The following is a 114,776-nucleotide window of genomic DNA, read 5'->3' as shown; positions in this document are numbered from 1 at the left end:
CAGCCTCAAGGTCATGTGCAGGTAGTCATGAACACGATCGATTTCCACCTCAATCCGCAAGCGGCGCTGGATGCCCCGCGCTGGCAGTGGATGGAGGGCAAAACGGTGGAGCTGGAGCGGCATTTCCCGGAGCACCTGGCGCAAGCATTGGAGCGCAAAGGGCACACAATCAAGTGGGCGCAGCTCGGCAACTACTTTGGCCGCGGTCAAATTATTTGGCGGGATGAACACGGCGTGCTGAGCGGCGGGACGGACATGCGCGCAGACAGCAGCATTGCCGCGTGGTAGGGGAGTACAAAAAATTGCGAATGAATAATGCCGGAGCTTAGCTTCGGCATTTTGTTTTTTACTGGGGTGGATAGGTTCCGCAAGTTTTTTTCATGCTTCAAAGGTTTTAGCTTTCTCTGTGCTTATCAGTTTTACCGCTGTAACCACTCTGCTTTACTTTTTCATCTATTCGATAGTAGTATTTCGTTTCTCTTTCATCCGAAAAAATGACCTGGGCGCTGTAATCTCCGAATTTTCTGGAGTACGTGACATCAATGCTCGCAATGTCAGCAATGTTGTAGTTTTTCTCACTCAATAAATATTCTCGTACATTGCTTTGTATATCTGATTTCGTTTGTGGATAGCCGCCTATAATCCATTCAAAGTTGTAAGAAACAGCAACTGTCAAGAATATGAGCATGCAGATGACAAGCGTTTTTCTCACAGCGATCCCCCCTAAAATTTGCCATCTAAACAGCGTTCATATTATCATGAAATTACAAATTTTTGAAGCAATGCAGAGGGGGGGAGATGGATTGGAGATTGCCGACGTCTCGCGGAGCCAAGGTTGCCGTCCCTGCTGCCATGTTGCCGATTGCAGATCAGTTGAACAAGTAGAAAGATTGATTAAACAAATTCTGGGGCTTTTCTGATAGGAGGGAGGGAACCCATGGAGACGTTGCCTTCTTGGGTCTGGGGTTTCTATTATGTATTCATTTTGATAGCGCTAGTCAGCGGTATTGTGTATCTCATTCGGAAACAGCGCAAGCTTCTTTCCATACTGACCATATTGTCCTCCATAATTGGACCGATTGTATTCTTTTTACAGTCCTTGCTGCGTGCTTCCGGGACGGAAATAGATAACTTGTGGCATAGCCTTGGTCAAGGGGAGATATGGGCTTTGTTTGTCCTCCTGGCGTTTATGGAAATGCTAGTGTGGTATGTAACGCTTATTAAAGATTTTTTGGGGAGAAGGGGGAAAAGGAACAGTCTCAAAACGTAAGAGGAGCAGTATTTCCTTTTATAAAAAGTTTTTTCCTGCAAAATGAAAGAGGCAAAAAAGGCACTTGGCAGCATCGCAAATTCGGCTATCGTTAGTTTGTGACAACTTGCCGATAGCCGAATTTGAAAAGATGCTGAAAGTACCTTAGCAATCACTAGCTTCAAATCTCATTGCTTGCTGCTTACTCGGACTCGGAATGGTCAGCGTTTGCTGCGCCTCTAGGCTCGACCAACATGACATGGGCTTCCTTTTCGGCGAACGGCTTTTGCGCGGCTCCCCCCGGGACAATAAACATCTCGCCCTTGGAAATTTTCACCTGACCATCGCGAAAAGCAATGAACATCTCTCCTTCGAGCACGATAAATACTTTATCGACACCATCATGCTCATGCCATTCAAAATCTCCGTCAATTTTAATGAGCTTGAATTGAACGTCATGTATTTCCCCCACGACTTTCGGAGACCAAAGCTCGTTGATTGCAGATAGCTGCTCATTCAGATTAATAACCTCGTAATTCATAGGAATCCCTCCTTTTTTTGCCTGCACTGTACCTTACCCTTACCGTTCAAAGAGCGGGATAGCATCTATTGTCACTCGCATGTTGCACAAGAGTGACTTCGCTCGGATTTTTCGCGTTTTTTAGACCTTGCTATTTACGCAAGGCATCTGTGATATTTTGCAAAGCGTATTGGATAGCTAATGGGCCGCCAGTAATAGCGGAAGTATCCATTAGATGCACGTTGCCTTTCTTCACGGCATTCAGATTGTTCCATACCTTGCTTTGTTGCAAGTCATTCATCAATGCTTCCTTTTTGGTAATGTCGCCGATCAGGAAAATATGGTCGGCTTGAACAGTTGAAATTCCTTCAAACGCAGTAAACTCATTGTTCGTACCTGTAAATTTATGATCTGGTGTAAGCCCCAGTCCCTTTTCTTTATCGAACGCGAGTTTATAGACTGGATTTCCTTCACCTAGTACATTGAACGTTTTTCCATCCCAAGACAAAATGAGAGCCACTGACTCGCCTGCCATCGGCTTTAAGGCTTCGCGCCCGGTTGTAATGTCGTTCATCATCTTGTCGATGACTTTTTCCGCCTCGTCGTCTTTGCCGATAATCTTGGCTACTGTACGAATCCCGTATTGCCAATCATTGTAGATGTCCTTGGTGTTCAACGTAATGACTGGCGCCACTTTTTCCAGAGAATCATACATTTTTTCATGTTGTTCTGTTGCCAAAATAATATCAGGCCCAATGGAAAGAATTTTCTCGATACTAGGGGATACTTTATCTCCCAGCTCTTCGGCTGAATCCAGCTTTCCTTTTAAATAAGTTAAAGAAGCGAGAAACTCTTTTTCCGTAGAACCAGCAGGTGGCTCGCCTAATGCCACTAATATTTCCGGATAAAAGTACCATAGCGCGGCCAATTTCTCCGGTTTTTTCTCGATCACAATTTCTTTGCCTAACGAATCTTTAAATGTTCTTGGCCAAGCAGGTGTATCTGTCTTAGCTGTGGATGTAGATGTACTTTCCGGAGCGGAGCTTTTATTTTCGGCAGGTGCTTGATTGCAGCCTGCTAGTATGCCCGCTAGTAATAGAGTGGAAATTAGCAGGCTTTTTATTTTTGGCATGGGCGATTCCTCCGACATGATGTTTTCTTTGGCTTGCCATTAGTATAGTAAAGCCATTTTTCGGAGAGAATGGATGCCTGTTGAAATCAGCATGGATTATTGATGAACTGCTCGCGATATTCAGTGGGGGAAATGCCTAATTGTTTTTTGAACACTCGACTAAAATAAAAAGGATCGGCAATGCCAACCGTTTGTGCAATTTGCTGTACGGGCAATTCACTTGTTACTAGCATTTCTTGCGCCATGTTGATGCGGTACTTCAATAAATATTCTGCCGGTCCCATGCCTGCATATCTTCTGAATACGTAAGAAAGCCGATTGCGATTGACGTTATGTTGTTCTGCAAGTGATGCTATCGTAAGGCTTTGATAGTAGTGTTCATGAATATATTGAGCTACCCGTTCGAATAATGCGTGTGGTTCATAGCTGTTTTGCCGATTCGCAACACATAGCAACGCTTCATTCAGTACATCTCGAAACAGCATCTCGGTCTGAAACATGGAAATGCCGCCACGCTGATTGTACACATGCCAAAGACGCATGATTAATTCGATCAGACGGGGGGATTGTCCCGTTGCTAATTCAAAATGCTGATGCGAAAAGCTGGACGCTTCCAGTTCTGCGTCACATATCCGATATTGGACGAGAATATATTCCCAGTTGGTCTTGCCAAACATTTTTTGCGCCAGACTCATTTTTGCACCGCCATGCACCACTTTTCCTGGCGAAAGAATATAAGGCGTACCATTAAACTGGAATTGCACCTTCCCTGTAAGGGGAAACACGAATCCAGGATAAGAATCTGTATAGTCAGCGTGAGGCACACCGGGATCTCTGGCATATCGATATACTCCTTCCACTTGAAAAGGAATGTGCGCAAAATGCTTTGCTAACTGATCAACGTCGATTTTCACATTGCATGCCTCATTTCCATCGTAGTTTGCCGGCTCTCGTCTATTTCCACATTATTGATAATGAATATCAGTGTCAATCTATTTGCACAACAAAAGTGCCGCTCCCGGCTCATGTTCAAACAGCCGGGTGGCGGCATCGGGTCAGTTTTTCGTAAGATAGGGGGGCGAAAGAAGCGAGAAACTCTTCCTAGTCAGGCATGGAGGACAGAAGGGAGTGGACGATGGACGAGATTTGTGGATCTCTGTCAGAAAAAGAGTCAGTCCGTGTCCCGGGGGTCAAATAGAACAGCAACACATTTTTGGCTTCAAAGATTTGCGGCATGACAAGGTTCAATGCTTGGATTTGTTCATGAAAGTCTTCCAGACCTTTTTTGGCGTCTTCTTCGGATGCAAAGACGTATAGAAAGAGAGAGTTTCGATTCAGCGTGTACTTGTCCGGCGACACACCATTCAACACAAAATAGTCGCCATCTACCGTTTTGGTCAGCGGCATGTGCGCAGCTTCGAAGGTTTGGGTAACGGCTTCCGTGGTGAGCAAGCTATCTTTTTTTTCAGCACAAGCTGCAAGGATTAGTAAGACGATTAGTAATAGAAGTTTTTTTCTTAACATTAAAACACCTCCGATTTTTAGTCAGTCTTTAACCATGAAAAATAAGAAAATGTATCAAATATGTTAACAGAAAAATTTTTTAAAATAATTACATTTATTGTTATTTCTGTATTATAATTCAAGTTGATTAAAAAATCAAAAAGAGGTGTTAGATAATGAAAAGAAATCTTGCAAGTTTAGGCTTTCTAACATTGGTATTATTGGTGAGTCCGGTCCAGAATGCGCTAGCTGATTACTGGAAGGGAGGAAAAACATGGGATGGCGTGACCATTTATGAGTTCGACTCTTCAGTATATGATTACAATTATGATTATGAGGACGTATATAATAGTGCGATAAGTAATTGGGAAGGCATTTCATCGGCAGTTAGTTTCACTGAAGGAGAGCACAGATATGCTGATAAATATTATGTTGGAAATAGTAATGTTCAAGGTCTGTTAGGAAGAATGGATCCATATAGCGCTGTAGGACTGACGAGCCTTGATAAAAATTGGAACTATACTAAGGTTCACATATTTCATAATAATATGGACTCAGAAGGCATGACTAAGGCACAAAGAATCTCTAATACAACACACGAAATTGGACATAGTCTCAAGCTAGCTCATCCTACTCGAAATGAAACTTCTGTAATGAATCAAGGTATTCAAAAAATCGGTCCAACTTCCTATGACAAGTCCGAATTACGTAGCAAGTGGGGAAAGTAATTGTAAGTGTATAAAAAGGAGATGAATAAGATGAGTGTTAGGAATGATATTGCAAATTTTATTAAATACCCAAAAGAGACTATGTGGTTAGTTGTCCTAGTGATCATAGTGCTTACTGGTTTTGGTTCATTTTCAAAAGGAAAAGAAACAGTGGAAACCATTTCATTGGAGGCACACTACATTACATATAACAGTGCTGAAGAGCTAGATAAAGCCGATCTAATTCTCATAGGTACTCCAATTGCTGACTTTTCAGAACGTGAGCATCAAACTAGTTACTACTTTGACGGTAGCTTAGAGGATTTTTATACTAATACAGAGATACAAGTAGAAAAAATAATTAAGTCACCAAATGATTTTGAGTTGGATAATTCTGATACTTTCTCAGTAATTGAGCCTGTAGGTCTTGTAGAGATGGATGGAGCAAAGAAAGTTACTATTGATGGATATAGGGAAATGAAGAAGGGAGAAAAATATATCATGTTTTTGAATAAAAACGCATATGGAAAGTATAGTATAATAAATAATGATCTTGGGAAATTTAATTTGGATGAAAATTCAACTGAAATAAATAAATTCGCAAAAAAATCAACTGAATTAACATTAGAAGACGAAGTGAAAATTAAATATAGAGATTTTATTGAATGAAGAGAAGGTGAAAGATTTGAGGGAGACAGGGACAAGCTACCAAACAGTGGCTTGTCCCTATTTTTTCATCATAAACAGATTGTTTTGTCCTTCTTTCCATGTTCAGATTTTGTTCAGATCGCAGGAGTAGAATGGAAGATATTGAATAATAGGGGCTTCCCTATTTAGCTTGAGGGAAATAACCTATTTTTTTGAATGGCTGATACTACAGGCGCACCATAGGCCGAGACTGGAGAAGTCATGTCAATGAGCAGCATCAAGATAGTGGATGATACCGCTTTTACGAGAGCCATGCTTCGCAACATACTGGAGTCCCTGGGGCTGGAAGTGACGGTGGAGGCTGATTCAGGCGAAGATGCCGTCCATAAATACGGGCTGTACAGGCCAGAGCTTGTCTTTATGGACATTTCCATGCCCGGTATGAATGGGATTCGCGCCTCTCACAAAATCATGGATATGGACAAAGATGCGAAGATCATTATATGCTCAGCTGTCGTGCGGCGCGATACCGTCATCAAGGCGATTCAGGCTGGTGCGCGCGATTTTATCGCCAAGCCGCTTCAGCTTGACCGTGTGGAATGGGCTGTTCGCAATGCATTGGGCTAAAGATTTCATGTATGAAGACGAGCTTGACGACACCATTTTTCGTTTGGATGAGACGAATAATCATGGTGTTTTTGATTTGGAAAAGAGGGTGGGCTGAAATGAAAGGGACCAGGGCGACAGGAAGGCATGCGGGCAGCAAAGTATTTCGTCATGAGCTGAAGTATTATCTTCACTGGAGCGACTACGAGACGATCAGAACAAAGCTGCGGCTGATTGCGTATCTAGACCCGCACTCGATTGACGAAACAGGCTATCAGATTCGCAGCCTGTATTTTGACGATATTCAGGACATGGCTCTGGAAGATAAAAAGAACGCCGCATCCAGCGGCAGAAAGTATCGAATCCGCATCTACAACAACAGTGACGCTGCAATCAAAATGGAGCGAAAGAGCAAGATTGGCGGGTACATTTGCAAGGAAGCGGTTGCGATTGCGCGGGACGAATATGCGAGCATCATGACGGGACAAACCGATTTTCTCAAGGAGACGGAGAGCAGCTTGCTCCGCGATTTTTATGTGGAGAGTCGGCATCCCCTTTTTGCCCCAAGGATTGTTACCGACTACATCCGGGAAGCGTATGGGATGGAAACAGGCAATGTGCGAGTGACCTTCGACAAGCAGCTGATGACCACTGTTGATTTCGATGATCTGTTCAACGACCAGCTCGCGATGGTGAGCGTCATTCCACAGCCGATGCTGATTATGGAAGTCAAGTTCGATCATTTCCTTCCTTTTAACATCCAATATTTGCTGCAAAATTTGAGCAACCAGCGGACGCTGATCTCCAAATACGCTGTATGCAGAGAAAAAACTAAAAATTTAAACAATTCACAGTACGAGCGTGGAATGCAGTCTTTTTCGCAGATGTCAAAGCCCTTCCTGACAAATGGGCCGGGAAGGGCTTTCGAGTAGCGCTTTGTGCGTGGCCTTACGCATACGGCTTTGCTTTCCACGCTTGAAACCAGTTCGAAATATCCTCATTCACAGCGGAATCAAGCTCTTGCTCCCAGCGCGTAGCGAGCAATTCATACTGCTCTTCGACCGATGCGGGATCATTCATGGCGTCGTAGAGCTGCATCAGGGAGAAATAGCAGTCCTCGTCCAAAGGATGCAAAAGCTGAATGCGCTCGTTTACTTGAATCGCTTCAGCAAGCATGCCTTTTTCCTGATAGAAGTGGTTCATTTTTTTCGCGAGCTGGAGCCATAATCGGCGCAGACGCTCCCGCTCGTACTCGGCCCACAAATAGTCGTACTCGCCAAAGTAATCGCCGCTGTACATGGCAAGCGTCTGCTCGTAATCTGCGATGTTGTCGCGAGCAGGCGGAGCCAGCTGCGCCAGGCGCTTCTCCCATTCATCTACGTCAATCAACGAGGACTCCACTGTCAGCTTGTAGCCCGTTTCGAGGTTGCCTTTGTTGATCGTAACCGTTTTGATGCCGGATCGCTTCAACGTTTGGCGGATCAAATAGATCGCTGTGTAGAGCTGAGGCATTCCTTTGGATAAATCGTAATCGGGCCATAAAAGCTCCAAAAGCGTATCTTTGTCCACCGTTTTGTTGCGGTGATGAAACAAGTAGGCAAACAGTTCGCGTACTTTGTTTGTTCGCCATTTGATCTCCTGCGGCTCCTGGCCGGACATGTGGAACTGGAGATGGTTGAAGCATTGGATGGAGACAAGCGGCGTGGCTTGCTGTTCGGTTGTTTGCGCGATGTTGATTTTTTCCCGCAGACGCTCGACGGTTTTCTCCAGTCGTTTCAGTTGGACAGGCTTCATGATGTAGTCCAGCGCGCACAGTTCGAAAGCGTCTACTGCATATTTGTCGTAGCCAGTCACAAAGACGATTTCCGGGGAAGGATCGGCATTCTGGAGCTGCTCCCCGATTTCCAGACCGTTGATTTGCGGCATATTGATATCGAGAAAGACGACATCCGGGCGAAGCTTATGCGTCATTTCAATCGCCTGGATCGGGTTGGTAAACGTCCCGATCACCTGTATGCCACCTATTTTTTGCTCAAGCATGATCTGTAGATGTTGCAAAGGCAGTTGTTCGTCATCGACCAAGATTGCTTTCATCGACTTCTCCTTCCTTACGTTGTCTTGAATGCATAAAACTCCCTCTATTGTAGACATCACAAGCCTCTGAAAAGTTGCTTTAATCAGCCGAAAAGGAATTGTAAAGCTTATGGTGAGATTTCAGCCACGCATCACTCCGGTACATATCGGCTGCTGATTCAACTGGATGAACACGCGCGTTTTCCTTCGGGCCGGGCTTCATCGCGGCATGACGGTTTCCTTTCGCGTGCCCAAATCGCATAGGGAAAAGCAGGGCAAGAGTGGTTTGGCAGAAGCGGATCTGCTGAACCACTCTTTTTGTCATACAAGTATTTTGGTCCGTGCGCGATTCGGCAAAATACGCCGGGCAGCGAGGGAGCAGGATCAAGGTAAAAGGACCTGTTTCGAGCGGAAATGGCAAAATTTTTTTCTAAAATAACCCAAAAAATTTTCCCGAATGCGCAACAATATTCCCTAAATGACCGTCGGTGATGGTGAAATTTTCCTCCAAGAGAAAGGGGGAGGAGGGCGCGTGCCGACCTTGTATGTCATCGTTCCCATTCTTTTCGTAATGGCAGTGGCTGTGTATACAGACCTACGCTACCGACTGATTTACGATTGGTTGACGCTGCCTGGGATCGCCTATTTTCTCATCGCGCATGCGGTTCTTCGGCCGGAAGACTGGCTGGCGCACCTCCTGGGGGTCGTCGTGCTTGGCGGACTGTCGCTCGGGATGGCCGTCATCAGCAATGGGCAACTGGGAGGTGGCGACATCAAGCTGCTTGCCGTGGTTGGGGCAGCGTTGGGCTGGCAGGCGGGATTGTTCGCGATGGTGCTTGCCTATCTGCTTGCCGGAGTCATCATGCTTCCCGTATGGCTTGCCTCAAGACTGTCGCGAAAGGTGACTTTGGATCGGGAAATCCCGCTGGCTCCATTCATCGCGGGGGGAACCGGACTGTTGCTGGTAATGGTTATCTATTACTAGGCGGTGATCCTCGGGGAATAATCCGATAGTAACAGTGTGTGTTTTTACTTATTATGGAAAAATGGGCTGTACAGCATGATTTGACATTATTCTAGCTACAGAAAAAGAGAGGGAACCTTTTCATGTTGGAATCGAAACGACGGGCAATTATTTTTCTGACGTTATCCTTTTTGCTTGCGGCTCTGGCCGGGTTTCTGTTTTTGAAGAAAATCAAGGACATGAACGCGCAGCTCGGGGAGATGGTGGAGATTTACGAGGCGAATGTCGATATTCCCTCTCGTGCCTTGATCCAACCCGATCAATTGACGACAAGACAAATTCCGAAAAAGTACGCGGATGGTTCGTACGTTGTCGACAAGATGAGTCTGAAAAATCAGGTAACGGTCGTCCCTTTGTCGAAAGGCGACATCATTACGAAAAATATTTTGAAGCCGGCGAATATGGTCCGCGATCAAAACAATCGGCTGATTACCGTGTACGCGTCGGGAAACATCATGTTCGACCAGGAGCTGGAGGCGCTGGACCGTGTGGATATTATCATCTCGACTACGAAGGCGGGTCAGCCTGTAACCGAAGTGTTTATGAAGGACGTTCCTGTCGCCATGGTGGCGAAGTCGGACAACAAATTCAAGGGCGTGGCGCTGGAGCTGCCGTTTGAGGATGTGCCCAAATTCATCCATCAGCAGCACTACGCCGAGCTGATGCGCATTTTGAAAGCCAATGTCGGCAAAGGAGAGCTGGGGATTCCCGATCCGTTTACAACCACGGAGCCGAACAAGACGGAGACGGCGCCAAAGCCAAAGCCTGCGGAAACAAAGCCGCAAACGCCGCCAGCCACAACACCAGCGACTCCGCCAGTGACGGCACCAGCGGCTCAGCCAGCCGAGCAAACTCAGCCAGCACCGACCAATCAGCAGCAGCCAGCCAAACCGCCAACTTCGGTACAGCCGCCAACCAATCCAGCACCCAAAACCGGAGGGTAAGTCATGAGCAAAGAAGTGAAAATTCTTGTAGTCGCAGATTACGATTCGGTCAAGGAAATGCTCACGGAATTTTTGGCCGGGTATGAGCAAACACGCTATACGACCTCCAGCGAAGTGAAAAAAGAAATCGACCGGATCGGACCCGATGTCGTGTTGCTCGTCCAGCCCGAGGAGGGGGCCGGAGTCGAGCTGGTTCAATACATACAGAGCGAGCTGCCAGAGGGAATCGTCATTTTTTTGACGGAAAGGCAAGATTTTGCCCTGCTGCGGGACGTCGTCCGCGCCGGAGCAGTCGAGTACATCGTCATGCCAGACGAGTTGAACCTGTTGACCGATCGCCTCGAAAAAATATCCGAGCTGTCCCAAATCCAGCAGCGCAAAAAAGGCGCGGATGCTTCCGGCAAAGCGTTTGTGCGCGGGCGGGGCAAGGTGTATTCCTTTTACAGCGGCAAGGGAGGCAGCGGCTGTACACAGCTTGCCACAGGCTTTGCCCAGTCGCTGAAGCTGGAATCGACGGCCAGCGTGCTTTTGATTGATCTCAACTTGCAGTACGGGGGCGTGGAGACGTTCCTGTCGTTTGACAGCAACCGCACGCTTGGGGACCTGATTCCGGTCATGAACGAGATGAACGAATTTCACATCCGCAACGTGGCGCAGCGCGAGGCTCACTCCAAGCTGGAAGTGCTGGTCAGCCCGCGTGACGCCGAGATTGCGGAAAACATGTCCGAGGCGTTTGTCACGCGCCTGATCCGGGCGAGTCGCCGCAGCTATGATTTCGTCATCATCGACCTGCCGAGCCATATGAACGAGCTGGTCTATGCCGCTTTGTCGGAAGCCGACATGATTTACTACGTGATGAACCTGGATACGCCTTCTGTGCAAATTTATCGGCTCGTCGAAGACTTGTTCAGACGGCTGCGCATCGATACCGAGGGCAGGCTGGAAGTCGTCGTCAACCAGGTGGGCCGGGATAACGAGCTGGCTGTGTCCGACCTGAAAGGGCTGTTCAACGCCCCGATTACCGCGGAAATCAGGCGGGATCACGCGGGGGTGCAGGCGGCTGTCAATCAGGGAAGGCCGTTGCAAAAAGAAGCGAATGAGAAAAAACTGACTCCTGCGGCAAAAGACATCCGAAAATGGGTCCAAAGCAAACTGTCTTGAGGGGGGAGCTAGATGGCTTTATTCAAGCGCAAGCAAGAGCAGAAGACAGCAGAAGATGAGTCGTCACGGACGACACTGGCAGCGACACTTGCGGCTCCCGCCTTCAATCCGTACATTGACGAGCTGGCAGAGCATTACAAGACACGCCTTTTGCGGGAAACCAACCTGGAGCGGCTGACCAGCCTCGGCTCGCAGGAAATGCGGGTGGCGATTGAGCGTCTCGTGTCGCAGTACATGTCGGAAGAAAAAGTCGTGATCCCGCGCAGCGAAAAGGAATTGCTGCTGACTCGCCTGATCAACGAATCGGTGGGGCTGGGGCCGTTGGAGCCGCTGCTTGCGGACCCGGAGATTACGGAAATCTCGATCAACGGACACAACCTCGTCTACATCGAAAAACGCGGGCGGCTGGAGTTGACCGACTTGAAGTTTCGCGACGAGGAACATTTGCGGCACATCGTCGACCGGATCGTGGCTCCGCTCGGCAGGCGGATTGATGAAAGCTCGCCGATGGTCGACGCCCGCCTGAAAGACGGGAGCCGGGTGAATGCGGTCATCCCGCCGATCAGCTTGAACGGAACGCTGGTGTCGATCCGCAAATTCCGCAAAGAGCCGTATTTGATGGACGATTTGCAACAATTCGGCTCGTTTGACGAAGCGATGTCGTGCTACATCCAGGCAGTCGTGGAAGCGAAGATGAACGTGCTGATCTCCGGCGGTACCGGGAGCGGGAAAACGACGCTGCTCAACGCGGCCGCGCGAGCGATCCCCCACTATGAACGGATCATTACGATTGAGGACTCGGCGGAGCTGAAGCTGACCCATCCGAACTGCGTCGGACTGGAGGCGCGCCCGCCGAACATGGAGGGAAAAGGCGAAATTACGATCCGCCAGCTTGTGCGCAACTCGCTGCGGATGCGTCCCGACAGGATCATCGTCGGGGAAGTGCGCGGCGCAGAGGCATTCGACATGCTGCAAGCGATGAATACAGGTCACGAAGGCTCACTCACCACGGTGCACGCCAACTCGCCACTGGACGCCTTCAACCGTCTGGAAGGGATGGTCGTCATGGCGGGAATGGATTTGCCCTCTGCCATCGTCCGCGAGTACATCGTCAGTGCGCTCGACATCATCGTACAGGTCATGCGGCTGTCGGACGGGACGCGCAAGATCGTCTCGATCTCCGAGGTGGCGAAGTCGGAGGACAAACGGGTAGAGGTGCAGGAAATTTTCCGCTTTCACCGGACTGGAATCGGCAGCAAAGGCGAAGTGCTCGGATATTTTACCCCGACCGGAATCATCCCGCGCAGCCTGGAGCGGTTCAAAGTATTCGGGATTGAGCTGGACGAGTCGATGTTTACGGCGAAAGGAGGGGGCAGACGTGAGCCTAGCTATTCTGTTTAGCCTGGCGGTCCTGTTCGGAATTTGGGGCATGTACGAATATCTTGGATACCGCACGAAGAAAAACGAGTGGAAAAAGAAAGCGGAAGACTGGTACGAGGTAAAGACACAGCGCAAAAGCTTCATCGTCGTCTGGGGCGACCGCTTCGACCAGAAGCCGTACGCCCAGGAGATCGGCAAAAAGCTGAAAAAAGCCAACATTCCGCTGACCCCTTCCGAATTTTTCGCGGGCATGTTCGTCGGGACGATGGGGCTTGGGTTTTTCCTGCACAGCGTAGTGGCGATTCCGGCTCCCTACAACTTCATGGCAGGCGGAGGCGCGATGTATGTCATCCAGAAAGCCGTCTTTTTTGCCCGGCGCCACAAATATTTGGAGAGATTGAACGATCAGCTCTCGGAGGTGTGCCGCCTGCTTGCCAACTCGTTGCGCGCAGGGCTGACGCTGACCCAGGGGATCGCGATTGTGGCAAAAGAACTGAACGCTCCGGCGGGAGAAGAGTTCAAGCGGATGTCGCGGGAGCTGGCGCTTGGCGTCAGTTTTGACCGGGCGCTGATGGAGATGGAAAAGCGGATTCCGACGCGCGATTTCCGCATTTTCGCGGCGACCTTGCTCATCCAGCGCAGGGCAGGGGGCAACCTGAGCGAAGTGCTGCAGGAGATGGCCGAGACGATGGAGGAGCGCCGCCTCGTCTCGCAAGAAATCAAGACGATGACCGCCGAGCAGCGCTACGTCTCGTATCTCGTGCCGATCATGCCCGTCGCCCTGGTGCTGATGATGAACATGATTAACAAAGGCTTTATCGATCCGCTGTTTACGCCGATGGGGCTGGTGCTGCTCGGGCTGTTCCTGATCGGAACGTTGCTGTCCTACATCCTGGTGAAAAAAGTGACCAACATAAAGGTGTGAAACGATGGATGCACTAATCATCACCTGTCTGTTTCTGTTTTTATTGTTCTTTTCCATATTTTTAAAGGAATGGTATTTGTTTTCTGTGCAAAAGCGCACGCTGATCGAGCATATGTACGAGGTGACGGGGCAGCGGACGTACGATGTGCGCAAGCCGGAAACGGCCTCGGAACGACTGGTCAAGCGGCTGTTGCGCTACGGGGATGACTATGCGGTCCTCGGGCAGCGCTTCAACTTTTTCAGCGAGTCGCACGAGGTGGAGGACTGGCTGCTCAAGGCGGGCCGCCCGCTCGATTTGACTGTAGCCCGCTTTCAAGGCGTCAAAATCGTGCTCGCCCTGCTCGGCATCATCATCGGGGCGTTGTTGTTCGTCCTCGGCTTTCCGTTCGCCCAGTTCGGGCTGATCCTGTGGCCGCTGGCTGGCTATTTTTTGCCGATCCTCTGGTTGAAGAAAAAGGCGAGCGAGCGCCAGCAGCAAATCCGCTACGATCTGCCCGAATTTCTCGATACGGTCAGCGTGACGTTGCAGGCCGGAGTCAGTCTCGATCACGCCCTGCGCGAAGTCATCCGCTTTTTCAGCGGGCCGATTCAGGAAGAGTTCTCGCGCTTCAACCAGGAGATCGACCTTGGCGTGCCGCGGGAAAAAGCGTACGAGCAACTGCTGCGGCGCAACGACAACCCGGAATTTCAACTGTTGATCAAGGCATTGATCCAAGGAATGCGCCTGGGTGTGCCGATCTCGGTGACGTTCAAGGTGCAGGCGGATAACATGCGGCGAATGCGCAAAGAGCTGGTCAAGGAAAAAGCGGCGAAGGCCTCGCCGAAGGTCACGCTGATTACCACGCTCGTCGTCGCCCCGACCGCCATGCTGATGATCGGCGGCCTGATGGTACTGAACATTTTGGAAAATGCCAAGACGTTTACGGGCATTTTCCAATAAATGCTGGATCGGATGCCTGTAAGGGAGGTGATGCAGGCAGAGGCGTCCGGGAGTCATTTTTTACCTATTAAATACATTCCCGTTTGGAGGAAAAAACGATGGTGACAACATTGATGCAAAAACTGTTTGTAAAAGCAAGCTTTTCCCTGCGCAACGAAAAGGGAGCGCAATCGATTGAATGGATCGCACTGGCTGCAGTCGTCCTGGCGGTGCTTGGCGCTGTAGCGACCTTTTTCAGCAAAGATGAAAACGTGGGCAACGCCGTTTCCGGCACGCTGTCCGATGTCATTGAGCACATTGGCGACAAGATTACAGGTGACTAATGCCAAGCGTCAATTCCGGTGCCTACGGTTAGTGGTGGAAGCTGATTTTCACCACTAACTTTCCCTGTTTTTTGCCTGGGAACAACAAGCAGCTCTGAAATGACGGAGGTACATACAGATGAAAGCTATCAAGGTACTGATTGCAGCCCTCGGGCTGATGGTCATCTTGCATGCTTGCTCCAGCGACGAACCGTCGAGCACGCAGGAACCGACAACGCCACCGGAAGCGGTGTCCAACGAGCAGGTGGAACAGCCAGTCAATCAGGAGCAGAAGTCGTCGAAGGAGGAGCAAATCGCTTCCCTGAAAGCATTGCTTCCTGAGGGAGCCACAAAAATTCCGGAGACGGCCGCCGAGATTGCCAGTTTTCCTATCGGGCGCTATGCGGGAAGCAACTATTCCGAGCATGAACAAGAGCTGCAGACGTTTTTGCAGGAGCTGCCCGCCATCGAAAACCCCGATCAGGAGGTTGTCGGCATGTACTATATGGCGCTGCTCGGGCTATTCGCCGAAGACTACCCCGATCCGGAACGGCTGATCGAAGATATCAAAATGGCTTCGTTCGGAAGTCCTGAAATCGACGATCCCCGCTTTCAGTTCAAGGAGCAGTACAACGTCGAAATCATTCTCGACGCGAGCGGCAGCATGGCAGGCCGGATGGACGGCAAAACCAAAATGGACGCGGCCAAGGAAGCGATCAAAGCGTTTGCCGAGACGTTGCCCAAAGAGGCGAATGTGGCCCTCCGCGTGTACGGGAACGAAGGGAGCGGCAAAGACTCCGACAAGGCGCTTTCTTGCAGCAGCAGCGAGCTGGTGTACCAGTTGCAAAAATACGACGCCGGAAAGCTCGCCGCAAGCTTGAATCAATTCCAACCGACGGGCTGGACTCCGATCGCTCATTCCTTGCAGGAGGCAGAGAAAGATTTGAGTCAGCTTGCCGGGGACAAGAATACCAACCTGATTTTTCTCGTCAGCGACGGAATCGAGACATGCGGCGGAGATCCGGTGGCAGCAGCGAAGCAGTTGGCGGATTCTAACATCACGCCTGTCTTGAATGTCATCGGCTTTGACGTGGACGGAGAGGGACAAAAGCAGCTAAAGGCAGTCGCAGAAGCAGCGCGCGGCCGCTATGTATCGATCCGCGACAAAAAAGGGTTGCAGGACGAATTTTCCAAAGCAAAAGAAATTGCGGACGAGTGGTACAAATGGAGGCGCAAGGAATCCAGTGAAGCGTACTCCCGAAAAGTCAATCTGCTCGTAAACAATACGCACTACAAGCTGGAGTGGAAGTTTTTGGCCGACGATGAGAAGCGAAACGTCGACTGGATGATTCGGCAGATCAAACGGGATAAACGGTTCCCGCAGCAGCTCGCCGAAGGGTTGGCCCGATTGCAGGATGAACATAAGCGAAACGTGGATAAACGGGCGGACGAACTGGAAGACATGCTCGATTCTCTGGCCAAAAAATCATACAAGGAAACCATTGAAGCCATTTCTGAGCAGTACGGCATCAATGCAGGCGGAAACTAGCGCCGCCAATCAGTGGTTTGCCAGGGATTAAGGAAATCGGGGTGAATGCTGTGAAGCGTCTAGCAAGACGGACGAATTGGGCTGCCATCGTTGCCCTGTTCATACTGGTGATCAATCTTTTCCCCTTTGCAGCTTTTGTGCATGCAGAGTCTGTGGCGCCTGGCGATGTGCGTCCAGGCGCAGTCCAGCCGGGAGAGATCAGGCCGGGAAATATTTCGCCAAATGACATACAGCCTGGTAGTTTTCAATGGGAAACAGGAGAGATTTCGCCCGGTGAGATACAGCCGGGGAGTCTGGATGTAGGAAACACCCGTCCTGGCAATGTGACCCCAGGCGTGATCCAGCCAGGAAGCGTCAGTCCCGGCGATACCCAACCGGGGAACGTCAATCCGGGGGATACCCGTCCCGGTAGCCTGACCCCAGGCAGTACCCAGCCAGGGAGCGTCACACCGGGCAGCCTTTCCGGCAAGGGCGATTCCAAAGCCTACGACTATGTAAACTGGTCGATCAACAGTGCGTTCGGCGGCAGTCTCAGCATGGTGGCCGACATGGCGGAAGGGAATGTAGACCCGGCTACCTTTGCCAGCATGCGCAGCCTGTTTTTGGTCGAGCTGGGCGTCAAGGCGATCGACATTCATCTGAAAGACACTTCCTTCGACTGGGTGAGCGGCTTGCCTGTCGACGGCTTCGACGCTGCTTCCGCCTGGATGAATTTCAAGTTCATCAAAGACACGGCAAGCGGCCTGCAAGTGACAGGACTGGTCAAAGGCTTGAACGTCGCGACAGCAGGAATCAGTCTGGTGTTTGACAGCATCGATACCTTCACGAACTTTCAGGATGCCTTTGATTCAGGCAACAGCCAGTCTGAGCGCATCGACTATGCGATCGACGGAACAGGCAGCTTCGGCAGCACGCTCATGGATGCCGGGGTCATCGCCGCCATGATTCCCGGAGGGCAGACGGCCGCTGTCGTGCTTGTCTCAGTCGGCGGCGTTCTGTGGGTAGGCAGCAAGCTGGCGAAATGGGGACGCAAGCTGTTCAAACGGTTCGCCTAGCGTCTGATACTGGTCGTGACTGGCCGCCAAAACGTTAGATGGGAATGAGTCAGAGTGAAGCATCCGATCAAAGAAAGCTTCCTGTTTTATACACGCAACATCGAGTCCATGCTGCTCTTGTCAGCGGTCGTCGTTCTGCCTTTTTTGCTCATTCACAATTTTACCGTCAACTATATCCACTTTATCGCTGCCTTGACGGGCGGGCAGGTGGTTTCCGCCTTTTTCAACCTGTTTTTGCTGCTCGTGTTTTTGACAGTCGTGCAGCTTCCGTTTGCCCAGTATGTGCAAAGCGAGCTTGCGGGAGAGGAACGGCCGATTCGCCAGGCATTGCGCACGTTTTTGGATCAAGGCTTTGCCGTGTTTGTCTTCGGGATCGTCTACGTCCTGGCCGTGTCTTTTGGCATGATGCTGTTTTTTGTGCCGGGGATTGTCATCCTCGTGCTGTTTTACTTGACTCCTTATTTGACGGTCATGAAAAAGCAGCCGGTGCAGCAGAGCTGGAAAAAGGCGTTTGCGCTGGGGAAAAAGCATTTTTTCTCTATTCTCGGCGTGATTTTGCTGATTAGCGCCATCGAGTGGGGCATCAGTGTGATCGGGCTGTTTACCGTCACTTACATTACGACCAGCTTTGGCGCGGTTTTCTTTACGCAGATTTTGCTGAATGTCATTTTCTTTCCGCTGATGGCGGTGATGCTGACGATGTATACGCACAGATGGATGAGTGAGCCAGCGACTGCGGAGAGCGTGGATACCGGGAGGAGGGACACGGCTTGACGACAAAAGAAGCGAAAAGGCAGCGGTTTTGGAACGGGATCGCGATTGTTTTGTACGGCGTGCTCCTGCCGCTCTGCTGCCTGCTCATGGTAGTGGGGGAGACGATTCCGTATCCGCTGCTGCTTGTCTGGTTTGCGCTGCCCTATATCGAACAGTCTGGCATGGAGTACGCACGCCGCAAAGAAGTGAAGCGGTAGAGACGACGCCAAGCGAATAATCATGGAGGGGGAAACGACATGTCCAAGCAGGAGAAAAACTGGCAGCGTTTCTGGAAGTTCATGCTGCTTTATTTTTACGCCCTGATTGTGCCTGCGGCGATCATCGGCGCCATTTACCGGGGAGACTTTCCGATCCAGCTGGTCATTTTGGCGATCGGGTTGCCGTTTATGAAAAAAAATCATCTGGCTTTTCTCCGGAAGAAACATGCGTCTGTTTAACCGTACGCCCAGGCAGTGGGTGATGCCGGGCGCAAGACAGGGCCGCGCGAACGCGAGGAACGCAGGAAAGCTGTCGCGTCTGCTGTCCGGGGAAAAAGGCTCGGTCACGATTGAGTTTCTCGGGATTTTGCCGCTGCTTTTTCTCATCATGCTCGTTTGCTGGCAGTTTTTGATCGGCGTGTACGGGGTGATCGCCGCGCAATCGGCTGCCAATGAGGCGGCAAAAGTATTCGCCATCACCGGGAGCGAGGCCAGTGCACTGAACGCCGCTGAAAAAGTGTTAGCCGGAGCGGGTGGCGGCATCGGCTTCGACAGGGGAGAGTCGTACATCGAGACGACAAGTGACGGGTACTTCAAAGTCATGGTCGGCGCGAACCTGGAAATCGCCTTTTTGCCGGATATTTTGACACAGAACATGGATGAGGCGGACAAAAGGATTTCGTTCCAGCGCGAGATCACGAGCAGGGTGGTTCACTAGATGAGAGACTGGCTGGCGTGTTTGCGGAATGAACGAGGCAATGTCACAATCTTTACGCTTACGATCTTTATGCTCATCATGCTCATCTTGTTCATGGCGCTGTTTAACCTCTCGACAGTCTTCGTCGTCAAGGAGCAAGCGTCAGACAGTGCGCAGCAAGCGGCGCTGGCGGCGGTCAAGCCGATCTACGACGAGATGGAAAAGGCACTCGTTCGCTACGATCGATCTCCCATGCGCCTGAAGGACGAGACATACATCAAGCCGTTCGTGGATCAGGCGGAAGCCGCTATCCGCGCGAGCCATCCGGATTGGGCCAGGAGCGAGGTGCGGTACGAAGCGATTGACCAGGTGCTGGGAAGCTGGCTGCCAGCAAACGTGGAGCTGCTGCTGTATGTGCAGGCGGGTCTTGCAGAAGCAGCCCCGAAGCTGCGGGATGTCGTCGTCACGATACTCGACGCCAATCACGCCACAGTGCCCGGTTCGCAAATTGTCGTCACCGCGGATGAGCGCATCCAGGTACAGACTTCTGTCCGCTTCCGCTCCACTACGTTTGACTTTTCCTTCATGCCTGACCCGAAGCACGAGGAGGAAGTGTACCAGACGGGATCGAGCAGACAGATTGGCTTTCTCCATGCGGCAGGAGGTTTTTTTCTCAGTTCTATCACGCTGTAAAGGAAAGCACGGTTCATCTCGTCATATCCGATGATGCAGAACATACACACGACAAGGAGGCTATGACCGAATGCACAGTAAGTACAGGCGAATGCTCGGCCTGGTGAACAGCTTGATGACGGCACTGCTGCTGTGCGGCTGCACCCTTGGCGCATCTGGAGCAGGGCCGCGAGTGGGCGAGGTGAAATGGCCGCAAAATACGCAGGAGTTGATTGCGGAGCAGCCCGGACAGTTGGCGGGCACGCATTTTTACCTCGCCCAGCATCCGCATCGGCCGGCTATTGCTGCCATTCTCGACAAAATGCCTACTGTGGTGGATGGGATGAACGAAGCGTATTTGCAACTGTACTGGAATCAGCTGCTCGCTTTGTTCTCCGAAGACTACCTCAGTCCGCAGATGGTTGTGGATCGCTGGAAAATGGCTTCGTTTGGAGATCCCGGCATCGAGGATGCGCGGTTTCAGTTTCGGGAAAATTTTAATGTCGAAATCATTTTGGACGCGAGCGGCAGCATGGCCGGGAAAATGGGAGACAAAACCAAGATGCAACTGGCCAAGGAAGCGATCAAGGAATTTGCCGAATCACTCCCGGAGGAAGCAAACATTTCGCTGCGCGTCTATGGACATAAAGGGAGCAATGCCGATGGAGACAAACAGCTCTCCTGCTCCAGCAGCGATCTTGTCTATCCGCTGCAATCGTACGAGCCGAAGCGGCTGGACCAGGCGCTTGCACTGTTTGAGCCGACTGGCTGGACGTCGATCGCCCATTCTCTCAAGCTTGCCCAGCAAGATTTGGCCGCGTTTTCGGCGGATAAAAACACGAACGTCATCTACCTCGTCAGCGACGGCATCGAGACTTGCGGCGGCGATCCGGTGGCTGTAGCCAAAGAGCTGTCCCAGTCGCAAATCATGCCGCTCGTAAACGTGATCGGCTTTGACGTGAACGCCGAAGGGCAGAAGCAATTGAAGGCGATTGCCCAGGCATCGGAAGGCTTGTATGCCAACGTGACGAACCGCGAGCAATTCAAAAGAGAGCTGGAGCGGGCAAAAGAAATCGCTCAAAAGTGGGAGCAGTGGAAGCGGGACGCCCTGACGGAAGTAGGCGAGGTGCTGATCGACCGCCGCAAGTGGATCGACGCCTACAACCGGGACTGGTACGAGAAAAGCTGGCGGGAGAGCTTGAACATCGGAAGCGCGATCGAGTATTTGGCGGCAAGCGGCAAGATCGGCAGCCAGGCCAAAGCGTATTTTACGAAGCAGAGACAGGACAGGGAAGCGTTAGCCTCGCAGGCGAAAGAAGAGCTTACCGATTATTTGGTGAACCTTACCAACAAGACTTATCAGGAAATGAAAGAGGAAATCGAGGAAAAATACAGTGGAAGCTAGTGGAAAGTCCCGTTGCTTGCGACAATGTTGAACTGTTACCCGTCAGATGGACACTTTGGAAAAGGTTACCGTCTAACGGGTTTTTGTATTTTAGTCATCTTTAATTTGAGAAAGGAGCAGGGAGTCTATCATGCCCGCCCCTCCATGTAAAGCCGAGGACGGAACATCCACCTGTTCAAAACCCATTTACACAAAATAAATTACAGTCCCTCGCCTACGCCCACGAACTAAATAAAATGGGATTCGTCACGAAGTCCCATTTTATTTTGCAAAAGGTCCCAATACCGGCGTGTATCCCAATAGTCTTTAGTTCGTGTTATCAGTTGCCTTTTTTGGAATTGCATTTTCCTCTGTAGCTTTGACGTATACATCCTCGCTTTTTTCAAATGCAATATGAATACTCGGATCAACGTCCTTGATCGCAAATAGCTTGGTTCCTTTCTCTAGGTAATTAGATACAATAGTTGCTTGCGATGTTTGTTCGTCCCCTTCAAAATCGTATTTCTCTTCTACAGTTCCAATTTGTTCTCCGATGTTTTCTTTCTCTACAAGTTCGACTTTGTTTTCATCGTTTTCAATTACATAAAAATGGTTATCGACTTTCACATAAGGGTACGGCCAGCTTGCGATTTCATTTGTTGTTTTTTGTGTATCTGTTGATGGGGAGTTGTGAGCACATGATGAAAGCAGTAAAGCGGAAAGGATCAACTTGACTGTGAGCGGAACTCTTCTCATTCTGAGCCCTCCTTACCTGTAAATGAGTAGAGTGCGGGTGATTTTATGATATCATCCACACTTTTCCTGGTGAATATTTCTATTTAGGTTCCTTGGCTAAATCAGCAATCGTGTCTAATCCCATGTCGATGACTTTTTGATTGATTTCCCCATCCACAAACGAGAAAATGGAGAAGTCGCTTAATTCAGCGTCAGGAGTTTTCATCAGTTTGCTGTCACTTCTGGCTAACTCATATAATCCCTGCGGACCTCCAGTAACCTGATATTTCCCATTGCGTTCCGTGTTATCGTTGATTTTGCTTAAAAACAAGAGATACGTCTTTGAATTCTCTAGCAATGGCAGGTCATCAAATACCTCTACTTTGCCATCCATTCGGACTCCGCCGTATTGCGACAAAACTACTTCTTCAAGAGGAGGGCCCTTCAACACGCGCTGCAACTCAATAGTACCGTCGGTAAATGTATGTTCATAGCCGTCAAATGGTTGGTACGATTTAATCTCTTCTTTCAATGTTCCTACCACAACCAAGTCCGATTCGTCTAATAATGATTTCACGGATGGTTGCTCTTTCCCCCAACTCGCATGTACTGAGACGACATTGCTTTCTTTAGGCGTCGAAAGAGTGTACCCTAATACCCCGGATAGCACTACAGAAGTAAGTAAAACTACTTTTATTGTGTTCGTCATGTCAATCCTGCTCCTCTCAATCAGTATAATGGATTTCTAATATTTTCTTTTCTTTACTTGATATGATGTTTGTGTCTCTATCGTCATATGGATACATTAAATATTTTTTTGACCCCGACTGGTGCTTTAGTCCAACAGCGTGTCCAAACTCGTGTGCGATAACACCAAGCAGTTGAAAATCACTATAATCTTCAATCTTGGCTTCGTTTATTTGAATTTCGATGCCTTTGTAGTAACCTTTGGAGTCCCAATTGCCATCAGCTCCGTTAGCAATCGCGGTCCATGTAACAGAGCTAAAATTTACATTTTCCACCTCAATATGACGTCCAGTAGTGCTCCTAGATTTCTCAAACGTCAAGGTAGTCTGATTATTATTCCAGTTGTCCAATGCTGCATCGTTGACAAAACTTTTCAAAACGCTATTACCAGATACGTTGTTCACGTATGGTATACTATCAGGGTTTTTCCAGCGCCCCTCCCACACGTTTGCATGGGCTAGGCTCATTCCAATTGTAAATGACAACATCGCCGGGACAGCCAACGCGGCTCTTTTGGCTACACTTCGTACATTCATCGGATAGATCACTCCTTTTATTTCAAACTCCCTATATTTTACAATAAATACAAATTTATGCATATAATTACCTTTTTTTATTTTATCTCAAGCGAAGTGTCACTAAGGGTTACCAACGCGATCGACTGGGATAAGCTAGCGACAGATCTGGAAGTGCGATGCCGGTTATGGTGCACAAGCGCGCGTCCACGCTGGAACGGTGCCCGACTGCTCAGTTATTGCGCATGAGTTGAAACGTAGCAGTAAACGAAACTAAACAACCAGTCACCGATTTAATATCAGCAACTGGCTGCCTAATTAGTTAAGGTGTTTTGATCCCTGTCCTACAAACGGGGGTCAGTCCCGGGTCTTGACCATGTTACCAGTGGACATTAAAAAAGATGCCCCCTGATAAATTCAAGAGTCATCTCATAGCTGCTGACATTTTCCACAGGCTTATTTCAAATCCTGTCTATTTTTTGGGCAACAGTTCATGTGTCTGGCAACGGGACTTTTTTGAACGAAAAAGCTGTCTGAGGCGCTTCTCCCGGATCAATCGCGCCGTGCGTTGCTCCCGGGGCACGCTGTTTCGCTGCATGCAGGCGGTCGGTCGACCACATCAGTCATAGGTGAAGGTGACGACCTGCTTCAAGGCAGTATCGACCCCGATGGCGATTGCGTTGTGGCCGTCTGAATAGTAAAAGTAGCGCTTGAGATCGTTGTCTGTGGCCTCGGAAGTCCGAACGAGCTGAAAGTCAGCCGTGGCCAGCAAGTTTTGCGAGCGCACGAAGTCGGCTGCGGCTTTTTCCAGATCGGCTTCAGCGATCGTTTTCGTCGCTTTCTCGCCGTCCTTGCCGATCACGTCAATCGAGAGCGAGAGAAGCTGCTTTGTCTTTGGCTCGATGATCGCGTGGTAGCCGGATATATCTCCGCTTTTCGGCTCGCCGCGAAGCAGGGCGTGAACGGGCACTCCTTTGTAGATAGGTTCGCCAGTGGCGGCATCGATCAGTTTGGCAGGGTCTTCAAGTGTAATTTCCCGATCGGCGGTATCTACCGTCAGATGATAATATTGACGAACAGCGCCCGCAGCGATTTGCGCCGCTTCTTCTTTTCCCAGCCCCTGCACCTGTTCAGGTGTATTGGGCTTGGAACAGCCTATGATAAACAACGCCAGGATGGTCGTCGCGAGTAAAAAGGTTGCCAGTTTTTTCATGGGTCAAGCCTCCGTGCCTGTTGCGTAATCTTTTCTTATCCTAACAGGAAACGGGGCCAGGAGATATCGATTTTCCTTTCCACTACCTTACGATGTTGTAAGTTTGCAAAGAAATAGGGCGGACAGACAGGACATGAGGGTTGAAAAGACGAAAAATTCAGTGTACGGGTGTTTTGGTGAGCGAGAGCAATTTTGTTGAATCGAGGAGGAGAAGCGCTATGAGCACGAGTACCATTACTGCCCTGGAGTTGAATGAGGCCATTCAAACGTATGTGCGGACGGAAACGTTCCCTGTGGGCATTTCGATCATTCGCGAGGAAGCGGCATTGCCGACAAAGGCAAAGCGACCGCAGCAAGACTTGGGGTACCCGATCACGATTTGCCAGGCGGTCGGCTTTTCGCGACGTTATGGCTGGAGCATTGCCATGAACGGCGCAGATCTGTCCTGTCCGATCGCGCAGGTGGCGTTCGGCTACGAGGAACAACCTGCGTTTTACACCGAGGGCCATCTCGCTTGCGGGATGTACACAGACTCGCTGGAAACGGGAGCGAAAAGCGAGGCGGATGTCCCGAAATTTTCGGCGGAGGAAAGCGGCTACTACGTGTCATACCCACTGGAGCGGGCGCAGGTCGAGCCGGACGTGGTTGTCATTTACGGAAACGCGGCACAGGTGATGCGGCTGGTGGCGGGAATGCTCTACAAGCGCGGCGGCTCGATTCCGTCCACTTTTTCCAGCCGGGCGGACTGCGCCGATATTGCGATCAAGCCGATCCAGACCGGACAACCGCAAGTGATCGTCCCCTGTTACGGAGATCGGCTGTTTGCCCAGACGCAGGACCACGAGATGGCGTTCAGCTTTCATTTCCGCGATGCAGCCGAGCTGGTGGAAGGGCTGGCAGCCACGCAAAAAGGCGGGATACGCTACCCGATCCCGTCCTTCCTGCGCTATCAGGCAGAGTTTCCGCCGACCTACCAAAAGCTCGCTGGTCTGTTCGGAGAAAAAAGTTAGCCTTTTAGCCTGTTCAATTGGTGCAGATGGTGGCGATAGTGCATCTCTACAAGCGCAAACCACTCCTGTGCATTCAAAGGTCCGAAGCGAGGGTGTGCGACTTTGTGGTGTGTCGGAATATCCTGCAAGGTCGGCTCCAATTCTTGCATCAGGCGCAGGACAGTGCGCAAGCCGTCGTGCAGCTGCTCTTTGTTCTCTGGTTGCTTGGGTGTATATTGGGGCGAAGCAGGAACGTGGATGCGGATAGGCGGTAAGGAGCCATGGGCAAAGATCGCTTGCCCGTCCTCAGACATTTGGGCGTCCGGCTGGATGACTTCGGGAGCGCCTTTTCTACACGCTTCGATGTTGGCGAGTTGCATATAGAGGGCCGATTGGATCAGATGCTGGTACATCTGGCCGATGGACCATTCCTCTTCGCTTGGCTTTTGCAGCAGACGGTCCATGTCAAATGCTTCGAGTTCCTGGATGTACAGATCGGTTACTTGTTGCATGCTGTGCATGATTTCGGTTGGATTCATCTTGTGGTCAGCTCCTCTTTCATTCTTTGTCACAAGCATACAAAAACGCTACTGACAACTGTATGTCAGTAGCGTTTTAGCAATTTTTCCGCTTCCTCGCGAATTTTTTCGCGGAGGGATGGCGGTTCGAGGACGAGCGCATTTGTCCCCAGTCCCAGAACCCAGTCCGAGATTTCCTCCAGTTGCCGGACGCGCAGCGTGACCAGCACTCCGTCCGGATGATCGGCCATCTCTTCTATATAAAAGGACTTTGCTTCCAGCACCTGATCGGCTATCGCTGGCTGGACGAGCAGGCGGACTTCGAGTGTGCGGTTGTCGGGAGGTTTGTAATCGTCAAAGGAAAAATGCTCCGGGAGGTCAAAGCTGTCTTCGAGCATGGTCAGCCCGCTCATGCGGGACAGGCGGAACCTGCGGATGTCCTGGCGCAAATCGCAAAAGGCGAGCAAAGTCCACACGCCCCGCGCCAGCACAAGCCCGTAGGGAGCCGCATCGCGCACGCTCTCGCGGTTGCCGTCTGTCTCGGGGATCGTTTTGCGATAGCGGAAGCGGACTTTGCGGCGATGCAGGATGGCTTCGTGGAGCAGCTCGGCATATTGCTTTTCCCGCTCACGCTGGTTGGCTTCTCCAATATCGAGCAGGCGAAAGGTCGAGCGAATCCCCTCTACTTCCCGGATAAATTCCTGCGACAGAAGCGCTTCAACTTTACGTTGGACACCGCGGGCGCTGTGGCCGTAATTTTTGCCAAACGCCTGCTCGACCAGGTCTGCGCCGATCAGCAGCGCGACGGCTTCCTCCACCGTAAAGCGAACGGGCGGCAGAAAAAAGCCTTCCATCAGCGAGTAGCCTTGCCCGGGCGAGCCGACGACAGGGACCCCTGCTTCGCTCAACGCCTGCATATCCCGGTAGATGGTCCGCACGCTCGTCTCGAATGTCGCGGCCAAATCTTCCGCGCGCAAGGTGCGCTTGCGCTGAAGCTCCAGCACAATGGCCAGCAGGCGGTCTGATTTGTTCATGCATAGACCCCATTTCCCAAAACGTTTCTCATCCCCATTGTAGTTTTTGCGTCAAGCGAACAAAAGCCAGAGATGAACTTTCTGCCGGACGGTCGTCACGCCGCGCCATGTCGTGTCGCGCCGTCAACGCTATCGCTGCAAGTATTGCCATGCCATAAGACTAATCTATAACGTTGTTACTGGCACACATATTTCGCAATAAGGATTGGTCGTGATATCGCCCGTATATTTTTCCAAAATGGGCTTGCTGTCCAGCGTATAGCCTTTGCTGTGGAGAGCAGGAAAAATTTCAGCATACGCCCGCTGGATGTCCTCTGCTGTATGCTTGACTTCGAAAACGAGGTAATCCCCGCCCGCAAGCTCGCCTTCGCAAATGGAATCGGCATCGTCCAACTGATAATTTGCGGAGAGCACAATGCAAGCATCAAATCGGCAGCTTTCAGGAGCGGTTGTCTGTGGGTTATCTTGTGGAATGGCAAACAGGATAGCCGATTCCAGAAGCTGTTTCTCCTTCGCCCATTTTTTTAGCTCCTCCATTACTTCCACATTGGCAGGACCGTATGGACCGACTCGCCGCATATACGCAATGCGATAGGGGGGAATAGTTTCGACTTTGCATTTCATGGATGGTACTTCCTTTCTTCGTGGATTTGGTTGCGTATTGACTGTAGCATGTTCTAAAAAACATTTGCATTAATTTTTAGAATTTTTTGTAAATTTTAAAATGATGATTTTCAGGGAACATCAGCATGAAAAAATGGATAGGGTTCAGATGTTCTCTGAAGCCTATCCATTGTTAGTGCTAGACGTGCTATACGGTATGCCCTACACCAGATTTTCCGGGTTCAAGCCTTCCAGCTCTGGCAGCACGAAGCGGCCGTCTTTTCTGATCAGCACGTCGTCAAACCAGATTTCGCCTCCGCCGTATTCCGGACGCTGGATTTGCACCAGATCCCAGTGAACAGAGGAGCGGTTTCCGTTGTCCGCTACTGTGTAGGCGTTGCCAGGCGTGAAGTGGAAGCTTCCGGCGATTTTTTCGTCGAACAGGATGTCCAGCATCGGATGCAGGATGTGCGGGTTGAAGCCAATGGCAAATTCCCCGATATAGCGAGCGCCTTCGTCGGTGTCGAGAATGTCATTCAGCGCTTTTGTATTGGAGCTGGTCGCTTCGACGATTTTTCCTTCTTTAAAAGTGAATTGCACATCGGTGAAGGAAATGCCGTGGTAGTTGGAAGCGGCGTTGTAGAAAATGGTGCCTTCTACAGAATCGCGAACAGGCGCTGTGTACACTTCGCCGTCCGGGATGTTGCGCTTGCCGTCGCATTTGACAGCGTTGATGCCTTTGATGGAGAAGCGCAGGTCGGTTTTTGGCCCGACGATGCGGACGCGGTCGGTGCGCTCCATCAGTTCTTTCAGCGGTGTCATCGCTCTGGACATTTTCGCGTAGTCCAGGTTGCAGACGGAGAAGTAGAAGTCCTCGAAGCCTTCCAGACTCATATTGGACAGTTGCGCCATCGATTTGTTCGGGTAGCGCAAAACGACCCAGCGTTTGTTTGGCACGCGTTCGTTTGTGTGCACTGGCTGATACAGGACACGGGAGTAGATGCCCATCTTGTCTTCCGGAACATCGGCAAATTCGTTGATGTTGTCGTAAGCGCGGATCGCGATGTACGCGTCCATGTCTTTCATGCGCTCGTATTCGTATTTGGCCATCAATGCCATATGCTCTTCGCTCGTTCCTTGGTAGAGCGCGCGCAGCACTTCCTGGTCTTTCAACGTTACCAATGGCAGAGCGCCGACAGCGAACGATTCGCGAACGAGCGCACGTACAAGCTCAGGTTGCAGCCCTGTGTTTTCGATCAGGACTTTTTCCCCTTTTTGCAAATTGAGAGAGTAGCGGACGAGGCGGCTAGCCAGTTCATTGATGCGTGGATCTGCCATATGTACGACCTCCATATAGTAAAAAAATTTTTATTAATCTCATTATCGCACAGGAAAGCGCGTGCCTGCCAGTATGTTCGTGCAGTATTTACAGGCAAGCCTGGTAGATGGCGACGACATCTTCCGCATGCAGTTTTCTGGCGCTCGGCAGATGTCCGGCACCGCGTCCGCCAATCGTAATCGCTTCTTCGGCCATTTTTGGCAGCGCGTCCTGCGTTACGCCAAAGTCAGAAAGCCGCTCGGTGATGCCCATGCTTTCATACCAGCGGGCAACAGCCGCGATGGTTGCGCGCGCTGCGGCTTGCTCGTCTTCCTCGGTAACTCCGAAGCAGTGTCGGCCCATGCGCGCCAGTCTCTCTGGACGCTCCGGCAAAATGACCTGCTCGAAATAAGGAAGCGAAAGAATCGCCAGTCCACGCCCGTGTGCCATGTCGTAAATGCCGCTCAACGGGTGTTCGATTCCGTGCAGAGGCATTCCGGCGCCGCGCCCTGCATTGGCAAAAGGACTGATGCCAAGCGTGCTTGCCCAGAGCAAAGTGGAACGTGCCTCTTCGTGATCCGGTTGGCGAATGGCGGTAACGGAGTGCTCCGCAACGAGCCGAATGAGCGTTTCCGTGATCCCGTCCTGCACATTCGTTTTGTCTGCGCTGATCAAGTATGTTTCAAACAGATGCGAGAAAATATCTGCGCATGACTCTGCCGTGACGCGTGCGGGAACGGTAAATGTGATCGATGGATCGAGAATCGCGATTTTCGGATAGAGGGCCGGGCCGTTTATGGAAGATTTCTCGTGCGTGTCCCAGTGGGTCAGGACGCTGATATTGTTTGCTTCCGATCCGGTTGCAGCCACAGTGGGCACGGTGAGAAGCGGGAGCGCTTCTTGCACGGGCACCAGCCATTTGCCTGAGCCGCTCGGGTTGCCGCGCATGTAGTCGTAGATGGGCCGCCCGGAAACGGCTGCGGCGGCAATGGCTTTGGCTGCATCCATAACGGAGCCTCCGCCCAAGGCCAGCACGAAGTCGCATTGCTCTTCGCGGGCAAGCGCTGCTCCGGCATCGACGGTCGCTGTGCGCGGGTTCGGTTCAATTTTGTCAAAAAGAGTATAGGCTACTTGCGCTTCTTGCAGGAGCGTAATGGCGCGGCTAAGCAGACCTGTGCGCTTGGCTGCGCTGCCACCTGTGACGAGAAGCGCTTTGTTACCGAGAGTTTTCGCTGCCTGGCCCAAACGCGCAAGTTCGCCCATGCCGAAGTAGATATGGGTAGGAAAAGATACTTCAAAGGGAAACATCTGATATTCCTTCTTTCACGTGTAGGTTGTACCAAAGACAGTGTAACATAAAGACAAAAAAAGAGCCTTCTTGCAAAAGCGAAGAAGGCTCTTGGCATTTGGATCAAGCCACACGAAATCTCTCGCTGATTTCATGCAGCCGCGTGGACAAAGCGAGCAGCTCGGAGGCCAGATGGCGCGACTTGGCTACGGATGAAAGCTGTTCCTTGGAGGCGTCGAGCATCTCTTCTGTGCTGCTTTTCGTTTCCTGCGAGATAGCGAGGAAAGTAACCAGCGTGTGGTCGACATCCTGCATGCCTTGGGTAATGTCGGACAGCCCTTCTGTGGCTGCGCGCAGCTCCCCGGTCGTCCGGTCGACGGCCTGGCGCAGATGGAGGAAGGCGGCTTCCGCTTCTTCCAGCTTTTGCACGCTCTCCTGGAGCTGGGTGGAAGCTTGGGAAGTTTCGCGTGAGATGGAAAGCGTCTCAGTCTGAACCGAAGCCATCAGGCGGTTGATTTCAAGCGCTGCCTTTTCCGATTCGTGTGCGAGCTTGGCGACTTCGCTCGCTACTACGGCAAAGCCGCGTCCGTACTCGCCGGCCCGTGCCGCCTCAATGCTGGCATTCAGGGCGAGCAGCTTGGTTTGCTTCGCCAAGTTTTCGATCAACGAAACCGCGTGCCCGATCGACTCCGACTGCTCTTGCATGTTTGCCATACGGGTGTCCAGTTGCTTGTACGTTTGGAAAAAGCGCTGGAAGATGACCGTCAACTCGTCGATTCTGCTTTGGCCGCTGTGCGTGACCGATTCCATCTGGCCGCCTGCTTCGATCACACTCGCGATTCGTGCAAACAGCATGTCGATGGAAGCGCGCATCCGTTGAAAAGAAGCACTTGCCTGTTCGGTCGAAGCGGCTGTTTGCTCTACGCCTTTATTCACCGTGTCCAGGCGGATGGAAAGCATCGACGAGCGCTCCCCTGCCTCGTCAGCGGTCTGCCTGATCTCGATGCCGCCGCGATTCAACTCCTGAATCATCGACTGGAACTCGGAGATGATGAGGTGCATCTGCTCGACCATACAATCGAAGTGATGCGAGATCGCCCGGATTTCCGGCCCTTCCTTTTCCAGAGCGGAGCGCTGTGTCAGATCGCCGGCGCTGACCTTTTGGATGGCCTGGATCAATGTTTGGAACGGATTCGTAATACCTCGCACAATAAACAAGCATAGTAAAACAGAGAGGACGAGACTTCCTGCAATGGCAAAAAGGATCAGTCTGGTCGTTTCGTGCAGATGGACTAAATATTGCTCTTGCGGCACGTCGATGACGTAGACGAAATTTTCTTCAGGTGAATGGGTAAAGGCCAAAGTATGTATCGTTCCGTCAATCGGGATGTGGATGACGCCGTAGCGTTCGGCTTCCAACTGATGCGCGTACTCGGGCGGAACGGGGATCGCTCCCTGCTTCGTCACGTTGGGAATCGGCTGAAACGCGCCGCTGCGCACGACGTATTGCTGAACATCCAGGCCTTCCTGGGCCAAAGAATTTTTTTGCTGCAACAGCTCGAACTCCAGCCTTTTCAAATAAGTTTCCTCGTCGGTGACAAAGGCGAATTTCAACAAGGAAATTTTTTCTGTCGTCTTGTCCGTCTCCGAATCGAGTCTGGCTTCCATTTGGGCGATCATGATTTTTTTGGCCTGCGTGTAAAAAGTCCCGCCGATCGCTGCGAAAGAGAGGAGCAAAAGGCAGAACAGCGGCACGGTCAGCTTCGTATGGAGCCGTGCGCGTCTGTGCCAGTGCGTAAATGGGGCTAGTAGTTTGCCAAAGATAAGGTGCGTCTTCATCCGATGTCCCCCTGATTATATGGATAGTCGTGGAGTCCTGTGACTAAGGACTATTGTAAAGAGCGGATGTAAAGCCAGTATGGATAACGTGTAAACGAATGTTAACGAAAACTTAACAACGATTATGCAACAATTTCCGAACGTTTGTCGAATCGTATTCGCGCATTTTTCGTTGATAAATGCGTATGATTGTGTTTTAATGTAGTTGAATCGTTCGTGAATTAATCGTAACTCAACCTTTTTATCTGGGAAGGTGGCTCCTACAGTGGAAAAACAGGAACAACTCTACGAAGGTAAGGCGAAGCGTATTTATCGGACATCTGTGCCTGATCAATACTGGGTAGAGTACAAAGACGACGCTACAGCATTCAACGGAGAGAAGCGGGCGCAAATCACCGGAAAAGGTGAGCTGAACAACCGTATTACCGCTATCTTTTTCACCATGCTAAAGGAAAAAGGCATCGACAACCATTTTGTCCGACTGCTGTCTGCAACAGAGCAAGTAGTCCGCAAAGTGGAGATCATCCCTTTGGAGGTCGTTGTCCGCAATATCGCGGCAGGTTCACTTGCCAAACGTCTTGGCATGGAAGAGGGAACTGTTCTCCCGCAGCCAGTTGTTGAGTTTTACTACAAGGATGACGCACTGGGCGATCCGTTGGTAAACGCCTCCCATATCAAAGTGTTGGGAATTGCGAGCGAAAGTGACCAGGCGACGCTTGAGCGCATGGGACTTGCTGTCAATGAGGTTCTCGTACCTTATCTGGCCGAGCGCAATATTACGCTGGTCGATTTCAAACTCGAATTTGGAAAAACGCCGGACGGGGAGATTCTCCTCGCCGATGAAATATCCCCGGACACATGCCGTTTCTGGGACTCTGTCACAAAAGAGAAGCTGGACAAAGACCGCTTCCGTCGCGATTTGGGCAATGTAGAAGAAGCGTATCAAGAAATGCTGAAGAGACTGGGAGGAGACGTACATGTTTAAAGCTGTTGTTTATGTAACCCTGCGCGAGAGCGTTCTGGACCCGCAAGGCCATGCAGTAAAAGGGGCTTTGCACACTCTAGGTTTTGACGAAGTAAACAATGCGCGTATCGGAAAGTACATGGAGCTGGAACTGAACACGGCAGATCGTGCGCAGGCAGAAGAGCGTGTACGTGAAATGTGCGAAAAGCTCCTGGCTAACACGGTGGTTGAAGACTATCGCTTTGAGATCGTGGAGGGCTAAAGATATGCGAGTAGCCGTTATCGTCTTTCCAGGCTCGAATGCTGATGTAGATTTGTACAACGCAGTTGAAGATGTCATGGGAGTGCCTGTTGACTACGTATGGCATTCCGAAACAGATTTGTCCGGATACGACGCAATCCTTTTGCCGGGCGGATTCTCTTATGGAGACTATTTGCGCTGTGGCGCGGTCGCTCGCTTTTCGCCCGTGATGGAGCAAGTGGTGAAGGCAGCAGAAGCAGGCAAGCTGGTAATGGGAATCTGTAACGGCTTCCAAATCCTCACAGAGGTAGGGCTGTTGCCAGGCGCTCTCTTGCGCAACCGTTCCCTCAAATTCGCCTGCAAGCTGTCCGGGCTTCGCGTCGACAACAACGAAACACCATTTACCCTCGACTATGCGGCTGGGGAAGAAATCCAAATCCCGATCGCGCATGGCGAAGGAAACTACTACTGTGATGAAGAAACGCTCGCGAAGCTTAAAGCGAACAAACAGATCGTTTTCCGCTACAATGGCGAGAACCCGAATGGTTCTCTTGATGATATCGCAGGCATTTGCAACGAGCGCGGCAACGTACTCGGCATGATGCCTCACCCGGAGCGCGCTGTCCACAAGTGGATGACATCCGATGACGGCCGCCGCATGTTTACCTCGATCCTGAAGACGTGGAGGGAACAAAACAGTGTCACAACTCACGCATAAAGAACCGACCGCCCAGCAAATTGCCGATCAGAAGCTCTACCGTGAGATCGGGCTGACTGACGAAGAATACCAACGTGTAGTAACGATTATGGGACGCCAGCCAAACTGGACAGAAACCGGATTGTACAGCGTTATGTGGTCTGAGCACTGCTCCTACAAAAACTCCAAGCCTGTCCTGCGCAAGTTCCCGACAAAAGGCCCTCGCGTTCTGCAAGGACCAGGTGAAGGGGCCGGGATCGTGGACATCGGCGACAACCAGGCTGTTGTATTCAAAATCGAGAGCCACAACCACCCTTCTGCTATCGAGCCGTATCAGGGAGCAGCTACAGGCGTGGGCGGGATCATCCGCGATGTATTCTCCATGGGTGCACGCCCGATCGCATTGCTCAACTCGCTGCGCTTTGGCGAGCTGACCACGCCACGCGTCAAATATTTGTTTGAACATGTGGTTGCGGGAATTGCCGGCTACGGTAACTGCATCGGGATTCCTACCGTTGGCGGAGAAGTGAACTTCGATCCTACGTATGAAGGCAATCCGCTCGTTAATGCTATGTGCGTGGGTCTGATCGACCACGAGAAAATTCAAAAAGGCGTAGCCTCCGGTATCGGCAACCCGGTCATTTACGTCGGGGCGAGCACAGGACGCGACGGTATTCACGGCGCGACTTTTGCCTCCGAAGAGCTGACCGAGGAATCGGAGAAAAAGCGCCCGGCTGTACAAGTGGGCGACCCGTTCATGGAAAAATTGCTGCTGGAAGCGTGCCTGGAACTGATCGACACAGGAATCGTCGTAGGGATTCAGGACATGGGTGCGGCTGGTTTGACCAGCTCTAGCTCGGAGATGGCATCCAAAGCGGGCAACGGAATCGAGATGAACCTGGATCTCGTGCCGCAGCGCGAAGCAGGCATGTCTGCTTACGAAATGATGCTGTCCGAATCGCAAGAGCGCATGCTTGTCGTTGTGGAAAAAGGCAAGGAAGCGGAAGCGATCGCGATTTTTGACAAATGGGGCTTGGCTTCCGCTGTCGTGGGCAAAGTAACGGATGACAGCAAGCTGCGCCTGTTGCACAAAGGCGAGGTCGTAGCAGAAGTGCCAGCAAACAGCCTGGCAGATGACGCTCCGGTTTACCACCGTCCTTCCGCAGTGCCTGCTTACTATGAAGCAAACGGAAAAGTGGATGTGCTGGCTGCCATCGAGGAGCCAAAAGATCTGAACGAGACGCTGAAAAGTCTCTTGGCGCAGCCGACTGTTGCCAACAAGGCATGGGTGTACGAGCAATACGACCATATCGTACGCGCGAATACAGCAGTGAAGCCTGGTTCTGACGCAGCAGTCGTCATGGTGCGCGGCACGCGCAAGGCTCTTGCCATGACAACCGATTGCAACGGACGCTATGTGTATCTCGATCCAAAAGTGGGCGGAGCCATCGCGGTAGCGGAATCCGCGCGCAACGTCGTGTGCTCCGGTGCTGAGCCGCTTGCGATCACCGACTGCCTCAACTTCGGCAGCCCGGAAAAGCCGGAAGTATTCTGGCAGTTCGAGAAAGCGTGCGAAGGCATGAGCGAAGCGTGCGTGGCCCTCGACTCGCCTGTTATCGGCGGTAACGTATCTTTTTACAATGAACGCAGCGGCGATGCGATCTACCCGACTCCAACTGTCGGCATGGTCGGTCTGATCACCGATGTTGACCATATTACGACGCAAGACTTTAAAAACGAGGGCGACGTCATCATCCTGCTCGGCGACACGTTCGCGGAGCTGGGCGGCAGCGAGTATCAAAAGCTCGTGACAGGCGCAATCTCCGGTCGTCCGCCGCAACTGGACCTGACCAAGGAAGCCGCTGTGCAAAAGCTCGTGCTCACAGCGATTCGCCAAGGCTTGGTCAATTCCGCGCACGACTTGTCCGAAGGCGGTCTGGGTGTAGCGCTGGCGGAATCTTGCTTCGGCAAAAACATCGGCGCACAAGTCGAGCTTACATCCGACTTGCGCACAGACGTGCTGTTGTTCAGCGAATCCCAATCCCGCATCTTGCTCAGCGCAAGCAAAGAGCAGGCGGAAGCGATTGTGGCATTGGCAGGTGAGCACGGCGTACCAGCTGCAAAAATCGGTACGATTGGCGGCGAGCGTCTGGTAGTAACAGTGAACGGTACGGAAGCAATCAACGCTTCCACTCAAGAGGTGAAAGCAGCCTGGAAGGATGCGATTCCATGTTTGATCGGGTAATCTGGGACAAACTGAATGAAGAATGCGGCGTCTTTGGCATTTACAACCACAAGGAAGCATCCCAATTGACCTATCTGGGTCTGCATGCCCTTCAGCATCGCGGTCAGGAGAGCGCAGGTATCTGCGCCTCCGACGGCGAGAAGTGGTATAAGCACCGGGGAATGGGACTCGTCTCCGAAGCATTCGGCAAAGGCGACCTGGAAAAATTCCGTGGCCATATCGCCATCGGTCATACCCGTTATACGACCGCTGGCTCCAGCAAAATCGAAAATGCCCAGCCGCTGTTTTTCCGCTACGCGCAAGGCAGCATGGCTGTTGCTCATAACGGCAACCTCGTCAATGCCGCTGTCCTGAGAAAAGAGCTGGAAGCGAAAGGCTCCATTTTTCAAACGACAAGCGACACCGAGGTTATTGCCCACCTGATCGCACGCTCCGAGAGCCGCGATTTGCCAGGAGCAGTAAAAGATGCTCTCCAGCACATCAAGGGCGCGTATGCGCTGTTGGTCATGAACGAGAAGCAGTTGGTCATCGCTCTTGATCCGAATGGACTCCGTCCGCTGTCTCTCGGCCGACTGGGGGATGCGATCACTGTGGCTTCCGAGACCTGTGCGTTCGATATTATCGGGGCGCAGTACTGGCGCGATGTTCAGCCGGGAGAAATGATCGTCGTCGATCAGGATGGCATCATCGAAACCAAGCATACCGAGACAACGCAGCGCTCGATTTGCACGTTTGAATACATTTATTTCGCCCGTCCTGACAGCGACATCGACGGGATCAACGTCCACATGGCGAGAAAGCGCCTCGGCAAGCAGCTTGCCCTGGAATCGGCTATCGACGCTGATGTGGTTACAGGGGTGCCGGATTCGAGTATTTCGGCGGCGATCGGTTTTGCGGAAGCGACAGGTATTCCGTACGAGATCGGTCTGATCAAAAACCGCTACGTCGGCCGTACTTTTATCCAGCCGAGCCAGGAGCTGCGCGAGCGGGCTGTTTATCTCAAGCTGTCTGCCGTTCGCAAAGTCGTGGAAGGCAAACGGGTCGTCATGATCGACGATTCGATCGTGCGCGGTACGACAAGCAACCGGATTGTCCGCATGCTGCGCGAAGCTGGCGCCAAGGAAGTTCATGTCCGCATCAGCTCTCCGCCTGTCATGAACTCTTGTTTCTACGGAATCGATACCTCTACGCGCGACGAGCTGATTGCGTCGACCAAGTCGGTAGAGGAAATTCGTCAAATCATTGAAGCCGATTCCTTGTCCTTCTTGTCCGTCGAGGGCATGATCAATGCCATCGGCCGCCAGGATTCGGCTCCAAACAAAGGACACTGCCTCGCCTGCTTTACAGGGGAGTATCCGACCGAGATTGAATTTGAAGAGGCGCTACCAGCGACCAAGTGCTAATACAAGCAACCTCTTGCAAGGGGGAGAAACGATGAGTGAAGCATACAAACAAGCGGGCGTAGACATCGATGCGGGTAACGAAGCAGTCGAACGCATGAAAAAACACGTGAAGCGGACATTCCGTCCCGAAGTGCTGACCGATTTGGGCGGCTTCGGAGCACTGTTCCGTCTGGACACGAAAAAATACGAAAAGCCGATTCTCGTATCTGGTACCGACGGGGTGGGCACCAAGCTGAAGCTGGCTTTTGCCATGGACAAACACGATACGATCGGGATCGACGCCGTTGCCATGTGCGTCAATGACGTCGTGGTGCAAGGCGCGGAGCCGCTCTTTTTCCTCGACTATTTGGCGGTAGACAAAGTCGTTCCGGAAAAAATCGAGGCGATTGTCAGCGGGATCGCCGAGGGCTGCTCCCAGTCCGGCTGCTCGCTCATTGGCGGCGAGACGGCAGAAATGCCAGGCATGTACGCCGAGGGCGAATACGACATCGCTGGATTTACCGTAGGGGTTGTCGACGAAAGCAAAATGATCACGGGTGCGAATGTGGCAGCAGGTGACGTTTTGATCGGGCTTGCCTCCAGCGGCGTGCACAGCAACGGCTTCTCGCTCGTGCGCAAAGTGCTCTTGGCAGACAAGGGCATGTCCTTGCACGACCATGTAGACGCATTGGGCAAAAAGCTCGGCGAAGAGCTGCTGACCCCGACTCGCATTTACGTGAAGCAAGTGCTGGCTGTGCTCGAATCGTTTGAAGTAAAAGCTTTGGCCCACATCACAGGCGGCGGCTTCACGGAAAATATCCCGCGCGTGTTGCCGGAAAACACGCAAGCGGCCATTAACGTAGGCTCCTGGCCTGTTCTGCCGATTTTCACACTTGTACAGGAAGCAGGAAACATTTCGTATCCCGACATGTACAAAACGTTCAACATGGGCATCGGCATGATGCTGGTCGTGAAAGAAGCAGACGCAGCGAGCGTCATGGAAAAACTGCAAGAGCTTGGCGAGCAGCCGTACCTGATTGGCAACATTCAGGAGGGTGAGCGCAAAGTCGTATACAACGGGGTGGAATGGTGAGAAAGCTGGCCATTTTCGCCTCAGGAAGCGGCTCCAACTTCGAAGCGATCGTGCAGGCTGTCCAGGCAGGCCGACTTCCCGGTGTGGAAGTCGCTTTGCTCGTATGCGACAAGCCGCAGGCGAAGGTGCTGGAACGCGCGGAACGTCTGGGCATTGAAGCATTCGTGTTTCAGCCAAAAGATTACGCCAACAAGGCAGCTTTTGAAGCAGAAGTCGTGCAAGAGCTGCAAAAGCGGGAGATTTCGCTGGTCGTGCTGGCAGGCTATATGCGGCTGGTGGGCGAAACGCTTTTGGCTGCCTACGAAGGAAGCATCATCAATCTGCATCCGTCGCTGTTGCCAGCTTTTCCAGGCAAAGACGCGATCGGCCAGGCACTTGCTTACGGGGTAAAGATAACGGGGGTAACGGTACATCTGGTAGATGCCGGTCTCGATACGGGGCCGATCATCGCTCAGGTCCCGGTAGCAGTGCAGGAGCAGGATACGGCGGAAACGCTGGCAGCGCGCATCCACGCCGTGGAGCACGGACTGCTGGTGGAAGTCATCGGCATGCTGGCGGAAGGCCGGGTGCAGGTTGCAGGACGTCAAGTTCAGGTGAGATCATAACAGGCAACAAAAGACCGACACAGCTCAATCGTGTCGGTCTTTTTCGTGCTGGCAGCGTGAGCGCCAAAATCTTTCTCTCGCGCACGGTCCGAGATACGGTTTATTCAACTGAGCTTGTGCAACCAGTCCCGGGAAAAATCCGCTTATCCGAACGGGCAGCGCTTTTGGCCAGCAGCTTTTCACATTCATCCGCCGGAACGGGTTTGCTGAAAAAATAGCCCTGCACCGTCAGGCAGCCAAGCGATCGCAAAAACGATAGCTGTTCCTTCGTTTCGACGCCTTCTGCTACGAGAGACAGCTTCAGGCTGTGAGCCATGGCTGCGATTGCGGTGACGATCGGCAAGTGAGAAGAAGAGTCCGACATGTTGCGCATAAACGACTGATCGATTTTCAACGAATTGATCGGCAAAAGCTGCAAGCAGCTAAGCGAGCTGTACCCGGTGCCGAAGTCATCAATTGATATCTGGATGCCCATGGCTTGCAGCTTTTGCAGGCGGGGAATGACAGCGTCAAGCCTGTGCATGGCGATACTTTCGGTAATCTCCAGCTCCAGGTAGCTTGGGTGTAGCCCCGTTTGTTGCAAAATGTCTTGGACCATCGTCACCAGATGCTTGTCCTGCAGTTGACGCATCGACAAATTGACGGCAAGCCGTACAGGAGGCAAAGCTTGCTGCTGCCACTTGACGAACTGCTGGCAAGCTGTCTGCAACACCCAGCGACCGATGGGAATGATCAGTCCCGTCTCTTCGGCGAGCGGAATGAAATCAAGCGGAGAGACGATGCCATACACCGGATGCTGCCAGCGGATCAACGCCTCCAGGCCGACAATATGCTCGTGCTTGCTGTCGTACTGAGGCTGATAGTACAACTGAAATTCCTCGTTCTCCAGCGCAGTGCGCAGTCCGGCTTCCAACGTCATTTTTTTGACGAAGGCGTCGTTCATCTCCGGTTGGAAAAACTGGATGTTGTTGCGGCCGTGTTCCTTCGCCTGATACATGGCTGCGTCCGCATTTTTGACCAAAGCTTCCGCGTCCGTGCCGTCCTGTGGAAAAAGGCTGATTCCGATGCTGATTGTGACCACAAAGCTTTGGTCACCAACCGTGATCGGCATGCTCAGCCTTTGCAAAACGGCTTCTGCGAACCTTTTTGCTTCCGTATGGGACATCCGGGGCAGGATGATCGTAAATTCGTCGCCACCCAAGCGGCAGACCGTATCGTTAGGACGTGCAGTCTCTTGCAGTCGCCGGGCGATTTGCGCAAGCAGGCCGTCTCCCGTGGAATGTCCGAGTGTGTCATTGATGTATTTGAACCGATCCAGGTCGAGAAACAGGACAGCGAGCTGGCTTTGCTCGCAGGCGGCCTGTTCGAGAGCGGCATCGAGCCTGCTTTGGAAAAGGGAGCGGTTCGGCAAGCCCGTCAACGTGTCGTGATAGGCGAGATAGTGAATCATGGCTTCGGTTTGCTTTCGTTTCGTAATATCCGTGGCGATGGCGAAATAGCCTACGACCGTATTCGTCACCACGATCGGGACGACGGTGACATTCAGTTCGATTTGCGTCCCGTCTTTATGAAAAGTGGAAATATCGTAATTGTCCGAGCTTCCTTGCTGGGCGTTCCGGGACATCAAAAGCACGCGGCGAATCCCTTCCTGATTCAGCAGCGCCCGGTAAGACTGATTGCGCACATCGTCCAGGGTGTATCCGGTCACGCACTCAAAAGCGGGATTGACGTTCAGGAATCTTCCGGACAAGTCGAGCCAGCAGACGATATTCGGATTATGCTCAAACAAGGACTTGTAGCGCTGCTCGCTCACTTCCAGACGTTGCTGCGCCCATTTTCGCTCCGTAATATCGTGAGTGACGATCAAGACGCCGACAGGTTCTCCGGTGGGCGAGGACAGCAGCTTGCCGTTGGCGACCAGGATGGAAACAGCTTTTCCGAGAGGCTGTACCCAAATCTCCTGGTTGTAGACTTGTTCGTTGCGCAACACGCGGACAGACGGCAACTCCGCAAAAGCTACAGGAGTGCTGCCGTCAGGATGGTAAAAGGAATAAGAGCCGTACGTATGTTCATGCAAGTCTATAGGCTCGGACATGCCGAAGCGCTTGGCCGCTTCATTGAAAAAAAGGATGCGCCCATCCAGCCCGTACACAGTCACTCCGGCCTCCATGTGCTCCAGAATGGGCTGTAGCAAAGTTTCATGCAAGGCTGAGGAAGGCATGGCACCCAAAGAATCGTCAACTGGTGGAAAAAGCAGCTGATGGCGAGTTGACTTCATGTAAGCCTCCGGGCTGATGCATGTAATAGTACCATTTATGTTAATGAAACTGAGAATCATTGTCAACAAACGATTCGTACGTCTGAAAGCAAACCAAATCCGCCCTGCCGACATATTGTAAAAAGAAGCAGCTGAAGAGGAGGAGCCGATTTGAGCGGAGATTTTGTTGCCGATTTGCTGGGCAAGCTAAGCAAGCGAACAGGGCGGGAATGGACGCTGAACGATATTATGAAGCTCGCACAAAAATTTCCCAAAGGCGGGGGCAATATCGACGAGCTGATGGAAGAACTGTCCGACATGGGACTTGATGTTCCCGAGGAGACGAAGGAACGCGTCAAGGACAGGATGAAAAACGGCAAGTCCATTTCCATGGAAGAACTGGGCAGCATGGTCCCGAAAGCGAAAGAGGTCAAGGCCAAAAGCAGCAAGCCCAAAAAGCCGTCGAGAGCGGCTGGGAAGAGCAAGCATTTGTCCCTTGCCGAGCGGGTGAAAAAGCTGTCCGGTGGAAACAAAAAGAAGCGGTAAGCCTGCTGCCGGAAAAAAGCGGGAATGTGCAGTCGCGAGTGCCGAACAGGCATGGGCGGCTGCGTTTGTTTTCGCTGAGGAAACTCTTGATAAAAGCGTACAATTATGTTTTAATATGAAAGGAATGTTCGTGTTTTAGTATTGCAAAAAAGCTTTTAGCCATGTTTTCTTACTAATAGTCAGGAGGTTCTATCCGTGAGTGTGAAAAAAGCGTTGATCAGCGTTTCTGACAAGACAGGATTGATTCCGTTTGCCCGTCGTTTGGCAGCTGCCGGAGTAGAGATCATTTCCACCGGAGGTACGGCTTCTCTCTTGAAAGCAGAGGGTGTTCCCGTCATTGGCATTTCCGAAGTAACCGGATTTCCCGAGATTTTGGACGGGCGCGTCAAAACGCTGCATCCGAATATCCACAGCGGCCTCTTGGCTGTGCGTGACAACGAGGCACATCAAAAGCAACTGAAAGACCTGAACATCGAAACGATCGATCTGGTTGTGGTAAACTTATATCCATTCAAGGAAACGATTGCCAAACCAGACGTGACATACGAAGATGCGATTGAGAATATTGATATTGGTGGGCCGACGATGCTGCGTTCTGCGGCGAAAAACCATGCGTTCGTGAGCGTCGTGGTCGATTCCGCCGATTATGAAAAGGTAGCCGAGGAAATCGAGGCAAACGGCGATACTACGCTGGAAACGCGCCGTCGTCTGGCTGCGAAAGTATTCCGTCACACAGCTGCCTACGATGCGCTGATCTCCCGTTATTTGAGCGAGCAAGTAGGCGAGCTGCTGCCGGAGAGCTACACGGTGACGTACGAAAAAGCGCAAGACTTGCGCTACGGCGAAAATCCGCACCAGCGCGCTGCTTTTTACCGCGAACCGCTGTCCAGCCAGCTGAGCATCGGCTACGCAGAGCAACTGCAAGGCAAAGAGCTTTCCTACAACAACATCAACGATGCGGACGCGGCGCTGGCGATTGTGCGTGAATTTACCCAGCCGGCAGTTGTGGCGATCAAGCATTCCAACCCTTGTGGCGTGGGCATCGGCGCAGATATTCGCCAAGCGTACCAAAAGGCGTACGAGGCTGATCCTGTCTCCATTTTCGGCGGTATCGTAGCGGCGAACCAGGCGATTGACAAAGATACGGCCTTGGCGATGAAAGAAATTTTCCTGGAGATTATCATTGCTCCTGATTTTACGGAAGAAGCAAAAGCGGTTCTCGCCGAGAAAAAGAACTTGCGTCTCTTGCGCATCCCGGCATTGAATGAGTCTGCGAAAAAAGCGGACAATCTGTTCCGCGTGGCTCCGGTAGCGGGCGGCGCATTGATCCAGGACTTCGATTACAAACAGCTGGAAGAAAGTGAAATCCAGGTTGTAACCGACCGTCAACCGACAGTGGAAGAAATGGCCCAGCTGCAATTCGCATGGAAGGTTGTCAAGCACGTGAAGTCCAACGCTATTTTGCTGGCAAAAGACAACATGACGATCGGTGTCGGCGCAGGTCAAATGAACCGTGTCGGCGCTGCGAAAATCGCCATCGAGCAAGCGGGCGAGCTGGCAAAAGGCTCCGTTTTGGCTTCCGATGCGTTTTTCCCGATGGGAGACACTGTAGAAGCAGCTGCTGCCGCAGGCATTACGGCGATCATTCAGCCAGGCGGCTCGATTCGCGATCAGGAGTCCATCGACGCTTGCAACCGCGCAGGAATCGCCATGGTGTTCACTGGCACGCGCCACTTCAAGCACTAATCTGTACAGATCCCTTCAGTAACAGGAGGATATCCATATGAAAGTATTGGTAGTAGGCGGCGGCGGCCGCGAGCACGCCATTATCTGGAAGCTTTTGCAAAGCTCCAAAGTACAGAAAGTATACTGCGCTCCCGGCAACGGGGGAACGGCTGAGATTGCGCAAAACGTCCCGATTGGCGTCAATGACTTTGCCGCTCTGGCCCAGTTTGCCAAAGACGAGGGAATCGATCTGACTGTGGTAGGCCCGGAAGATCCGCTTTTGGGCGGAATCGTCGATTTCTTCGAGGAACGCAACCTGCCTATTTTCGGGCCGAACAGTAAGGCGGCGATGATCGAAGGCAGCAAATCGTTTGCCAAAAGCTTGATGAAGCGCTATAACATCCCGACTTCTGCTTACGAGTCGTTCCTCGATTACGAGTCAGCGAGCGCCTACGTGCGTCAGCAAGGCGCGCCAATCGTGGTAAAAGCAGACGGTCTGGCCGCAGGCAAAGGCGTCGTAGTGGCCGAGACTATCGAGGAAGCGGAAGAAGCGCTGCGGCAAATCATGCAGGAAAGCGTCTTTGGAGAAGCGGGAGCGCGTGTCGTCATCGAGGAGTGCATGTTCGGGGAAGAGCTGTCTCTGCTCTCTTTTGTCGACGGCGAAACCGTGAAGCCAATGATCACCTCGCAGGACCACAAACGCATTTTCAACGACGATCGCGGCCCGAATACAGGCGGCATGGGCACTTACGCTCCTGTGCCGCAAATGTCGCCAGAGCTGGTCGAGACGATTGTGAAGACTATCGTCGAGCCGATGGCAGCAGGCATGGCCAAAGACGGAATCCCGTTCAAAGGCATCCTCTACACCGGACTGATGATTACCGAGCAAGGACCAAAAGTGGTTGAGTTCAACGCCCGTTTTGGCGATCCCGAGACGCAAGTGATCTTGCCGCTCTTGGAAACGGATTTGCTCGATATTTTTGTGGCGACCGTGAACGGAGAGCTGGATGCGGTGGATGTCACCTGGAAAGAGGGCAGCGCCGTATGCGTGGTGATGGCGGCTCCTGGCTATCCTGGGGAATACCCGAAAGGAAAGCGGATCGACGGACTTGCGCAAACGAAAGAGACAGTAACCGTTTTTCATGCCGGAACGAAGCAAACCGAGGAAGGCATCGTGACAAGCGGCGGACGTGTGCTTGGCGTAGTAGGCACCGGAGCCAACCTCGAAAAAGCGCGCGAGGCAGCTTATGCAGCCGTGCAGTCGATTTCGTTTGAAGGGGCACAGTATCGCACCGACATTGCAGCGAAAGCGATGAAATATCAACAGAAGAACTAACAGGGGAAAGAAAAAGGCAGTCTCGTTCGTCGCTGAGGTACGAACGAAGGCTGCCTTTTTGGTGTAAAAAATGCTGAGACATTTTTTTAAAGAGTTGCACGACTGCTCTCATCACCGCTTGGTTACAGCCCGATCTGCTCCCCAGCCAGAGGTGCATTCTTCGCTTTTGCTTTGGCTGCCATAACTTGCGACACGACATAGACGAAGAGGAACAACAGCATGCAGACGGCAGACCAGCGGTACATGACGGAGTAGCTGGAATGGGTAGCGAGCACGCCGAGCAGCATGGAGCCTGCCGCGATGCCGAGGTCGATCGAGTTGAAAAACAGTCCGTTTGCCATGCCGCGTTGTTCCGGCGTGACGACTCTGACCATCCACGCTTGAATAGACGGTTGAATCATGCCGTACCCCAAGCCGTAGAAAAAGGCCGAAGTCAAAAGCAGCGCTTCGCTCGTCGTGACGGACAAGATCAGCAGGCTGATGCCTACAAAAATCGCGCCAGGCGGCAGAACGGCGACGTGACCTTTGCGATCGTACAGCTTGCCGGAAAAAGGACGAATGAGTACCATGGCGAATGCGTTGGCGAGGAAAAACCAGCCGACGTTTGCGAAGTGGGTTTCTTTTCCGTACAGTGCCAAAAAGCTCAAGATGCCTCCGTACGTAATCGACAAACAAAAATTCAGACTCACAGGCAAGAGCAGTTTTTTGTCGAAAAAGCGGCCAACCCCTTTGATCGGGGCACTGTTAACGGCTGATGCTGATGGAGATGTGGTTGTTGCAGCCGGGCGAAGGTTGTACGCGCGAATCATGTGCATTAAAGGGAAGATGGCAGCCACCAGCACGACAAGGGCGAAAAGCATATAGCCGAATCCGAATGATTGGAGAATGCCGAGTCCGATCACTGGACCGAGCGCCATTGCCAGGCTCGTGGACAGGCCGAAATAGCCCATTCCTTCCCCGAGCTTGCGGATGGGAATGACATTGGTCACGATGGTTGGAAACGTCGTGCTGCCCATGCCGAAGCCGATCCCGACGAAAACGCGCAACAGCAAAAACAGGGCGATGTTCCCAGCCCAGAAGTATCCCGCACTGAAGATGCCGACAGTGCACAGGGCCATAACGGCAATCACTTTGCTGTTTTTCGTTCGGAGCGCTTCGCCTGTGAACACGCGCGCGACGACGGCAGCCAAAGAAAACAGGCTGATGACGAGACTGACGACAAAATCGTTTGCCTGATACGTCTGTTTGACGTACGCAGGGAACGTAGGCGTCTGCATTTGGATCGTAAGAAATAACAACAAGTTGCACACAGTTAAAAGGACGAAATCCTTCGTCCACAGTTTCTCTCTACTCTCTCCCAACGGTTTCACTCCTATTCGGTTGTATGGCGGTCTATGTTCTCGTTGATTTCAAGCAGAATTTCCCGCAAAAAAGCCAGTTTCTCCGGTGGCAAGCCCGCAAAAATGTCCGCGACGGCTTTGGCCTCTGTCGGAATCGCCTTTTCAATCCACTCCCGGCCGTTTGCGGTGAGCGTTACGATATAGGCACGGCGATCCTGGTCGCTCAGCTTTTTTTCAATCCAGCCTTTTTTCACCAGGTTGTCGAGAATCCGCGTCATCGTGGGCTGGTCTTTTGCCGAGCGCAGGGCAAGCTCTTTCTGGTTGATCCCGTCCTCTTCCCGCAGGCGGTACAAGACGGCAAATTGCTCCGTCGTCAAATCAAATTCGCGCAAGAACAGCGAGACGTAGTGAATCATGCGGCGGTACGTGTTGCCGATCAAAAATCCAAGCGGTTCATTTTGCCAATGATCGATCATGACAAGGTCATTCCTTTGCACTAAAATGCTTGCTTTGACAATTATATGCCTAGCAATTAATTTTGTAAATGGAAAAACCGCCTTTCCCTCAAGGCGGTCGCATCTGTGGAAAATCACTTTTGATTATTGGCGATAGCGCCCTTTTCTTCGGGAGCTGTAAAAGGCGTAATAGCCGACAACGCCGATGACACCAAGAATCATGGCCATGACAAAGAAATTGTGTGACATCCATTCATAGAGTGGCGTTCCGACGATCATGGACAGCGTCTCCTCTTTTCTACGAGTAAGTAGGGTAACGTGTGCTGCTGTCGTCCTTTTCCTGGGAACGGTACGAGATGAACTCGCGGGCTGCTTGTTCCATCAATTGGTCTTCGGGAGTCAGCTCGCCTTTTGGCGCGTCGTCTTGTGCTTTGCTCTCCGCTTTTGCCGATTGCGTGCTGGCAGCTTGCGGTTTGTCCGTATGCGTCTGCGAGTTTGCCGAAGCGGACGCCTTTTCATGCTTCTGCTCTTGGGAAGAGTGGGAGGAAGCACCGCTGATTGCGCCTGTGACTTGATTCATGACGGTTTGTATCCCTTTTTGCTTCATTTGATCCATCATCCCGGACATGCCGTTCGCTTTGATCGTATTGATGCCAAGCGCTTTGTACATCGGGCAGAAACGGGTCGCGCCTTCCGCTACCTTCATCGCAGAAAAGGCCATCAGCAGCCAGGGGGCATTGTGCGGACGACGACTCATTTTTCCAATGCCATAGGCCAAGCCCAACAGACCGCCTGTCATGCGAATGATCGCATCTGTAGTACCAACGTTCTTTTGCATTTGCTTTCGCCTCCTGTTGCATCTTCTACGAGGTAGTCTGTGATAAATCCGTTCAGGCAACCCGTGGAAATTGTTAGGACGATGTGCTGGGCGAAGCAGGGGAAGCATTCGCAAGTGGCGAAGCAGTAAAGAATGAAATGAACGACTATTCAGTCGATTTGCATGATTGGACACCGAGAGGAGAGAAGTGGCATGCGAGTTCGCGCTTTATCGGAAGAAGCGTACCTGAATCTGATTCGTGTAAGCAAAAGGCAGGCTCCGGCAAGCTTGTGGATCAAGGGAGCCAGCGTACTGAACGTGTATACAAAGGAATGGCACGAGCATCACGTCGTTGTGGCGGGAGAGCGAATCGCTTATGTAGGAGAAAAGGAGCCGTTCGTTGATGAACATACCGAGATCATCGACGCGAGCGGAAAGTATTTGGTTCCCGGCTATATCGAGCCGCACGCGCATCCTTTTCAATGGTACAACCCGTTTACGCTGGCAGACTTCGCCCTGGAGCGGGGAACGACGACACTTGTGTCCGATACGCTGATGCTGATGAATTTGCCGTCGGAGCAAATTTCTGCGCTGATGGAATCGCTCGCCGCGCATCCGGTAAAGCAATATTTCTGGGGCAGGCTCGATCCGCAAACGGGCAAAGAACATCCGCAATTCACAAAAGACGGCCTGCGGCGCATGCTGGAGCATCCGCTGGTCGTGCAAGGGGGAGAACTGACGAACTGGGGCGGCGTGCTCCAAGAGGACGACACCCTGCTGTTTGGCTTGAAGCATACGCGCGATTTGGGCAAAAGAATGGAGGGGCATCATCCGGGAGCATCTTGGGAAACGCTGAACATCGCCAGCGCAGCAGGCATCACCGCTTGCCACGAAGGGATTACCGCCGAAGATTTGCTCGCGCGGCTGCGTTTGGGGATGTACGCGACACTCCGCCACTCCTCGATTCGGCCTGACTTGCCAGAGCTGGTAAAAGGCTGGCTTGCGCTCGGTCTGCCGTGGTCTTCGCGGATGATGCTTACATCAGATGGCTGTACGCCTCCGATGCACCGAAACGGCTTCATGGACTACACGCTTCGCGTAGCGATAGAAGCTGGCATGCCGCCCGAGGAGGCATATGTCATGGCGACGTTGAATCCGGCTGTCTACTACGGTCTGGACGCTGAACTGGGCGGAATTGCGCCTGGACGGATCGCGGACATGGTCCTTCTCGCCGCCAAAGACGATCCTGCGCCGCTCGCTGTCTTTTGCAACGGCGAACAGGCGGCAGAGAGCGGCAGGCTGCTTGTCCCGACAGTCGAGCCACGCTGGGCCGACTACTCGTTTGAAGCAGCCGATCCGTTGGCAGAGCGAGCACGAGCGGACTGGTTTTGCCTGCGGCCTGACGCGGAAGGAAAAGCTCCGGTACTGAACATGGTCAACGCAGTCATTACGCGGATGACGCTGGAAGCTTTGCCTGTAGACGAGCAAGGCTGCATTTCACTGGCGCATGACCCGCAGCTCGCTGTGATCGTCAGCATCGATCCGGCAGGCAAAAAGCGCACGGCTGCCGTGCTGCGCGGTTACGGTGAGCATTTGCACGGGCTGGCAAGCTCGTATACGGCTTCTGGCGACTGGCTTGTCATTGGCCGCGATCCGCAGGCGATGGCGGCTGCGCTTGAACGAGTCAGGGAAATCGGCGGGGGAGTCGTTTTGATCGAGGATGGGCAGATTGCCTGCGAATGCCCGCTGCCGCTTGGCGGGAAATTTTCTCCGGCCCCGATGAGCGAAGTGATTTCCATGGCCGAGAATTTGACGGCCAGACTGCGCGCCAAAGGGCATGTTCATCTTGATCCGATCTACTCGCTGCTGTTTTTTACGGCTACCCACCTGCCCTACGCAAGGCTCACCGCGGAAGGGATCGCAGATGTAAAAACAGGACAAATCGTCGTTCCGGCACTCCCTCTCTAAAGAGGGAGTTTTTGTTTTCCTTTCATCCGCAAATGTAATGGATAACATTAAAGCTTTATTGTGTGAAAGTAAAGATATAACTGTTTGATTTCAATTGATCGCAATGAAATGCTGAGTATGTAAGCATCTGGTATATGCTTGGAAAATATATTTTTCCTCTTGTAAATTTTCAGATTTATTTTACAATAAATAATAGCCAAGCCACATCTATCTTCTGTTCCATCAGAAAACAAGCTTACATAGTCGCAACCTGGTAGCTAGGGTAGATCGACTGGCGAGGACAAAAATAAAAAATAATTAAAGGGGGATTCAATTCCGCATGAAAAAACTCTCTCACATCAGTATTTTATCTGCGGTATTGGCGACGAGTGTGGCACTCACAGGTTGCGCAGGAACCAGCAACTCATCAGGGGGAAGCAACACGGGCGGAGGTGGTCAGCCAGCGCAAAATCAGCCAAGCACGTCTGGCAGCGGCGGTGGCGCAGCAACAGACGGTGGTGTCATCAAGATCGCAACACAAACCCCCCTCTCCGGGAACCAGTCCTCTCTCGGAGACGCGATCAAGACAGGTGCGGAATACGCACTGAATCAACGCAAGGAAGAATTTAAAAAGCTCGGCTTCGACATCCAGCTCTTCCCGCAGGATGACCAGGCGGACCCGAAAATCGGGGTATCCAATGCGGAAATGCTCATCTCCAATCCTGATGTGTACGGGGTAGTCGGACACCTGAACTCCGGTGTGGCGATTCCTTCATCCGTGAAGTACGAGGAAGGCAAACTGGTCATGGTCTCCCCTGCCAACACAGCCGTGAAGCTGACCGAGGAAGGGAAGAAAACCGTACACCGGATTTGTGCTCGCGATGACGCCCAGGGACCGAAAGCGGCCATGTATGCGAAAAATACGCTCGGCGTGAAAACAGCTTTTATTATTCATGATAAGACCGCATACGGCCAAGGCTTGAGCGACCAGGTGAAGTTGCAGTTCGAAAAGGACGGCGTGCAGCTTCTCGGGTATGAAGGCATCACGCAAGGCGAAAAAGATTACAGCGCCGTACTGAATCAGGTATCGGCAAAGAACCCTGACATCATCTTTTTCGGCGGGCTTTATCCGGAAGGCGGAATCCTGGTCAAACAAGCCCGGGAAAAAGGATACAAGGGATATTTTATGGGTGGCGACGGCTTGGACTCTTCTGATATGATTAAAATAGCCGGCGATGCTGTCGAAGGCGTTGTGTTCACGTCAGTAGCAGGTGACGTGACGCAAACCGAAGAGGGCAAGAAGTGGGCTGAAGAGTACAAGAAAACCACGAACAAACCTCTAGAAACCTACTCCGTCTACGGTTTCGATTCCATGAACGTCATCCTTAACGGCGTCATGGAAGCAATCAAAGCGAACGGTGGCAAAAAACCAACACGCGAGCAAGTCCTCGAAGCAGTTCACAAAACAAAAGATTTTCAGGGGCAATTCACAAAAGTTACCTTTGATGAAAAAGGTGACAACACAAACGCAGATGTATTCATTTACAAGTATGACAAGGACAAGTCAACTTTTGTAGGCAAGGCCGAGTAATCGCAGCCAACATCACCGTACACTCTTTCATGCCTCATACCGGTAAAGGGGCGGCACGTTGGTGTTCGCCCTTTTCTACGGAAACTCACGTCCAGCCATGTGAATGAATGCAGAAAATTTCTACAAGTTTATTGAGAAGTGAGGGATGGGAAGCATGATGCTCAACATTTTGCCTCAGGTGTTGGTTGACGGATTAACACTTGGATTCATGTATGCAGTCGTAGCCTTGGGCTACACAATGGTTTACGGGATTTTGGAATTTATCAACTTTGCTCATGGAGAAATCTTTATGGTGGGGGCGTTTGTCGGGACAGAGGTATTGCTGATCTCTGATTCCTTGGGGGCGCTGGAAGGCATGAATCCTTTTGTCGCACTATTCTTGACACTGATCATCGCCATGGTGTTAACGGGGGCGCTTGGAGTGGGGATCGAGAGAGTGGCTTATCGGCCGCTGCGTGGGGCACCGCGTCTCGTACCGCTGATTTCTGCTATCGGCGTATCGTTTTTGCTGCAAGACCTTGTTCGTTTTACCGAAGCGCTGGCTCGCAATGAATTTTATCTGAACAGTCCAACTCTTTTTACTGGTTCGATTTCTTTAGGCAGCATTGCCACGATTCCTACCAAAGGCTTGATTGTAATTGTGCTCGCGATCGTAATGATGATAAGTCTGACGCTGTTCATTAACAAGACAAAGTGGGGAATCGCCATGCGTGCCGTAGCGCAGGATCAGAGTACGGCTTCGCTGATGACCATAAATGTAGACAAAGTAATCATGCTGACGTTTTTGATCGGTTCCAGTCTCGGTGGAGCGACAGGCGTGCTGTTCGCCCAAAACTACGGGACGATCGACCCTTATATCGGATTCATTCTCGGATTGAAAGCATTTACGGCAGCCGTTCTCGGCGGAATCGGCAATTTGCGCGGCGCGATGGTTGGCGGAGTGCTGCTCGGACTGCTGGAGTCGCTGTCGGGAGCGTTCATGGGACCGTTGACCAACGGCGCATTCGGTGCCGAGTACAAAGACGTGTTTGCATTCAGTATTCTAATCCTCGTGCTTCTCTTCAAGCCTGAAGGGCTGTTTGGCGAAGCTGTGAAAGAGAAAGTGTAGGTGAAACCAATGGCAAATCTGACATGGAAAACGTTCAAAGGAATACCGCTCGCGCTCACGTTGGTTTGGATCGCAGGCTTCGCGGCTGCTTTGCATTTCATGGACAAATCAGTCATCGCGTTTCTCGGCATTCTCTCTTCGATTGTGCTCATCTATTACACGAACACGTCGAAAGCGATCAAAATGGTCATCGGGGCAGCTGTGCTGTTGATTGTCATTCCGCTGGTCGCAGGGGAAAACCGCTACTACATGGAAGTGGCCTCGCAGGTGGGCATTTACGTGGCGATGGCGCTCGGCTTGAACATCGTAGTAGGCTTCGCAGGATTGCTCGACTTGGGATACGTCGCCTTCTTTGCTGCCGGTGCGTACGCATACGCGATCTTCTCGACCTCGCAGGCAAACGAATTTATCGCAGGCAACCTGTTTCCGCTGTCGGGTGAATGGTTCTGGCCGTTCCTCATCGTCGGATTGATCGTCGCCGCCGTCTTCGGGGTATTGCTCGGGCTACCCGTACTCCGTGTAAAAGGCGACTATTTGGCCATCGTTACGCTCGGGTTTGGTGAGATTATTCGGATTATTTTTAATAACCTGGACAAACCGATCAACATTACGAACGGACCACAAGGGATTACCCCGATTCCGTCGCCGGAGCTGTTCGGCATCAAGATGGGGACACCGTTTTTCTTTTACTTTATCGTGTTGTTCGTGATCGCTTTCATTGTCCTGGCGAATATTCGTTTCGAGCATTCCCGTCTCGGCCGCGCCTGGATCGCTGTTCGCGAGGATGAACTGGCTGCGCAGTCCATGGGGATCTCGCTGTTGAATACGAAGCTGGCGGCTTTTGCGACAGGGGCTTCCTTCGCAGGGGTGGTAGGCGTCATTTTTGCAGCCAAGCAGACGTTCATCGATCCGACTTCGTTTACGCTGATGGAATCGATCGGGATTTTGGTGATGGTCATTCTCGGCGGCAGCGGAAGCATCCCTGGCGTCGTGCTCGGAGCTGCTTTCGTCACCATTTTGCAAGTGCAGCTCTTGAAAGAGTTCTCCAACTTCTTGCACAGCTTGCAGCAGTCGGGAATCATCAACCTGCCGAACCAGCTCGACCCGTCCAAGTTCCAACGCCTTATTTTCGGGATCATGCTGATTCTCGCAGCCTTGTATCGTCCGAATGGACTGATTCCGGCCAAGCGGAAAAAGAACGATCTCGATGCGATCAAAGCGAGCGATTACGGCAAAGAAAAGCTGGGGATTCTCGGCAAGCTGTCCCAATTGGCTTCTGGCAAGCAGTCATAGCGGACGAGGAGGGAAAAGGGCATGGCATTGTTGGAAGCGAAAAATTTGACCAAACGTTTTGGCGGACTGGTGGCGAACCAGGACGTCTCGATTTCCATAGAAAAAGGCAGCATTACAGCAGTAATTGGGCCGAATGGGGCCGGAAAGACGACTTTCTTCAACATGATCACTGGATTTTACGAGCCGGATGAAGGCGAAATCCTGTTGAACGGCAAAAGCATCAAAGGGTTGCGTCCCGACCAGATTGCGAGCCGCGGCATCACAAGGACTTTTCAAAACATCCGTCTGTTCAAGGAAATGACGGCGCTGGAAAACGTGATGGTAGGCGTTCACAGCCGCTTGTCTGCCGGATTGCTCGGCATTTTGTTCAACACGAAGCGCGTGCGCGTCGAAGAGGAAAAGGCGCGTGTGGAAGCGTACCAGCTCCTGGAATATGTCGGGATCGCGCATATCGCCAACGAAGCGGCGGGCAGCTTGCCGTACGGTTTGCAACGGCGCCTGGAAATTGCCAGAGCGATGGCGACCAACCCGGAAATCATTTTGCTCGATGAACCTGCTGCGGGCATGAACCCGCGCGAGACGGTGGAAATGACCGACTTTATTCGCAAGCTGAAACGGGAGCTTGACCTGACGATTATCCTGATCGAGCACGACATGAAGCTGGTCATGGGACTGAGCGAGTACATTCACGTGCTGGACTACGGCCGCAAAATCGCCGAAGGAACGCCGGAACAAATCCGCAACAACCCGAATGTAATTGAAGCCTATCTCGGAAAAAGCGCGTCGGAAGTGTCGTAGAAGGAGGAAACACAATGGCATTGTTAGAGCTGAATAACGTTCATACCTATTACGGCGGTATCCACGCATTGAAGGGATTGAGCATTACCGTCAACGAGGGCGAGGTAGTCACTTTGATCGGCTCCAACGGGGCGGGAAAATCAACTACCTTGAAGACGATCTGCGGACAGACCCGCGCCAAGGAAGGCAAAGTGATTTTCAATGGCAAAGATATCACCCAGATGCGCACTCACGATATCGCCAGCGCGGGCATCGCTCACGTACCGGAAGGACGTCGTATTTTTCCCAAGCTGACAGTCCGCGAAAATTTGGAGATGGGCGCTTTCGGAGTAGCGGACAAAAGCGTGATTGAGGAAGGCATCGAGCGAGCTTTCGCCTATTTTCCCCGCCTGAAAGAGCGGATTGATCAAAAAGGCGGCACGATGTCCGGCGGCGAGCAGCAAATGCTGGCGATTGCACGCGGCTTGATGATGAAGCCGAAGATTTTGATGCTCGATGAGCCGTCAATGGGACTGGCGCCGATTCTCGTGGAGCAGATTTTTGACATCGTCACTGAGCTGAACAAAGAAGGCATGACGATTTTGTTGGTGGAGCAAAACGCGAACCAGGCCCTTTCGGTGGCACATCGCGGCTATGTGATTCAGACCGGAGAAATCATTTTGAAGGACGATGCGCAGACCTTGCTGGCAAATCCGCAGGTCAGGGAAGCTTATCTCGCATAGCCTCGCGTAGCAAGGAGCCGATGGAGAGACATCTCCGTCGGTTTTTCTTTTCTTTGCGAACAAAAAGTAATTTTGCAAAATTTCGTATATGATTAGCATAGACCGATTGAACCCGTCTGAACATGTACAGATAGAAAAAAGCGGAACGGGTCAGTTGGCGGGAGAGGAGAAAGAGGAACATGCTGGATATCAGTCCCCATTTGATTGAGGACGGAGAAGCTTTGTACTTGCAGCTTTATCGATATTTTCGCGAAGAAATTCAAAGAGGCGGACTGCCGTCCGGGACGAAGCTGCCGTCTGTACGCGCTTTGAGCGGATTTTTGCACGTCAGCAAAACGACGGTGGAAAGCGCGTACCATCAGCTTTTGGCAGAAGGATATATCGAGAGTCGGGAGCGCAGCGGGTTTTTTGTCGTGGATGTGGACTGGGATGGACCGATCTTGAAGATGCCCGGCAAGAAGCAATATCCAGATGTTGACGCCGTTCGCAAAGAAAAGGAGCGCGTACATGGGATAACCGAGGTGCTTCCCGCTCCCGTCCGCTATGATTTCCACCAGGCAAAAGTAGACGCCGAGCATTTTCCGTATGAACGCTGGCGCAAATACACGAATCAGTGCATGCAAAAAGAGAACAAGAGCGTGCTCTACTACGGGGACAGGCAAGGAGAGCCGCTTTTGCGGGAAGAGTTGGCCCGCTATCTGGGGCGAGCGCGCGGCGTGCAGGCTACGCCTGAGCAAATCGTAATCGGTGCGGGAACGCAGATTATGATCAGTTTGCTCGGCTTCATGTTCGGTGCGCAGGGACAGGCTGTCGCTATGGAGGAGCCGGGCTATAACGGCGTTCGATCCGTTTTTTCCCATCTCGGCTTTGAGGTTCGGCCGATTCGGCTGGAGGACGACGGGATCGATGTGGAGGCGCTCAGCAAAAGCGGGGCCAGGTACGTCTATATTACCCCGTCTCACCAGGACCCGTCCGGAATCGTCATGCCGTACGCCAAGCGCTTGAAGCTGCTGCACTGGGCCAATCAGGCAAACGGGTACATCATCGAGGATGACTACGACGGAGAGTTTCGTTATCACGGCCGACCGATTCCTTCCCTCCAGGGGCTGGATACCAACGGGCGGGTGATCTATGTCGGGACTTTTTCCAAGGCGCTTTTGCCATCGATTCGGATTAGCTACATGGTGCTGCCTCACGAGCTGCTCAAGATTTATCACAAGGAGTTGATTGATTTTGACCAGTCTGCTTCGCGCATCCATCAGGAGACGCTGGCCTTGTTCATGAAGCATGGCGACTGGGAGCGGCACATTCGCAAAATGCGGACGATTTATCGCAAAAAGCACGATGCGATGCTTCAACTTTTGCAGGAGCAGCTTGGGGCGCACATTTTGCTCAAAGGCCAGGACGCCGGGCTGTCCGTGACGATTGAGGTAGCGAGTGAACGTACAGCCATAGAGCTTGCGCAAATCGCGGCTGCGGAAGGGATTCGCGTCTACCCGACTTCCCACAAGTGGATGGAGCCAGCGCAAAAAGGACTGCCTGCTTTCCAGTTCGGCTTCGGCGGTTTGAGCCTGGAAGAGATGGGCGAGGGCATTCGCCTGTTGAAAAAGGCGTGGGCGCCGTATTTGCAGAGACATTGAAGCAACAATTGCATCAGACAGAGGGGAAGCGCAGAAGGGAGAGCACATCAAGGTGTCGCAGTCGTTGTTTGTAAAAGGAATGAAGCAAATCATTCCGGTGGCAGCCGCCGGAATTGTGGATGGAATGGTGTTTGGCATTTTGGCGAGGCAGGCAGGGCTGGGAGTGACGGAAGCGATGCTGTTTTCCTTGCTGGTCAATGCAGGCTCGTCGCAGTTTGCGGCTGTCGGTTTGATTTCCCAGGGGATTGTCGGTTGGCCGATCCTGGTTTCGACGCTGCTTTTGAACGCTCGTCATCTGTTGTACGGACTGGCTCTGGGGCCGAAGTTCCGCGAGACGGCGCCATGGAAGCTGTCGCTGATGGCCGGGACGCTCAACGACGAGACGTATGCGCTCAAGGCGACCTATTTGGCCGCCGGGGAAAAACCGAGCCTTGCTTATTTCGCCGGAGCGAGTACGGCTGATTACGTGATCTGGAATGCCAGCACGCTGGCGGGAGCCATTTTCGGAACGGTATTTACCCAGACGGAAAGCTGGGGGCTGGATTTTGCTTTTATCGCGACGTTTCTCGGGTTTCTGGCCGTTAATCTGGTTTCATCGTATCATCTCAAAGTGGCTGGTTGTGCCGCGGTTGTTGCCTGTCTTGGCTTTTGGCTCGGAGGAGCGACGGTTGCCGTGATCGCCGGGACAGTGACGGCCGTAGTGATGGGGGCGTTGAGCGGTGAACGATAAAATTTTGCTCTATATCGTTTTAATGGCGATCATTACGTATTTGACGCGATTTCCGATGCTGTTGATCAGTTCCAGGTGGCAGATTCCGGCCTGGCTCGGACGGGGTTTGGCGATGGTGCCAGTCGGCGTGTTCACATCCATGACGATTCCGCCCATCTTGTTTCACGCGCCAAAAGGGGCGTGGAGCCCGGAGTATTTGGTGGCGGGCACTGTGGCGCTGGCGGTAGGGCTTTGGAAAAAGCAGATCGTTTGGGCGTTGCTCGCTGGAGTGGTTATCGTGGCGCTGTGGCGGCAAGTGTTCGCGTTTTAGGACATTTCAGGCATGCCGGGCCGAGTGCTGGGCGCATGAGAAAAGACAAAGACCTTCTCCCCAACGGAAAGTGTGATCGTGCGGGGGAAAAGGTCTTTTTGTGTTTATTATGTGTTGGTCAGCCCAAGCGATAGCCCAAGTGGGCGGACATCTCGCGCACAGTCGCAAGCGTGTCTGCCAAAATCTCTTCCTGTCTCGGCAAGACGCGATCAGACGGGCCGATCACACTGACGGAGGCTGTCACATGTCCGGTTGAATCGAAAATCGGCGCAGCAATTCCCGTGACGCCCGCGTTGCGGCGATTGGAGCTGATCTCGTAGCCGCGTTCGCGGATCGTGCGCAGATTGTCCTTGATGTCCGCCACCGATGTGTAGGAATGAGTAGTGTACGTTTTCAACGGATGTTCCGCCAATATTTCGTCCTGGAAAGACTCCGGTTGAAAAGCGAGCAACACCCGGGCAGCCGATGTCGAGTACAGCGGAAAGCGGCGGAAGGACTCTACGGTAAAGCGGATCGGGTGAAGCGAGTCTTCTTTCGCTACGTATATGGCGTCTTTTGCATCCTGGACGCAGAGGACGGCAAGCTCGTTGACCCGGGAGACGAGTCCGGTCAAATACGGTTTGGAAAAATCGACGATATCGTGGTTGGTGAGCACCTTCGTGCCCAACTCCAGCAAAGTATAACCGAGCGTGTATTGCTTGGTTTTTTCATTTTGGCGAATGAAGCCTTCGGACTCCAGCGTGGATAGCAGCTTGTGTACGGCCCCTTTTGACAGTTGCAGTTTTTTGCTCAGTTCTGTCACGCCAAGCTCTTTGGGAGAATCAAGGAACATTTTCAAGAGTCGGCAGCCGTTTCGTACAGAAGACAATACTTGGTCCATGAAAAACGTCTCCTTTATGTGCATTAGCCCTATTTTACCACAGGTAGGGTTGCGAATTGCGATAATGGTTGTTTTTGTATGACTACCTTGAATAGTCAGTATCTTTATGATAGGATAACACTAACGTTCTCGAATAGCAAACACTGTTCTCTATTCGTGAACAATAAAGGTAAATCGGGGGTTGACGAACTTGAAGAAAAAGGCATTATCTGTTCTGTCCATTTTTGCTTTGACTGGTTCTTTGTTGGCTGGATGTGGCTCCTCCACGCCGCAAACAGCTACACCAGCTCCGACCACGGGCAATTCAGGAGGTACACAAGCACAAGTACAACTGGAAGATACGCTGGTGGTAGCGGGGAACGGAGCTACTGTAGAGAAGCTGATGAAAGACGAGATTTTCAAAAAGTTCAACGAGAAGTATCCGAATGTGAAGCTGACGTATGTATCCGGAGTTTCCACGGAGATTGTAGCGAAAGTCAAAGCACAGAAAAACGCTCCGCAAATTGACTTGACGATCATCGAAGGCGGGGAACAGGAAAAAGGACGCCAGGAAGGCTTGTGGGAAACGATCTCGGGCACTGAGATTCCGAATGTGAAAAACGTGCCGCAAGATTTGAAGGTGACAGATGACAGCGGCGTAGTCGTCAACTTCACGCCGATGGGGATTTCGTACAACAGCGAACTGGTCAAAGAGAAATCGCTGCCTGTGCCGAAATCGTGGAACGATCTGACCAAGCCGGAAGTGAAGGGCAACATCACGATGACAGATGTGGCGAGCAACTTCGGACGCTCCACGATGATCATGCTGGCCTACGCGAATGGCGGATCAGAGAAGAGCATCGAGCCGGGCTTCGAGAAATTGGCAACGCTTGCAGGATACATGCCTACTTTTGCCAAGAGCGCGGCGCAATTGCAGCAAAATCTGCAAAACAAGAGCGCAGCCTATACCACCTGGACGATGGCGCGCAGCCTGACGCAAAAAGAAGCGGGCGTGCCGCTGGAATTTGTTTTCCCTGAAGAGGGAGGAAATATCGTGCCAAACATCGCTACTTTGGTCAAAGGAGCGAAGCACCCGCAAGCAGCAAAAGCATTTGTCGACTTTTTGCTGACAGACGAAGTGCAAACGATGTACGCGACCAAGCTGTACTACAATCCTGCCACGAGCGTGAAGCTGCCGGACGATGTAGCGAAGACACTGGAATTTGACCGTTCAAAAGTCGTGAACTTTGACTATGACATCATCAGCAAGGAAACATCCGCTTGGCTGGATCGCTTTAACAAAGAAATCGCACCTAAAACAGGAAAGTAGGTATGGAAGTGACAAAGGTGATTGACGTCGAACTGCGCGGCATCATGAAAAAATTTCAAAACAATGTCGTGGTTCAGGATTTCAACCTTCAGGTGGAGCAAGGCGAATTTATCTCGTTTTTGGGTCCATCCGGTTGCGGCAAAACGACGACTTTGAACATGATCGCCGGATTTTTGGACCCGGACGGCGGAGACTTGCTGATCAAAGGTCAGCGGATGAACGGAGTGCCGCCGTACAAACGCGAGCTGGGGATGGTTTTCCAGACGTACTCGCTGTTCCCGCATATGACCGTAGCGGAAAACATCGCCTACGGCTTGAAGCTGCGCAAGATAGGCAAGCAAGAGATGCAAGATCGCGTGAAACGCGTGCTTGAGCTGGTCAAGCTGCCGAATGTGGCGGACCGCTATCCAAAGCAGCTGTCTGGCGGTCAGCGTCAGCGCATTGCGATTGCCCGCGCTCTGGTGATTGAGCCTTCGCTTTTGCTGCTGGACGAGCCGTTGAGCAACCTCGATGCGAAGCTGCGCGAGGAACTGCGCGACGAGTTGAAGCGTCTGCATCAGGAGATTGGCGTAACTACCATTTTCGTTACGCACGATCAGGAAGAGGCGCTGGCACTCTCCGACCGTATTGTTGTCCTGAATCACGGCTTTGTGGAGCAGATCGGGACTCCGCTCGAAATCTACAACCAGCCGGCTTCCGAGTTCGTGCATACGTTCATCGGCAAAACAAACCGGATGGAAGGCGAGGTCATCGCGATCGACGGCGACACGCTGACCTTGCGTACGACAGGCGGTTTGCTTGTGCAGGCGACAGGGCAGCAGCGTGCGTTTGCCCTCCAGCAAAAAGTGGTCATTTTCGTCCGGCCAGAGAAGATCAAGCTGTCCGACGCAGCGGATACGGCACAGCCGAATCGGGTAAAAGGCCATCTCCAGCTCGCTTCTTTCCTCGGCTCCTACACGGAGTGCGAGGTGGCGACCGGAGCGCATACACTGTCAGTCAAGGTTCAGATGAGCGACAAATCGGCTGAACAAGAAGCAGGCAAAACGGTTTACTGTCAGTGGAATGCGGAAGACGTGCTGGTCATGCCCGTGGAGAGGGGATGACGGATGAACAAGCGTCTTTCGATCACACTGCTGACGGCACCTGCGATGATTGTTTTGCTCGGGGTGTTTATTTTGCCGATGCTGCTCATGCTTATGCTCAGCTTCCAGGATGAAAACCAGGCTTTCACGCTGCAAAACTACACCTTGTTTGTTCAAGATTCGTTTTATGTGGAAATTCTTTGGCGGACGATTCGCGTCAGTCTGTGGACCGTGCTCGCCACCTTGTTGCTGGGCTTTCCGGTGGCGATGTACATGGCGCAGGCGACAGGAAAAATGCGCGGAATCGTGACGATGCTCATTTTGGCTCCGCATCTCATCAGCGTGGTCATCCGCAACTTCGGTTGGGTAGTCGTGCTGGGAGAGAAGGGCTGGATTAACGAAATGCTGATGAAGCTCGGCTTGATCGAGCAGCCGTTGCGGCTTTTGTACAACGAGCTTGGCGTCGTCATCGGTCTGACCGATTCGTTTATTGCCTACATGGTGCTGGCGATTGCGACCAGCCTGTACGCCATCGATCCGTCCTTGTCCAAGGCAGCTTCGATTTTGGGAGCTTCGCGCATTCGCACGTTCTTTACAGTGACTTTGCCGCTCTGCTTGCCGGGGATCATCGCGGGAACGACTCTGGTTTTCAGCTTGTCGATGAGCGCGTTTGTCACTCCGGCGCTGATGGGCGGAACTTCGGTAAAAGTCATGCCGGTCATTGCGTACGAGCAGATCATGGCGACCTTGAACTGGCCGCTTGGAGCTGCGCTTGCGTTCCTGCTTTTGGGCAGCACGATTTTGCTGGTGACACTGTATACGAAGTTGATCGAAACGAAGCGGTATAAAGAGGTGTTTGCGTCATGAAAAAGATAAATACGTTCGGACTCATCACGTTCTTCGTGCTGCTGCTGGTCAATCTGCCGTTTCTGGTCATCATTCCAAGCTCGTTTACGGCGGCTGGATACTTGGCGTTTCCGCCGGAAGGCTTCTCTTTTCAATGGTACACGATGATTCTGGAGCGGCCGGAGTTTGTCGAATCGCTCTGGACGAGTCTCAAACTGGCGACGGTTACCGCTGTTCTGGCGACCGTGCTCGGCACCTTGGCAGCATTCGCGCTGTCGAAGTACAAATTCCGCGGGAGCGGCGTCATCAACGCGCTGATGCTCTCCCCGCTTACCGTGCCTTCGCTGATCATCGGGATTTCCGCCTTGCTGTTTTTTACACGGATCGGTATTGCAGGAACGTTTACAGGGCTGCTCCTGGCGCACATCCTGATTTCCATCCCGTATGTTGTGCGTCTGGTGCTCACAGGACTTAGCACATTTGACTATACGCTGGAAAAGGCAGGGTACATGCTGGGTGCACACCCGCTGCGCGTTTTTTGGGACATCACGCTGCCTTTGCTGCGCCCAGCCATTGTGTCGGGAATGATTTTCTCGTTCCTGACGTCGTTTGACAATGTGACGGTTTCCTTGTTCTTGGTAGCGCCAGATACGACCACGCTTCCGCTTGCGATCTTCACCTACATGCAGGAAACGCTCGATCCGCTGGTGGCTTCAATCTCCGCGGTCGTCATCCTGCTGAGTCTGGTCTTTATCGTATTGCTGGAAAAAGTATACGGACTAGAGCGCCTGTTCGGACTCAATTCACAATCTCATTAAGGAAGAGGCACTATGTCAATCCAGACTTATTTGCAACACAATTTGAATCACTTTTTGCAACTGCTTGAGGAAGCGGTCAACATGGACTCGCCTTCCCGCGACAAGCAGCTGGGCGACCGGATGGCGGGCTGGTTCGCGCTGCAATTTCAAAGGCTGACAGGCGGCAGGGCGGAACTGATTCCGAATGCGACTTACGGGGATCAGGTGCGCTGCACGTTGGGCGACGGGGAAAAGCAAATTCTCATTATCGGTCACTACGATACCGTGTGGCTGGAAGGAGAAGCAGCGCGCAGGCCGTTTTCCATGCAAGATGGCAAAGCGTACGGGCCGGGTGTCTACGATATGAAAGCAGGCGTGTTGCAGGCGATGTTTGCGCTGCGTGCGCTCGTGAAGCTGGATCGCTTGCCAAAAGACAAAAAAATCGTGCTGCTGCTCAACAGCGACGAAGAAATCGGCAGTCCGACTTCCCGCTGGCTCGTGGAGGAGGAAGCTTCCCGCTCGGTTGCGAGCTTTGTGCTGGAGCCGCCGACAGAGCCTGGCGGAGCGCTGAAAACATGGCGCAAGGGAAGTGCGCACTACACGTTGGCTATCCACGGAAAATCGGCTCACGCTGGCGTCGACCACCAAAAAGGCGTATCGGCGATTGAAGAGCTGGCCCGTCAGGTGCAATTTCTGCACTCGCTGACCGACTATGAAAAAGGCACAACGGTCAATGTAGGGATCGTCAAAGGCGGAATCGGCGCAAATGTCGTCGCAGATTACGCCGAGGCAGAGGTAGATATCCGGGTGGTGTCCATGGACGAGGCGCAACGGATTGAAAAAGTCATGCAGGAACGAGAGCCAATGCTTGCGGGTACGAGCATCCACGTGTCAGGCGGCATTCGCCGTCCGCCGATGGAGCGTACCGAGGAAACGGGAGCGTTGTTTTCGCTGGCCCAATCCATCAGTATCAATGAACTAGGGATGCATCTAGAGGAATCAGGCACCGGCGGCGTCAGCGACGGCAATTTTGCGGCGGCTTGCGGAGTTCCCACGTTGGATGGACTTGGTACAAAAGGTGGATTGGCTCATTCGCCGAAGGAATGGATCGAACTGGGTGAAATATCGACTCGCGCTACACTGCTGGCGCGACTGATCGAAGAAGTATAGATAAAAAAGAAAAAGAGGCACCTGACAGCTGCATTCCTTTTGCAGCCGTACAGGTGCCTTTGTTATGCCTGATTGGTTGGTTAGTGGACGTTTGCCAAATGGCGGCGTCCTGCCGAGAGAGCGACAATGCTGATCAGTACGACGATGGCTCCGACGTAGAACGGCACCTGAGACGAGTACCACTCGGCGAGCTTTCCGGCAAGCCAAGGGGCGATGGCGCCGCCTACAAAGCGGACGAAGCTGTACGCGGACGAAGCAACCGCGCGTTCCACCGGAGCTACGTCCATGACAACCGTAGTCAAAACGGTATTGATGATCCCCAAAATCGCCCCAGCGACTGCGATCGCGACGACCAGCCCGGTCTGCGAGGAGACGGCGAAGCCCATGTAAGCCAAATCAAGGGCGAGCAACAACAGCATGGTGTACAAGGTCGGGACAGAGCCAAAACGATCGGTCAGCTTGGGAGCGACGATCACGGACGTAATGGCGAGCAAAACTCCCCAGAAAAAGAAGACCAATCCCAAGCTGTGCTCATCCATATGCAGCACAAACGGCGAATAGGCGAGCAGGGTAAAAAATCCGAAGTTGTAGAGCAAGGCAGTTACTGCCATGGTGAACAGTCCAGGGTAGCGCAGGGCGCGAAACGGATCGAGCAGCGAAGTGCGTTTTTTCGGCTTCGGTATTTCGTTCAGGAGGACGAAGACAGCGAGAAAAGCGATCGCCATCAACACCGAAACGCCAAAAAACGGACCGCGCCAGCTAATGCCTCCCAGCAAGCCGCCGAGAAGCGGGCCTACCGACATCCCGAGTCCGATGGCTGCCTCATACAAAACAATCGCAGAAGCTGTGCCCCCGCTGGCCACGCTGACGATGACGGCAAGCGCGGTCGAAATAAAGAATGCGTTTCCCAGTCCCCAGCCAGCGCGGAACCAGACGATCCCGTCGATTGAATTTGCCATGCCGCCCAAAAAAGCAAAGATGATAATAGCGAGCAAACCAAACAGCATGGTGCGTTTCGGACCGATGCGGCTGGACAGCCATCCGGTGACGAGCATGGTCACCCCGGTCATCAACATGTAACTCGTAAACAACAAAGACACCTGACTTGGCGTTGCTTGCAGCTTGGCAGCGATCGCAGGCAAAATCGGGTCTACCAGGCCGATCCCCATGAAGGCTACGACACAGGCGAATGCCACGGCGTAGGCCGATTTGGGCTGTTTCAAGATCGTGCGTAAAGAATGTGCGTCAGCAGACATAAATGTGTTACCTCCCTGTTGCTTTTGCTTCCAGCTCATTGCGTTTTGTGACGATCCGCGCAAGCTTCTCATCGTAAGATTCCAGCAGCTCTTGCATTCTGGTCAGTTTCCCGTGCAAAATGTCCCGTTGGTTGCCGAGCGTTTCTTCCAAAGTTCTCAGCGTCTCGATTCGCCTGTGCAGCTCCTCGCCTTCCAGCTCGCGGCCCATGTAGTGCTGGTGGTAAAACTCGCGCTGCTCCTCGTATTTGCGTCCCAGCTCCATCATTTCTTTAATCTCGGACAACGAGGCGCCGAGCAAGTCGCGGATGTCTTTTACGTGGACAATTTGTTCGACGTCCGCTTCCGTGTACATGCGATAGCCGCTCTCCGTCCTGCCGGAAGGAGACACCAGGCCAAGCTCCTCGTAATAGCGCAAGGCTCGCTTGGTCAAATTCGTTTTTTTCGCAACCTCTTCAATTCGGTACATCAGTCCATCCCTTTCCGAAACAAGATGATTTTCACGAGTCGTTTCGTCACAACTATAACATTAACGTAAACGTTATGGTTTTGCAATGTGCAAGTGTGCTCTTATTGTTTGGCGATAGAGGGAAAAACATGAAATCGAGCGGCAAATGCGCGATAATGAAAGAGTCTTGCACAAGCCATTTCAATTATGGAAAGCGAGGTCGACCACCATGAAATATTACCGTTTGGGAAAAAGCGGGCTGAACGTTTCAGCCCTGGGACTGGGAACCAATTCATTTGGAGGGCGTGCTGATGAACGAACATCCGTAGAAATCATTCATACCGCCATCGAGAACGGGATTACGTTCATCGATACGGCGAATATTTACACGCAAACCGAATCGGAGCGCATTATCGGACTGGCGCTGGAAGGGAAGCGGCACGAGGTTGTTTTGGCGACCAAGGCTGGTCTGGTAAAAGGCGAAGGGCCGAATCAGCGCGGCTCGTCGCGTTATCATCTGATGCGGGAGCTGGAAGACAGCTTGAAGCGGCTGCGCACCGATTACGTCGACTTGTACCAGATTCACACGTTTGATCCCGAGACGCCGTTGGAAGAGACGCTGCGGGCGCTCGACGACATGGTTCGCTCCGGAAAAGTGCGCTACATCGGGGCATCGAACTACGCGGCGTGGGAGCTGATGAAAGCGATCGGGATCAGCGAGAAAGCAGGCTTGAACCGCTACGTATCGACGCAAGTCAGCTACTCGCTCGCGGATCGTACGCCGGAGCGGGAGCTGGTGCCGATGTGTCTGGATCAAGGAGTCGGCATCATCCCGTACTTCCCGCTTGCCGGGGGCATTTTGACCGGAAAATATACAAGCGTGGACAAGGCGCCTGCCGGTTCACGCGCTGACAAAGAGCCGCGCTTCGTCCAAAAGCTCAGTGAACAAAACCTGGAGTTCGGGCAGCAGGTAGGCAAGGCTGCGGCTGAGCTGGGCGTATCATCCAGCGTCCTGTCGCTTGCCTGGCTGATGCACAAGCCTGCTGTCTCGACGGTCATTGTGGGCGCGACTCGCGTGGAACAGCTCACGGACAACTTGCAAAGCGCAACGCTTGCGCTGGACGAGGCAACGATGCAAAAGCTCGACCAGCTAAGCGAGCCGTACCGTCATGGGGAGCCGTTTGCGGTGTATCGGTTGGGGTGAAAAATAAGAAAACGACGCGAACTGATCTTCGCGTCGTTTTTCTGCTTTGACTGCAATGCTGTTACTCAGCCGCCATTGTGCTTTCTTTCAAAATGACGTCATGCGCTCCGCCTTCGACCAGGCTGGTAGCGGAAATGAGCGTGATGCGCGCTTTTTGTTGCAGCTCAGGGATGGAGAGGGAGCCGCAGTTGCACATGGTCGACTTGATTTTGCTCAGGGTGCGGTCCATGTTTTCACGCAGGCTTCCCGCGTAAGGAACGTACGAATCTACGCCTTCCTCGAACACGAGCGCGCTTTTGCCGCCCGTGTCATAACGCTGCCAGTTGCGTGCGCGGTTGGAGCCTTCTCCCCAATACTCTTTTACGAAGTTGTTGCCGATTTTCACTTTTTTGGTCGGGCTTTCGTCGAAGCGGGCGAAGTAACGGCCCAGCATGACAAAGTCTGCGCCCATTGCCAGAGCAAGTGTCATATGGTAGTCGTGCACGATGCCGCCGTCCGAGCAGATCGGTACGTAAATGCCTGTTTCCTTGAAGTATTCATCGCGGGCTGCCGCTACTTCGATTACAGCAGAAGCCTGGCCGCGCCCGATTCCTTTTTGCTCGCGCGTGATGCAGATGGAGCCGCCGCCAATCCCTACTTTGACGAAGTCTGCGCCTGCTTCGACGAGGTAGCGGAAGCCTTCCTTGTCGACAACGTTTCCGGCGCCGATTGGCACGTTGAAGTTTTCTTTTACAAATTGCACAGTATCGCGCTGCCATTCGCTGAAGCCGTCCGAAGAGTCGATGACGAGAATGTCAACGCCCGCTTCTACCAGCGCAGGAACGCGCTCCTGATAGTCTTTGGTGTTGATACCCGCGCCTACGATATAGCTTTTGTTGGCATCGAGCAGCGACAGCGGGTTGTTTTTGCGGGAATCGTAGTCTTTGCGGAATACGAGGAAGTCCAGGTTTTGGTTTTCATCCACGATTGGGAGGCAGTTGAGCTTGTGCTCCCAGATCAGGTCGTTTGCTTCCGACAGCGTGATTCCGGATTTGCCGTAGATCAGGGAGGAGAACGGCGTCATGATATCGCGCACAAGCTTGTCCTGCGAGTCGCGGCTGACACGGTAGTCGCGTCCGGTGACGATTCCGAGCAGCTTGCCTTTGGCGGAGCCATCTTCGGTAACCGCAACGGTGGAGTGGCCTGTCTGTTCTTTCAGCGCCAAAATATCTTTTAATGTATGTTCTGGCGTCAGATTAGAGCGGCTGACAACGAAGCCTGCCTTGTGGTTTTTCGCTTTGCGAACCATGGTCGCTTGGCTTTCGATCGATTGGGAGCCAAAAATAAAGGAAATACCGCCACATCTAGCCAATGCGACCGCCATATGATGGTCGGAAACTGCTTGCATGACTGCGGATGAGAACGGTATGTTGAGTGTAATAGCTGGCTTTTCACCTTTTTTAAACTTGGTAATCGGAGTGGATAAGTCCACATTGTTTGGTGTGCATTCTTTCGTGGTGAGATTCGGAAGCAGCAAAAACTCGTTAAACGTCCGAGATGGTTCTGTGTAATAAAAAGCCACAATTCTCTCCTCCTGTATGATCTTTATAAGAGAAATTTTTATCATGGTAACCGCCAGGCGTTAGAACGTCAATAGGGAATCGAAAGAAGGGGTGTTTTCGCAGTGATTTTGCCGCTGAAATATGAACAAATAAGTTCGCTTACGCCAATTACATTGGAACAATCGTATATTTTTTATGGAAATGTGCATCTTCGCCCGGAGCGCAGCGTGTTTGCAGCGGACGTGGAGGATGGTGAGGTGCGGGCAGTTGGCGCTTACTTGCAGGGGATGCCCTTCCATGCTTTTTCCTTGCAGCTTTTGGCCGCAGAGGGGGAGTACGATGCGACTGACATGCTGAACTATTTTCGCCAGCAGCCGTCTGTCGATATGCCGGAAGGACAGACGGGCGTGTTTGGCTTGCCGCAAGCGGCTTTTGAGCGGGTGAAAATTCCCGGCATCCGGGCGCAAAGGACGTTGCAGCTAATGAAGCTGGTCGCGCCTGACAGGCTGCTTGCGCCGGGAAGTTCCCGTTTGCTTGCTCCTTCAGAGGGGCAGCTTGCTGTCGCGCTGGCCGGGCAGGTTGGCATGATCAGCTTTCGTGCCGAGGAAGTGGAAGAAATGCCGCATATCGCGCTTTTTTCCGAACAGGACGAGCCAATGGCTTTGGCTGGCTTTCACGTCTACGACGATGCTTTTGTGGAGATCGGGAACATCGGCACCAGCGAAAAGCATCGGAAAAAAGGCTTGGGGACACAGATCGCCTCAGACATTAGCCGAATGGGGCTGGAAAAGTCGCCAAACGTCTACTTGATGGTGTTTGCGGATAATCCCGCTGCGATTCGCGTCTATGAAAAGCTGGGCTATGAGACGGTGTCCCGCTACGCCTTTATTGAATTTGAATTTGCCTGGTAAACGAAGTGAAAAGGAGCGGCTCGACCGCGATCGTGAGGATCGGGCAAGCCGCTCTTGTTGACGTGGAAGTAGTCAGCCTTTGAACGAAACGGGAACAGTCATGGTGAAGCAAGGACCGCCTGCATCATTGCGAGCGATAATCGTCCCTTTGTGCGCTTCAAAAACGGCGCGGGCGATAGCCAGTCCGAGGCCGTGCTTGCCGGATTTGCCTTTGCGGAAGCGCTGGAACAGATGAGGGAGCAGCGATTCTTCGATGGGTGGACCATCATTGGAAATGCTGATCACTACGTTTTGCCCTAGCTGGCGTCCGGTAATGGTCAGACGGTTTTTCGCGTAGCGGAGCTGGTTTTCCATGATGTTGACGAACGCCGTGCTCAATTGCTCGCCGTCGCCTTCCACAATCAAATCAGACGGTACATTGACTTCCCATTCGACTTGCGGATTCAGGACGGCAAGCCGTTGCCGCAGCAGGTGCATCATTTCCGACAGATCGACTTGTCCCACCTGCATCATTTGCGCCACAGATTCAATCTTGGTCAAATAGAGCAGTTGTCCGACGACCTTTTCCAGCCGCTTGCTCTCTTCCATGATGATCGCCAGCCCTTTTTCCGCTTGCGGCCCCTGAAAGACCCCTTCAATCAAGCCCTGGGTGTAGCCCTGGATCGCCATAATCGGCGTTTTCAGCTCATGGGAGATGTTTTGCACAAAATGACGTTGCGATTCGTCGTATTCCTTCAATTGATTTTTCATCGTGTCAAAAGAGCGGGCCAACTGGCCGATCTCGTCTCCGCGGTCCATCACGAGCGGAATGTCAAACTGGCGGCGGGCAATCTTGTTGCACAGCTCGTCCAGGCTGCGCAGCGGTTTGCTCAAGTAGCCGCTGAACCAGACGGCGAGCAGCCAGCTAACGAGCAGAAGCAGGCTGAACACGAGCAAAAACTGGCGGGTGAGAATCGCATTGATCTGATTCAGCTCCTGTTCCTTGGAGAACAGCACCATGTAGTAAGGAAAGCCGTGGTAGTCCATGCGCTTGCTGACGAACAGGTAGTTTTCGTCGCCGCGACTCAACGTGCCGTGCTGCAACTGGTCGTTCGGATGCGCGGCTGCCTTGATAAACAATTCGCGCGCTTCCTCATACGGAATCCGCCCACTGCTGCTGCGGCTGCCCAGCTCCCGCCCGTTTTCTGCGTAGACGATCATGTCAAACGAGTATTCGTAGCGGGAGAGGAGCAGTTGCAAAAAGTAAGGGGCTGCAGCCGGAACAGGCAGCAGTTCGTTGTCTTCATTGAAGGAAATATGCTTGGACAGCGTGTTGAACTCGTCCTCCAGCAAGGCGTACGTATTGGAAACGAGGTATTGCTTGACCGCCAAAGGATAGCCGATCCCGAGACCGACGCCCAGCACGCTTGTCAGCAGCATGAACAAAATGAGAATCTGCCGGGAGAGCGGCAAGTTTTTCAGGCGAAATTTGCTCATATGCGCGTCATCCGGTAACCGAAGCCATAGACGGTTTCCAGCGGGAATTTCGCCATCTTTTTGCGTATGCGCTTCACGAGATCATCTACAGCGCGGTCGGAGCCGATGTAGTCCTCGCCCCAGATGGAGGTCAGGATTTGCTCGCGGTTCAGAGCCAGCCCCTGATTGTGCAAAAGGTAGATGATCAGCTCAAATTCTTTGGTCGTCAGATCGATCAATTCGTCTCCTTCTTTTACTTGCCGGCCTTTTTCTGAGATCATATAAGGGCCAACCGTTACCCAATCCTGGAAAGTTTGCGCGGAAGCTGCGGCAGCACCAGGCTTTTCATACGTACGCTGCAAAAGCTTTTTCGCGCGGATGACCAGCTCGCGGGGCAAAAACGGCTTGGCGAGATAATCGTCGCTGCCCAGCTCCAGTCCAATGATTTTATCGACATCTTGGTCGCGGGCGGAAATGAAAATGATCGGTACATTCGATTTTTCCCGAATGAGTCGCAGCAGCTCGTAGCCGTCGATATCTGGCATCATGATGTCCAAAATCCATAGATGCGGCTGTGTTTCTTCATCTAGCAACGGCAGCACTTCGGCACCGCTGGAAAACGCCTTGACCTGCAATCCGGCGCTTTGCAAGTACGATTGCAGCAAATCCAGGAGGTTGGTTTCATCGTCCACCAGATAGACAAGGTAGGGGGTATTCATGGTTTCGCCCTCGCTTTGCATCTGTTTTCCATTATTGTAGCATAGCCAAAAACGCGATGTGTGGCATGTCCGTATGAGAATCGTGGAAAACGTGTGGAAGCAGGAATCCCCTCCGCTCTCACGAAAAAGAAGTAGGGAAAAAAAGGCATCAACAGATGGAAAGGAGCGATTTTGTGAAACGACATACGAAGACGTCACTCATGCTACTATCCCTGCTGCTATTCGTTACGGCGTGCAGCCCGCAGCCGGTTGACACACAGCCGACACCGGCTCCAGAACAGCCGACCGCTCCTATCGTGCAAAATCCACCGGAGACGAATCAACCGATCCAGTACCCGTATAAAGCGCCGTTGACGGGACTTGGCAGCCAGGAACGACTGGACAGCAAGCGCCCGGTCATGGTCATGGTGAACAACGCGCCGCCAGCCCGGCCACAGACGGGACTGAACAAGGCGGACATTATTTACGAAGTGCTGGCAGAAGGCGAGATGACGCGTTTTCTGACGGTATACCAGAGTCAAAAGCCGGAGGTCGTCGGGCCAGTGCGCAGCATTCGCCCTTATTTCATTCAATTGGGCATCGGCTTCGACGCTGTGCTTGTCCATGCTGGCGGCAGTCAGGAGGCGCTGGAGACATTGGCGCGGTCCGACTACAGCCATCTGGATGAAATCCCGAACGGGCGCTATTTCTGGCGGGAGAGCTTCCGCAAAATGCCGCATAACCTTTACACCAAGCCAGAGCTGATCGAGCAGGCTATGGCAGACAAAAAAATGCGGACAACCGCAGAAGTGCCGCATTTCACTTTCTTGGCGGATGACGCCGAGATCAAGGAAGGCGAGCCTGCGACGCAAATTGATCTGACTTTTCACGCGCTGAACAAGGCTGCTTTTACATACGATGCCGAGCAGAAGAAGTACATGCGGTTCACAGCTGGCAAACCGCACGTCGATTTGAGCGACAACAAGCAGCTTTCCACGACCAATTTGCTGGTCATTTCGACCAAGCATCGTGTATTGGACAGCGAAGGTCGCCGACAGGTCGATGTGATCGGCCCTGGAGACGGTTATTTGTTCCAGCAGGGCAAGGCGCGCAAAATCAAGTGGAAGCGCAGCAACGGCGTGATTCGCGCCTACGAGGATGCGGCTTTGACGGAAGAAGCGCCGCTTTTGCCAGGAAATACATGGGTGGAAATTCTTCCGAATACCCCGGGTCTGTCGCAATCCTTGAAGTTCCACTAGGGATTGGGGCTTGCGGATGAAGGCGGTTTCTTCTAAGATTAATTGTAGGGCTTTAGTGCTTAAAAATTGTACAGTGAGAAACCGTTCGGAAGACGGATACCATAACGGGGTGACGAAAATGCAACTGGAAAAACTGAAGGGGAAAGGGATCGAGCAGCTGTTTGAAGCGGTTCTGTCTCTGGAAACCATGGAAGAATGCTATCAATTTTTTGACGATCTGTGCACCGTAAACGAAATGCAGTCGCTCGCGCAGCGCCTGGAAGTGGCGCGCATGCTCAGAAAAGGCTTTACCTACAATCAGATTGAAGCTGAGACAGGGGCCAGCACAGCAACTATTTCCCGTGTGAAGCGTTGCCTGAACTACGGCAACGACGGATACGAGATGGCGCTGGAGCGCATCGGAAAATAACTAGGAGGCAGGCAACGTTGATTGACTATCGCAGTTGGCGCCATACGTTTAAACTGGACCCGGATAAAACAATCGATGACGATTCGCTAGAGTTGATCTGCGAGTCAGGCACGGATGCGATTATCGTTGGAGGCACGTATGGGGTGACTTTTGACAATACGCTTGAGCTGATGTCCCGCATTCGCCGCTACGCAGTACCGGCCGTGCTGGAAATTTCGTCGCTCGACGCGGTTGTTCCCGGATTCGATTCCTATCTGATCCCGCTCGTGCTGAATGCAGGCGATCCAAACTGGATGTTCGCCCCGCACGTTTCGGGACTCAAAACGTACGGAGCCTACATTCATTGGGATGAGATTATTACGGAAGGCTACCTGATCGCCAATCCGCAAGCCGGCGTCGCCGAGCTGACTTCTGCCCTGCCGATCACAGACGCAGCAGAAGCCAAAGCGTATGCGCAAGTCGCGACCAAAATCTGCCGCTTGCCCATCGTCTATCTGGAGTACAGCGGTACATACGGCGATCCTTCCATCGTCAAAGCTTGCAAGGCAGGGGCCGACGAAGCGCACGTCTTCTACGGCGGCGGCATCCGCACCCCGCAGCAAGCCGCTGAAATGGCGGCAATCGCCGATACAGTCGTCGTTGGCAACGTAATCTACGATGACTTGCAGGCTGCTTTGGCTACGGTTGGGGCTGTAAAAGGGGAAAAATAGGAAATGAGAGAGCCGAAGCAGAAGGCTCTCTTTTTTGTTTGGTAAAATGAATCCCTCCGCTTATGCTGTTCGGCAGCGTCTTGGGGGATTCATTTTTTGTGTCTATTTCTATAAAATGGAAGTGGCAGGCTATTGAAATTTTGAAGTATAGTAATAAATTACCAAAATAGGATAAAATTTTAAAAAACTTATAGATTTTTCTAACTCTTCAAAATATAATCTAATTGTCAGTATTTTCTTACATAGAGAGGAGGAACTGAATTATGAAAATCCAAGCGAAAAAGGTAGAGAGCGTTCGCACAACTGCAGTAGCAGCTTAATCACAATGCATTGGGGGGATAGCACTCGGGCTATTCCCTTTTTTCATCTTACTTAATTAAGCGCCCTTATCCCGGAGGTGTTTTTATATGGTACGTCGACCTTTGTTCAAACCGGTGCATCCTGTCTATGAAGTGACAGAACAGACGATTCGCATGGGAGATGCTCCCGGGTATTCCGTCGAGCTGGATGACGAGAACAAAGCGATACGCAAGATGGTCAAGCTGATGGACGGAACGCGCACGATTGAAGATATACATAGCGCTTTGCTTGGCGAATATCCTGAGCTTACTCGCGAGGAGATAGCGGAAGCTGTAGAAGACCTCGGAGGCCTGGGCTTTATTATGGATCAGGAGGCGGAGGAAGCTTCTGGCCTGACGCTGGCGCAAAAAGAGCGATACAAGGCGAACATCCGCTTTTTCTCGCTGTTTACCAACCTGGAACAAAGTCCGAGTTACGTACAGGAGCAACTGAGCGGAAAAAAAGTGACCATCCTCGGCATGGGCGCTTTCGGCTCAACTGTGCTCGCCAATCTGGTCGGAGTGGGAATCGAGCAGATCAAACTTGTTGATTTTGACAGGGTAGAGCTGAACAACCTGAACCGCCAGATGTTGTTCAATGAAGCAGACGTCGGACGCCTAAAGGTGGAGGCAGCGCGGGATTTCATCGCCAGACTGCATTCAGGGGTGGCAATCGAAACCGAGACGATGCAAATCGGGTCCAGTGCAGATGTGGAGCAGGTCATCGCCGGGAGCGATCTCGTCGTACTGGCAGCCGATCAGCCATTTTTCGTCTTGCCAAGATGGGTGAACCGGGCTTGCGTCAATCTGGGCATCCCGTATATTGCCGGGGGCTTTAATTTGATCGAAGGGCAGTTTTTCTTGGTCGATCCAGGGAAAACGGGATGCCTGGACTGCATGCATTTGCACCGCTCCGAACAGGTGGAAGATTACGTGCGGCTGATTGAAAACTTGCTCAACACCGAGTTCAGGCCGCCTACTGCTACGATCGCGCCGAATACGATGATGATTACCGCCATGATGGCTTCGGATGCCGTCCGGTTTTTGACGGGAATCGCGCCTGTGCAATCGGCAGGAAAACTGCTGTTGTTTGATTTCAACACATTGGAAAAGAAAGTGTTCGTCGAATGGGAGCGCAACGAGCAAGCGTGCCCGACTTGCGGAAAAGGCAACGGCGAGGAGCCGATTTTTCAGGTCAGGGCAAACGAAGTGTACGTGAATGTGAGGCATTGATCCGGAAGAGAGGGAGGGGATTTTGGCGTGAAGATGACAGGCGACAGTGTCCTCAAAATGCATCCGCTTGCGCGCCGGGCGGAAAACGAAGAGGAGATGCTGATCGGGCGCACCGATATCAGCAATTTTATTGTACTCCCAGTTATTGGCGTGGAAATCATCGATTTGCTTGATGAAGGCAAAAACGTAAACGAAGTCGCTACGATCATGGAAGAACGGCTGGGCGAGCCTGTGGACGTGCTTGACTTTGCCAACGATCTCGCAGTTTCCTACCAGTTTGTCCATACGGTAGACGGCGAGGTGGTAAACGAGCCGGTTGCTGTTGTCGACCACTTTTCGTGGATCAAGGAAGCGACGGGACAGTTTTTCTTTAACCGTGTAGCTTTTTGCCTGTATGGCTGTGTATTTCTGGCCGGGGTGTTGCTGTGCGCCTTCACAGGCAAGTACATTCCGGTCTACTCCGACATTTTTGTCTCTACTTCTGTGACCGTTTCTGTGCTGGCTTCGTTTGTGACGATCTGGATGTTTTTGTTCTTTCATGAGCTGGCGCATTTGCTGGCAGCGCGGTCGCTTTCCATCGGCAGTCGCATCGGGCTGGGGCATCGGCTTGTCTTTGCCGTAGCGGAGACGAACATGTCCAATATCGTTCTGGTAGAGCCGGGGCGTCGTTACAAAGCGTTTGTGGCCGGAATGGCGTGGGACGCGACATTTTGGGGGATCGGCGTGATCCTGCTTTTCGCCCATGACGCTGGCTGGGTGAGTCTCTTGCCTTTTATCCAGGCATTTATCCGCATGGTTAACGTGATTTTGCTCATGGCGCTGGCGTTTCAGTTCATGGTGTTCATGCAAACGGATGTGTACTACATGCTCGCCACCCGTTTTCGCTGCGCCAATCTGCTGATGAATACGCGACTTTTTCTGAAAAGCAAAATCCGGTCGTTGACGCAGGAAGAGCAAGAGGAATGGGAGTATGTCTCCTTGCATGAAAAACAGGTCATCCGTTGGTACAGTTGGGTGTATTTGATCGGTTCCGTCTGGGCGATCTGGTTTTTTGTCCAGTATCAGCTGCGCATGGCGATTGATTTTATTGCGAAGATCGCCGATGAGATGCGTCACGCTTCCGTCGCTTCGTGGCAGTTTTGGGACGGCATCCTGTTGATTATCCTCGTGTTGGTTCCATTCTTCATCGTAGGCTGGTCGTGGCTTCGCGCCTATCGACAAAGAAAAAGCGAACGGGAGCGGGCCAAATCCTTGCAGGAGGCGTAAACAAACGTCTCTCCTTCGGCAAGGGGCCTGCTCCACACATTCGCTTTTGACAGGAGTGTAAAGAAACGCGATGTTTCTTTACGCTTTTTTGTTTTGGCAGGCAGCGGTCATCGAACATCAAGCTAAAGAGCGTTTCCCGTTGCTGTCTTTGCGAAGCGGCGTGACTTGCAAATAAGTGAACACGCGCCATATCCACTCAAGCGGGCCCATGCGGAAGGCGGACAGCCACAGCATGCTGAAAGCCATTTGCCCGACATAAATCCCGAGGCAAAAGAGCGTGGACTGCCAGTAGGTGAGCGTACCGTACCAGCCGAACAAGTAGCCGCCGACCAAGATCAGCACCGTTTGCCCCACGTAGTTGGTGAGGGCCATCCGTCCGTAGCTGGTGAGCGGAGCCAATGCTTTTTGGACACCGCTGTGCTGCAAAAGCCGGATTAGCGTCGTCACGTAAAAAGCTGACATGACAAAGCCGGTCGAAGTCAAGGCGATCGTGTAGTACGTGAGCGCAAGCAATTGTTCCTCGGACATATCGTCCACAACGATCATGTTGGCTGTCATAAACGGGTCAGTCGGAAGGAAATGATACTGGGCGTACAGACCGACCAGCATGAGGACAAAGGCGATGCCTTGAACCTTTTTGATCGCAGGCAGAAAGCGGGGAATGTCCTGGAATACCCCGAATTGCCCGACAGACAAACCGAGAATGAACAGCGGCAGCACCAGCATCGGCTTGAAGCCCGTGGAGCAAACGAACATGGCGAGGATCAGCCCGACAATCAGGTTTGTTCTCGCCTTCAAGCGGTAAAAAGGCATGAGCATAAAGCCGAAGATCGCGTAAATAAACAAGGCTTCGCCCGGATGGAACATTTTGTGGACAAAACCGAAGGCCAGAAGCGCAAGCAGACGGCGGACAAACAGAACCGTACTGTTGGCGCCTTTTGCTTTCGCCCGGCTGACAAACAGATGGAAGCCTACTCCGAACAGAAACGAAAAAATCACGAAAAAGCGCGATTCTACAGCAAAATTGAAAAACTGAAACAGCCAGGCGTCCAAGCTGCCAGGGGTTGGAGTCTTTACGTCAAGCAGCGGCAAAATGTTGACCAGGATGATTCCGAGCAAAGCGAAGCCGCGTACAGTATCCAGTGTGTCGATCCTCTGTGTCCCGGTAGGAGCGAGCGCTGTCAAAATGATCACTTCCTTTGTACCTTGATTTATGTCCAATCAGACGTCTCTTCATCCTAACGCACAGCGAGGAAGGGAGAAAGAGATTTGCATTACGCTCTGCTTACAAAAATGTAAGAGGCTCGCTCCCAGCGCAACTATCTGATTGCTCACCTCGTCTATTTGTATAAATCAGGAAGGAAAGGAGGCGCGAAAATGAAGCCGATTCTCCGGGGAAAGTGGCGGCTTGCCGCAGGAGTTGCCTATTATCGCGGCAGGCGGCATGCGCAGTGGCTGTTTGGGCGAACGAGATTGGCGCGGGAAAAAAGCAGCCAGCCGCTTCCTTATGTCCATTTTTCCCATCAGACTATTTTGTTGCGCCAATTGCAGCATGTAGAAATGTGGATGCAGCACAACAAGGTGAAAAATTTGCGCCTCGCGACCGCCTGTTTGCACGGAGTGATCATTCGGCCGGGCGAAACTTTTTCCTACTGGAAGCTGATTGGCAAGCCGACAAAAAGAAAAGGCTACGTAGAGGGGATGCTGCTCTCGCATGGCCGCGTGACAGCCGGGATTGGCGGCGGTTTGTGCCAGCTATCCAACTTGCTGTACTGGATGACACTGCACACGCCTTTGACCGTGACCGAACGCCATCGCCACAGCTACGATGTGTTTCCCGACGCGAACAGAACCCAGCCGTTCGGAAGCGGCGCCACTTGCTTTTACAACTACCTCGATTTGCAGATTGAAAACCGGACGAACCAAACTTTCCAGCTTTGTGTCTGGCTGACGGACACGCATCTGGTGGGAGAATGGAGAGCTGACATGCCGCCGACACGAAGGTATGAAATGATTGAGAAAGAGCATGCCATCACCCCTTCGATCTGGGGCGGTTACGAGCGGAGCAACCAACTGTGGCGCAATGTGTATGCCCAGGACGGGGAGTGGCTGGAACAGCAGTGGCTGACGGAAAATCGCGCCTATCTCATGTACGAGCCGCTTTTGCCAAAAGGATGATCTTTCCTCTCCCGTATACGAACTGGAACTCAGGTGCAATCTGTGCGAAAATAGGAACATATGCACTCGTATAGGAACGTGGAAAGGTGGATTTATACATATGTCTTCAGTAGAACGAATTACGTCAGGCTTGAACCCGGAACAGCGGGAAGCCGTACTTACCACGGAAGGTCCTGTCCTGATTCTGGCCGGAGCGGGCAGCGGCAAGACCAAGGTGCTGACACAGCGGATTGCTTATCTCATCAGCGTGAAGCAAGTTGCGCCATGGAGCATTCTCGCGATTACGTTCACCAACAAGGCTGCGCGCGAGATGCAGAACCGCGTAGCGGCGATCATTGGCGGTGCAGCGGCTCAGGATACATGGCTTTCGACGTTTCACTCCTTGTGCGTGCGAATTTTGCGCAGGGATATTGACCGGCTTGGCATCAACCGCAGCTTCAGCATTCTCGACGCTGGCGACCAGTTGTCTGTCGTCAAGCAGTGCCTGAAGGAACTGAACATCGATCCGAAGCAATATGAGCCGCGGTCCATCCTGGCTGCCATCAGCGGAGCGAAGAACGAACTGACAGACCCGGCGACTTTTGCCAGACTGGCGGGCGATCCGTTTTCCCAGGTGGCTGCCAAGGTGTACGAGGCGTACCAGAAAAAGCTGAAAAGCAACCAGTCGCTGGACTTCGACGACTTGATCATGACGACGGTTCGCCTGTTCAAGGAAGTGCCGGAAGTGCTGGAATTTTACCAGAAAAAATTCCGCTACATACACGTCGACGAGTATCAGGATACGAACCGCGCCCAGTATCTTTTGATTTCCATGCTGGCCGACAAGTTCCGCAACGTCTGCTGCGTGGGGGATGCCGACCAAAGTATTTACAAGTGGCGGGGAGCGGACATCTCCATCATCCTGAACTTTGAAAAAGACTACCCGGAAGCAAAGCTGATCAAGCTGGAGCAAAACTATCGCTCGACCAAGACGATCCTGCAAGCAGCGAACCAGGTCATCGCCAACAACAAGCTGCGCAAGGAAAAGAAACTGTGGACGGAAAATCCCGGCGGAGAAAAAATCATGTGCTTCCAGGGTGATTCCGAGCATGACGAGGCGTATTTTATCGTCGATACGATTCGCAAGCAGATGGCGAAGTACAAGCGCTACGACAAGTTTGCCGTTCTGTACCGGACCAATGCCCAGTCCCGTGTGGTCGAGGATGTGTTCATCAAATCGAACATTCCGTACACCATCGTCGGCGGCACGAAGTTCTACGATCGCAAAGAGATCAAGGACATTCTCGCCTACTTGCGCCTGATTTCCAATCCGGACGACGATATCAGCTTGCAGCGCATTATCAATGTGCCGAAGCGCAACATCGGTGACACAACCGTCGACAAGCTGCAAGCGTACGCCAATGCCAACGGCCAGTCGCTGTACCAGGCCATTCAGGAGACGGCTTACATGGGCCTGCCGTCCCGCACGACGAATGCGATTTTGTCGTTTAACGATCTGATTACCAATTTGATGCAGATGACGGACTATTTGAGCGTGACCGAGCTGGTAGAGGAAGTATTGAAGCGATCCGGCTATCGTGAATCGCTGAAAGAAGACAAGACGCTGGAAGCGCAGGCGCGTCTGGAGAACATCGAGGAGTTTCTGTCTGTTACGCAGGAGTTCGAGCGCAAAAATGAAGACAAGAGTCTGCTCGCCTTTTTGACCGATTTGGCGCTTGTCGCTGATATTGATTCGCTTGGCGAAGATGGGGAAGAAGAGGTAGTAGCCGCAGACGGGCAAGTTGTGCTGATGACGCTGCATAGCGCCAAAGGGCTGGAGTTTCCGGTAGTGTTTCTCGTCGGACTGGAGGAAGGCGTGTTCCCGCACAGCCGCTCCCTTTTTGACGACACCGAGATGGAAGAAGAGCGTCGTCTGGCGTACGTAGGCATTACCCGGGCAGAAGAGCGCCTGTACATGACGTGCGCGCGGATGCGGACGCTGTTTGGACGAACCAACGTCAGTGCGCCGTCGCGATTTTTGCAGGAAATTCCGCCCGAGCTGTTGGAAGGCAACCCTGCCGCAGCAGAGCGAAGCTTTGGCGGTGGTGGCCGCGGCGGAGCATTTGGTCAGCGCGAGATGGGGGCAAGATCGTTCGGCTCGACCTCCCCGCAAGCAGGCGGGGGCTTCGGTTCCGCCAAGCCAGGAATGGCGCAACGATCGACAGGAGGCTCGGCAACGTTCACTCGTCCAGGGTTGCAGGCTGGCGACAAGCTGCCTGGACACGGTCAGGGAGCAGGAGTGGATTGGAAAGTCGGAGACAGGGTGCAGCACGGCACGTGGGGCATGGGTACTGTCGTGAAAGTAAAAGGAGCGGGTGACGATATGGAGCTTGATATCGCATTCCCTAGCCCGACTGGCATCAAGAAGCTGCTCGCGAAATTCGCGCCGATACAGCGGGCGTAATGCTAATGCGCAGACTATCGCTAAAGTAAAGGATGAACGAGATGGATCGATTGACGGCGGAAACAAAAATCAAAGAATTGGTGAAACGAATTGAGCGGCACAACCGTCTTTACTATGAACAGGATCGACCTGAGATTTCCGATCAGGAATACGATCAATTGATGCGGGAGCTTACCGAACTGGAAAACCAGTTTCCAGAACTGGCTTCTCCGGATTCTCCCACCCAGCGCGTTGGGGGGGAGCCTTTGCCATTCTTTGAAAAAGTCGTACACAAGACGCCGATGCTCAGTCTTGGCAACGCTTTTGGGGAAGCAGACATCAGAGATTTTGACCGCCGTGTTCGCCAGGCCGTGGGGAGCCAGGCCGTTCGCTATGTGGCTGAGCTGAAAATCGATGGGCTTGCTGTGTCCTTGCACTACGAAAACGGTATGTTTGTGCGCGGAGCGACTCGTGGAGACGGGAGCACAGGCGAGGACATCACCCAGAACTTGAAGACGATCCGCTCGATTCCGCTCAAGCTGACCAAGCCGCTGACCTTGGAGGTGCGAGGCGAGGCGTACATGCCAAAAGCTGCTTTCGACAAGCTGAACCGGGAGCGGGAGGAGCGCGGGGAAGCGCTGTTTGCCAATCCGCGCAACTCGGCAGCCGGCTCGCTTCGGCAGCTCGATCCGAAAATCGCTGCATCCCGTCAGCTCGACACTTTTATTTACGGGATTGGCGACTTGCAGGGCGAGACAGTCGAGTCCCACAGCGAAGGGCTTGACCTGCTCGAATCTCTAGGCTTCAAGGTGAACAAAGAGCGCCGCGTATTCGAAGACGTCGAGGAGTTGCTCGCCTTCATTGAAAACTGGACAGAAAAACGCCCGACCTTGCCATATGAAATCGACGGCATGGTCATTAAAGTGGACAGCTATTCGCAGCAGGAAGAGCTGGGCTTTACGGCAAAAAGCCCGCGCTGGGCGGTCGCGTACAAGTTTCCGGCGGAAGAAGCGATCACGGTGCTTGAAGGCATCGAAGTGTCCGTAGGCAGAACGGGAAGCGTGACACCGACGGCCCTTTTGAAGCCAGTCAGTTTGGCGGGCACGACAGTAAAGCGTGCTTCTTTGCACAACGAAGACATCATCCGGGAAAAAGGCTTGCTGATCGGCGATCATGTCGTCGTCAAAAAGGCAGGCGATATCATCCCGGAAATTATAGCGGTGCTGCCGGAGCGCAGAACGGGCAGCGAAGTGCCTTTTGCCATGCCGACGCATTGTCCGGAGTGTGGCAGCGAGCTGGTGCGCTTGGAGGAAGAAGTGGCCTTGCGCTGTATCAACCCGATGTGTCCGGCATTGATCCGTGAAGGCATGATCCACTTTGTTTCCCGCACAGCGATGAACATTGACGGGCTGGGCGAAAAAGTGGTGGCTCAGCTGTACCGCGACGACATCATTCACAGCGTCGCTGACCTGTATTATTTGCACCAGCAGCGCGATGTGCTGCTGGGGATGGAGCGCATGGGCGAAAAGTCGGTAGACAATTTGCTGGCAGCGATCGAAGCTAGCAAGGAAAACTCGCTGGAACGCGTCCTGTTCGGGTTAGGCATCCGCCTGGTCGGAGCAAAGGCGGCGAAGGTGCTTGCCGAGCATTTTGGCCATATCGATGCCATCATGCAGGCGACAGAAGAAGAACTGACGCAAATTAACGAGATCGGCCCGAAAATGGCTGCGAGTCTCATCAACTATTTCGCTCAGCCGCAAGCACAAGCTGTCATCGAAAGATTGAAGGCAGCGGGAGTGAACATGGAGTACAAAGGCATTCGCGTCGAGAGTGGCGCCGACTTGCCGTTCTCCGGAAAAACGATTGTCCTGACCGGAACATTGACCCAAATGTCCCGCCAGGAAGCAGAGGAAGCGATTGCCCGATTGGGTGGCAAAGTAACGAGCAGCGTCAGCAAGAAAACCGATCTGGTAATTGCGGGAGAAAAAGCTGGCTCCAAGCTGGAGAAAGCAGAAAAATTGGGTGTGGCTGTTATGGATGAAGCCGGATTCCTGGAAGTTCTTCAAACAGCAACAACGTAAAGAAAACGGTGGCGACAGACAGATGAGCAAGGGAAGGGACGTGAAGAGCATGAATGGCTTTAGGCGATGGGGAATTGGAGCAATGACGATGCTGATCTTGAGCGGCTGTAGCGATGGCGGCGTCGTTCAGGAGAAGCCCGCCACCTCTTCGGTTATTGCATCTGCTCTGAAGGGTGACTTGACCTATCAGGATGTTTTGGAAAAGGGAGAAACCATTCATAATCTGGCGATGACGTCAGACGCTGCACAAGTATGGGTAGGCACACATGCCGGACTGTACAGCTCCGCAGGGGGTTCCTTGTGGGGATTGCTGTCGCCAGAGCTGGCGCAGATTGATGTCGTAGGCTGGTTTGTCGATCCGAGCGACGCCCACCACATGTACGTCGGTGGCAGTGAAGGAGTCCTGCGCACCGCAGATGGCGGGAAAAGCTGGACTTCTTCCAGCAAAGGCTTGCCTGAGCCTGCAAATATCCGCAGCTTTACTGGGGTTCGCCAAGGGGAAAAAGTTCGTCTGTTCGCGTTTGTAACAGGCGAGGGCATCTACCAATCCACAGACAAAGGCGATACATGGACGCTCTGGCAGCCGATGGATCAGGAAGTATATGCCATGGATTTTGACTCGAATGAGAACCGTCTCTATGTAGCGGCACAGTTCAGCTTGCTCTATAATGAAGAAGGGCAGTGGAAGACAGAGGCGATTCCGGATGCAGAACAGATTTACTCGCTATCCCTCAACAGAAATACTGGCGTTCTCGCTGTCGCAACCGAAAAAGGTGTCTATGAAAAAAACGATGGTGAGTGGCATCTGCTCGAAGCTCGCTCGCCGGAAAAATTGATCGTCATTGCCTCGGGTGGTGGCGATACAAAATGGGTAGGGATTGGCGAATCGGCGTTGATTTACAAGCTCAACGGCAATCGCTGGACCAAATGGAACTGATCCCATTTTTTTCAGGACAAAAGGAGTAGCGTATGAAAGCGAAGTTTTTGACAGGATGCAGGTACGCAGCCGCGTTTTTGCTTGCGATTGCCGTCTCTGGTTGTTCGTTGCTGCCAGGGGGCAAGGACAAGTCGCCTGAGCCTACCGCGCCGTCCTTGTCTGAAGTAGTGGAAGTATCTGAGGATTACTATGGCAGCATCACTCCATACAAGCCCAACCAGACGCGCGGCATGCTGAGCAGTGCGCGATACCGCATCGATTTCAGCCATCTGGAGCTTGGCTTGATGGAGTTTGCCCGCGATACGTTTCCGACCTCCCAGTATTATTTTCAGGAAGGTCAAGTCGTCAAAAAAGAACAGGTGACGCAGTGGATTGCCCAGGAAAAGGCGAGTGGAACGAAAGGCCAGCAGAAAAACGGCATTTTGGTTCACGTCCTGGAGCATGATTACTTGAACAAAAAAGACAAGCAGCTGGCAGGAATGGTGCTCGGCTTGTCTGTATCGCCGAACTACCAGGATGCAACTGGCAAGGAAATGGTGTACACACAGCAGGAGCTGCAAGCAAAAGGGCAGCAGCTTGCCGCCAGTATCGTCGCGACGCTGCGGGTGAGCACTCCGAATGTGCCGATGCTGATTTTGCTGTATCAGGTTCCCGAAGCGAACTCTTCGCTTGTGCCAGGGCATTTCATCATGTCGGGTACAGTGGGAGCGAGCGAATCGGCCGTATCGAAGTGGCAGCCGATTGAAGAGGAGTTTTTCCTGTTCCCGAGCGCGGATGTAGAGAAAAAATATCCGCAGCAGTCGTTGCAGTACGATAAGCTGATGAGGCAAGCACAGGCGTATTTCGGAGAGTATGTCGGCATGACAGGCGTTGGCCGATTCATGGACGGCAGACTGACGGAGCTGACGATTACGGCGACGGCGGAGTATGACTCGCGGACAGAAGTTTTGCAGTTCACGCAGTACGCAGCCGGAAGCATCAATCAGTTGTTCGACAAAAGCGTCCACGTCAACTTGTACGTCCAATCGATGAACAAGCCGCTGGCCATTTATATTCGACCGACATCTGGCGAACCGTACATGCATCTGTATCGCCAGTAGACAGTAGCCAATAGCAGGAAGCGACCCCGATGTGCACCTCTCCAGGTGTGGATCGGGGTTTTTGTGCAGAAGCCAGAGGGGATTGCACATAAGTGTATACGGTTGAACAAAGTGTGAACAAAAGTGTAAGGTCCCGTTTTCTGAAGTTGGCTGTTGTTTTTCGCGGAAAAATGCAAACACTATCGGGGTCGGGCTTCTCAGTAGTAGTTGGTATGATCCTTGCATATGTTTTATAAGTGATCTTAGGAAGAAAACGATAAGGAGGCGTCACCAAATGCAAGTTGAATTCAAAAACGAGGCGTTTACTAATTTTGGCCTGCCAGAAAATAAAAAGGCATTTGAAGAAGCACTCGCCAAAGTAGAAAGCGAGCTTGGCCGCGAGTACCCTCTCATCATTGGTGGAGAGCGCATCACAACCGAGAAAAAATCCAGCTCCTTCAACCCTTCCAATAAAGAACAAGTCGTGGGCGTTGTGTCCCAGGCAGACCAGGCGCTGGCTGAAAAAGCGATCCAAACAGCAGCCAGCACTTTCGAAACATGGAAAAAGGTTCCTGCCGGTGCGCGTTCCCGTTACCTCTATAAAGCAGCAGCAATCCTGCGTCGCCGCAAGCATGAGTTCTCCGCTTGGCTGGTAAAAGAAGCAGGTAAAAGCTGGGCAGAAGCTGACGCTGACACAGCAGAAGCAATCGACTTCATGGAATACTATGGCCGTCAAATGGATAAGCTGTCCCAACGCCATGACCTGCCACGCATCCCGGATGAAGACAACGAACTGTACTACATTCCACTCGGTGTTGGCGTAGTAATCCCGCCATGGAACTTCCCTCTGGCGATCATGGCTGGTATGACAACAGCAGCTCTCGTAGCTGGTAACACAGTTGTACTGAAACCTGCTTCCACTACACCAGTAATCGCAGCGAAATTCATGGAAATCCTCGAAGACGCTGGCGTACCAGCAGGCGTAGTGAACTTCGTGCCAGGTTCCGGCAGCGAAATCGGCGACTTCCTCGTAGAGCACACGCTGACTCGTTTCATCAGCTTCACTGGTTCCCGCGACGTAGGTCTGCGCATCAACGAACTGGCTGCGAAACATCGTCCAGGTCAAAAATGGATGAAGCGTCTGGTAGCGGAAATGGGCGGTAAAGACTCCATCGTAGTAGACAACGACTGCGATATCGAGTTGGCTGCACAATCTATCGTAGCTTCCGCATTCGGCTTCTCCGGTCAAAAATGTTCTGCTTGCTCCCGCGCAATCGTTCACCAAGACGTGTACGATCAAGTGCTGGGTCGCGTAGTTGAGCTGACTAACCAACTGACTGTAGGCGACGTAAGAACAAACGAGTTCTACACAGGTCCAGTTGTCGACGAGAAAGCTTACAACAAAATTCTCGAATACATCGAGATCGGAAAAACAGAAGGCAAACTGGTTGCGGGTGGCGAAAAAGGCCCGGAAACAGGCTACTTCATCAAGCCAACCGTATTTGCTGACGTAGATCCGCAAGCTCGCGTGATGCAAGAAGAAATCTTTGGTCCAGTAGTAGCATTCTGCAAAGCCAACGATTTCGACCATGCTCTGGAAATCGCGAACAACACCGAGTACGGCTTGACTGGCGCTGTAATCAGCCGCAACCGTGCACACCTGGAGCGCGCTCGCGAAGAGTTCCACGTGGGCAACCTGTACTTCAACCGTAAGTGCACAGGCGCTTTGGTTGGCGTGCATCCGTTCGGCGGATTCAACATGTCCGGTACTGACTCTAAAGCGGGCGGACCAGACTACCTGTTGCTCTTCACCCAAGCGAAAATGGTTTCCGAAAAAATGTAAGAAAACGCAATACCAAAGCTGCCCCCACACGGGGGCGGCTTTTTTTGTCGCAAAAAGATTGAGGAAACCAAGTTTTCTCACGCTCATTTTGTCCACACTAAGAGGTAAGAAATGATGTGCGGGCAGGTGAGGGTAGCTGTTTACTTACATTGTGTCAGGGCTCTCGACGTTTTTTCTCGTGTACTTGCTGATGCCGCTTGCGTATCGGCTGGCGTGGAAAACAAAGCTGCTGGACATGCCCAGGGGAAGAAAAGGGCACAGCAAGCCAATGCCGCTATCTGGCGGGCTGGCGATGTTTGTCGGACTGCTGCTGGTGACAAGTTTTTTTGCAGGGGCGCAAAAAACGGTGGCAGTTTTGGCAGTCGGCGGCGTTCTGCTGGTGGCGATTGGCTGGGTGGACGATATGTACAAAGCGCAGCAAAAAGATTTTCCTGCGCTGCCGAAGTTGCTCGTTCAAGTAGCGGTAGCCGTCCTCGCCTTTTTGCTCGATATCCGGTTTCGCGGGATCAGCCTGACCTGGCTTGGGGCTGAAGATGGTTCTTATGTCTCGTTCCCTGTGTTTTTGTCTTTGTTGGCAACGGTGCTGTGGATTGTTGGACTGATCAATATGGTAAATTTTTTGGACGGAGTGGACGGGCTTGCGGCGGGAGCGACAGCCTTTTCAGCCATCACCTTGTTTTTTTTGTCGATGTTCAAGGGGCAGGAAGTCACGGCATTGCTGGCCGTTGCGTTGGCAGGGGCAGCGCTCGCTTTTTTGCGCTTCAATTTTTATCCGGCCAAAATATTCATGGGAGACGCCGGATCGATGTTTCTGGGCTTCGCGCTGGCGGTAATATCGCTGGAAGGAACGATGAAAGGGGCCACGCTCATTTCGCTGGTCGTGACGGTTCTGGCACTCGGCTTGCCTGTGATGGATACGATGCAGGTGATGATCAGTCGGTTGTTGGCGGGGTCGCCTATGTATCAGGCTGATCGGAGACATGTTCACCATCGCTTGATGTCGTTTGGCCTGACAGCCAAGCAAACGGTTGTCGTCCTGTATTTGGTCAGCCTGCTGTTCTCGGGACTTGCGGTGTTCCTGTTTTTGTACGGATAGAGCAGTGCAGCATTGCTTTATTTGGATAAAGCAATTGAGCAAGAGAGTGCCCGCCAAAAAGGATGGCGCAGCCAAGACAAAAGGAATGGACATTCGATCTCTAGTCTTCGGCAGGATCGAAGAAAAAGAACTGGTTGCGGCCTGTTGCTTTTGCTTTATACAAAGCCTTGTCGGCGTTGCTCAGCAACTGGTCCGCTTCTTTCGCAGAGGCAGGGAAAAGAGCAATTCCGATACTGGAGGTAAAGTGAAACGTCTTGTCCTCGTAGCTCCACGGCTGCTGGAGCGAACGCAGGATGCGCGTCGCCACTTTTTCGGCCTGACGTTCGCTGTCGATGGCTGTGAGAATGACGACAAACTCGTCTCCCCCCAAGCGGGCGACGGTATCCTGATCGCGAACGCACGATTTGAGACGCTTGGCCAGCATTTGCAAAAAAACGTCGCCAATATCGTGACCCCATGTATCGTTGATCTGTTTAAAATGGTCACAGTCGATGTACAGCGCTGCTACCATCTCTCCAGACGCCTCGGCGCGTTCCAGCGCTTCCTGGAGGTTGTTGTAAAGAAGGCGTCTGTTAGGCAAGCCTGTGAGCATATCGTGGTAAGCCATGTGCTCAAGCTGCCACTCCAGTTTTTTGCGTTCGGTAATGTCGCGGGTAACAGAAAAGACGTGTGTGCATAGCCCTTCGTTGTTGAAGACAGGCGAGAGGATGGATTCACCGACCATGTGGCCGTTCGTTGTGAAATGAGTGGGACTGGCGCCTTCAACGGTTTGGCTGTACATGCTGTTGAGCAAGTCAGCCTTTTCCTGCGGGTAAACTTCTTCAATCAGCTTCCCGTAGCAATCCTCGGTAAGACCTGATCCTTTCATGGCGGCAGGATTCATCAAGACATACCGGAACTGGTAAGCCCCGCTGGCGTTTTTTTCCACAGCCATAAGGAAAAACATATCCGACATGTGATGAAACAAACTGGTCAAGATGTCGCTGTGCTGACTGATGAGTGTTGTAATATCAAGCTTCGCCATATCTGTGGTCTCCTGATTGTAGGCTTGTCCCTATATTATAGTATAGCAAGGCAGGCCAAGAAAATGATGAGACGTTGGTAATAGTGCGGGGTTTACTGGCTGCAAGTGGAAGTGGTAAAGTAAGGGTATTCTCTCACTAGCTGTCTAATCGAAAATGATTAAGGAGTTCCACTTATGCGCAAAAAGCTGCTGCCCGGTCTGATCCATCGCCTGCCGCAAAACGCGATGTCGAGGACCATGGGAAAAATTACTGCTTCTCGCTTCAGTCGATTAGCCATTCAGCGATACATCCGTCACTATAAAATCGATTTTTCCATCATAGAAAAGCCCGTATCGGAATACCGGACTCTCAAGGAATTTTTTACGCGCCGCCTGAAACCGGAAGCAAGACCGATCGCCCCTGGACACGATGTTGTCGTAAGCCCGGTGGATGGGACTGTTTCCCAGCTCGGCGACATCTGCGAAGGCACGCTGATTCAGGCAAAAGGAAAAGATTTCACAGTGACTGAACTGCTCGGCGGTTCGGAGCAAGAGGCGAAACGTTATTACGGCGGAAAGTTCATTACGATCTATTTAAGCCCGCGCGACTATCACCGCATACATATGCCAGTGGCGGGGAATCTGGTGAAGTACAGCTACTTGCCCGGACGTCTCTACCCGGTCAATCAGCTCGGAATTGAAAACGTGGAGCGACTGTTTGCCCGCAACGAGCGGCTCGTGACCTACATCGAAACAGATGGTTTGGGCAGCATGGCGCTGGTCAAGGTCGGAGCGCTGTTCGTCGGAAGCGTCAAAGTCTCGTACAATACAGCCACGACGAACATCAAGCACGGCCGACAAACGGACGAACCAATCACCGGCACCCCGCATTACGAAAAAGGCAGCGAGCTGGGCTGGTTCGAGTTTGGTTCAACGGTCATTTTGCTCGTGGAGTCCAGCCAACTGGAATGGGCAGACCGTGTGGAAAAAGGCCGGTCGCTCTTGATGGGGCAAGTGTTGGCGACGATAGAGACGGAGAAGGAATAGTTGTGACTATTCAACTGGGAGCATGGCCGTTTTGTTGAGCATAGCAGTCAGTCCTACTCTCATGGAAACATCAAGCTGGTTTTACAAAAGAGAAAAAGGAGTCCCTTTTTATAAGGGGCTCCTTTTTTAATCAAAGTCGCCATATTGAATTAGCACTGGTTCCGAGTACCACCCACGGTTTCTCCCGTATAGGCATTAATAATGTGTGTGCCACTTTCGCAGTTGGACTCACGGGTATAGCTAATATGGTATTGTCCATTGGAGTAGGTTACAGCAGTGATTTTAATTGGTCCGAGCGCCGGGTTTTTCGTCAACTGGGTTGTTAAAATTTGCTTGGCTTGTTCTGGTGTCAGCATTTGTTCATGCTGATTCGGGAACAAAAGATTGGGCAAAGGAATAGTTTGTGGCAGAGAAATCATGATAGCCAGTAGCAGTACAAGTGTTGTTTTCAAATGCGTCCTCCTTTTGATTCAAGTTATGAATAAAATTACTTTTCGAGTTCGGCCCCTTCTTGCTTGACTAAAATTTCAGGGGTGGGGTCGTCTTTATGTTTTTCAATGACTTCATAAATGGACTTTGTGTCCAATGTACTTTTAAAATTGGATACTTTCTTTTGTTCGACAGTGTACTTTCCTTGATATTGCCCCATAATAACGTAATGATTTTGTGATTTGTCTTTATTATAGATACTGTCATCTTCCATTAAGAAAAGAAGTACTTTTTCATTATTAGAGAAGTCAGCTTCTGTGTCAGAACTAAATGCAAATTCTCCGGGTATTTCGCCTTTGTATACTCGTACTGTAACAACGTCATTTGATTTAGGAGTTCCTTTTAAAATCGTATCTATTTTAATACTCACATCAGTGTATACAATATCGTTTAATTTTATATCTTTTGGCATTCTTCCACTCGGGGTATTCCACGTTGCAGGGTGAATTTCTAAAACGGTTCCTTCCAAAATTAGAGAGGCGCCAGAAGCTAATTCCTGATTGGTGAAAGTATCCAAATAAGAAGCGATGTGTATCCTTTCAGTAGGTGAGTTGTTCTGTAGGTTAAGCGCCATAGCAGAACCTGTAGTTAAACCCGTTAATATCATCTTTTCCTAGCTGGTACTTGACTGTTCCCGCAGGAGAAACATACATGACAGCATCTTTATTATCTGAATGATCTAAGCCGATGATATGTCCAAATTCATGTACCATAATAGACGGTACATGATATGCAGTTTTAGAAGGTTTGGAAGAATTACTTAGATTGCGTGAACTGTTTAAAATAATGTCTCCTTCAGTGATTATATCCCCTGAATATTTCCACCTTGCATTTGCAGGTGCTTGAGAAGTTCCCATATCAATTTTAAAAACTTCATTTTCTCCATTAATGTTTTCCGTCGGATTATTTTGTTTATTTCTATCGCCACTATATTCTAAGGAAAACTTCTTTTTCCGAATCGTATCCCACTGATCAGAAGCCAAAACGATTGAGTCAACACCTTCATCTGAAATTGAACTTGCAATCGAGTAGGTATAATCTACTCCTTTTTCCCAATGACCTCCATAAGGGTCAAGATTGTACGCGAACGATACTGATGAGTAACCAATTAGTAAGCTGCCTATAAACATTCCTAACAGTTTGGATTTTCTTACCATTGATTTATTAATCCTCCTGAGTTTATGGTTATATTTGTAAAATATATTAATATATAGGATTTTGTCAATTGAAGTTAAATTTGATGAACGCAAATTTATTGATTGATTCCGACCAAATAATAAGGTTTTAAAGGTCAGTCTTCTATATTTTAATTTTTCGACAAAAAATATTTCTCCAAAGCCCAATCCCCGCGAAAATTGACTGAACCCGCTGTTTTCAAGTAAGATCAAAGTTATGTGATACGATTCGGAGGTGGAAGAGATGAGTGCCATCACTCGCAAAGAAGTAGAGCATGTTGCCAATCTGGCCCGTTTGCAGCTGACGGAAGACGAGGCTCTGCAATACACAAAAGACCTGAACGCGATTTTGGAGTTTGCGGCGAAGCTCAACGAACTGGATACATCCAATGTCGAGCCGACCAGCCACGCTACAGACGTGAAAAACGTGATGCGCGAGGACGTCAACAGACCGTCCCTGCCGCGCGAAGAAGTGCTGAAAAACGCACCGGACCACGAAGACGGGCAGTTCAAGGTGCCTGCTGTATTCGAATAACGGGTCAGGAGAACGAGAAGGGAGGAACCCACTGTGTCGCTGTTTGACAAGCGATTGTCGGAAATACATAGCGCTCTGCGCGCAAAAGAGCTTTCGGTAACGGATCTGGTGCAGGCTTCCATCGCAAGCATCAAGGAGCACGATGACAAGATCAAATCCGTTCTGCATGTGGATGAGGAGGGAGCGCTTGCCCATGCTCGCCAGCTGGACGAGCGTCTGGTGAAGGAAAATGAGGAGTTGGGCCTGCTTTTCGGGATGCCGGCGGGTCTGAAAGACAACCTGATCACCAAAGACATCCGCACCACTTGCGCCAGCAAATTTTTGGCGAACTACGATCCTGTGCATGACGGAACGGCTTCCAAAAAAGTGAAGGAAGCAGATGCTGTGATCGTGGCGAAGCTGAACATGGACGAGTTCGCCATGGGCGGCTCCAATGAAAACTCCGGCTTCTTCCCGGCGAAAAACCCGTGGAACACCGATTACGTGCCAGGCGGTTCGTCCGGCGGTTCTGCTGCGGCGATGGCTGCCCGTCACTTCTACTTTACGCTCGGATCGGATACGGGCGGCTCGATTCGCCAGCCGGCTGCTTTTTGCGGCGTTGTCGGCCTGAAGCCTACTTACGGGCGCGTATCCCGCTTCGGTTTGGTCGCATTTGCGTCTTCGCTCGACCAGATCGGCCCGGTTACGAAAAGCGTGGAAGATGCGGCATACGTGCTGCAAGCGATTGCCGGACACGATGAGTTCGACTCCACTTCTGCCAATGTAGAAGTGCCGAACTATCTCTCCGCGCTCACTGGCGATGTAAAAGGTTTGCGCATCGGGGTGCCAAAAGAGCTGATCGGGGAAGGCATCGACACAGAGGTGCGCGAGGCTGTGCTTGCTGCCCTGAAACAGCTGGAAAGCTTGGGCGCAACATGGAGCGAAGTTTCCATGCCGCATACCGAATACGCGGTTCCAGCCTATTACTTGCTGTCCTCTTCGGAGGCATCGTCCAACCTGGCCCGTTTTGACGGCGTACGCTACGGTGTGCGCGCAGACAATGCGTCCAACTTGATTGAGCTGTACAAAGAATCCCGCAGCCAAGGATTCGGTCCGGAAGTAAAACGCCGCATCATGCTCGGTACTTATGCGCTTTCGTCCGGCTACTATGACGCGTACTACAAAAAAGCGCAGCAAGTTCGCACGCTGATCATCCAGGACTTTACCAACATTTTTGCCGATTTCGATGTGATTTTGCATCCGACGACGCCGTCCACGGCTTTCAAAATCGGCGAAAACGCCAACGATCCGGTCAAAATGTACCTGGAAGACATTTGCACCGTACCTGTCAACCTGGCTGGACTGCCAGCGATCAGCGTACCGTGCGGCTTTTCCCAAAACGGTCTGCCGATCGGCTTGCAGATCGTGGGTCGTGCGTTTGACGAATCCACTGTCTTGCGCGTAGCACATGCTTATGAGCAGGCAGCAGGCTACAGCCAGCGCAAGCCGGAATGGGTGAGGGGGTAAAAGGCATGAGCAAGTACGAAACCGTCATCGGCCTGGAAGTCCACGCCGAGCTGTCGACCAACAGTAAAATTTTTTGCGGCTGCCCGACTGAGTTCGGCGCGCCGCCGAATACACATACATGCCCGATTTGTTTGGGACATCCGGGCGTTCTTCCCGTAACGAACAAGCAAGCGGTGGAGTTCGCGATGAAAGCGGCGCTTGCGCTCAACTGCGAGATTTCCCGCGAGACGAAGTTCGACCGGAAAAACTACTTTTACCCGGATTCTCCAAAAGCGTACCAAATCTCCCAGTACGACCAGCCGATCGGCTACAATGGCTGGATCGACATCGAGGTCAACGGAGAAACGAAGCGCATCGGCATCACGCGCCTCCACCTGGAGGAAGACGCAGGCAAGCTGACGCACAGTGACTTCGGGGGAGAATCGCTGGTCGACTTCAACCGCGTAGGTGTTCCGCTCGTGGAGATCGTCTCCGAGCCGGACATTCGCACACCGGAAGAAGCTCGCGCCTACCTGGAGAAGCTGAAAGCGATCATCCAGTACACGGAAGTGTCCGATGTGCGCATGGAGCAAGGCTCGCTGCGTTGCGATGCCAACGTCTCGATTCGTCCGTACGGGCAAGAAGCGTTCGGAACGAAGACAGAGCTGAAAAACATGAACTCTTTCCGCAACGTGCAGATGGGTCTGGAGTACGAGGTGCTGCGTCAGACGGAGGTTGTTTCTTCCGGCGGCACGATCGTGCAGGAGACACGCCGTTGGGATGAGGCAAACAAAAAGACAATCACGATGCGTTCCAAAGAGGAAGCGCACGACTACCGTTACTTCCCGGACCCTGATTTGGTGCGCATGCAAATTTCCGAAGAGTGGATCGAGGCCGTGCGCGCGACCATTCCGGAATTGCCGGATGCCCGCAAGGCTCGCTATGTGAACGAATACGGCCTGTCGCAAGCGGACGCGGAAGTCATCACGATCTCCAAGGAGACAGCGGATTTCTTCGACGAAACTGTGAAAACAGGAGCGGACGCCAAAGCTGTAGCCAACTGGCTGATGGTTGATTTGCTGGCACATCTCAATGCGAACAACTTGGCGTTTGCCGACGTGAAAATGACAGCGCAAGGCTTGGGCGACATGATCAAGCTGATTGCAGACGGAACCATCTCTTCGAAAATCGCCAAAACCGTCTTCAAAGAGATGGTGGAGACAGGCAAAGAGCCCAAGAAGATCGTCGAAGAAAAAGGACTGGTGCAAATCAGCGACGAGGGCGCCCTGCGTCAAATCGTCGTCGATGCCGTCAACTCCAATCCGCAAGCCGTGGCCGACTACAAGGCCGGAAACGAAAAAGCGGCAGCGTTCTTCGTGGGTCAAGTGATGAAGCAAACCAAAGGCAAAGCGAACCCGCCGATGGTCAACAAGCTGATCCAGGAAGTATTGAGCAGCCTCTAAGGATAAAAGCAGCAGCACGAACCCGAAAAAGGGAGCGTGCTGCTTTTTCTATGTAAAAAGTCGCATTCCAAAATGTCCCATACAAGGTAATATAGATGGTAAGTAGATGATAGGATGGGGGAGCATCGATGAAACGGAAATGGCAAGGAGCAGCTGTTGCTTTGTCTGCAACGATGGTGTTTGCAGGAATGGGAGGAACGGCATTGGCGGCAAGTCCCGGGTCTAGCCCAGCAAGCGCGACTGCTGCGAAAGTCGAAGCAAAGCTGCCTGCGCAAGCGCAAAAAATAGTAACGGCTTTGGAGCAGCTGGAGCCGTGGGTGAAGGCCATGACCGAGCGCGAAATCGATGTGCTTGATGCCGATCAAGGCTATGTGTATTTGGACATGTACGATCCGAAAAATACGAACGTCAGTGCCAGCCTGACTTTTGACAGCAAGACAGGTGAATTGATCAGCTTTGAATCTTCGGTGACAGCGAAAACGGAAAAAGACAGCGCCGTGCCGTCTGACAAGGAAATTTTGCAAAAAGCGATGACGTCGCTAGTCACCCTGCTGGGAGAAGCAAAGCTGAAAGGGCTTGGCTCTCCGGTGTTGTCCGTGTTAGTGCCTGATAGTGAGGAAGCGGAAGCGGAAGCGGGAGGCACGCGGAACAGAGTCTTCTATCCGTTTCTGGTGAACGGGTTGCAAGTAAACGAAGGCAAATACGGAATCGAAGTCAATACGGATGAAGCGGGCCATCTTGTAGCACTGAATGTGTACCGTCTGGATTTGACAGGGATTAAAGTTCCCGATCCGAAATCCGCGCTGACGCCAGAGGCGGTCAAAAAGCAATATTTCATCCCTGACCGATTGGATCTCGGATACATGCAGGAAGGGAAAGACGGCAAGCCCGGCCTGCAATACACATTGCGAGTTTCGCCGATGATTGACGCGACAACGGGAACACAGATTGATCCGACGCGTGGAACTACAATCGACCAAGGCAAGCGCAGCAAGGCAACGATCAAAAACATCACACTTGCGCTTCCGGCCAAACCGCTCACGGCCAAAAGCAAGGCCGAAGCAGAAAAGGCAGTAATCAGCCTGTTCGGAATCGATACGAAAAAAGAGTACATCTACCCAGAGGAAGTCGCGGGGGATTACGATCATACGTATACGTGGTTTAATGAAGATCAAGATTACGCGTCCGTAACGTTTGAAAATGAGACGGGCAATTTGATTGCCAGCCAGTTTTTTGCATGGTCGGAGCAAAAGCCGGCTCCTTTGAAACAGGAAGAGGCGCTGACAAAAGCGGTTGGCTTCCTGGAGCAGGTAGCGCCGGAAAGCTCAGCTTCCTTGCAGGTTGAGATACTCGAACCATACAAAGAGGCGCCTTTGGCGGACTGGATGCTGGAACTGCTGGATGGAGAAGAACCGGAGCCGGAGCCAGGTCTGTATTACGCCTTCCTGTTCAGTGAAATGCACAAAGGCTTGCCGATCCTGGATCGCTACCATTGGATTTTGGTGAACAGCGAGGATGGCAAGGTTGCCCAATACTCCACTACGCTGCCGATGAAAAAGGTCGATTTTCCGGATGAAAAGCCAGCGGTGAGCGAACAGCAGGCGGCTGAAATCATCGCGAAACAACTGCCGCTAAAGCAATCTTATTTGTGGACCAACTTCTACGGCATCCCGGCTCCATCCCTGTCTCTCGTCTACACGGTTGACAACAGCAAAGGCTGGCCATATGTAGATGCGGCCAAAGGCTCGATCGAGTGGATCGAAGACGAGGAATAACAGCGATTTTGTTTAAAAGAAAGGCGCGGACATTTTACATGCCCGCGTTTTTTATTTTGCGCAATGCAACTCAACTATGGAGCAAGCAAACTGCACAGATACTCTCGCAGCTCTCTTAATTCGCAGTGAGCGCCGCGTGGATTTTTTCCAGCAAGCTGACGGCCAGACCCTCATTGCTTTCAATGACCGACAAAAGCTGAATCGCTTGCTGTGCCGTTGCTGGCTCATTTGGTTCACCGCCACTCGGGAAAGGGAACAGCTGGACAAGCTTGTTAAAGTCTTCGGCAATTGTCCGGTAGAGCGCTGCCGCTTCTTTAAGCTGCGGGCGCACCCCATCCAGCGATTCGTCTGTCCATGCATCGGCAACTTCCGCAAAGAAGCGGGAAGCGTTGTTTCGTGCATCGTGTACGACAGCCAAGGTGTAGGCGTTTCCGTTTGGTTCCACGCTTCCTTTTTCAAAAGCTTCCTTCCAAACCGGATAGGCAGCCAAGCCGTTCACGTAGCGATCGCTTGGCCCTTCCTGAGTGCGGTAATGCTTGAGCGCCGTTGCGCTGGCGTTTGCCAGCATGGTGCGCTGGTCGATCGGAAGCGTGCTCTCGATTGCGAGCACAAACAGCTCCTCAATCAGTCCGCGTCCCAGATGCTCATAAGGGATCTTGGCGTCATTGTTGCAGTTGTCGCCAGCATGCAGCAGTTTGCTTGCATCCTCGTAGCCGTAAATCAGCGCAAACTCCGGCATGAACAAGTCCCAGGCGAGCACGGGGCAGCCTTTGTCAAGCGAGCTGTGAATCAACTCGATTGCTTGCGGCAAAAGAGCGGGAAGTTGCCGCTTTTCTCGTGCCGCTGAGCTGAGCAATGTCGGATTCACGAAAGTGGCGTTCGGCCCCGGCGTACCGTCCAGTTGTCCCTGGCAGACGGAGCGTGGCACAAAGCCCATGTTGCGCAGCCCTTCTTCCAGTACGGATTGAAAATCAAACATGGTCGGTCCCGCAATATGAATGTTTTTTGGAACGACAGTCAGGCGAAAAGCGTGGCCGCTTAATCCGATAACGGCTGGCAAAGACAGCTTGCGCTCCGTAAACTCCACTAATCCGTACAACGCCGCTCCACATGTAATCCAGGTCGGCTGCTTCATTGCCTCCGGTTTTCTCAATACAGCTTGTTTCATGATTCCCGCATCCTTTCGCGTCTTCACGTATTGGTCAACCACGACACGAATCCTTTCCTGCATGAGCTTTTTGCGAGAACGGGACAGCACTTGGTAGACATTGGCCTGCGTCATTTCGAACAGATGCGCGATCTCGTGGGGCGCGAGATGGTCAAAAAAGTGCGATTCGACAATTCGGCGCTCCCGCGGATTGAGACAGTGCAGCAAGCTTTTGATCGTCTCAAACAGTTCACGGCGCACCAATAGCTCTTCGGGGTTGCCGTTGTTTTCGACCGAGGCTGACCAGTTGCGGCCAAGCCTGTGCAAAATACTGTCGAGATCTTCCCAATCAGTAGCTTCAAGCTCGCTCGGCTGTCTCGTCAGGCCGGAAAAGACCTGCTCTTTTGTCTGCGGCCCTTTTTTCAGGCGCGTGTACGCTTGATTGCGCACAATCCGGTGCAGCCAGGGCAGAAAACGGCGGCTGTCGACCAGCGTACCCAGATGAAGAAAGGCGCGAATCAGCGCGTCCTGGACGATGTCTTCGGCAAGAAAAGCTTCCTGGGTATACGAGCGGGCATAGCCGTATACTTTTGCCCGATGCCGTCGCACCAGCTCGCCAAACGCTTCCTGATCCCCGGCTTTTGCCCTTTCCACCAAAATCTCGTCCTGTTCCTGTTGCTCTTCCGCTTGACTGGCAGGCTTGATAACCAAATGATCCATCCCAAATTCTCCTCGTTGTTAGTTGACTTACCGTATAGACTCCCGAGCGCCGGGTTTTCTGACAAAGGTGGCGGATTTGTAAGAAATTCCTCTCTATCCTATAATGAACATACACGAATCAAAAGGGGGAAGAAAAGGACATGAAGCTGATTTCTGTCACGGGAGAAAGCGTGGCGCCCGGCAAAGGCGGTTCGCCATCCGATACATTTGACCGTTCGATTGCGACATGGGAAGCCAATAACCAGCAAAAAACCGTAACCGTTACATACTGTCGCTATTTCGGCAAAGTGCTGGCCGAGCGGGGGATTTACGACGAGGAGACGGAAGGCGTGCCAGTCATGCATCTGGTAGCGCCGCTTTTTGTGGAAAAGAACCCTGAGCAAAGAGAAACCCGCCACTACATCAACGATACCGAGAGCTTTGTTTCCTTGTTTGCAGGCTTTTCCTTGGCGGCTTGGAAAGATCGCTACGCGAGTGCTTTGAACTGAGTGTCGGCAGTCTCTGGCGGATTGAGGCCCAAACGCCTAAAAGTCGAAACATTCAGATCGGATAATCGGCACATATGCCAAACTTTTGAGAGGGCATGCTAAGGACAACCATTTATTGGAGCTGATTAGCATGTTTTCTTTTTGGATGACGCTTGTTCTTATGGTTTCTGCCCATTCGTCCGGTTTGTCCGGTTTCTCTGGTCTGCCCGATTTGCCAGCAGCGCAAATGCCGCAAGCAGGAGCATGGTCTGCAGCTACTGCCGTCCAGGAGTTCGACGCCTTTTTGCAGGACTGGCGCGGCGGTCAAGAGCTGGCTTCGTTGCGCCATCCGCTGTTTGATCTGACGCGAGTATCGGGAGGCGCGGGAGACGTCCAGACGATTGTATTTTCCGGAGAGGCGCACGGCGAGTCGGGGGAAATCACGCTCATGTTTTATTCGCTGGACGGTGACCGCATATACTTGCCGCCGGGCACAGTGTCTACAGCCCGCGTTGATGCGAAGCAACGCAAATTCCATATCGCCGCGAAAATACCGCGGGTGCTCCAAGGTCGTACGGGAGTCGTACAGGTGACATTTGCCGGGGAAAAAAGAGCTGCCTATTTGCTCAAGGTACAATTTTGACAACAAAGAAAAGCGAGGGAGAGGAGGACTGCCCTTGATAGAGGTAAAAGGCGCAAGCAAACAGTTTGGGACGGTCACAGCGGTCCGCGATCTGACGTTTCGCGTGGAAGAGGGCGAAGTGTACGGGCTGTTGGGCGAGAACGGAGCCGGCAAGACGACGACGATGCGCATGATGGCGACCATTCTCACGCCGACCGCCGGAGATATCGAGATCAGCGGCTTCTCGGTGCGGGAACAACCGCTGGAGGTGCGCCGCAGGATCGGCATTCTGTTTGGCGGAGAAGTCGGGCTGTACAGTCGCTTGACGGCGCGGGAAAATATCGCTTACTTCGGCAATTTATACGGACTGACATCCTCCCGGGTGCAAGAGAGGATCGACAATTTAAGCCGCATGCTGGACATGGAAGCGTTCATCGACAGGCGTGTCGGGGCCTTTTCCCGGGGAATGAAGCAAAAAGTGGCGATTGCCCGCACGCTTGTCCACGATCCGGACGTCATTTTGCTGGATGAACCGACAACCGGGCTTGACGTGACAGCCGCCACGATTTTTCGCCGGATGGTGACCAGGCTGCAAGAGGAAGGAAAAACGATCCTCTTTTCCAGCCACAACATGGGCGAGATCAGCAAGCTGTGCAAACGGATCGCGTTGATGCACAAAGGCAAGCTGCGCTTCTCCGGGGATTTGGCCGCATTGCGCAAGCAGTACGGAACGGACGATTTGGACGATATCTTCATGGCAGTCGTGGAAGGGGGCGAGCTGTGATGGGCTGGCAAATCATCTGGACTGTCTTGAAAAAAGAGCTGCTGGATTTGTTTCGGGACAGAAAAGCGTGGATCGGGACTTTTCTTGTGCCGCTGGTCATCATCCCGTTTGTGTTTTTTCTGCTGGGCAATTCCTACAGCAATGTAGAAAAAGAAGCGCGCGAGTACGTGCCGCTGGCGATTCACGGCTCATCACCGCTGATTGACATGCTGGCAAAAAATCCGGGCGTGCGCCTGATCGAGTCTGCTGATCCCGAGCAAGCGCTGCAAGCGGGACAGCTCCGCGCGATCATCACGATCCCGGAGCGGTTCGACGAGGAAATCAAGGCAGGGAACACCGCCAAGCTGCTCGTCGCTTTTGACTCGACCAATACGAAGTCGGTCTACGCACGCGATCTGATCAAGCAAACGGTGGAGGCATACAGCAAAGAAATCGTAGCGAAGCGTTTGCAGCAAGCAGGCATGTCCGAAGCAGCGATTCAGCCGATCGCCGCTGATTTCCAGAACGTCGCGACAGAAGAAAGAAAGTCGGGCGGGATGCTGGCAGGCTTTATCCCGTTAATGCTCGTGGTTTCTCTCGCTTCGGGAGGGATCGCTGCGGCTAACGACCTCGTTGCGGGCGAAAAAGAGCGCGGGACAATGGAATCGCTCCTGACTGCGCCAATCGCGGCCAACCATATTCTCACGGCAAAGCTTGTGGCTGTAATGATGATGAGCATGTTGAGCGCGATCGCTTCACTCATTTCCGTATCGCTCGTGTTCAGCATGGGGCCGCTCGGCGGAGGAGACAATGCTGCCTTTTCCTTCGCGTTTTTGTCGCCAGCCACTCTGTTGGTGCTGATCGTGGTGATTTTGCTTATGGCGGCGACTTTTGCCGGACTGGAGCTGATGCTCAGCACGATTGCCAAGTCGTTCAAAGAAGGGCAGACGTATATGAGCGCCGTGATCTTTCTGGCGATGGTGCCGTCGTACATGCTGATGCCGCAAAGTCCGGTGGACATCGCCGAGCATTATTACGTGTTGCCCGTCTTCAACGGCGTGGCGCTTTGCAAGGAAGTGTTTTACGGCAAGGTCGATCCGCTGCATGCGCTGCTTGGCATCGGTTCTTCGCTTGTGTACGTAGCGATTACGATTGCTTTCGCATCACGGCTGTTTCGCAGAGAGGGAGCGGGATTAAAAAACTGATCGGAGGATACTGACTGTCTGTTTTTTTCATGTGCCGCCGCCATTTGAAGAAAGCTGGTGAAATGGTTGTGAAGCCGCTGTATCTGGGAGTGCTGTATATTTTGGCCTCGGCTGCGGGGTTTGGCGTGATGTCCATTTTTGCCGTCTACGCCTACGGAGCCGGGGTTTCGGTTTCCACGCTTTTGTTTTTGCGCTTTTTGTTCGCCGCAGGGCTGTTTTTTGGCTTGCTTGCCTTGCGTAAAGAGTCGCTGCGGCTGAATCGGCGCCAGGTGCTTGCCCTGTTTTGTTTGGGCGGGGTGTTGTATACGCTGCAATCGCTCAGTTTTTTCTCGGCGGTTCAGCACATCCCGACCTCGATGGCAGCGCTGTTGCTTTATACGTTCCCCGTGTTTGTAGCTGTATTGAGTTATTTTGTGGATAAAGAGCCGCTGACGCGCAAGACCGTTTTTGCCATGCTGCTGTCTCTGGTGGGGCTTGGACTGGTGCTTGGGCTATCGTTTGGCGGGGTTAAAATGCTCGGCGTCTTGCTCGCGCTTGCGGCAGCGTTGTTCTACTCGGTGTACATCATCGTGGGCAATCGGATCGTCAAAGGATTGTCGCCATATGTGACCTCGGGGTACATCTCGTTGTTTGCAGCCGTGTCGACCTTTTTGATTGCGCAAAAGGATGGCGGCGTCGATCTGGCTTTTGCGCCAACTGGCTGGTGGGCTTTGGGCGGCATCGTCGTTTTTTCTACGGTGATGGCGATCAGCTTTTTCTTCCGCGGCCTTCAACTGATCAGTTCGACAAAAGCTTCCGTGCTCAGCACATTTGAGCCGGTCGTGACGTTTTTCTTTTCGGCTCTGTTGTTCGGCGAGGCGTTCAGCATGCTGCAACTGCTCGGCGGAGGTGCTGTACTGGCGGGAGCGGCCCTGATCGTGGCGGGGAATGATGCGAAGTCCAGTCAGGTTCAGCAGGTCCAGGAAGGCGTGAATACGTAAAGCCGCTTGCCTGCCTCCAAAAATAAAACAGCGCTCCTGCGCGGCACATACGCTGCGGACAGGAGCGCTGTTCTTTTTTAGGGAAAGGTAACAAACAAACTAGGCTTCCATCCGGGAGCGGATCAGCCAGCCAGCGCCGTACACGCCAGCGTCGTTGCCAAGAGTGGCAGGCAGAATTTGTGTGGATTCTACGACGTAAGTGAAGGGAACAAATCGGGTAAACGAATCGCGGATGCGCGAAAAGAGGAAGTCTCCTGCTGCCGCTACGCCGCCCCCAATCACAAACTTGACCGGGTTCAGCACGATAGCCAGGTGGGAGAGCGCAAGCCCCAGATAGAGCGCCACATGATCGGCGATGGCGAGTGAGGCTGCGTCGCCTGCTATAGCTGCGTCGAATACGTCTTTTGCCCCGATCTTGCCTGTCTCGGCAAGTACGCGGGCGAGGTGCGGGCTTGTTCCGTTCGTTGCGGCCAGATGCCCTTCGCGAATAATGGCCGTGGCAGAGGTGAACGTTTCCAGGCAGCCTGTTTTCCCGCAATTGCAAGGTGCTCCGCCAGTAGGGGCCATCGTAATGTGTCCAATCTCGCCGCCGACCCCGTTCATGCCGTGAATTACATTTCCGTTCAAAATCACACCGCCGCCGACGCCCGTTCCAATCGTAATCAGCACGAGGTCTTGTGCGCCTTGCCCGGCCCCTTGCCACATCTCGCCCAGTGCTGCCGCATTGGCATCGTTGTCAACTTCGACGGGACGCCCTGTAAGTGCTTCCAGCTTTTGTTTCAGCAAAACCGGCTTGGTCCAGTGCAAGTTGACCGCCTGCATCACGATGCCGTTTTTCGCGTCGATCGGTCCGGGGATGCCGACCCCGATTCCGCTCGCCTGTTCCAGACTATAGCCGTGCTCGTGCAAAAGGATGCGGGTCATCCCTGCGATTTTTTGCAAAACGCCGTCTTCGCCTTCTGCAACAGGTGTCGGTTCCTGGATTTTGGCTACCAGCTCGCCGTTCGGTGTAATCAACGCCATTTTGATGGCTGTTCCGCCCACATCAACACCAACGATGATTTGTTTCACAACCGTCCCCCCACTCTCCTTTTTCCCATCTTTTTCTATCTTATCACGCTACATTCCGCATAGCGATTCCCAAAAATGGCTATACAGGATATGATGGAAGGAAGTACACCCGCGAGCGAGGGAAGGAAGAAGGGATCTGCCTTGAAACGAGCCAGATTAATCTATAATCCAAGCTCCGGCCGGGAGATCGTGCGTCGGCGATTGCCGGATATTCTCGATTTGATGGAGTCGGCCGGATACGAGACATCCTGTCATGCAACCAGAGGGGAAGATGACGCGACCGAAGAGGCTGCCCGAGCGGTAGCCCGCGGCTTTGACGTCATCCTGGCTGCTGGTGGAGACGGAACCATATACGAAGTCGTGAACGGGATGGCAGAGCAAAAAGCTCGCCCAACCCTTGGAATTATCCCCTGCGGCACCAGCAACGATTTTGCCCGAGCGGTAGGCATCCCCAAGTCGATCACACGCGCTACGGAAATCATCGCCAAGGGCAAGAAAAAGCGCATCGACCTGGGGCGAATCAACAATCGCTACTTCATGAACATCGCAGGCGGTGGCTCGCTCACCAACCTGACGTACGAAGTCCCGAGCAAGCTGAAGACGCTCATGGGACAGATGGCGTACTACGTCAAAGGCTTGGAGAAGCTGCCGTCCCTGCACCCGATCCGCGTCCGCCTGGAGAGCCGCAAGGAAGTGCTTTTGGATGAAGAGATCATGGTGTTCCTCATTGCCAACAGCCACTCGGTAGGCGGCTTCGACAAGCTTGCCCCGGAAGCGGACTTGTCAGACGGCAAGCTGGATGTCATCGTCGTCAAAAAGATGAACATCGCCGAGTTTATTCGCCTCGCTACACAGGCGGTTCGCGGCGAGCATTTGCGGGACCCAAACATTTTGTATTTCCAGGCAGACTACATCAAAGCGACCTCGCCATCCGGCGAAGTGGTCCAGCTCAACCTGGATGGCGAGCTGGGCGGGCAGTTGCCTTGTGTCGTGGAAGCTTTGCCAGGTCATATCGAGTTGTTCGTCCCGTAGGAAGATAGTAAAATGAATAGCAACAAGCCGTAGGGATGCCGCTTCCGCTGTGCATCCCTGCCTGTTTGCTACGGAAAACAGGCGAGGCAGACAGAGCGCGAGACAAAAGGAGCAAAAGAAAAGTGGCGAAAACAACAAAAAGACGGCGCGGACCGCAGCAAACTGCCAAGGTAGAGCTGGACGTTCCGGTTCGTGTCGGACAAACTGTGGAAGTGGAGATAACCGGACTGAACCACGAAGGCGCTGGCGTCGGCCGGATTGAAGGATATACGCTGTTCGTCGACGGCGCACTCGCAGGAGAGCGCGTCCATGCGCGCGTCGACCATGTCAAAAAGAACTTCGGCTTCGCCAAACTGACCAAAGTGTCAATAGCGAGCACATTCCGCTCACAGCCGCCCTGTCCGCTGTACGACCGTTGCGGCGGCTGTTCGTTGCAGCACTTGGCATACGAGGAGCAACTGCGTCACAAGCAGCAAATCGTGCGGGACAACCTGCGGCGCATCGGCGGCTTCCAGGTGGAGGGAGACGGAGCAATCACCGTTCATCCGACACTCGGCATGAGCGAGCCGTGGCGTTACCGCAACAAGGCCCAAGTGCCAATCGGTGAGGAAAACGGCGCCTTGGTCGGCGGATTTTACGCCGAAAAGTCCCATTCCATCATCGACATGCACGAATGCCTCATCCAGCACCAAAAAAACGACGAGGCGGTCGCAACGGTGAAGAAGGCCGCAACTGCCCTTGGCATCAAGCCATACGACGAAGTGCGCGGCTCAGGCTTGCTCCGCCATGTGGTCGTCAAAGTCGGGGTCAAGACGGGAGAAGTCATGGTCGTGCTCGTGACGACCGAGGAGACGCTTCCGCAGCGTGACAAGCTCGTGGAAGCGATCCGCACCGAGGTGGCGGGCGTAACGAGCATCGTGCAAAACATCAACCCGGACAAGACCAACGTCATTTTCGGCAAAAAGACGGTAACGCTCTGGGGTAGCGATGTCATCTACGATTACATCGGAGCGATCAAATTCGCCATCTCGGCGCGCTCGTTCTACCAGGTCAACCCCGCCCAGACGGAAGTGCTGTACAATAAAACGCTGGAATACGCCGGAGCGACAGGAACCGAAACGGTCATCGACGCCTACTGCGGCATCGGAACGATCTCGCTCTTTTTGGCGCAAAAGTCCAAGCATGTCTACGGCGTGGAAATCGTCCCAGAAGCGATCGAGGACGCCAACCGCAACGCCAAGCTGAACGGAGTGGAAAACGCAACGTTCGAGGCAGGCCCCGCGGAGGTCGTGATTCCCGCGTGGAAAGAGCAAGGAATACGGGCCGATGTAATTGTCGTCGACCCGCCGCGCAAGGGCTGCGACGAGGCGCTTTTGACGACGATTTTGGAGATGCAACCAGAGCGCGTGGTGTACGTGTCGTGCAACCCGTCCACGCTGGCCCGGGATTTGAAGGTGTTGGCGGAGAAGTACGAGGTGCGGGAAGTGCAGCCGGTGGATATGTTTCCGCATACGGGGCATGTGGAGAGTGTGGCTTTGTTGGTATATAAGGGTTTTTGATATGCTGAAACCACGTTCGGGGCGATATTAAATCATCCATTCTTCTGATGAAATCAAATCAAACGAAGGATAGTTGCTCAATTGAACCTAAATACAGGGGATTCGATAACCTTGCGAAATGCAGATTTGGTATTAATACAGCTTGCATTATCGCTTTATATTGCAGTGAAGCTTGAAATCACAAAGGTTAATTAAATGATCGTTCCGTCAACAGCCCTCCGGAGATTTCCGGGGGGATTTTTTTACCAAGAATTTGAGCGCCTCGATCTGTTCGGGGCTATTTTTATTGCCTGATGAGGCAGGGGGGGAAGGTGTACATGGAGGGATTTTACAAGGTAACGTTTGCAGGTGGAAGTACAACAGGTACATTCTTATTTGGTGGTTTGCCTGTGTTGCTTAGCGTCCTAGGTGCGTTCGTTATTTTTGACTTTGTAGTTGCTTTAGGTGATCAAAACTTTATTCGCGATGCAACGATCTTCTGCTATCTGGCCGGCGAGCTATTGTCAATATTATTGGGAGGATATTGAACCAAAGTTCGATAAAATAGTTGCAGCATTTGAAGCTTCATTTAGTGCAATGGCTGACGAAATTGTAGAGGCTTTTGACTATTTGTATGCAAAAGGAATAATCGACTATCATAATATCCCTAAAAGGCTGTTAAATGATGCTGGGGACGGTGTTGATTTAGGCCAGTTTGATAAGAGAGTTGATGGAAATACGAGAGAGAATGAAAAAAACGGTTGGAGTATTCAATTCAAAAAGATAGGGGCAATAAACCGCATGGTGGAAGTGCATGGAAACATAGAGATAGTAAAGGGAAACGCAAGGCAACATTAGATGATACAGGTAAAATCCTTCGTGATTAAGAAAAAGGAGGGTGTTTGGTGGAAATTGCTAAGATAGTTGAGGGTTTATGGGGAAGCAAATGGTCTCCTTCTGTGGATCTGGAACCAGATAATATGTGTGAAACTTTTCTCCTGGAACATAGCCATCTTGTAGCTGATCGCTTCCCTGAAAATAGCTTTTATCTGGATAGATTCCCATTGCAAATAAAAGATCAATCGGCTTTTGAAAAGGTGAACATTTTTTTCGACAAGACTGTGGATGATCCAAACCTGCTTTCTTTATATTTAAGAGAAGAAGAGAAATTTAAGCAGGTACTCCGTAAGCTTTGGGTGTACAATTCTGTTTGGATCGAAACAGCATTGCCTAGCGTAAACGAGGAGATAGTAGTAGATACGCTAAACAGTGATACCCAAAAAATAAGGGCGAAAGAAATTCATTCACAGCTAAAAGCATCTGGAAGCAACAGTATGAAATTAGCGAACCTGCATGATTTTGAAATATTAGTCGAGCTGGGACTCAGAGAGAAAGTTTCAACCGTGTTTATTTTTGAAAATATGAAGATTTGTGTATGGTCAAATTTTGATTTTTCTCTACCCGTGTATTCCAAAGATGAAAAATACACGCAGCTACTCCACAGGATTTGTACCACAGAGGAAATATTTTTACGCCCTTTGAATGATTGATGATGGAAGATTTTCAAAGGTTTTGGGGATTGGCTCGGATTAACAAAGTGGGTCGACACTCCCGAATGTGGAGAGTGCGGCTGTGTTGGTGGGGAAAAACTATTAGCATGGATGAAAAAGAAGCGGGCAAAGTACCGCTTCTTTTTCGATTTAATACAAGGAGCGAAAATAGCTAGAAAATAATTTTAAATAAAAAGCAAGGGAATGAATTACGCTCACTCCCTTGCTTAAAAATGTATTACTTTTTATTTCTTACGTTAATCCAACTTGCTTCCCACACATTATACGAATTGTTAGCAACTTCTTCGTACGTGTACCAATCTTCAGTTCCCCCGTTTGGATCGACCATAATTACATAGTTTGTATTATCACCAGGTTTATTGAAATAGCCATTGATGATAAGAACGTGTCCATTTCCTTTTTGCTTCTTTTTAAATACTACAACTGGTCGGCCTTTGTCGATTGATGATTTAATTTCATTCCAAGTAGCGGCTGTTGCTTTGTAGTCTCCATAAATACCTTTTTCATTTAGCTTGTCAGTGAATTGGCTTTTAAAAATGGTAACGTTATCTGTGCTTCCATTTACAAACTTTGCGTATTCTGATTGGGACATTTTTTTTCCATAGAGCTCCAAAAGCATCACTGAGACGGCACTCCAGCACCACTGCGATTTTTCTTGAGAAACAGGTTTGATTTTAATTTGAGGATCTGGGTAATCTTTTTTTCCAGCAAATGCAGCAGTGTTTGGTAAAAGCAAAAGAACAGCGGCCAAAAATAGAGCTAAAAAATTTTTGAATCTCAATGAAACTGCCATGGAATCGCCTCCTAATTATCTTTTATGTAATAAATTTACTTTTAATATAATAATATCTTAAAATTACAAAAAATACAATTATATTCAACCGATTTTAATTATGGCTGAATTTTTTGTTATTTTATACTCTTCATGATTAAATACAGAAAAAATTAAAGTAGTGATTGGTAAACATGTCACAGGTTGAGTGGGTGTACGTAGTAATGATACGTGTCCGAAATAGGCCACTATAGTAAAATAAACTGAATCAGTGAGAACCTTCCACGGAGGCAAATATGGCAAACGAATCCTTTCTAGCTAACGTAAAGCTACTAATCCAAATGCACTCCCAAGGCCTCCTCGGCGGCGAAACAATGCCAGAAGATGCGCTCATCGGCGTTGTTCCTGAGATCGATCTACCCAACGTATTAACACTGGGCATGGCCTTAAACTACCAAAGAAACTCATACACCCTATGGCAATCAATCGCACAGGCGTACCAAGATGAAAGGATTAGATGGATATTCAATCCGCATGCAGTATCCAAAAGTAGCATAGAGGAACTGCGTCAAGCACTGCTCCAGGAGCGTGTAGCCTTGCAGCCTAATCGACACCCGGAAATTTGGAAGAGCGTCTCAACCGGAATTACTCAATCTTCCTTAAAAGGTGACGTTGCCGGAATGCTAGAATCCGTTCAATTTGACATCGCCAGCTTGAAAAACATGATGCAAGTAACGCGTAAGCGCGAATTTCCGTATTTGTCCGGTCCGAAAATTTTCAATTATTGGCTGTACGTAATGGAGACGTATACAGGGGTAAAGTGGAAATCCCGCGAGCTGATTACAATTGCCCCCGACACGCACATCATGAAAGCCACGGTAAAATTGGATCTGTGCTCGTCGGACGTCCTGGATGGAACGGCTGAGGACAGGAACCTTGTTGCGGAAGCATGGGAAAAGGCACTGCGTGGTAGCGGGCTGGCTCCGATTGATGTTCACACACCTTTATGGTTGTGGAGCAGGGCCGGATTTCCACCGCTGTCCGGTGACGTATCAAGGTCATGAGACACTAATTCCCAACCGTGGCATTGAAAAAGGATGTTAACAAGAAAGACACGGAATGGATCTTCCGTGTCTTTTAATAATCAGTTGTATTGCAACGGACCGGATAGCGAGTGGTTCTGAAATGTCCAGCTTTCCAGGTTGCAGGGGGATATTGTTTGTTTTTGCGATTGCAATCTTTAGTTCTCGATTAGATAGCTCTTTTAGTATTGGGCAGTACCAAGAAATGTATAGATCAAATGGGAGGAATGTTTTATTATAGGCATGAGAGTGAATGGCTATCCTTTAGCGGGGAAAAATAGACAGACAGAGATAGTTAAAGTCAGATTTTCGAGGATAGGCTGTGGTTTTTGACAGAAAATGAATCCTCGAAAAAAGAGTGGTTTCTTGTTGGCACTGAGTATGAAAAAAGCCTTGGTGTGACTGGGGTTGAGCATGTTAGTCAAAGTCGTTACATTGAAGACCCGAAAAGTTAGGGGACTGAAACTTCAATTTCTCCACCCGCAGGCGCTGCTCTTCGGTCGTTACATTGAAGACCCGAAAAGTTAGGGGACTGAAACATGCTTCTTGTTCTGAATTTGCTGTAATCTCTATACGTTACATCGAAGACCCGAAAAGTTAGGAGCCTGAAAAGCTCAGTCAACATGTGTAGTTTTTGAACGACCTTGTTCTTGAGGTAGTAGCAAGCTGCCTCAAAGCTGCCGACAACGAATAACATCCAGTAAACAACAAGAAGCATCCTCTGCTATTGGAGGATGCTTCATTTTTAGAGCTATTTGATCTCAAAATCGTGTAGCTGTTGTATTTGCCAAGTGCTATGTGCTTTCTCGGATTTTTTGGGTCCAAGTTGATTACTTTTTTCACAACACATCCAGCATGAACAGTGAATTTTACCTTTGGCTAATCGACCGTAATCATCATTTTTTACTTTCCACTCATAATGCTTGATGATACTCAACCTACGATTAATAACTCGCTTACGATGGTGTCGGTAATAAGCTCGATTTCGATTGGATTGGTACGGCTTTAACATATAAAATCACGCTCCCCCGGCAGATGAGCTTAGCCTGTAAAAGCCCCCAGGGAAATGTTTGGGCTGTTACAGGCTAAGCATGGAGGGAGCGGTGAGGCGATAATGGATCACATTCCTCACTCCTATGCATGTGATATAAAGTAAATTTACTGATTAAACATTAAAAACGCAATCCAAACAAAAGTAAAACTCCTTCAGAATGTGGAGTAAAGGTGGTTAATTTGTTCGATAACACTATTTACAAACGTAGAAAACAATATTGAACAAAAGACATGAGATTCGAATGCTCTCTCAATACATTAAATTACAAAAGTTTACATTATAGGAAATTAAAATATTTGGATTTAATAATTTGATAAAATGGAAATCAACAACTAAAGAACTAAGCCCTCGGCCATAAGAAATTTCGGCAGCAGAGAGTGAGTGCCACAGTTTTTCACCGAGGAAAATATTAACTCATAGCACGCAGCAATGGAGTTCTTTGCTGATGAAACATGTGTTAAAAAAGGAGGACAACCGATGAAAGCTGTACAAAATGGTCTGAAAATAAGCTACTGAGAATGCAGCTTGTAGTAACAATATCATATTAGTGAGTGATTCGAGACGTGCCAGTGTTAAGCTGGTACGTTTATTTTTTTGAAAAAATGAACGTATCTTGTTTGATGAGGGTGAAAGTGTATGAGCGAACTTACTGACATAGCGAACCAAAAGCTGATGAAGGCATTTTTAGTTCAGGCAGATAATCAACAACTATACCAATGTCTGTGTACTTATCCAGAAGATACACAATGCACGGAAGAATTAAAAAGGAGATTTGAAGAATTTCTTAAGGAGATTCGATTGATCAAGTATATTTCATCAATCATTCACTATACAGCCATCGAGCTTTCTTTGCACAAGAGGAAACAAGACGGGATATATCATCCAGTAGACGATTTTGAAAAGTTGGTCGACGGGTTAACTTACACTACAAATGAACTTATCGTAGAGGAAAAACAGTGCTGGAAAGAAGTATTAACGGATAAGAGGTTGCTTGATGCTATCCATAAGCTCACTGAAAAGGAACAAACGATACTTAACCTTCTTTTTCTTGAGAATATCAAAGAATCGGAAGTTGCGTGTCTTTTTGGAGTGTCTCAGCAAGCTATTTCCAAAACAAAGAAACGAGCACTATTGAAGCTAAGAAAACAACTGGAGAGGAGCTAAATACATGAGTCTGTTAACGCTGGTAAAACGAGTACAAAACAATGACAATATTGCAATGCAGGAGATCATAGATAGATTTGAGCCAAAGATTCGCAAATCATTACGCTTCACAAACGCATCTGTTCGCGAAGACATGCGACAAGAAATTGTTTTCCGTTTGATTAAAGCAGTCAAATCGTATAACAGAGCATAATTTTTTTTCGGAATCAGGTTGTATTTTTCATTTTAGATTCTCTTTTATTAGTAACAAGTTAATAACCGCGCGGGAAGTTACTTGGAATAAATTTTGGAGGAAGATAAAGATGGCACGTACACAACTAAAACAATATGCGGATACAATTATTGTTTCAACAGATGAGCTGGATGAGCTTGCGAAAGCTATGGAGGATATTCTTGAGTACGGCATTATTGAAATGGATGATAACAAATTGGAGGCAACCATTTCGATTACCGCTGCTTTGGCAGGGCTTGTGTTTAAGCTTTCTCGAATCGGGGGCATCGTGGTAGGGGTTATTGGCTTGGTTACATCCTTATCTACTGATTTGCGAAGTGATTTGGAGAGAAATATTCGTAAAGCGATCAAAGATATGCATGATACTCGTCGTTTCATGAAACGAAATGGATACAGCAAGGTCAAGATCGAGTATCCTTTTATGGACTATAAAAACATGCGACTGATAACAGGTAAGGGAGAAGCTCTTCGAGTGCTTGGCGATCGTTGGGAAGACCTGTAATGAATACGAAAGGAGATGTTCGGTTCGCTAGCCGAATATCTCCTTTTTTCTTTGCACGCGATCTGTTTTTGCAGAAACAACAGTTGTATGGTGACAAATTATTTATTTTTTGCTGAGTTGAACACTTCGTGGATTACTAAGTCAGGATTGTTTTCAATTTTATAAACAGGGATTTCGTCTGAAGATTTACTGTAAAACTTCATGTAACGAGTATCAGCGAGATATATTGTACCTACATCCTTGTTGTTTTCTTTCACATCAATGGTATACGTATGATTCGTTTCTTTTACACGGTTCGTATCAGCATCATTTGCATCAGATTCACTTTTCATTTTGCGTAGCTCCATTTTTGAAAAATCGCTGAGCACTTTTTGAATTTCCGCTGGGTCAGAAATTTCTACTTTTTCCTTATCTTCATTATTAGTAATGGTCAGCGAGGTTATCTTTTGCTTATCAAATAAGGTGAGGTCATCAAATGCCCAGACTTTGAAGCCAGGAAAATAAATGAGGTTACTGAGCGCAAAAATGGCTAGAAGAGAGAAAATAATGATATAAATTTTTTTCACGGCTTACATCTCCTTTATAGAGCATCTCCGTAGAAAATCCAGGGTTTTTTTAGGGGGAAATGAATGAAATTAATTGCAGTACCACTTAATGGTATCATTTTACAGTTGTTTTGCAAATACCACTTTCTTCCTAAAATCAACAAAAGGGCTTGCTCCAAATGTAAGAGGCAAAACTTGAACAATAAATCGAATTTATCTATGGAAAGGGTTGGATAATATTAGATGTTTGAGTAATTTTATGTTAGTGGATGAAAAAGTCTTGTTGGTCCAGACCGTACAAAGAAATGGGTAGATGAGATGGAGGATAATGTTTTATTATAGGCATGAGAGCGAATGCTTACTCTTTGGCGGGGAAAAATAAACAAGATGAGAATAAGCTGATTTTCGAGGATAGGCTGCGATTTTTGACAGAAAATGAATCCTCGAAAAAAGAGCATCTTCTTGTTGGCATTGAGTAGGAGGAAAGCCTTGTCGTGACTGGGGTTAAGCATGTTAGTCAAAGTCGGTTACATTGAAGACCCGAGAAGTTAGGGGACTGAAACTTCGGGGGTGGTGGGGGTGGCGGTCTGGGTGACTATGAGTTACATTGAAGACCCGAGAAGTTAGGGGACTGAAACCATCCGGTATCCAATCGCGCGATAAGCAAGCGCAGCTCGTTACATTGAAGACCCGAGAAGTTAGGGGACTGAAACAGATTTGGCTTACTACTTCCTCGGTCAAATGCGTCCAGTTACATTGAAGACCCGAGAAGTTAGGGGACTGAAACATCACGAACAAAAAGTAGTTCC

Annotated in this window: 114 protein-coding genes and 1 CRISPR repeat array (2 of these 115 only partly in view); of the genes, 78 read left to right on the top strand and 36 right to left on the bottom strand. The window is 51.6% G+C overall.

Going from position 1 to position 114,776, the window contains the following annotated elements:
* Positions 1-288, top strand: the end of a protein-coding gene (gene ggt, locus IRJ17_RS01220) for a gamma-glutamyltransferase (RefSeq protein WP_242772851.1). It extends 1,323 nt beyond the left edge of the window; 288 of the gene's 1,611 nt are visible here — the last part of the coding sequence; its start codon lies off the left edge, out of view; its stop codon occupies positions 286-288.
* Between the two features lie 106 nt (positions 289-394).
* On the opposite strand, the gene IRJ17_RS01215 is transcribed toward ggt, so the two are convergent.
* Positions 395-712 carry a DUF3139 domain-containing protein gene (locus IRJ17_RS01215; protein ID WP_229049806.1) on the bottom strand — a complete coding sequence of 106 codons (318 nt, stop codon included), beginning with the start codon at positions 710-712 and terminating at the stop codon, positions 395-397.
* A gap of 225 nt (positions 713-937) precedes the next feature.
* Between IRJ17_RS01215 and IRJ17_RS01210 the strand changes: the two genes are divergently transcribed.
* Positions 938-1,270, top strand: coding sequence for a hypothetical protein (locus IRJ17_RS01210; RefSeq protein WP_242772848.1), 333 nt, complete (start codon positions 938-940; stop codon positions 1,268-1,270).
* 181 nt (positions 1,271-1,451) lie between these two features.
* Here IRJ17_RS01210 and IRJ17_RS01205 read toward each other — a convergent pair whose 3' ends face one another.
* The 4 genes from IRJ17_RS01205 to IRJ17_RS01190 form a co-directional block, all read right to left on the bottom strand.
* Entirely contained in the window at positions 1,452-1,790 is a 339-nt protein-coding gene (locus IRJ17_RS01205) for a cupin domain-containing protein (protein ID WP_173597818.1), read from the bottom strand.
* A gap of 130 nt (positions 1,791-1,920) precedes the next feature.
* Entirely contained in the window at positions 1,921-2,901 is a 981-nt protein-coding gene (locus IRJ17_RS01200) for an ABC transporter substrate-binding protein (protein ID WP_242772845.1), read from the bottom strand.
* A gap of 86 nt (positions 2,902-2,987) precedes the next feature.
* Positions 2,988-3,815: a helix-turn-helix domain-containing protein gene (locus IRJ17_RS01195; protein WP_173599440.1), complete on the bottom strand. Its 828-nt coding sequence runs from the start codon at positions 3,813-3,815 to the stop codon at positions 2,988-2,990.
* Positions 3,816-4,002: 187 nt separating this feature from the next.
* Positions 4,003-4,425: a hypothetical protein gene (locus IRJ17_RS01190; RefSeq protein WP_242772842.1), complete on the bottom strand. Its 423-nt coding sequence runs from the start codon at positions 4,423-4,425 to the stop codon at positions 4,003-4,005.
* Positions 4,426-4,580: 155 nt separating this feature from the next.
* On the opposite strand from IRJ17_RS01190, the gene IRJ17_RS01185 reads away from it, so the two are divergent.
* From IRJ17_RS01185 to IRJ17_RS01170, 4 genes are all read left to right on the top strand, one after another.
* Entirely contained in the window at positions 4,581-5,132 is a 552-nt protein-coding gene (locus tag IRJ17_RS01185) for a DUF688 domain-containing protein (protein ID WP_242772839.1), read from the top strand.
* Between the two features lie 30 nt (positions 5,133-5,162).
* Entirely contained in the window at positions 5,163-5,780 is a 618-nt protein-coding gene (locus IRJ17_RS01180; protein WP_242772836.1) for a hypothetical protein, read from the top strand.
* A 246-nt stretch (positions 5,781-6,026) separates the two neighbouring features.
* The gene (locus IRJ17_RS01175; RefSeq protein ID WP_242772833.1) at positions 6,027-6,386 is read left to right on the top strand and encodes a response regulator; all 360 of its coding nucleotides are present in this window, start codon (positions 6,027-6,029) and stop codon (positions 6,384-6,386) included.
* 98 nt (positions 6,387-6,484) lie between these two features.
* Complete coding sequence (locus IRJ17_RS01170) at positions 6,485-7,297, top strand: polyphosphate polymerase domain-containing protein (RefSeq protein WP_242772831.1); 813 nt, start codon at positions 6,485-6,487, stop codon at positions 7,295-7,297.
* Positions 7,298-7,313: 16 nt separating this feature from the next.
* Here the strand turns inward: IRJ17_RS01170 and IRJ17_RS01165 are convergent, their stop codons facing one another.
* Complete coding sequence (locus IRJ17_RS01165) at positions 7,314-8,459, bottom strand: response regulator (RefSeq protein WP_242772828.1); 1,146 nt, start codon at positions 8,457-8,459, stop codon at positions 7,314-7,316.
* A gap of 511 nt (positions 8,460-8,970) precedes the next feature.
* Here IRJ17_RS01165 and IRJ17_RS01160 point away from each other — a divergent pair.
* The 15 genes from IRJ17_RS01160 to IRJ17_RS01090 all read left to right on the top strand — a co-directional run bounded on the left by IRJ17_RS01160 (position 8,971) and on the right by IRJ17_RS01090 (position 21,463).
* The gene (locus tag IRJ17_RS01160; protein WP_233454110.1) at positions 8,971-9,423 is read left to right on the top strand and encodes a prepilin peptidase; all 453 of its coding nucleotides are present in this window, start codon (positions 8,971-8,973) and stop codon (positions 9,421-9,423) included.
* 122 nt (positions 9,424-9,545) lie between these two features.
* Positions 9,546-10,406, top strand: coding sequence for a CpaB family protein (locus IRJ17_RS28090; protein ID WP_278189478.1), 861 nt, complete (start codon positions 9,546-9,548; stop codon positions 10,404-10,406).
* 3 nt (positions 10,407-10,409) lie between these two features.
* Positions 10,410-11,567 (top strand): CpaE/TadZ family protein, encoded by a 1,158-nt coding sequence (locus IRJ17_RS01150; RefSeq protein ID WP_173597822.1) that lies wholly within the window; start codon positions 10,410-10,412, stop codon positions 11,565-11,567.
* A 12-nt stretch (positions 11,568-11,579) separates the two neighbouring features.
* On the top strand, positions 11,580-12,968 hold the full coding sequence (locus tag IRJ17_RS01145; RefSeq protein ID WP_122965590.1) for a TadA family conjugal transfer-associated ATPase: 1,389 nt from the start codon (positions 11,580-11,582) through the stop codon (positions 12,966-12,968).
* Positions 12,946-13,872, top strand: coding sequence for a type II secretion system F family protein (locus tag IRJ17_RS01140; protein ID WP_173597823.1), 927 nt, complete (start codon positions 12,946-12,948; stop codon positions 13,870-13,872). Before IRJ17_RS01145 ends, IRJ17_RS01140 begins: the two co-directional genes overlap by 23 nt.
* Positions 13,873-13,876: 4 nt before the next feature.
* The gene (locus IRJ17_RS01135) at positions 13,877-14,812 is read left to right on the top strand and encodes a type II secretion system F family protein (protein WP_122965588.1); all 936 of its coding nucleotides are present in this window, start codon (positions 13,877-13,879) and stop codon (positions 14,810-14,812) included.
* A gap of 98 nt (positions 14,813-14,910) precedes the next feature.
* On the top strand, positions 14,911-15,135 hold the full coding sequence (locus IRJ17_RS01130; RefSeq protein WP_122965587.1) for a hypothetical protein: 225 nt from the start codon (positions 14,911-14,913) through the stop codon (positions 15,133-15,135).
* A gap of 118 nt (positions 15,136-15,253) precedes the next feature.
* On the top strand, positions 15,254-16,663 hold the full coding sequence (locus IRJ17_RS01125; protein ID WP_122965586.1) for a VWA domain-containing protein: 1,410 nt from the start codon (positions 15,254-15,256) through the stop codon (positions 16,661-16,663).
* A gap of 50 nt (positions 16,664-16,713) precedes the next feature.
* Complete coding sequence (locus IRJ17_RS01120; RefSeq protein ID WP_242772826.1) at positions 16,714-17,718, top strand: hypothetical protein; 1,005 nt, start codon at positions 16,714-16,716, stop codon at positions 17,716-17,718.
* A 54-nt stretch (positions 17,719-17,772) separates the two neighbouring features.
* Positions 17,773-18,492, top strand: coding sequence for a hypothetical protein (locus IRJ17_RS01115; protein WP_122965584.1), 720 nt, complete (start codon positions 17,773-17,775; stop codon positions 18,490-18,492).
* Entirely contained in the window at positions 18,489-18,689 is a 201-nt protein-coding gene (locus tag IRJ17_RS01110; protein WP_242772824.1) for a hypothetical protein, read from the top strand. Before IRJ17_RS01115 ends, IRJ17_RS01110 begins: the two co-directional genes overlap by 4 nt.
* Positions 18,690-18,728: 39 nt before the next feature.
* On the top strand, positions 18,729-18,929 hold the full coding sequence (locus IRJ17_RS01105) for a hypothetical protein (protein WP_173599444.1): 201 nt from the start codon (positions 18,729-18,731) through the stop codon (positions 18,927-18,929).
* The gene (locus IRJ17_RS01100) at positions 18,916-19,407 is read left to right on the top strand and encodes a TadE/TadG family type IV pilus assembly protein (RefSeq protein WP_233454107.1); all 492 of its coding nucleotides are present in this window, start codon (positions 18,916-18,918) and stop codon (positions 19,405-19,407) included. Before IRJ17_RS01105 ends, IRJ17_RS01100 begins: the two co-directional genes overlap by 14 nt.
* Entirely contained in the window at positions 19,408-20,079 is a 672-nt protein-coding gene (locus IRJ17_RS01095; RefSeq protein WP_122965581.1) for a Tad domain-containing protein, read from the top strand.
* 70 nt (positions 20,080-20,149) lie between these two features.
* Complete coding sequence (locus IRJ17_RS01090) at positions 20,150-21,463, top strand: VWA domain-containing protein (protein WP_242772822.1); 1,314 nt, start codon at positions 20,150-20,152, stop codon at positions 21,461-21,463.
* Positions 21,464-21,769: 306 nt separating this feature from the next.
* On the opposite strand, the gene IRJ17_RS01085 is transcribed toward IRJ17_RS01090, so the two are convergent.
* From IRJ17_RS01085 to IRJ17_RS01070, 4 genes are all read right to left on the bottom strand, one after another.
* Positions 21,770-22,198, bottom strand: coding sequence for a hypothetical protein (locus IRJ17_RS01085; protein WP_173599446.1), 429 nt, complete (start codon positions 22,196-22,198; stop codon positions 21,770-21,772).
* Positions 22,199-22,277: 79 nt separating this feature from the next.
* The gene (locus tag IRJ17_RS01080) at positions 22,278-22,886 is read right to left on the bottom strand and encodes a hypothetical protein (RefSeq protein ID WP_173599447.1); all 609 of its coding nucleotides are present in this window, start codon (positions 22,884-22,886) and stop codon (positions 22,278-22,280) included.
* A gap of 16 nt (positions 22,887-22,902) precedes the next feature.
* A complete protein-coding gene (locus tag IRJ17_RS01075; RefSeq protein WP_217365750.1) occupies positions 22,903-23,523 on the bottom strand; it encodes a M57 family metalloprotease in 621 nt (206 codons plus the stop codon).
* Between the two features lie 535 nt (positions 23,524-24,058).
* Complete coding sequence (locus IRJ17_RS01070) at positions 24,059-24,652, bottom strand: hypothetical protein (protein WP_122965579.1); 594 nt, start codon at positions 24,650-24,652, stop codon at positions 24,059-24,061.
* 218 nt (positions 24,653-24,870) lie between these two features.
* Here IRJ17_RS01070 and IRJ17_RS01065 point away from each other — a divergent pair, with 218 nt between their 5' ends.
* Positions 24,871-25,662, top strand: coding sequence for a DUF169 domain-containing protein (locus IRJ17_RS01065; protein ID WP_217365751.1), 792 nt, complete (start codon positions 24,871-24,873; stop codon positions 25,660-25,662).
* Here IRJ17_RS01065 and IRJ17_RS01060 read toward each other — a convergent pair.
* The 6 genes from IRJ17_RS01060 to IRJ17_RS01035 form a co-directional block, all read right to left on the bottom strand.
* Positions 25,659-26,180, bottom strand: coding sequence for a DinB family protein (locus tag IRJ17_RS01060; protein WP_217022636.1), 522 nt, complete (start codon positions 26,178-26,180; stop codon positions 25,659-25,661). The genes IRJ17_RS01065 and IRJ17_RS01060 overlap by 4 nt on opposite strands.
* 65 nt (positions 26,181-26,245) lie before the next feature.
* Positions 26,246-27,193 (bottom strand): helix-turn-helix transcriptional regulator, encoded by a 948-nt coding sequence (locus tag IRJ17_RS01055; RefSeq protein ID WP_217022628.1) that lies wholly within the window; start codon positions 27,191-27,193, stop codon positions 26,246-26,248.
* Positions 27,194-27,358: 165 nt separating this feature from the next.
* Complete coding sequence (locus tag IRJ17_RS01050; protein ID WP_242772820.1) at positions 27,359-27,817, bottom strand: AraC family transcriptional regulator; 459 nt, start codon at positions 27,815-27,817, stop codon at positions 27,359-27,361.
* A gap of 201 nt (positions 27,818-28,018) precedes the next feature.
* The gene (locus IRJ17_RS01045) at positions 28,019-29,134 is read right to left on the bottom strand and encodes an aminopeptidase (protein WP_122965574.1); all 1,116 of its coding nucleotides are present in this window, start codon (positions 29,132-29,134) and stop codon (positions 28,019-28,021) included.
* 88 nt (positions 29,135-29,222) lie between these two features.
* Positions 29,223-30,422 (bottom strand): iron-containing alcohol dehydrogenase, encoded by a 1,200-nt coding sequence (locus IRJ17_RS01040; protein WP_173599450.1) that lies wholly within the window; start codon positions 30,420-30,422, stop codon positions 29,223-29,225.
* A gap of 103 nt (positions 30,423-30,525) precedes the next feature.
* Positions 30,526-32,241: a methyl-accepting chemotaxis protein gene (locus IRJ17_RS01035; RefSeq protein WP_242772818.1), complete on the bottom strand. Its 1,716-nt coding sequence runs from the start codon at positions 32,239-32,241 to the stop codon at positions 30,526-30,528.
* Between the two features lie 265 nt (positions 32,242-32,506).
* Here IRJ17_RS01035 and purC point away from each other — a divergent pair, with 265 nt between their 5' ends.
* Genes purC through purN form a run of 7 tightly spaced genes read left to right on the top strand, consistent with a single transcriptional unit; the run spans position 32,507 to position 39,468 of the window.
* Complete coding sequence (gene purC / locus IRJ17_RS01030; RefSeq protein ID WP_173597834.1) at positions 32,507-33,226, top strand: phosphoribosylaminoimidazolesuccinocarboxamide synthase; 720 nt, start codon at positions 32,507-32,509, stop codon at positions 33,224-33,226.
* Complete coding sequence (gene purS, locus IRJ17_RS01025) at positions 33,219-33,467, top strand: phosphoribosylformylglycinamidine synthase subunit PurS (RefSeq protein WP_122965570.1); 249 nt, start codon at positions 33,219-33,221, stop codon at positions 33,465-33,467. The genes purC and purS overlap by 8 nt, the downstream gene beginning before the upstream one ends.
* Before the next feature lie 4 nt (positions 33,468-33,471).
* A complete protein-coding gene (purQ, locus tag IRJ17_RS01020) occupies positions 33,472-34,164 on the top strand; it encodes a phosphoribosylformylglycinamidine synthase subunit PurQ (protein ID WP_122965569.1) in 693 nt (230 codons plus the stop codon).
* A complete protein-coding gene (gene purL, locus IRJ17_RS01015; RefSeq protein WP_122965568.1) occupies positions 34,145-36,388 on the top strand; it encodes a phosphoribosylformylglycinamidine synthase subunit PurL in 2,244 nt (747 codons plus the stop codon). Before purQ ends, purL begins: the two co-directional genes overlap by 20 nt.
* Positions 36,373-37,791, top strand: a complete 1,419-nt coding sequence (gene purF, locus IRJ17_RS01010) for an amidophosphoribosyltransferase (protein WP_122965567.1) — start codon at positions 36,373-36,375, stop codon at positions 37,789-37,791. The genes purL and purF overlap by 16 nt, the downstream gene beginning before the upstream one ends.
* A 31-nt stretch (positions 37,792-37,822) precedes the next feature.
* Positions 37,823-38,863, top strand: coding sequence for a phosphoribosylformylglycinamidine cyclo-ligase (gene purM, locus IRJ17_RS01005; RefSeq protein ID WP_122965566.1), 1,041 nt, complete (start codon positions 37,823-37,825; stop codon positions 38,861-38,863).
* Positions 38,857-39,468 (top strand): phosphoribosylglycinamide formyltransferase, encoded by a 612-nt coding sequence (gene purN / locus IRJ17_RS01000; protein ID WP_122965565.1) that lies wholly within the window; start codon positions 38,857-38,859, stop codon positions 39,466-39,468. The genes purM and purN overlap by 7 nt, the downstream gene beginning before the upstream one ends.
* A 100-nt stretch (positions 39,469-39,568) precedes the next feature.
* On the opposite strand, the gene IRJ17_RS00995 is transcribed toward purN, so the two are convergent.
* Positions 39,569-41,746 carry a sensor domain-containing protein gene (locus tag IRJ17_RS00995; protein ID WP_242772815.1) on the bottom strand — a complete coding sequence of 726 codons (2,178 nt, stop codon included), beginning with the start codon at positions 41,744-41,746 and terminating at the stop codon, positions 39,569-39,571.
* A gap of 150 nt (positions 41,747-41,896) precedes the next feature.
* Between IRJ17_RS00995 and IRJ17_RS00990 the strand changes: the two genes are divergently transcribed.
* The 3 genes from IRJ17_RS00990 to purD all read left to right on the top strand — a co-directional run bounded on the left by IRJ17_RS00990 (position 41,897) and on the right by purD (position 45,332).
* Positions 41,897-42,271 (top strand): hypothetical protein, encoded by a 375-nt coding sequence (locus IRJ17_RS00990; RefSeq protein WP_063229564.1) that lies wholly within the window; start codon positions 41,897-41,899, stop codon positions 42,269-42,271.
* 195 nt (positions 42,272-42,466) lie between these two features.
* Positions 42,467-44,017: a bifunctional phosphoribosylaminoimidazolecarboxamide formyltransferase/IMP cyclohydrolase gene (gene purH, locus IRJ17_RS00985; RefSeq protein WP_217022614.1), complete on the top strand. Its 1,551-nt coding sequence runs from the start codon at positions 42,467-42,469 to the stop codon at positions 44,015-44,017.
* A gap of 37 nt (positions 44,018-44,054) precedes the next feature.
* Positions 44,055-45,332, top strand: coding sequence for a phosphoribosylamine--glycine ligase (gene purD / locus IRJ17_RS00980; RefSeq protein ID WP_217022612.1), 1,278 nt, complete (start codon positions 44,055-44,057; stop codon positions 45,330-45,332).
* 122 nt (positions 45,333-45,454) lie between these two features.
* Here the strand turns inward: purD and IRJ17_RS00975 are convergent, their stop codons facing one another.
* The 4 genes from IRJ17_RS00975 to IRJ17_RS00965 all read right to left on the bottom strand — a co-directional run bounded on the left by IRJ17_RS00975 (position 45,455) and on the right by IRJ17_RS00965 (position 47,965).
* Positions 45,455-46,693, bottom strand: a complete 1,239-nt coding sequence (locus IRJ17_RS00975; protein WP_217022603.1) for an MFS transporter — start codon at positions 46,691-46,693, stop codon at positions 45,455-45,457.
* 11 nt (positions 46,694-46,704) lie between these two features.
* Positions 46,705-47,148, bottom strand: a complete 444-nt coding sequence (locus IRJ17_RS00970) for a MarR family winged helix-turn-helix transcriptional regulator (protein WP_122965560.1) — start codon at positions 47,146-47,148, stop codon at positions 46,705-46,707.
* A 123-nt stretch (positions 47,149-47,271) separates the two neighbouring features.
* A complete protein-coding gene (locus IRJ17_RS28085; RefSeq protein WP_255679199.1) occupies positions 47,272-47,406 on the bottom strand; it encodes an EYxxD motif small membrane protein in 135 nt (44 codons plus the stop codon).
* Positions 47,407-47,425: 19 nt separating this feature from the next.
* Positions 47,426-47,965, bottom strand: coding sequence for a YgaP family membrane protein (locus IRJ17_RS00965; protein WP_173599456.1), 540 nt, complete (start codon positions 47,963-47,965; stop codon positions 47,426-47,428).
* A 192-nt stretch (positions 47,966-48,157) separates the two neighbouring features.
* Between IRJ17_RS00965 and IRJ17_RS00960 the strand changes: the two genes are divergently transcribed.
* From IRJ17_RS00960 to IRJ17_RS00920, 9 genes are all read left to right on the top strand, one after another.
* Positions 48,158-49,912 carry an adenine deaminase C-terminal domain-containing protein gene (locus IRJ17_RS00960; protein WP_217022601.1) on the top strand — a complete coding sequence of 585 codons (1,755 nt, stop codon included), beginning with the start codon at positions 48,158-48,160 and terminating at the stop codon, positions 49,910-49,912.
* A 319-nt stretch (positions 49,913-50,231) separates the two neighbouring features.
* Complete coding sequence (locus IRJ17_RS00955; protein WP_122965557.1) at positions 50,232-51,482, top strand: branched-chain amino acid ABC transporter substrate-binding protein; 1,251 nt, start codon at positions 50,232-50,234, stop codon at positions 51,480-51,482.
* A 145-nt stretch (positions 51,483-51,627) separates the two neighbouring features.
* Positions 51,628-52,590 carry a branched-chain amino acid ABC transporter permease gene (locus IRJ17_RS00950; protein WP_167470349.1) on the top strand — a complete coding sequence of 321 codons (963 nt, stop codon included), beginning with the start codon at positions 51,628-51,630 and terminating at the stop codon, positions 52,588-52,590.
* Positions 52,591-52,599: 9 nt separating this feature from the next.
* Positions 52,600-53,883 carry a branched-chain amino acid ABC transporter permease gene (locus IRJ17_RS00945; RefSeq protein ID WP_063229622.1) on the top strand — a complete coding sequence of 428 codons (1,284 nt, stop codon included), beginning with the start codon at positions 52,600-52,602 and terminating at the stop codon, positions 53,881-53,883.
* 21 nt (positions 53,884-53,904) lie between these two features.
* Positions 53,905-54,681, top strand: a complete 777-nt coding sequence (locus tag IRJ17_RS00940) for an ABC transporter ATP-binding protein (RefSeq protein ID WP_122965555.1) — start codon at positions 53,905-53,907, stop codon at positions 54,679-54,681.
* Positions 54,682-54,695: 14 nt separating this feature from the next.
* Entirely contained in the window at positions 54,696-55,403 is a 708-nt protein-coding gene (locus IRJ17_RS00935; protein ID WP_063229556.1) for an ABC transporter ATP-binding protein, read from the top strand.
* Positions 55,404-55,582: 179 nt separating this feature from the next.
* Positions 55,583-57,043, top strand: a complete 1,461-nt coding sequence (gene pdxR / locus IRJ17_RS00930; protein ID WP_122965554.1) for a MocR-like pyridoxine biosynthesis transcription factor PdxR — start codon at positions 55,583-55,585, stop codon at positions 57,041-57,043.
* Positions 57,044-57,095: 52 nt separating this feature from the next.
* Positions 57,096-57,773 (top strand): AzlC family ABC transporter permease, encoded by a 678-nt coding sequence (locus IRJ17_RS00925; RefSeq protein ID WP_242772812.1) that lies wholly within the window; start codon positions 57,096-57,098, stop codon positions 57,771-57,773.
* Complete coding sequence (locus IRJ17_RS00920; protein ID WP_229049812.1) at positions 57,763-58,083, top strand: AzlD domain-containing protein; 321 nt, start codon at positions 57,763-57,765, stop codon at positions 58,081-58,083. Before IRJ17_RS00925 ends, IRJ17_RS00920 begins: the two co-directional genes overlap by 11 nt.
* A gap of 118 nt (positions 58,084-58,201) precedes the next feature.
* Here IRJ17_RS00920 and IRJ17_RS00915 read toward each other — a convergent pair whose 3' ends face one another.
* A complete protein-coding gene (locus tag IRJ17_RS00915; protein WP_122965553.1) occupies positions 58,202-58,963 on the bottom strand; it encodes an IclR family transcriptional regulator in 762 nt (253 codons plus the stop codon).
* Between the two features lie 190 nt (positions 58,964-59,153).
* Here IRJ17_RS00915 and IRJ17_RS00910 point away from each other — a divergent pair, with 190 nt between their 5' ends.
* From IRJ17_RS00910 to IRJ17_RS00890, 5 genes are read left to right on the top strand one after another with little or no spacing between them, the layout of a single operon-like run.
* Positions 59,154-60,272, top strand: a complete 1,119-nt coding sequence (locus IRJ17_RS00910; RefSeq protein WP_122965624.1) for an ABC transporter substrate-binding protein — start codon at positions 59,154-59,156, stop codon at positions 60,270-60,272.
* Between the two features lie 8 nt (positions 60,273-60,280).
* On the top strand, positions 60,281-61,375 hold the full coding sequence (locus tag IRJ17_RS00905) for an ABC transporter ATP-binding protein (protein ID WP_122965623.1): 1,095 nt from the start codon (positions 60,281-60,283) through the stop codon (positions 61,373-61,375).
* 3 nt (positions 61,376-61,378) lie between these two features.
* Complete coding sequence (locus tag IRJ17_RS00900; RefSeq protein WP_122965552.1) at positions 61,379-62,221, top strand: ABC transporter permease; 843 nt, start codon at positions 61,379-61,381, stop codon at positions 62,219-62,221.
* A complete protein-coding gene (locus tag IRJ17_RS00895; protein WP_242772809.1) occupies positions 62,218-63,018 on the top strand; it encodes an ABC transporter permease in 801 nt (266 codons plus the stop codon). The genes IRJ17_RS00900 and IRJ17_RS00895 overlap by 4 nt, the downstream gene beginning before the upstream one ends.
* A 12-nt stretch (positions 63,019-63,030) precedes the next feature.
* Positions 63,031-64,167, top strand: coding sequence for a M20 family metallopeptidase (locus tag IRJ17_RS00890; protein ID WP_173599461.1), 1,137 nt, complete (start codon positions 63,031-63,033; stop codon positions 64,165-64,167).
* Positions 64,168-64,247: 80 nt separating this feature from the next.
* Here the strand turns inward: IRJ17_RS00890 and IRJ17_RS00885 are convergent, their stop codons facing one another.
* Both IRJ17_RS00885 and IRJ17_RS00880 read right to left on the bottom strand, forming a co-directional pair.
* Positions 64,248-65,423: an MFS transporter gene (locus IRJ17_RS00885; RefSeq protein ID WP_173597845.1), complete on the bottom strand. Its 1,176-nt coding sequence runs from the start codon at positions 65,421-65,423 to the stop codon at positions 64,248-64,250.
* A gap of 7 nt (positions 65,424-65,430) precedes the next feature.
* Positions 65,431-65,889, bottom strand: coding sequence for a MerR family transcriptional regulator (locus IRJ17_RS00880; RefSeq protein WP_173597846.1), 459 nt, complete (start codon positions 65,887-65,889; stop codon positions 65,431-65,433).
* 208 nt (positions 65,890-66,097) lie between these two features.
* On the opposite strand from IRJ17_RS00880, the gene IRJ17_RS00875 reads away from it, so the two are divergent.
* Positions 66,098-67,072, top strand: coding sequence for an aldo/keto reductase (locus tag IRJ17_RS00875; protein WP_173597847.1), 975 nt, complete (start codon positions 66,098-66,100; stop codon positions 67,070-67,072).
* 61 nt (positions 67,073-67,133) lie between these two features.
* On the opposite strand, the gene IRJ17_RS00870 is transcribed toward IRJ17_RS00875, so the two are convergent.
* A complete protein-coding gene (locus tag IRJ17_RS00870) occupies positions 67,134-68,633 on the bottom strand; it encodes an IMP dehydrogenase (RefSeq protein WP_063229548.1) in 1,500 nt (499 codons plus the stop codon).
* A 102-nt stretch (positions 68,634-68,735) separates the two neighbouring features.
* Between IRJ17_RS00870 and IRJ17_RS00865 the strand changes: the two genes are divergently transcribed.
* Positions 68,736-69,524 (top strand): GNAT family N-acetyltransferase, encoded by a 789-nt coding sequence (locus tag IRJ17_RS00865; protein ID WP_173597848.1) that lies wholly within the window; start codon positions 68,736-68,738, stop codon positions 69,522-69,524.
* Positions 69,525-69,596: 72 nt separating this feature from the next.
* Here the strand turns inward: IRJ17_RS00865 and IRJ17_RS00860 are convergent, their stop codons facing one another.
* Both IRJ17_RS00860 and IRJ17_RS00855 read right to left on the bottom strand, forming a co-directional pair.
* A complete protein-coding gene (locus IRJ17_RS00860; protein WP_122965545.1) occupies positions 69,597-71,000 on the bottom strand; it encodes a sensor histidine kinase in 1,404 nt (467 codons plus the stop codon).
* A complete protein-coding gene (locus tag IRJ17_RS00855; RefSeq protein ID WP_122965622.1) occupies positions 70,997-71,698 on the bottom strand; it encodes a response regulator transcription factor in 702 nt (233 codons plus the stop codon). Before IRJ17_RS00855 ends, IRJ17_RS00860 begins: the two co-directional genes overlap by 4 nt.
* A 173-nt stretch (positions 71,699-71,871) precedes the next feature.
* On the opposite strand from IRJ17_RS00855, the gene IRJ17_RS00850 reads away from it, so the two are divergent.
* The 5 genes from IRJ17_RS00850 (at position 71,872) to IRJ17_RS00830 (ending at position 76,892) form a co-directional block, all read left to right on the top strand.
* Positions 71,872-72,936 (top strand): DUF3048 domain-containing protein, encoded by a 1,065-nt coding sequence (locus IRJ17_RS00850; protein WP_122965544.1) that lies wholly within the window; start codon positions 71,872-71,874, stop codon positions 72,934-72,936.
* Positions 72,937-73,054: 118 nt separating this feature from the next.
* Positions 73,055-73,345 carry a YerC/YecD family TrpR-related protein gene (locus tag IRJ17_RS00845; protein ID WP_063229546.1) on the top strand — a complete coding sequence of 97 codons (291 nt, stop codon included), beginning with the start codon at positions 73,055-73,057 and terminating at the stop codon, positions 73,343-73,345.
* A gap of 17 nt (positions 73,346-73,362) precedes the next feature.
* Complete coding sequence (gene pcrB / locus IRJ17_RS00840) at positions 73,363-74,055, top strand: heptaprenylglyceryl phosphate synthase (protein ID WP_122965543.1); 693 nt, start codon at positions 73,363-73,365, stop codon at positions 74,053-74,055.
* Between the two features lie 407 nt (positions 74,056-74,462).
* Positions 74,463-75,626: a HesA/MoeB/ThiF family protein gene (locus IRJ17_RS00835; protein WP_242772806.1), complete on the top strand. Its 1,164-nt coding sequence runs from the start codon at positions 74,463-74,465 to the stop codon at positions 75,624-75,626.
* 27 nt (positions 75,627-75,653) lie between these two features.
* Complete coding sequence (locus IRJ17_RS00830; RefSeq protein WP_341276018.1) at positions 75,654-76,892, top strand: PqqD family protein; 1,239 nt, start codon at positions 75,654-75,656, stop codon at positions 76,890-76,892.
* A 117-nt stretch (positions 76,893-77,009) separates the two neighbouring features.
* Here IRJ17_RS00830 and IRJ17_RS00825 read toward each other — a convergent pair whose 3' ends face one another.
* Positions 77,010-78,107: a DUF418 domain-containing protein gene (locus IRJ17_RS00825; protein WP_242775192.1), complete on the bottom strand. Its 1,098-nt coding sequence runs from the start codon at positions 78,105-78,107 to the stop codon at positions 77,010-77,012.
* Positions 78,108-78,269: 162 nt separating this feature from the next.
* Here IRJ17_RS00825 and IRJ17_RS00820 point away from each other — a divergent pair, with 162 nt between their 5' ends.
* The 7 genes from IRJ17_RS00820 to IRJ17_RS00790 all read left to right on the top strand — a co-directional run bounded on the left by IRJ17_RS00820 (position 78,270) and on the right by IRJ17_RS00790 (position 88,528).
* On the top strand, positions 78,270-79,070 hold the full coding sequence (locus tag IRJ17_RS00820) for a VanW family protein (protein WP_173597853.1): 801 nt from the start codon (positions 78,270-78,272) through the stop codon (positions 79,068-79,070).
* Between the two features lie 100 nt (positions 79,071-79,170).
* Positions 79,171-81,513 (top strand): DNA helicase PcrA, encoded by a 2,343-nt coding sequence (gene pcrA, locus IRJ17_RS00815; RefSeq protein WP_173597854.1) that lies wholly within the window; start codon positions 79,171-79,173, stop codon positions 81,511-81,513.
* Positions 81,514-81,554: 41 nt separating this feature from the next.
* A complete protein-coding gene (gene ligA, locus IRJ17_RS00810) occupies positions 81,555-83,573 on the top strand; it encodes an NAD-dependent DNA ligase LigA (protein ID WP_242772804.1) in 2,019 nt (672 codons plus the stop codon).
* Complete coding sequence (locus IRJ17_RS00805; RefSeq protein ID WP_242772801.1) at positions 83,515-84,510, top strand: WD40/YVTN/BNR-like repeat-containing protein; 996 nt, start codon at positions 83,515-83,517, stop codon at positions 84,508-84,510. Before ligA ends, IRJ17_RS00805 begins: the two co-directional genes overlap by 59 nt.
* A 32-nt stretch (positions 84,511-84,542) precedes the next feature.
* The gene (locus tag IRJ17_RS00800; RefSeq protein WP_122965536.1) at positions 84,543-85,610 is read left to right on the top strand and encodes a CamS family sex pheromone protein; all 1,068 of its coding nucleotides are present in this window, start codon (positions 84,543-84,545) and stop codon (positions 85,608-85,610) included.
* Between the two features lie 274 nt (positions 85,611-85,884).
* Positions 85,885-87,432 (top strand): L-glutamate gamma-semialdehyde dehydrogenase, encoded by a 1,548-nt coding sequence (gene pruA / locus IRJ17_RS00795; protein ID WP_122965535.1) that lies wholly within the window; start codon positions 85,885-85,887, stop codon positions 87,430-87,432.
* Positions 87,433-87,583: 151 nt separating this feature from the next.
* On the top strand, positions 87,584-88,528 hold the full coding sequence (locus IRJ17_RS00790) for an MraY family glycosyltransferase (protein WP_229049814.1): 945 nt from the start codon (positions 87,584-87,586) through the stop codon (positions 88,526-88,528).
* Between the two features lie 100 nt (positions 88,529-88,628).
* Here IRJ17_RS00790 and IRJ17_RS00785 read toward each other — a convergent pair whose 3' ends face one another.
* Positions 88,629-89,552 carry a sensor domain-containing diguanylate cyclase gene (locus tag IRJ17_RS00785; RefSeq protein WP_173597857.1) on the bottom strand — a complete coding sequence of 308 codons (924 nt, stop codon included), beginning with the start codon at positions 89,550-89,552 and terminating at the stop codon, positions 88,629-88,631.
* Between the two features lie 174 nt (positions 89,553-89,726).
* On the opposite strand from IRJ17_RS00785, the gene asd reads away from it, so the two are divergent.
* On the top strand, positions 89,727-90,578 hold the full coding sequence (asd, locus tag IRJ17_RS00780; protein WP_242772799.1) for an archaetidylserine decarboxylase: 852 nt from the start codon (positions 89,727-89,729) through the stop codon (positions 90,576-90,578).
* 149 nt (positions 90,579-90,727) lie between these two features.
* On the opposite strand, the gene IRJ17_RS00775 is transcribed toward asd, so the two are convergent.
* Genes IRJ17_RS00775 through IRJ17_RS00765 form a run of 3 tightly spaced genes read right to left on the bottom strand, consistent with a single transcriptional unit; the run spans position 90,728 to position 92,224 of the window.
* Positions 90,728-91,030, bottom strand: a complete 303-nt coding sequence (locus IRJ17_RS00775; RefSeq protein WP_122965532.1) for a hypothetical protein — start codon at positions 91,028-91,030, stop codon at positions 90,728-90,730.
* 35 nt (positions 91,031-91,065) lie between these two features.
* Positions 91,066-91,674, bottom strand: a complete 609-nt coding sequence (locus IRJ17_RS00770) for a hypothetical protein (protein WP_217022570.1) — start codon at positions 91,672-91,674, stop codon at positions 91,066-91,068.
* Positions 91,631-92,224: a matrixin family metalloprotease gene (locus IRJ17_RS00765; RefSeq protein WP_242772796.1), complete on the bottom strand. Its 594-nt coding sequence runs from the start codon at positions 92,222-92,224 to the stop codon at positions 91,631-91,633. Before IRJ17_RS00765 ends, IRJ17_RS00770 begins: the two co-directional genes overlap by 44 nt.
* Positions 92,225-92,486: 262 nt before the next feature.
* On the opposite strand from IRJ17_RS00765, the gene gatC reads away from it, so the two are divergent.
* From gatC to IRJ17_RS00745, 4 genes are all read left to right on the top strand, one after another.
* Entirely contained in the window at positions 92,487-92,777 is a 291-nt protein-coding gene (gatC, locus tag IRJ17_RS00760; protein WP_122965529.1) for an Asp-tRNA(Asn)/Glu-tRNA(Gln) amidotransferase subunit GatC, read from the top strand.
* Between the two features lie 33 nt (positions 92,778-92,810).
* Positions 92,811-94,283 (top strand): Asp-tRNA(Asn)/Glu-tRNA(Gln) amidotransferase subunit GatA, encoded by a 1,473-nt coding sequence (gatA, locus tag IRJ17_RS00755; RefSeq protein WP_242772795.1) that lies wholly within the window; start codon positions 92,811-92,813, stop codon positions 94,281-94,283.
* 5 nt (positions 94,284-94,288) lie between these two features.
* A complete protein-coding gene (gene gatB / locus IRJ17_RS00750) occupies positions 94,289-95,725 on the top strand; it encodes an Asp-tRNA(Asn)/Glu-tRNA(Gln) amidotransferase subunit GatB (protein WP_122965527.1) in 1,437 nt (478 codons plus the stop codon).
* A 128-nt stretch (positions 95,726-95,853) separates the two neighbouring features.
* Positions 95,854-97,500: a YcdB/YcdC domain-containing protein gene (locus IRJ17_RS00745; protein WP_242772785.1), complete on the top strand. Its 1,647-nt coding sequence runs from the start codon at positions 95,854-95,856 to the stop codon at positions 97,498-97,500.
* A 115-nt stretch (positions 97,501-97,615) separates the two neighbouring features.
* Here IRJ17_RS00745 and IRJ17_RS00740 read toward each other — a convergent pair whose 3' ends face one another.
* Positions 97,616-99,367 (bottom strand): RNA polymerase sigma factor, encoded by a 1,752-nt coding sequence (locus tag IRJ17_RS00740; protein ID WP_217022550.1) that lies wholly within the window; start codon positions 99,365-99,367, stop codon positions 97,616-97,618.
* A gap of 140 nt (positions 99,368-99,507) precedes the next feature.
* On the opposite strand from IRJ17_RS00740, the gene IRJ17_RS00735 reads away from it, so the two are divergent.
* From IRJ17_RS00735 to IRJ17_RS00715, 5 genes are all read left to right on the top strand, one after another.
* Complete coding sequence (locus IRJ17_RS00735; protein WP_122965524.1) at positions 99,508-99,855, top strand: hypothetical protein; 348 nt, start codon at positions 99,508-99,510, stop codon at positions 99,853-99,855.
* 130 nt (positions 99,856-99,985) lie between these two features.
* Positions 99,986-100,477 carry a hypothetical protein gene (locus IRJ17_RS00730; protein ID WP_242772782.1) on the top strand — a complete coding sequence of 164 codons (492 nt, stop codon included), beginning with the start codon at positions 99,986-99,988 and terminating at the stop codon, positions 100,475-100,477.
* Between the two features lie 34 nt (positions 100,478-100,511).
* Positions 100,512-101,240, top strand: a complete 729-nt coding sequence (locus tag IRJ17_RS00725; protein WP_173599470.1) for an ABC transporter ATP-binding protein — start codon at positions 100,512-100,514, stop codon at positions 101,238-101,240.
* Entirely contained in the window at positions 101,240-102,424 is a 1,185-nt protein-coding gene (locus IRJ17_RS00720) for an ABC transporter permease (protein WP_122965521.1), read from the top strand. Before IRJ17_RS00725 ends, IRJ17_RS00720 begins: the two co-directional genes overlap by 1 nt.
* A gap of 68 nt (positions 102,425-102,492) precedes the next feature.
* The gene (locus IRJ17_RS00715) at positions 102,493-103,404 is read left to right on the top strand and encodes a DMT family transporter (RefSeq protein ID WP_122965620.1); all 912 of its coding nucleotides are present in this window, start codon (positions 102,493-102,495) and stop codon (positions 103,402-103,404) included.
* A gap of 99 nt (positions 103,405-103,503) precedes the next feature.
* Here the strand turns inward: IRJ17_RS00715 and IRJ17_RS00710 are convergent, their stop codons facing one another.
* Positions 103,504-104,475 (bottom strand): ROK family glucokinase, encoded by a 972-nt coding sequence (locus IRJ17_RS00710; RefSeq protein ID WP_242772779.1) that lies wholly within the window; start codon positions 104,473-104,475, stop codon positions 103,504-103,506.
* Between the two features lie 141 nt (positions 104,476-104,616).
* Between IRJ17_RS00710 and IRJ17_RS00705 the strand changes: the two genes are divergently transcribed.
* From IRJ17_RS00705 to IRJ17_RS00690, 4 genes are all read left to right on the top strand, one after another.
* Positions 104,617-105,507, top strand: coding sequence for a diacylglycerol kinase (locus IRJ17_RS00705; RefSeq protein WP_122965519.1), 891 nt, complete (start codon positions 104,617-104,619; stop codon positions 105,505-105,507).
* A gap of 122 nt (positions 105,508-105,629) precedes the next feature.
* Positions 105,630-107,066 carry a 23S rRNA (uracil(1939)-C(5))-methyltransferase RlmD gene (gene rlmD, locus IRJ17_RS00700; RefSeq protein ID WP_242772777.1) on the top strand — a complete coding sequence of 479 codons (1,437 nt, stop codon included), beginning with the start codon at positions 105,630-105,632 and terminating at the stop codon, positions 107,064-107,066.
* A 444-nt stretch (positions 107,067-107,510) separates the two neighbouring features.
* Entirely contained in the window at positions 107,511-107,903 is a 393-nt protein-coding gene (locus IRJ17_RS00695) for a hypothetical protein (RefSeq protein WP_242772775.1), read from the top strand.
* Between the two features lie 47 nt (positions 107,904-107,950).
* On the top strand, positions 107,951-108,595 hold the full coding sequence (locus IRJ17_RS00690; RefSeq protein WP_242772741.1) for a hypothetical protein: 645 nt from the start codon (positions 107,951-107,953) through the stop codon (positions 108,593-108,595).
* Between the two features lie 238 nt (positions 108,596-108,833).
* Here the strand turns inward: IRJ17_RS00690 and IRJ17_RS00685 are convergent, their stop codons facing one another.
* Positions 108,834-109,409 (bottom strand): C39 family peptidase, encoded by a 576-nt coding sequence (locus tag IRJ17_RS00685; RefSeq protein ID WP_242772739.1) that lies wholly within the window; start codon positions 109,407-109,409, stop codon positions 108,834-108,836.
* Between the two features lie 275 nt (positions 109,410-109,684).
* On the opposite strand from IRJ17_RS00685, the gene IRJ17_RS00680 reads away from it, so the two are divergent.
* The 4 genes from IRJ17_RS00680 to IRJ17_RS00665 all read left to right on the top strand — a co-directional run bounded on the left by IRJ17_RS00680 (position 109,685) and on the right by IRJ17_RS00665 (position 113,422).
* Positions 109,685-110,452 carry a hypothetical protein gene (locus tag IRJ17_RS00680; RefSeq protein ID WP_242772737.1) on the top strand — a complete coding sequence of 256 codons (768 nt, stop codon included), beginning with the start codon at positions 109,685-109,687 and terminating at the stop codon, positions 110,450-110,452.
* A 1,708-nt stretch (positions 110,453-112,160) separates the two neighbouring features.
* Positions 112,161-112,688: a sigma-70 family RNA polymerase sigma factor gene (locus IRJ17_RS00675; protein WP_122965514.1), complete on the top strand. Its 528-nt coding sequence runs from the start codon at positions 112,161-112,163 to the stop codon at positions 112,686-112,688.
* 4 nt (positions 112,689-112,692) lie between these two features.
* A complete protein-coding gene (locus tag IRJ17_RS00670) occupies positions 112,693-112,881 on the top strand; it encodes a helix-turn-helix domain-containing protein (protein WP_122965513.1) in 189 nt (62 codons plus the stop codon).
* Positions 112,882-112,990: 109 nt separating this feature from the next.
* Positions 112,991-113,422, top strand: coding sequence for a hypothetical protein (locus IRJ17_RS00665; RefSeq protein WP_122965512.1), 432 nt, complete (start codon positions 112,991-112,993; stop codon positions 113,420-113,422).
* Between the two features lie 98 nt (positions 113,423-113,520).
* Here IRJ17_RS00665 and IRJ17_RS00660 read toward each other — a convergent pair whose 3' ends face one another.
* Complete coding sequence (locus IRJ17_RS00660) at positions 113,521-113,988, bottom strand: DUF5301 domain-containing protein (protein ID WP_242772734.1); 468 nt, start codon at positions 113,986-113,988, stop codon at positions 113,521-113,523.
* 505 nt (positions 113,989-114,493) lie between these two features.
* Positions 114,494-114,776: a CRISPR direct-repeat array (repeat unit 37 nt) (it continues 572 nt past the right edge of the window).

It is taken from the genome of Brevibacillus parabrevis (assembly GCF_022701015.1).
GTDB classification, from domain to species: Bacteria; Bacillota; Bacilli; order Brevibacillales; family Brevibacillaceae; genus Brevibacillus; species Brevibacillus parabrevis.
Note: the sequence above shows the minus strand (reverse complement) of the source record. Positions and strands in the feature narration are given on the sequence as shown.

Excerpts from the sequence above, each read along its gene's own strand:
- IRJ17_RS01210 (WP_242772848.1), top strand. The coding sequence starts at position 938 with ATGGAGACGTTGCCTTCTTGGGTCTGGGGTTTCTATTATGTATTCATT.
- IRJ17_RS01205 (WP_173597818.1), bottom strand. The coding sequence starts at position 1,790 with ATGAATTACGAGGTTATTAATCTGAATGAGCAGCTATCTGCAATCAAC.
- IRJ17_RS01200 (WP_242772845.1), bottom strand. The coding sequence starts at position 2,901 with ATGCCAAAAATAAAAAGCCTGCTAATTTCCACTCTATTACTAGCGGGC.
- IRJ17_RS01190 (WP_242772842.1), bottom strand. The coding sequence starts at position 4,425 with ATGTTAAGAAAAAAACTTCTATTACTAATCGTCTTACTAATCCTTGCA.
- IRJ17_RS01185 (WP_242772839.1), top strand. The coding sequence starts at position 4,581 with ATGAAAAGAAATCTTGCAAGTTTAGGCTTTCTAACATTGGTATTATTG.
- IRJ17_RS01180 (WP_242772836.1), top strand. The coding sequence starts at position 5,163 with ATGAGTGTTAGGAATGATATTGCAAATTTTATTAAATACCCAAAAGAG.
- IRJ17_RS01175 (WP_242772833.1), top strand. The coding sequence starts at position 6,027 with ATGAGCAGCATCAAGATAGTGGATGATACCGCTTTTACGAGAGCCATG.
- IRJ17_RS01170 (WP_242772831.1), top strand. The coding sequence starts at position 6,485 with ATGAAAGGGACCAGGGCGACAGGAAGGCATGCGGGCAGCAAAGTATTT.
- IRJ17_RS01165 (WP_242772828.1), bottom strand. The coding sequence starts at position 8,459 with ATGAAAGCAATCTTGGTCGATGACGAACAACTGCCTTTGCAACATCTA.
- IRJ17_RS28090 (WP_278189478.1), top strand. The coding sequence starts at position 9,546 with ATGTTGGAATCGAAACGACGGGCAATTATTTTTCTGACGTTATCCTTT.
- IRJ17_RS01150 (WP_173597822.1), top strand. The coding sequence starts at position 10,410 with ATGAGCAAAGAAGTGAAAATTCTTGTAGTCGCAGATTACGATTCGGTC.
- IRJ17_RS01145 (WP_122965590.1), top strand. The coding sequence starts at position 11,580 with ATGGCTTTATTCAAGCGCAAGCAAGAGCAGAAGACAGCAGAAGATGAG.
- IRJ17_RS01135 (WP_122965588.1), top strand. The coding sequence starts at position 13,877 with ATGGATGCACTAATCATCACCTGTCTGTTTCTGTTTTTATTGTTCTTT.
- IRJ17_RS01130 (WP_122965587.1), top strand. The coding sequence starts at position 14,911 with ATGGTGACAACATTGATGCAAAAACTGTTTGTAAAAGCAAGCTTTTCC.
- IRJ17_RS01125 (WP_122965586.1), top strand. The coding sequence starts at position 15,254 with ATGAAAGCTATCAAGGTACTGATTGCAGCCCTCGGGCTGATGGTCATC.
- IRJ17_RS01105 (WP_173599444.1), top strand. The coding sequence starts at position 18,729 with ATGTCCAAGCAGGAGAAAAACTGGCAGCGTTTCTGGAAGTTCATGCTG.
- IRJ17_RS01100 (WP_233454107.1), top strand. The coding sequence starts at position 18,916 with ATGCGTCTGTTTAACCGTACGCCCAGGCAGTGGGTGATGCCGGGCGCA.
- IRJ17_RS01095 (WP_122965581.1), top strand. The coding sequence starts at position 19,408 with ATGAGAGACTGGCTGGCGTGTTTGCGGAATGAACGAGGCAATGTCACA.
- IRJ17_RS01090 (WP_242772822.1), top strand. The coding sequence starts at position 20,150 with ATGCACAGTAAGTACAGGCGAATGCTCGGCCTGGTGAACAGCTTGATG.
- IRJ17_RS01085 (WP_173599446.1), bottom strand. The coding sequence starts at position 22,198 with ATGAGAAGAGTTCCGCTCACAGTCAAGTTGATCCTTTCCGCTTTACTG.
- IRJ17_RS01080 (WP_173599447.1), bottom strand. The coding sequence starts at position 22,886 with ATGACGAACACAATAAAAGTAGTTTTACTTACTTCTGTAGTGCTATCC.
- IRJ17_RS01075 (WP_217365750.1), bottom strand. The coding sequence starts at position 23,523 with ATGCATAAATTTGTATTTATTGTAAAATATAGGGAGTTTGAAATAAAA.
- IRJ17_RS01070 (WP_122965579.1), bottom strand. The coding sequence starts at position 24,652 with ATGAAAAAACTGGCAACCTTTTTACTCGCGACGACCATCCTGGCGTTG.
- IRJ17_RS01065 (WP_217365751.1), top strand. The coding sequence starts at position 24,871 with ATGAGCACGAGTACCATTACTGCCCTGGAGTTGAATGAGGCCATTCAA.
- IRJ17_RS01060 (WP_217022636.1), bottom strand. The coding sequence starts at position 26,180 with ATGAATCCAACCGAAATCATGCACAGCATGCAACAAGTAACCGATCTG.
- IRJ17_RS01055 (WP_217022628.1), bottom strand. The coding sequence starts at position 27,193 with ATGAACAAATCAGACCGCCTGCTGGCCATTGTGCTGGAGCTTCAGCGC.
- IRJ17_RS01050 (WP_242772820.1), bottom strand. The coding sequence starts at position 27,817 with ATGAAATGCAAAGTCGAAACTATTCCCCCCTATCGCATTGCGTATATG.
- IRJ17_RS01045 (WP_122965574.1), bottom strand. The coding sequence starts at position 29,134 with ATGGCAGATCCACGCATCAATGAACTGGCTAGCCGCCTCGTCCGCTAC.
- IRJ17_RS01040 (WP_173599450.1), bottom strand. The coding sequence starts at position 30,422 with ATGTTTCCCTTTGAAGTATCTTTTCCTACCCATATCTACTTCGGCATG.
- IRJ17_RS01035 (WP_242772818.1), bottom strand. The coding sequence starts at position 32,241 with ATGAAGACGCACCTTATCTTTGGCAAACTACTAGCCCCATTTACGCAC.
- purS (WP_122965570.1), top strand. The coding sequence starts at position 33,219 with ATGTTTAAAGCTGTTGTTTATGTAACCCTGCGCGAGAGCGTTCTGGAC.
- purQ (WP_122965569.1), top strand. The coding sequence starts at position 33,472 with ATGCGAGTAGCCGTTATCGTCTTTCCAGGCTCGAATGCTGATGTAGAT.
- purF (WP_122965567.1), top strand. The coding sequence starts at position 36,373 with ATGTTTGATCGGGTAATCTGGGACAAACTGAATGAAGAATGCGGCGTC.
- purM (WP_122965566.1), top strand. The coding sequence starts at position 37,823 with ATGAGTGAAGCATACAAACAAGCGGGCGTAGACATCGATGCGGGTAAC.
- purN (WP_122965565.1), top strand. The coding sequence starts at position 38,857 with ATGGTGAGAAAGCTGGCCATTTTCGCCTCAGGAAGCGGCTCCAACTTC.
- IRJ17_RS00995 (WP_242772815.1), bottom strand. The coding sequence starts at position 41,746 with ATGAAGTCAACTCGCCATCAGCTGCTTTTTCCACCAGTTGACGATTCT.
- purD (WP_217022612.1), top strand. The coding sequence starts at position 44,055 with ATGAAAGTATTGGTAGTAGGCGGCGGCGGCCGCGAGCACGCCATTATC.
- IRJ17_RS00970 (WP_122965560.1), bottom strand. The coding sequence starts at position 47,148 with ATGATCGATCATTGGCAAAATGAACCGCTTGGATTTTTGATCGGCAAC.
- IRJ17_RS28085 (WP_255679199.1), bottom strand. The coding sequence starts at position 47,406 with ATGATCGTCGGAACGCCACTCTATGAATGGATGTCACACAATTTCTTT.
- IRJ17_RS00965 (WP_173599456.1), bottom strand. The coding sequence starts at position 47,965 with ATGCAAAAGAACGTTGGTACTACAGATGCGATCATTCGCATGACAGGC.
- IRJ17_RS00960 (WP_217022601.1), top strand. The coding sequence starts at position 48,158 with ATGCGAGTTCGCGCTTTATCGGAAGAAGCGTACCTGAATCTGATTCGT.
- IRJ17_RS00955 (WP_122965557.1), top strand. The coding sequence starts at position 50,232 with ATGAAAAAACTCTCTCACATCAGTATTTTATCTGCGGTATTGGCGACG.
- IRJ17_RS00950 (WP_167470349.1), top strand. The coding sequence starts at position 51,628 with ATGGGAAGCATGATGCTCAACATTTTGCCTCAGGTGTTGGTTGACGGA.
- IRJ17_RS00945 (WP_063229622.1), top strand. The coding sequence starts at position 52,600 with ATGGCAAATCTGACATGGAAAACGTTCAAAGGAATACCGCTCGCGCTC.
- IRJ17_RS00940 (WP_122965555.1), top strand. The coding sequence starts at position 53,905 with ATGGCATTGTTGGAAGCGAAAAATTTGACCAAACGTTTTGGCGGACTG.
- IRJ17_RS00935 (WP_063229556.1), top strand. The coding sequence starts at position 54,696 with ATGGCATTGTTAGAGCTGAATAACGTTCATACCTATTACGGCGGTATC.
- pdxR (WP_122965554.1), top strand. The coding sequence starts at position 55,583 with ATGCTGGATATCAGTCCCCATTTGATTGAGGACGGAGAAGCTTTGTAC.
- IRJ17_RS00915 (WP_122965553.1), bottom strand. The coding sequence starts at position 58,963 with ATGGACCAAGTATTGTCTTCTGTACGAAACGGCTGCCGACTCTTGAAA.
- IRJ17_RS00900 (WP_122965552.1), top strand. The coding sequence starts at position 61,379 with ATGAACAAGCGTCTTTCGATCACACTGCTGACGGCACCTGCGATGATT.
- IRJ17_RS00895 (WP_242772809.1), top strand. The coding sequence starts at position 62,218 with ATGAAAAAGATAAATACGTTCGGACTCATCACGTTCTTCGTGCTGCTG.
- IRJ17_RS00890 (WP_173599461.1), top strand. The coding sequence starts at position 63,031 with ATGTCAATCCAGACTTATTTGCAACACAATTTGAATCACTTTTTGCAA.
- IRJ17_RS00885 (WP_173597845.1), bottom strand. The coding sequence starts at position 65,423 with ATGTCTGCTGACGCACATTCTTTACGCACGATCTTGAAACAGCCCAAA.
- IRJ17_RS00880 (WP_173597846.1), bottom strand. The coding sequence starts at position 65,889 with ATGTACCGAATTGAAGAGGTTGCGAAAAAAACGAATTTGACCAAGCGA.
- IRJ17_RS00875 (WP_173597847.1), top strand. The coding sequence starts at position 66,098 with ATGAAATATTACCGTTTGGGAAAAAGCGGGCTGAACGTTTCAGCCCTG.
- IRJ17_RS00860 (WP_122965545.1), bottom strand. The coding sequence starts at position 71,000 with ATGAGCAAATTTCGCCTGAAAAACTTGCCGCTCTCCCGGCAGATTCTC.
- IRJ17_RS00855 (WP_122965622.1), bottom strand. The coding sequence starts at position 71,698 with ATGAATACCCCCTACCTTGTCTATCTGGTGGACGATGAAACCAACCTC.
- IRJ17_RS00845 (WP_063229546.1), top strand. The coding sequence starts at position 73,055 with ATGCAACTGGAAAAACTGAAGGGGAAAGGGATCGAGCAGCTGTTTGAA.
- IRJ17_RS00835 (WP_242772806.1), top strand. The coding sequence starts at position 74,463 with ATGGTACGTCGACCTTTGTTCAAACCGGTGCATCCTGTCTATGAAGTG.
- IRJ17_RS00820 (WP_173597853.1), top strand. The coding sequence starts at position 78,270 with ATGAAGCCGATTCTCCGGGGAAAGTGGCGGCTTGCCGCAGGAGTTGCC.
- pcrA (WP_173597854.1), top strand. The coding sequence starts at position 79,171 with ATGTCTTCAGTAGAACGAATTACGTCAGGCTTGAACCCGGAACAGCGG.
- ligA (WP_242772804.1), top strand. The coding sequence starts at position 81,555 with ATGGATCGATTGACGGCGGAAACAAAAATCAAAGAATTGGTGAAACGA.
- IRJ17_RS00800 (WP_122965536.1), top strand. The coding sequence starts at position 84,543 with ATGAAAGCGAAGTTTTTGACAGGATGCAGGTACGCAGCCGCGTTTTTG.
- pruA (WP_122965535.1), top strand. The coding sequence starts at position 85,885 with ATGCAAGTTGAATTCAAAAACGAGGCGTTTACTAATTTTGGCCTGCCA.
- IRJ17_RS00785 (WP_173597857.1), bottom strand. The coding sequence starts at position 89,552 with ATGGCGAAGCTTGATATTACAACACTCATCAGTCAGCACAGCGACATC.
- asd (WP_242772799.1), top strand. The coding sequence starts at position 89,727 with ATGCGCAAAAAGCTGCTGCCCGGTCTGATCCATCGCCTGCCGCAAAAC.
- IRJ17_RS00770 (WP_217022570.1), bottom strand. The coding sequence starts at position 91,674 with ATGATATTAACGGGTTTAACTACAGGTTCTGCTATGGCGCTTAACCTA.
- IRJ17_RS00765 (WP_242772796.1), bottom strand. The coding sequence starts at position 92,224 with ATGGTAAGAAAATCCAAACTGTTAGGAATGTTTATAGGCAGCTTACTA.
- gatC (WP_122965529.1), top strand. The coding sequence starts at position 92,487 with ATGAGTGCCATCACTCGCAAAGAAGTAGAGCATGTTGCCAATCTGGCC.
- gatB (WP_122965527.1), top strand. The coding sequence starts at position 94,289 with ATGAGCAAGTACGAAACCGTCATCGGCCTGGAAGTCCACGCCGAGCTG.
- IRJ17_RS00745 (WP_242772785.1), top strand. The coding sequence starts at position 95,854 with ATGAAACGGAAATGGCAAGGAGCAGCTGTTGCTTTGTCTGCAACGATG.
- IRJ17_RS00740 (WP_217022550.1), bottom strand. The coding sequence starts at position 99,367 with ATGGATCATTTGGTTATCAAGCCTGCCAGTCAAGCGGAAGAGCAACAG.
- IRJ17_RS00735 (WP_122965524.1), top strand. The coding sequence starts at position 99,508 with ATGAAGCTGATTTCTGTCACGGGAGAAAGCGTGGCGCCCGGCAAAGGC.
- IRJ17_RS00730 (WP_242772782.1), top strand. The coding sequence starts at position 99,986 with ATGTTTTCTTTTTGGATGACGCTTGTTCTTATGGTTTCTGCCCATTCG.
- IRJ17_RS00720 (WP_122965521.1), top strand. The coding sequence starts at position 101,240 with ATGGGCTGGCAAATCATCTGGACTGTCTTGAAAAAAGAGCTGCTGGAT.
- IRJ17_RS00685 (WP_242772739.1), bottom strand. The coding sequence starts at position 109,409 with ATGGCAGTTTCATTGAGATTCAAAAATTTTTTAGCTCTATTTTTGGCC.
- IRJ17_RS00680 (WP_242772737.1), top strand. The coding sequence starts at position 109,685 with ATGGCAAACGAATCCTTTCTAGCTAACGTAAAGCTACTAATCCAAATG.
- IRJ17_RS00675 (WP_122965514.1), top strand. The coding sequence starts at position 112,161 with ATGAGCGAACTTACTGACATAGCGAACCAAAAGCTGATGAAGGCATTT.
- IRJ17_RS00670 (WP_122965513.1), top strand. The coding sequence starts at position 112,693 with ATGAGTCTGTTAACGCTGGTAAAACGAGTACAAAACAATGACAATATT.
- IRJ17_RS00665 (WP_122965512.1), top strand. The coding sequence starts at position 112,991 with ATGGCACGTACACAACTAAAACAATATGCGGATACAATTATTGTTTCA.